This window comes from Bifidobacterium reuteri DSM 23975, from assembly GCF_000741695.1.
Lineage (GTDB): Bacteria > Actinomycetota > Actinomycetes > Actinomycetales > Bifidobacteriaceae > Bifidobacterium > Bifidobacterium reuteri.
In genome coordinates this window covers 57,672-173,014 of record NZ_JGZK01000004.1, presented here as the reverse complement: position 1 = coordinate 173,014, position 115,343 = coordinate 57,672, and the positions used below count along the sequence as shown (strand labels likewise).

General features: G+C 60.5%; 98 protein-coding genes, 4 tRNA genes and 3 pseudogenes (2 of these 105 cut by a window edge). 66 read left to right on the top strand and 39 right to left on the bottom strand.

Annotated elements, in window-relative coordinates:
- On the top strand, positions 1–316 hold the 3' portion of the coding sequence (locus BREU_RS05110; RefSeq protein WP_044088955.1) for a carbohydrate ABC transporter permease. It extends 644 nt beyond the left edge of the window; 316 of the gene's 960 nt are visible here — the last part of the coding sequence; its start codon lies beyond the left edge, outside the window; it ends in the stop codon at positions 314–316.
- 444 nt (positions 317–760) lie between these two features.
- The gene (gene galE / locus BREU_RS05105) at positions 761–1,783 is read left to right on the top strand and encodes a UDP-glucose 4-epimerase GalE (RefSeq protein ID WP_044088956.1); all 1,023 of its coding nucleotides are present in this window, start codon (positions 761–763) and stop codon (positions 1,781–1,783) included.
- 123 nt (positions 1,784–1,906) lie between these two features.
- On the opposite strand, the gene BREU_RS05100 is transcribed toward galE, so the two are convergent.
- Both BREU_RS05100 and BREU_RS05095 read right to left on the bottom strand, forming a co-directional pair.
- Positions 1,907–2,587 (bottom strand): LuxR C-terminal-related transcriptional regulator, encoded by a 681-nt coding sequence (locus BREU_RS05100; RefSeq protein WP_044088957.1) that lies wholly within the window; start codon positions 2,585–2,587, stop codon positions 1,907–1,909.
- A 58-nt stretch (positions 2,588–2,645) separates the two neighbouring features.
- Positions 2,646–4,001, bottom strand: coding sequence for an ATP-binding protein (locus BREU_RS05095; RefSeq protein ID WP_044088958.1), 1,356 nt, complete (start codon positions 3,999–4,001; stop codon positions 2,646–2,648).
- A gap of 113 nt (positions 4,002–4,114) precedes the next feature.
- Between BREU_RS05095 and BREU_RS12335 the strand changes: the two genes are divergently transcribed.
- From BREU_RS12335 to BREU_RS05080, 3 genes are all read left to right on the top strand, one after another.
- Positions 4,115–6,091, top strand: a complete 1,977-nt coding sequence (locus BREU_RS12335; RefSeq protein WP_052382037.1) for a PspC domain-containing protein — start codon at positions 4,115–4,117, stop codon at positions 6,089–6,091.
- Between the two features lie 259 nt (positions 6,092–6,350).
- The gene (locus BREU_RS05085) at positions 6,351–6,779 is read left to right on the top strand and encodes a hypothetical protein (RefSeq protein WP_156100219.1); all 429 of its coding nucleotides are present in this window, start codon (positions 6,351–6,353) and stop codon (positions 6,777–6,779) included.
- Positions 6,780–6,837: 58 nt separating this feature from the next.
- The gene (locus tag BREU_RS05080) at positions 6,838–8,430 is read left to right on the top strand and encodes an alpha/beta hydrolase family protein (RefSeq protein WP_044088960.1); all 1,593 of its coding nucleotides are present in this window, start codon (positions 6,838–6,840) and stop codon (positions 8,428–8,430) included.
- A gap of 200 nt (positions 8,431–8,630) precedes the next feature.
- Here BREU_RS05080 and BREU_RS05075 read toward each other — a convergent pair whose 3' ends face one another.
- From BREU_RS05075 to BREU_RS05055, 5 genes are all read right to left on the bottom strand, one after another.
- On the bottom strand, positions 8,631–9,263 hold the full coding sequence (locus BREU_RS05075) for a DUF4125 family protein (protein ID WP_044088961.1): 633 nt from the start codon (positions 9,261–9,263) through the stop codon (positions 8,631–8,633).
- Between the two features lie 15 nt (positions 9,264–9,278).
- Positions 9,279–11,489, bottom strand: a complete 2,211-nt coding sequence (locus BREU_RS05070; protein WP_044088962.1) for a DUF4037 domain-containing protein — start codon at positions 11,487–11,489, stop codon at positions 9,279–9,281.
- A 261-nt stretch (positions 11,490–11,750) separates the two neighbouring features.
- Complete coding sequence (locus BREU_RS05065; RefSeq protein WP_238567004.1) at positions 11,751–15,338, bottom strand: 5'-nucleotidase C-terminal domain-containing protein; 3,588 nt, start codon at positions 15,336–15,338, stop codon at positions 11,751–11,753.
- 130 nt (positions 15,339–15,468) lie between these two features.
- Positions 15,469–16,656 (bottom strand): MFS transporter, encoded by a 1,188-nt coding sequence (locus BREU_RS05060; RefSeq protein ID WP_044088964.1) that lies wholly within the window; start codon positions 16,654–16,656, stop codon positions 15,469–15,471.
- Positions 16,657–16,844: 188 nt separating this feature from the next.
- A tRNA-Pro gene (locus BREU_RS05055) sits at positions 16,845–16,918 on the bottom strand.
- Between the two features lie 114 nt (positions 16,919–17,032).
- Between BREU_RS05055 and lysS the strand changes: the two genes are divergently transcribed.
- The 4 genes from lysS (at position 17,033) to BREU_RS05035 (ending at position 22,325) form a co-directional block, all read left to right on the top strand.
- Positions 17,033–18,715, top strand: a complete 1,683-nt coding sequence (lysS, locus tag BREU_RS05050; RefSeq protein ID WP_044088965.1) for a lysine--tRNA ligase — start codon at positions 17,033–17,035, stop codon at positions 18,713–18,715.
- Positions 18,716–19,121: 406 nt separating this feature from the next.
- Complete coding sequence (locus BREU_RS05045) at positions 19,122–20,282, top strand: MFS transporter (RefSeq protein WP_044089044.1); 1,161 nt, start codon at positions 19,122–19,124, stop codon at positions 20,280–20,282.
- Positions 20,283–20,440: 158 nt separating this feature from the next.
- Positions 20,441–21,427: a 1,4-dihydroxy-2-naphthoate octaprenyltransferase gene (menA, locus tag BREU_RS05040; RefSeq protein WP_044089045.1), complete on the top strand. Its 987-nt coding sequence runs from the start codon at positions 20,441–20,443 to the stop codon at positions 21,425–21,427.
- A gap of 157 nt (positions 21,428–21,584) precedes the next feature.
- The gene (locus tag BREU_RS05035; RefSeq protein ID WP_044088966.1) at positions 21,585–22,325 is read left to right on the top strand and encodes a phosphoglyceromutase; all 741 of its coding nucleotides are present in this window, start codon (positions 21,585–21,587) and stop codon (positions 22,323–22,325) included.
- Between the two features lie 398 nt (positions 22,326–22,723).
- On the opposite strand, the pseudogene phoU reads toward BREU_RS05035, so the two are convergent.
- Positions 22,724–23,397: pseudogene (gene phoU, locus BREU_RS05030) on the bottom strand (phosphate signaling complex protein PhoU).
- A gap of 194 nt (positions 23,398–23,591) precedes the next feature.
- On the opposite strand from phoU, the gene BREU_RS05025 reads away from it, so the two are divergent.
- Complete coding sequence (locus BREU_RS05025; protein WP_044088968.1) at positions 23,592–24,785, top strand: sensor histidine kinase; 1,194 nt, start codon at positions 23,592–23,594, stop codon at positions 24,783–24,785.
- Positions 24,786–24,883: 98 nt separating this feature from the next.
- On the opposite strand, the gene BREU_RS05020 is transcribed toward BREU_RS05025, so the two are convergent.
- A complete protein-coding gene (locus tag BREU_RS05020; RefSeq protein ID WP_044088969.1) occupies positions 24,884–25,138 on the bottom strand; it encodes a hypothetical protein in 255 nt (84 codons plus the stop codon).
- Between the two features lie 298 nt (positions 25,139–25,436).
- Positions 25,437–26,579, bottom strand: a complete 1,143-nt coding sequence (gene serC / locus BREU_RS05015; RefSeq protein ID WP_044089046.1) for a phosphoserine transaminase — start codon at positions 26,577–26,579, stop codon at positions 25,437–25,439.
- 220 nt (positions 26,580–26,799) lie between these two features.
- Between serC and BREU_RS05010 the strand changes: the two genes are divergently transcribed.
- The 3 genes from BREU_RS05010 (at position 26,800) to BREU_RS05000 (ending at position 29,935) form a co-directional block, all read left to right on the top strand.
- The gene (locus BREU_RS05010; protein WP_044088970.1) at positions 26,800–27,759 is read left to right on the top strand and encodes a CHAP domain-containing protein; all 960 of its coding nucleotides are present in this window, start codon (positions 26,800–26,802) and stop codon (positions 27,757–27,759) included.
- A gap of 236 nt (positions 27,760–27,995) precedes the next feature.
- Entirely contained in the window at positions 27,996–28,730 is a 735-nt protein-coding gene (locus tag BREU_RS05005) for an NlpC/P60 family protein (protein ID WP_044088971.1), read from the top strand.
- 167 nt (positions 28,731–28,897) lie between these two features.
- Positions 28,898–29,935, top strand: coding sequence for a universal stress protein (locus BREU_RS05000; protein WP_044088972.1), 1,038 nt, complete (start codon positions 28,898–28,900; stop codon positions 29,933–29,935).
- Positions 29,936–30,135: 200 nt separating this feature from the next.
- Here the strand turns inward: BREU_RS05000 and BREU_RS04995 are convergent, their stop codons facing one another.
- Complete coding sequence (locus tag BREU_RS04995) at positions 30,136–30,549, bottom strand: OsmC family protein (protein ID WP_044088973.1); 414 nt, start codon at positions 30,547–30,549, stop codon at positions 30,136–30,138.
- 205 nt (positions 30,550–30,754) lie between these two features.
- Here BREU_RS04995 and BREU_RS04990 point away from each other — a divergent pair, with 205 nt between their 5' ends.
- From BREU_RS04990 to BREU_RS04980, 3 genes are all read left to right on the top strand, one after another.
- Positions 30,755–31,555, top strand: coding sequence for a thymidylate synthase (locus BREU_RS04990; protein WP_181161750.1), 801 nt, complete (start codon positions 30,755–30,757; stop codon positions 31,553–31,555).
- 158 nt (positions 31,556–31,713) lie between these two features.
- Positions 31,714–32,376: a dihydrofolate reductase gene (locus BREU_RS04985; protein ID WP_044088975.1), complete on the top strand. Its 663-nt coding sequence runs from the start codon at positions 31,714–31,716 to the stop codon at positions 32,374–32,376.
- Between the two features lie 51 nt (positions 32,377–32,427).
- The gene (locus BREU_RS04980; protein ID WP_044088976.1) at positions 32,428–32,964 is read left to right on the top strand and encodes a low molecular weight protein-tyrosine-phosphatase; all 537 of its coding nucleotides are present in this window, start codon (positions 32,428–32,430) and stop codon (positions 32,962–32,964) included.
- Positions 32,965–33,101: 137 nt separating this feature from the next.
- Here the strand turns inward: BREU_RS04980 and BREU_RS04975 are convergent, their stop codons facing one another.
- Entirely contained in the window at positions 33,102–33,434 is a 333-nt protein-coding gene (locus tag BREU_RS04975; protein ID WP_044088977.1) for a branched-chain amino acid transporter permease, read from the bottom strand.
- Positions 33,431–34,231, bottom strand: coding sequence for an AzlC family ABC transporter permease (locus BREU_RS04970; RefSeq protein WP_044088978.1), 801 nt, complete (start codon positions 34,229–34,231; stop codon positions 33,431–33,433). The genes BREU_RS04975 and BREU_RS04970 overlap by 4 nt, the downstream gene beginning before the upstream one ends.
- Positions 34,232–34,402: 171 nt before the next feature.
- On the opposite strand from BREU_RS04970, the gene BREU_RS04965 reads away from it, so the two are divergent.
- Complete coding sequence (locus tag BREU_RS04965) at positions 34,403–35,413, top strand: LacI family DNA-binding transcriptional regulator (protein WP_330935788.1); 1,011 nt, start codon at positions 34,403–34,405, stop codon at positions 35,411–35,413.
- A 27-nt stretch (positions 35,414–35,440) separates the two neighbouring features.
- Here BREU_RS04965 and lacZ (BREU_RS04960) read toward each other — a convergent pair whose 3' ends face one another.
- Positions 35,441–38,941 carry a beta-galactosidase, LacZ type gene (lacZ, locus tag BREU_RS04960; RefSeq protein WP_081886557.1) on the bottom strand — a complete coding sequence of 1,167 codons (3,501 nt, stop codon included), beginning with the start codon at positions 38,939–38,941 and terminating at the stop codon, positions 35,441–35,443.
- 458 nt (positions 38,942–39,399) lie between these two features.
- On the opposite strand from lacZ (BREU_RS04960), the gene BREU_RS04955 reads away from it, so the two are divergent.
- The gene (locus BREU_RS04955) at positions 39,400–40,884 is read left to right on the top strand and encodes a glycoside-pentoside-hexuronide (GPH):cation symporter (RefSeq protein WP_044088980.1); all 1,485 of its coding nucleotides are present in this window, start codon (positions 39,400–39,402) and stop codon (positions 40,882–40,884) included.
- 513 nt (positions 40,885–41,397) lie between these two features.
- Here the strand turns inward: BREU_RS04955 and BREU_RS04950 are convergent.
- Positions 41,398–41,470, bottom strand: a tRNA-Phe gene (locus BREU_RS04950).
- Positions 41,471–41,514: 44 nt separating this feature from the next.
- Positions 41,515–41,588: transfer RNA gene (locus BREU_RS04945), tRNA-Asp, on the bottom strand.
- Positions 41,589–42,051: 463 nt separating this feature from the next.
- On the opposite strand from BREU_RS04945, the gene trmB reads away from it, so the two are divergent.
- Entirely contained in the window at positions 42,052–42,933 is an 882-nt protein-coding gene (gene trmB, locus BREU_RS04940; protein ID WP_044089049.1) for a tRNA (guanosine(46)-N7)-methyltransferase TrmB, read from the top strand.
- Positions 42,934–43,258: 325 nt separating this feature from the next.
- A tRNA-Glu gene (locus BREU_RS04935) sits at positions 43,259–43,330 on the top strand.
- 159 nt (positions 43,331–43,489) lie between these two features.
- On the opposite strand, the pseudogene BREU_RS12640 reads toward BREU_RS04935, so the two are convergent.
- Positions 43,490–43,750, bottom strand: a pseudogene (locus BREU_RS12640) (helix-turn-helix domain-containing protein); the annotation flags it as partial.
- Between the two features lie 132 nt (positions 43,751–43,882).
- Here BREU_RS12640 and BREU_RS04925 point away from each other — a divergent pair.
- From BREU_RS04925 to BREU_RS04900, 8 genes are all read left to right on the top strand, one after another.
- Positions 43,883–44,134 carry a helix-turn-helix domain-containing protein gene (locus BREU_RS04925; protein ID WP_223847824.1) on the top strand — a complete coding sequence of 84 codons (252 nt, stop codon included), beginning with the start codon at positions 43,883–43,885 and terminating at the stop codon, positions 44,132–44,134.
- Positions 44,135–44,220: 86 nt separating this feature from the next.
- Entirely contained in the window at positions 44,221–44,394 is a 174-nt protein-coding gene (locus tag BREU_RS12150) for a hypothetical protein (protein WP_162834849.1), read from the top strand.
- 41 nt (positions 44,395–44,435) lie between these two features.
- The gene (locus tag BREU_RS12145) at positions 44,436–44,591 is read left to right on the top strand and encodes a hypothetical protein (protein WP_162834848.1); all 156 of its coding nucleotides are present in this window, start codon (positions 44,436–44,438) and stop codon (positions 44,589–44,591) included.
- Positions 44,588–45,799 (top strand): helix-turn-helix domain-containing protein, encoded by a 1,212-nt coding sequence (locus BREU_RS11510; protein ID WP_043164871.1) that lies wholly within the window; start codon positions 44,588–44,590, stop codon positions 45,797–45,799. Before BREU_RS12145 ends, BREU_RS11510 begins: the two co-directional genes overlap by 4 nt.
- Entirely contained in the window at positions 45,796–46,323 is a 528-nt protein-coding gene (locus BREU_RS04915) for a WhiB family transcriptional regulator (protein ID WP_043164869.1), read from the top strand. The genes BREU_RS11510 and BREU_RS04915 overlap by 4 nt, the downstream gene beginning before the upstream one ends.
- A gap of 43 nt (positions 46,324–46,366) precedes the next feature.
- A complete protein-coding gene (locus tag BREU_RS04910) occupies positions 46,367–47,206 on the top strand; it encodes an AAA family ATPase (protein ID WP_044095834.1) in 840 nt (279 codons plus the stop codon).
- A gap of 130 nt (positions 47,207–47,336) precedes the next feature.
- The gene (locus BREU_RS04905; RefSeq protein ID WP_043164849.1) at positions 47,337–47,744 is read left to right on the top strand and encodes a hypothetical protein; all 408 of its coding nucleotides are present in this window, start codon (positions 47,337–47,339) and stop codon (positions 47,742–47,744) included.
- A 17-nt stretch (positions 47,745–47,761) separates the two neighbouring features.
- The gene (locus tag BREU_RS04900; protein WP_223847823.1) at positions 47,762–48,130 is read left to right on the top strand and encodes a hypothetical protein; all 369 of its coding nucleotides are present in this window, start codon (positions 47,762–47,764) and stop codon (positions 48,128–48,130) included.
- A gap of 102 nt (positions 48,131–48,232) precedes the next feature.
- On the opposite strand, the gene BREU_RS04895 is transcribed toward BREU_RS04900, so the two are convergent.
- Positions 48,233–49,246, bottom strand: coding sequence for an Abi family protein (locus BREU_RS04895; protein WP_043164848.1), 1,014 nt, complete (start codon positions 49,244–49,246; stop codon positions 48,233–48,235).
- A 389-nt stretch (positions 49,247–49,635) separates the two neighbouring features.
- Between BREU_RS04895 and BREU_RS04890 the strand changes: the two genes are divergently transcribed.
- Positions 49,636–53,931, top strand: coding sequence for an LPXTG cell wall anchor domain-containing protein (locus BREU_RS04890; RefSeq protein ID WP_044088981.1), 4,296 nt, complete (start codon positions 49,636–49,638; stop codon positions 53,929–53,931).
- Between the two features lie 172 nt (positions 53,932–54,103).
- Here BREU_RS04890 and BREU_RS04885 read toward each other — a convergent pair whose 3' ends face one another.
- Entirely contained in the window at positions 54,104–55,585 is a 1,482-nt protein-coding gene (locus BREU_RS04885; protein WP_044088982.1) for a glycoside-pentoside-hexuronide (GPH):cation symporter, read from the bottom strand.
- 362 nt (positions 55,586–55,947) lie between these two features.
- On the opposite strand from BREU_RS04885, the pseudogene lacZ (BREU_RS04880) reads away from it, so the two are divergent.
- The 3 genes and pseudogenes from lacZ (BREU_RS04880) (at position 55,948) to nagA (ending at position 61,406) form a co-directional block, all read left to right on the top strand.
- Positions 55,948–59,109: pseudogene (lacZ, locus tag BREU_RS04880) on the top strand (beta-galactosidase, LacZ type).
- Positions 59,110–59,205: 96 nt separating this feature from the next.
- Positions 59,206–60,018, top strand: a complete 813-nt coding sequence (gene nagB / locus BREU_RS04870; protein ID WP_044088984.1) for a glucosamine-6-phosphate deaminase — start codon at positions 59,206–59,208, stop codon at positions 60,016–60,018.
- A gap of 74 nt (positions 60,019–60,092) precedes the next feature.
- Complete coding sequence (gene nagA / locus BREU_RS04865) at positions 60,093–61,406, top strand: N-acetylglucosamine-6-phosphate deacetylase (protein WP_044088985.1); 1,314 nt, start codon at positions 60,093–60,095, stop codon at positions 61,404–61,406.
- A 51-nt stretch (positions 61,407–61,457) separates the two neighbouring features.
- On the opposite strand, the gene BREU_RS04860 is transcribed toward nagA, so the two are convergent.
- From BREU_RS04860 to BREU_RS04835, 6 genes are all read right to left on the bottom strand, one after another.
- Positions 61,458–62,459, bottom strand: a complete 1,002-nt coding sequence (locus BREU_RS04860; protein WP_044088987.1) for a LacI family DNA-binding transcriptional regulator — start codon at positions 62,457–62,459, stop codon at positions 61,458–61,460.
- A gap of 218 nt (positions 62,460–62,677) precedes the next feature.
- The gene (locus BREU_RS04855; RefSeq protein WP_044088988.1) at positions 62,678–63,790 is read right to left on the bottom strand and encodes a hypothetical protein; all 1,113 of its coding nucleotides are present in this window, start codon (positions 63,788–63,790) and stop codon (positions 62,678–62,680) included.
- Positions 63,787–64,515, bottom strand: coding sequence for an ATP-binding cassette domain-containing protein (locus tag BREU_RS04850; protein WP_081886556.1), 729 nt, complete (start codon positions 64,513–64,515; stop codon positions 63,787–63,789). Before BREU_RS04850 ends, BREU_RS04855 begins: the two co-directional genes overlap by 4 nt.
- Before the next feature lie 16 nt (positions 64,516–64,531).
- Entirely contained in the window at positions 64,532–65,584 is a 1,053-nt protein-coding gene (locus BREU_RS04845; protein ID WP_044088989.1) for a peptidoglycan-binding protein, read from the bottom strand.
- A 32-nt stretch (positions 65,585–65,616) separates the two neighbouring features.
- Positions 65,617–66,303 (bottom strand): hypothetical protein, encoded by a 687-nt coding sequence (locus BREU_RS04840; protein WP_043164829.1) that lies wholly within the window; start codon positions 66,301–66,303, stop codon positions 65,617–65,619.
- Between the two features lie 36 nt (positions 66,304–66,339).
- The gene (locus BREU_RS04835; RefSeq protein WP_044088990.1) at positions 66,340–66,744 is read right to left on the bottom strand and encodes a hypothetical protein; all 405 of its coding nucleotides are present in this window, start codon (positions 66,742–66,744) and stop codon (positions 66,340–66,342) included.
- 198 nt (positions 66,745–66,942) lie between these two features.
- Here BREU_RS04835 and BREU_RS04830 point away from each other — a divergent pair, with 198 nt between their 5' ends.
- From BREU_RS04830 to BREU_RS04785, 10 genes are all read left to right on the top strand, one after another.
- Complete coding sequence (locus BREU_RS04830; RefSeq protein ID WP_043164825.1) at positions 66,943–67,605, top strand: response regulator transcription factor; 663 nt, start codon at positions 66,943–66,945, stop codon at positions 67,603–67,605.
- Complete coding sequence (locus tag BREU_RS04825; protein ID WP_043164823.1) at positions 67,602–68,903, top strand: sensor histidine kinase; 1,302 nt, start codon at positions 67,602–67,604, stop codon at positions 68,901–68,903. The genes BREU_RS04830 and BREU_RS04825 overlap by 4 nt, the downstream gene beginning before the upstream one ends.
- A 63-nt stretch (positions 68,904–68,966) precedes the next feature.
- Positions 68,967–69,527: a TetR/AcrR family transcriptional regulator gene (locus BREU_RS11235; protein WP_052119037.1), complete on the top strand. Its 561-nt coding sequence runs from the start codon at positions 68,967–68,969 to the stop codon at positions 69,525–69,527.
- 111 nt (positions 69,528–69,638) lie between these two features.
- Complete coding sequence (locus BREU_RS04815; RefSeq protein WP_043164820.1) at positions 69,639–69,938, top strand: hypothetical protein; 300 nt, start codon at positions 69,639–69,641, stop codon at positions 69,936–69,938.
- Between the two features lie 195 nt (positions 69,939–70,133).
- Positions 70,134–70,340: a hypothetical protein gene (locus BREU_RS04810; RefSeq protein ID WP_025263185.1), complete on the top strand. Its 207-nt coding sequence runs from the start codon at positions 70,134–70,136 to the stop codon at positions 70,338–70,340.
- Positions 70,341–70,358: 18 nt separating this feature from the next.
- Positions 70,359–71,204 (top strand): hypothetical protein, encoded by an 846-nt coding sequence (locus BREU_RS04805; protein WP_043164814.1) that lies wholly within the window; start codon positions 70,359–70,361, stop codon positions 71,202–71,204.
- Between the two features lie 43 nt (positions 71,205–71,247).
- On the top strand, positions 71,248–71,628 hold the full coding sequence (locus tag BREU_RS04800) for a PrgI family protein (RefSeq protein WP_043164813.1): 381 nt from the start codon (positions 71,248–71,250) through the stop codon (positions 71,626–71,628).
- Entirely contained in the window at positions 71,621–74,017 is a 2,397-nt protein-coding gene (locus tag BREU_RS04795; RefSeq protein WP_043164811.1) for a VirB4-like conjugal transfer ATPase, CD1110 family, read from the top strand. The genes BREU_RS04800 and BREU_RS04795 overlap by 8 nt, the downstream gene beginning before the upstream one ends.
- Positions 74,018–74,532: 515 nt before the next feature.
- A complete protein-coding gene (locus tag BREU_RS04790) occupies positions 74,533–75,606 on the top strand; it encodes a CHAP domain-containing protein (RefSeq protein ID WP_223847973.1) in 1,074 nt (357 codons plus the stop codon).
- A 21-nt stretch (positions 75,607–75,627) separates the two neighbouring features.
- The gene (locus tag BREU_RS04785; protein ID WP_223847975.1) at positions 75,628–76,866 is read left to right on the top strand and encodes a hypothetical protein; all 1,239 of its coding nucleotides are present in this window, start codon (positions 75,628–75,630) and stop codon (positions 76,864–76,866) included.
- A gap of 226 nt (positions 76,867–77,092) precedes the next feature.
- Here the strand turns inward: BREU_RS04785 and BREU_RS04780 are convergent, their stop codons facing one another.
- The 11 genes from BREU_RS04780 to BREU_RS04730 all read right to left on the bottom strand — a co-directional run bounded on the left by BREU_RS04780 (position 77,093) and on the right by BREU_RS04730 (position 87,091).
- Entirely contained in the window at positions 77,093–77,464 is a 372-nt protein-coding gene (locus BREU_RS04780; RefSeq protein WP_043164810.1) for a hypothetical protein, read from the bottom strand.
- Positions 77,465–77,536: 72 nt separating this feature from the next.
- Complete coding sequence (locus tag BREU_RS04775; protein WP_223847982.1) at positions 77,537–78,505, bottom strand: amidase domain-containing protein; 969 nt, start codon at positions 78,503–78,505, stop codon at positions 77,537–77,539.
- A 158-nt stretch (positions 78,506–78,663) separates the two neighbouring features.
- On the bottom strand, positions 78,664–80,331 hold the full coding sequence (locus tag BREU_RS04770; protein WP_043164807.1) for a VirD4-like conjugal transfer protein, CD1115 family: 1,668 nt from the start codon (positions 80,329–80,331) through the stop codon (positions 78,664–78,666).
- The gene (locus BREU_RS11230) at positions 80,328–80,762 is read right to left on the bottom strand and encodes a hypothetical protein (protein WP_052119036.1); all 435 of its coding nucleotides are present in this window, start codon (positions 80,760–80,762) and stop codon (positions 80,328–80,330) included. Before BREU_RS11230 ends, BREU_RS04770 begins: the two co-directional genes overlap by 4 nt.
- On the bottom strand, positions 80,759–81,067 hold the full coding sequence (locus tag BREU_RS04760) for a hypothetical protein (protein ID WP_043164804.1): 309 nt from the start codon (positions 81,065–81,067) through the stop codon (positions 80,759–80,761). Before BREU_RS04760 ends, BREU_RS11230 begins: the two co-directional genes overlap by 4 nt.
- On the bottom strand, positions 81,064–81,777 hold the full coding sequence (locus BREU_RS04755; RefSeq protein ID WP_043164802.1) for a hypothetical protein: 714 nt from the start codon (positions 81,775–81,777) through the stop codon (positions 81,064–81,066). Before BREU_RS04755 ends, BREU_RS04760 begins: the two co-directional genes overlap by 4 nt.
- Before the next feature lie 18 nt (positions 81,778–81,795).
- Positions 81,796–83,256, bottom strand: a complete 1,461-nt coding sequence (locus tag BREU_RS11225; protein WP_081886554.1) for an antirestriction protein ArdA — start codon at positions 83,254–83,256, stop codon at positions 81,796–81,798.
- Complete coding sequence (locus tag BREU_RS12330) at positions 83,253–84,251, bottom strand: hypothetical protein (RefSeq protein ID WP_223847977.1); 999 nt, start codon at positions 84,249–84,251, stop codon at positions 83,253–83,255. Before BREU_RS12330 ends, BREU_RS11225 begins: the two co-directional genes overlap by 4 nt.
- Before the next feature lie 39 nt (positions 84,252–84,290).
- Positions 84,291–85,193 (bottom strand): PcfB family protein, encoded by a 903-nt coding sequence (locus tag BREU_RS04740; protein WP_043164800.1) that lies wholly within the window; start codon positions 85,191–85,193, stop codon positions 84,291–84,293.
- Positions 85,194–85,244: 51 nt separating this feature from the next.
- Positions 85,245–86,696, bottom strand: coding sequence for a relaxase/mobilization nuclease domain-containing protein (locus BREU_RS04735; protein ID WP_044088992.1), 1,452 nt, complete (start codon positions 86,694–86,696; stop codon positions 85,245–85,247).
- A complete protein-coding gene (locus BREU_RS04730; protein WP_043164798.1) occupies positions 86,687–87,091 on the bottom strand; it encodes a MobC family plasmid mobilization relaxosome protein in 405 nt (134 codons plus the stop codon). Before BREU_RS04730 ends, BREU_RS04735 begins: the two co-directional genes overlap by 10 nt.
- A gap of 289 nt (positions 87,092–87,380) precedes the next feature.
- On the opposite strand from BREU_RS04730, the gene BREU_RS11220 reads away from it, so the two are divergent.
- Both BREU_RS11220 and BREU_RS04720 read left to right on the top strand, forming a co-directional pair.
- Positions 87,381–87,887, top strand: a complete 507-nt coding sequence (locus BREU_RS11220; protein WP_052382035.1) for a hypothetical protein — start codon at positions 87,381–87,383, stop codon at positions 87,885–87,887.
- 28 nt (positions 87,888–87,915) lie between these two features.
- Positions 87,916–88,248: a hypothetical protein gene (locus tag BREU_RS04720; protein WP_043164796.1), complete on the top strand. Its 333-nt coding sequence runs from the start codon at positions 87,916–87,918 to the stop codon at positions 88,246–88,248.
- 115 nt (positions 88,249–88,363) lie between these two features.
- Here the strand turns inward: BREU_RS04720 and BREU_RS04715 are convergent, their stop codons facing one another.
- Both BREU_RS04715 and BREU_RS04710 read right to left on the bottom strand, forming a co-directional pair.
- The gene (locus tag BREU_RS04715; RefSeq protein WP_044089056.1) at positions 88,364–89,923 is read right to left on the bottom strand and encodes a ParB/RepB/Spo0J family partition protein; all 1,560 of its coding nucleotides are present in this window, start codon (positions 89,921–89,923) and stop codon (positions 88,364–88,366) included.
- Positions 89,924–90,012: 89 nt separating this feature from the next.
- On the bottom strand, positions 90,013–90,636 hold the full coding sequence (locus BREU_RS04710) for a DUF4192 family protein (protein WP_044088993.1): 624 nt from the start codon (positions 90,634–90,636) through the stop codon (positions 90,013–90,015).
- A gap of 657 nt (positions 90,637–91,293) precedes the next feature.
- Here BREU_RS04710 and BREU_RS04705 point away from each other — a divergent pair.
- The 17 genes from BREU_RS04705 to BREU_RS04645 all read left to right on the top strand — a co-directional run bounded on the left by BREU_RS04705 (position 91,294) and on the right by BREU_RS04645 (position 108,512).
- A complete protein-coding gene (locus tag BREU_RS04705; RefSeq protein ID WP_223847978.1) occupies positions 91,294–92,475 on the top strand; it encodes a sensor histidine kinase in 1,182 nt (393 codons plus the stop codon).
- Positions 92,476–92,491: 16 nt separating this feature from the next.
- Positions 92,492–93,199, top strand: coding sequence for a response regulator transcription factor (locus BREU_RS04700; RefSeq protein WP_032743799.1), 708 nt, complete (start codon positions 92,492–92,494; stop codon positions 93,197–93,199).
- 248 nt (positions 93,200–93,447) lie between these two features.
- Positions 93,448–94,131 (top strand): ATP-binding cassette domain-containing protein, encoded by a 684-nt coding sequence (locus BREU_RS04695; RefSeq protein ID WP_044095830.1) that lies wholly within the window; start codon positions 93,448–93,450, stop codon positions 94,129–94,131.
- Between the two features lie 170 nt (positions 94,132–94,301).
- Positions 94,302–94,430, top strand: coding sequence for a lasso RiPP family leader peptide-containing protein (locus BREU_RS11875; protein ID WP_106426817.1), 129 nt, complete (start codon positions 94,302–94,304; stop codon positions 94,428–94,430).
- A gap of 54 nt (positions 94,431–94,484) precedes the next feature.
- Complete coding sequence (locus BREU_RS04690) at positions 94,485–96,329, top strand: PqqD family peptide modification chaperone (protein ID WP_238567003.1); 1,845 nt, start codon at positions 94,485–94,487, stop codon at positions 96,327–96,329.
- A complete protein-coding gene (locus tag BREU_RS12635) occupies positions 96,326–96,754 on the top strand; it encodes a lasso peptide biosynthesis B2 protein (RefSeq protein WP_081886553.1) in 429 nt (142 codons plus the stop codon). The genes BREU_RS04690 and BREU_RS12635 overlap by 4 nt, the downstream gene beginning before the upstream one ends.
- Positions 96,751–98,523, top strand: a complete 1,773-nt coding sequence (locus tag BREU_RS04680; protein ID WP_043164784.1) for an ABC transporter ATP-binding protein — start codon at positions 96,751–96,753, stop codon at positions 98,521–98,523. The genes BREU_RS12635 and BREU_RS04680 overlap by 4 nt, the downstream gene beginning before the upstream one ends.
- Positions 98,524–98,894: 371 nt before the next feature.
- Positions 98,895–99,212, top strand: coding sequence for a class III lanthionine synthetase LanKC N-terminal domain-containing protein (locus tag BREU_RS11870; RefSeq protein WP_156100218.1), 318 nt, complete (start codon positions 98,895–98,897; stop codon positions 99,210–99,212).
- Positions 99,196–101,448: a class III lanthionine synthetase LanKC N-terminal domain-containing protein gene (locus BREU_RS11500; protein ID WP_156100217.1), complete on the top strand. Its 2,253-nt coding sequence runs from the start codon at positions 99,196–99,198 to the stop codon at positions 101,446–101,448. Before BREU_RS11870 ends, BREU_RS11500 begins: the two co-directional genes overlap by 17 nt.
- Complete coding sequence (locus BREU_RS12530) at positions 101,429–101,563, top strand: hypothetical protein (RefSeq protein WP_257798101.1); 135 nt, start codon at positions 101,429–101,431, stop codon at positions 101,561–101,563. Before BREU_RS11500 ends, BREU_RS12530 begins: the two co-directional genes overlap by 20 nt.
- A 63-nt stretch (positions 101,564–101,626) precedes the next feature.
- The gene (locus tag BREU_RS11495) at positions 101,627–103,429 is read left to right on the top strand and encodes a prolyl oligopeptidase family serine peptidase (protein WP_081886551.1); all 1,803 of its coding nucleotides are present in this window, start codon (positions 101,627–101,629) and stop codon (positions 103,427–103,429) included.
- A 96-nt stretch (positions 103,430–103,525) separates the two neighbouring features.
- Positions 103,526–104,329, top strand: a complete 804-nt coding sequence (locus BREU_RS04670) for an ABC transporter ATP-binding protein (protein ID WP_043164782.1) — start codon at positions 103,526–103,528, stop codon at positions 104,327–104,329.
- Complete coding sequence (locus BREU_RS04665; RefSeq protein ID WP_043164780.1) at positions 104,322–105,746, top strand: FtsX-like permease family protein; 1,425 nt, start codon at positions 104,322–104,324, stop codon at positions 105,744–105,746. The genes BREU_RS04670 and BREU_RS04665 overlap by 8 nt, the downstream gene beginning before the upstream one ends.
- 32 nt (positions 105,747–105,778) lie before the next feature.
- Positions 105,779–106,177: a DUF6591 domain-containing protein gene (locus BREU_RS04660; RefSeq protein WP_044088997.1), complete on the top strand. Its 399-nt coding sequence runs from the start codon at positions 105,779–105,781 to the stop codon at positions 106,175–106,177.
- 21 nt (positions 106,178–106,198) lie between these two features.
- Entirely contained in the window at positions 106,199–106,555 is a 357-nt protein-coding gene (locus BREU_RS11215; protein WP_052119033.1) for a hypothetical protein, read from the top strand.
- A gap of 38 nt (positions 106,556–106,593) precedes the next feature.
- Entirely contained in the window at positions 106,594–107,832 is a 1,239-nt protein-coding gene (locus BREU_RS04650) for a sensor histidine kinase (RefSeq protein ID WP_043164777.1), read from the top strand.
- A complete protein-coding gene (locus BREU_RS04645; RefSeq protein ID WP_043164775.1) occupies positions 107,829–108,512 on the top strand; it encodes a response regulator transcription factor in 684 nt (227 codons plus the stop codon). The genes BREU_RS04650 and BREU_RS04645 overlap by 4 nt, the downstream gene beginning before the upstream one ends.
- A gap of 156 nt (positions 108,513–108,668) precedes the next feature.
- On the opposite strand, the gene BREU_RS04640 is transcribed toward BREU_RS04645, so the two are convergent.
- Positions 108,669–110,003, bottom strand: a complete 1,335-nt coding sequence (locus BREU_RS04640) for an ABC transporter substrate-binding protein (RefSeq protein WP_043164978.1) — start codon at positions 110,001–110,003, stop codon at positions 108,669–108,671.
- A 234-nt stretch (positions 110,004–110,237) separates the two neighbouring features.
- Between BREU_RS04640 and BREU_RS04635 the strand changes: the two genes are divergently transcribed.
- The 5 genes from BREU_RS04635 to BREU_RS04610 form a co-directional block, all read left to right on the top strand.
- Positions 110,238–111,356 (top strand): ROK family protein, encoded by a 1,119-nt coding sequence (locus tag BREU_RS04635; protein ID WP_044088998.1) that lies wholly within the window; start codon positions 110,238–110,240, stop codon positions 111,354–111,356.
- 182 nt (positions 111,357–111,538) lie between these two features.
- Positions 111,539–112,417 carry an ROK family protein gene (locus BREU_RS04630; RefSeq protein ID WP_238567002.1) on the top strand — a complete coding sequence of 293 codons (879 nt, stop codon included), beginning with the start codon at positions 111,539–111,541 and terminating at the stop codon, positions 112,415–112,417.
- 412 nt (positions 112,418–112,829) lie between these two features.
- Positions 112,830–114,140 carry a sugar ABC transporter substrate-binding protein gene (locus BREU_RS04620; protein ID WP_043164773.1) on the top strand — a complete coding sequence of 437 codons (1,311 nt, stop codon included), beginning with the start codon at positions 112,830–112,832 and terminating at the stop codon, positions 114,138–114,140.
- 10 nt (positions 114,141–114,150) lie between these two features.
- A complete protein-coding gene (locus tag BREU_RS04615; protein ID WP_044088999.1) occupies positions 114,151–115,086 on the top strand; it encodes a carbohydrate ABC transporter permease in 936 nt (311 codons plus the stop codon).
- Positions 115,086–115,343, top strand: the start of a protein-coding gene (locus tag BREU_RS04610) for a carbohydrate ABC transporter permease (RefSeq protein WP_043164770.1). The gene runs 612 nt beyond the window's last position; the window shows 258 of its 870 coding nt (coding positions 1–258); the start codon lies at positions 115,086–115,088; its stop codon lies off the right edge, out of view. The genes BREU_RS04615 and BREU_RS04610 overlap by 1 nt, the downstream gene beginning before the upstream one ends.

The window sequence follows — 115,343 nt, the reverse complement described above, 5'->3', positions numbered from 1 at the left end:
CATCGATGGCGCCAGCGAGGCGCGAATCTTCTTCACCATCGTGCTGAGGATTCTCGCCCCGGCTATGGTCACGATCTTCCTGTTCCTGTTCGTGGCTACGTGGAACAACTTCCTGCTGCCGTTGATGATGGTCTCCTCCGACACCCTCAAGCCGGTGACCTTGGGCCTGTACGGCATGGTCTCGCTGGCCACGTTCACCGACCGTGGTGCCCTGATGATGGGTGCCCTGCTCGGCGTGCTCCCGGTGATCGTCCTCTTCCTCGGTCTCCAGCGCTACTGGCAGGCCGGCCTGGCCGCCGGTGCCGTCAAGGGCTGAGAGCACTGCCGCACATTCCACGCCGCCCGATATGCTTGTACCACTCCTTCGATGTCGGGCGGTGTCTTCCTTTACCCTTGGAGGGGGTGGACGACCCGTAATCATTCATTCGATCGTCAGGTTGGCGATGTCCTTGATTGCGGGGTGTGATTATATGCTTCCGGTGCTGTGGTCGGTTCCGCAGGGTTCCCGCAGTCAGAACCCTGGTTTGGAGCCGATTGCGGTGCCGGATTTATTGTATGAACGTATGCCGGCGGCTTCCGCGACCGTTCTCGTTGGACGTGGGCTTATGCATTGAAGTGTGTCACTGTATATTCACACCATATGTTCATGCGAACCGCCCGAGTTTGTTTGATTTTGTCACTATTTTTCAGTAAACTCAGAAGTGAAAGAACAAAAGCGCACATTCTGGAAACAGAAATGCACATCCTTCAAGGAGAGCACATGACCACTGTTCTGGTTACGGGTGGTGCGGGCTTCATTGCCACCCATACTGATGTCGAACTCTTGAATAAGGGATACGATGTGGTGTCCGTAGACAACTACGGCAACTCATCCCCGATCGCCCTCGACCGCGTCGAGCAGATCACCGGCAAGAAGATCAAGCGTTACGACGGCGACGTGCGTGACGAAGCTCTCATGAACAAGATCTTCGACGAGAACCCGATCGATTGGGTCATCCACTTCGCCGGCCTCAAGGCAGTGGGCGAGTCCGTGGCCAAGCCGATCGAATACTACGACAACAACCTGTACTCCACGCTGGTGCTGCTCAAGGTGATGCGCGCCCACAACGTGAAGAAGATCATCTTCTCCTCCTCCGCCACCGTATACGGCACCCCGAAGGAGCTCCCGATCACCGAGGAGACCCCGACCGGCGGTACCACCAACCCGTACGGCACCTCCAAGCTGTTCCAGGAGCAGATCCTGCGCGATGTGCACGTGGCCGACCCGGAGTGGACCATCGTGCTGCTGCGCTACTTCAACCCGGTTGGCGCCCACGAGTCCGGCCTCCTCGGCGAGGATCCGAAGGGCATCCCGGCGAACCTCACCCCGTACGTGGCCAAGGTCGCCATCGGCGAGCTCAAGGCCGTGCAGGTCTTCGGCGACGACTACGACACCCCTGACGGCACCGGCGTGCGCGACTACATCCACGTGGTCGACCTGGCCAAGGGCCACGTCGCCGTCATCGACCACATCGACAAGACCGGCGTCTTCACCTACAATCTGGGCACCGGCCACGGCTACTCCGTGCTCGAGGTCATCAAGGCCTACGAGAAGGCCGCCGGCCACGCCATCCCGTACGTGATCAAGCCCCGCCGCCCCGGCGACATCGCCGCCTGCTACGCCGACGCCTCCAAGGCCGCCAAGGAGCTGGATTGGAAGGCCGAGCTGACCATCGATGATATGGCCAAGTCCTCCCTCAACTGGCAGACCAAGAACCCGAACGGTTTCCGCGACGCCAAGTGACGAGACTCGGCTTATTTGGCTTATTTGCCGAGCCGCTGATTCGCTAATCATATGACTAAGTCCCCTCCAACGAGAGGGGACTTAGTCATATATGGGCTCCGCACAAGACCGGCACATGCGCGGTCATACGATTCGTCGGTCAGCCGCCCAACGCGTGAGTTCGGTGCGGTTGGAAAGCTGTAGCTTTCTCAGCACCGAACTCACGTGCGTCTCCACGGTTTTGATGGAGATGAACAGCTCCGCAGCCACCTCCTTATAGGTGTATCCGCGGGCGATCAGACGCATCACCTCCTGCTCTCGTGCGGACAGCCTATTTAGTTCCTCGTCGTGAACCGGCGTGTCGGAAGCGGCCCCGAACGCGCCGCCTTGGAATGCCGACAAGACGAATCCGGCCAATTTCGGCGAAAAGACCGCATACCCTTCCTGTACCTGCTTGATGGAGGAGATCAAGTCGGCGCCGGTGATGGTCTTGGTCACATAGCCACGCGCGCCGGCGCGAATCACCGAACCCACGTCCTGCGGGGCATCGGAAACGGACAGTGCCAGAAACGCAGTGTTGGGGGAGTAGGGGCGCGATTTCAGCAGGATTTCCGCGCCTCCGCCGCCTTCACCGCCCGGCACGTGCACATCCAGCAACACCACTTGCGGCTTTGTCTGGGCGATCACCGCCACGGAACTCGGCACGTCGGCCGCCTGGCCCACAATGTCGAATTCATCGCGCAGCGTGGCGATGACTCCCGCGCGGAACATCTCATGATCATCGACCACCGCCACGCGGATCCTCGTATCATCCGTCTCGCTCATGCTTTCTCCTTCCATGTCTGCCGTTCTCTTCTCCCGAAGCCGGAACGCGATGCTGCGCTCACATGCCGCCTGATGCGGTGTCCGCTGTAGTTTTCGGCGCACTTGGCGTTTTCGGCGTATTCGGCGCAATCGGCATATGCATGCGGACCTCCGTGCCCCATCCCGCTCTGGATACGATTTCCACTGTACCGCCCCGGCGTTCGACGCGGCCGACAATCGATTCCCGAATGCCCAGTCGGTCTTTGGGCACGGTGTGGATATCGAAACCGGTGCCGTGGTCACGCACGAACACCTCCACCAATGAAGGACCGGCCTCACAATAGAGCGAAATCGGTTCTCTGCCATGCGTCACGGCATTGACCAGCGCCTGACGGGTGGCATCCAGCAAGGCATCGGTCTGTGCGCTGGGTCTTGCGTCCCCCACGGTGACCACTTCGATCGGCTTGCCGTGGCCATCTTCGACCTCGGCGGCGATGGACCTGAGCCCCGCGCTCACCGAGCGGTCGGTGGTGGAACGCTCCTGATACAGCCATTCGCGCAGTTCGCGCTCTTGGGCGCGCGCTAGGGTGAACACGCTTTCCGGCTCTGAGGAATGCAGCTGAATAAGCGCCAGCGTCTGTAATACGCCATCATGCAGATGCGCCGCCATGTCCGCGCGCTCCTCCTCGCGCTCCTTGAGGGACTGCTCGCGTGCGAGTTGTTGCAGCATGGTATTGGCCCATGGCAATATGGCCACCACCATAGCAACGATCATCAGAAAACCGGACGCCATGATTCGCCGGGGCGAGGTGCCCCAGCCTATGAACGATACGTTGGACACATACATGGCCCAGCCGATGAAGATCAGCAGCAGTCCACCCAGCATGGAGGCCAGTTGTATGCCTCGGGGTGCCATATTCATCCAAGCCAGTGCGATGCCGGCGAACACCAGGAGCAACGGCATGATGATCGCATCATCCACACCGGCGCTCATGAACAGCATGCCGATGGCCATCAATGCGAAACCGCCAAGGGCCACAAGCGCGGGTTTGGGGGCGCGCTGCACCGCTTCGGTCAGGGATTCATTGGTGCCGAAGACGTCTTCTGCGGGGATCGCGGATCCATGCGCGTTGACCGGTTGGTTGCCTTTGGACAAAGGTGCCTGATCGGGCGGAACCGTGTCCCTCCGGGCTGCCGTCGCGGCGACCGGGTCTCCGGCAGGTACGAAAATCCACAGGAAGACATACCCGATGATGCCGGAACCATACAGCATCGTCAATACGATGAACGCCAATCGGACCCAGACCACGGAGACGCCCAAATGCAAGGCGATGCCTTGGCATACGCCGGTCAGCCATCGGCCGTGCTTGGGGCGCATCAGGGGCATGCGCGACGGCAGCAGGGGCTCGGCGTCATGCAGGGTAGATGAGGTCATGATTCCATTGTGCCGCGTTCGGGGAGCCCACACCGGGTTTTACGCCGATGTTCAGGGACGAATCAGGGTGTTCTCCGGGGAGTATGCCGCGCGCCGCGCGCTGTAATGGAACCATGAGCAATTCGAATATGAATCACCATCAACCGCAGAGTCAGAACACTGTACTGCAGCGGTTCTTCACTTGGATACGGTCCAGCGGACTGATGCGTGGTGACGACCGGTGGGTCGGCGGCGTATGTAGCGGCATCGCCGCGCGACTCGGCTGGAGCCCGACCCTGGTACGTGCGCTGGTCATCGTCTTCACACTGTTCTTCGGTTTCGGCGCGGCACTGTACGCGTTCGGCTGGTTCCTGATGCCTGATGCTCGCGATGGTCGCATTCTCGGCGAGGAACTGTTCGCCGGCAGATGGGATTGGAACTGCCTCGGTTGCTTTGTGTTCTTTGCCGTGGCGTTGCTGATTCCGGGGGCTGGCTGGGTGTGCATCGTGCTGGCGTTGCTCGCCTTGTGGTGGCTGGCCAAAAGCGGCATACGGCAGCGCGAGGGATACGGGTTCGGGTATCGCGGACCACAGCGCAATGGTATGCAGCGCAACGGTATGCAGCGCAACGATTCGGCCGCGCCGTATGCGGGCGGGCAATATGCGCAGCCGGGATTTACGCCGACCGGTGCTCCTAATGGCATGCCGGGAGGCGTTCCGTACGCACCATACGGCTCGCCTCAGTCATATGCCCAGAACGGTGCCGGTATGCCTGGGGCGGCATCTGCCGGCTCATATGGCTCCGTTGATACGACTCATGCGGCATCGGTGAATCAGCCAACCCAGCCCCCGGTCGGTATCTTCCATCCGGCTCCTGCTACGTCGCAGGAATCCCCGTTCATGCCGCAGGCATCTCCTGCCGCGCCGCAAACGCCGTTGGGTGAGCCGCAACCATCGCCATATGTTTCACAGAGTGTTTCACATAATGGTGCGAATGCGGGTGCCCCGGCACCGGCAATGACCGCGAGCGCCGTCGTCGCGCCCCCGCAACAGTCTTCGCGCCGCAAACCCGCAGGTCCTATCGTGGTACTGGGCATCCTGGGTGTCGCCTGCATTTCCTTCGCCGTACTGATGGGATGGATATGGTTCGACGATTTGGGCATCGAATCCATAGTGCGTTGGGGAACCATATGGATTTCCGCAGTGTGCGTGCTGATGGGCATTGTGGTCGTGGCGCTGGGTATCAAAGGCCGGCGGGCCGGAGGGCTGATTCCGCTGGGCCTTATCGCCGGATTCTGCGCCACATGCATGATCATGGTGAGCAGCACATATTCGGTGCATTGGTACCGCTATACGCTTGCCGATAGGCAGAATACCTTGCAGACCATCGAACTCAAGGAAGGTGCGGGTTCCGAGAACTGGTATGGTATGAACGAAGTGCAGGTCGGTCGCACGTTCGCTGCTGATTCCAGTGACCGCACATTCGGCAAGCTCGAGCAAGGTGTGGCGTTTGACGGCGATAGCTATGACGAAAGCAAAGCCATTCTCGATTTGTCCGCATGGGGAGACCTCCATCAGCCGCATCAGGTGAAAACGTATAGCGGCAAGACCATTACCAGCAGTTGCCCGGTCGGCAGCATCAAGGTCGCCGCCAGAAGCGCGCAGGTGCACATCATCTTGCCGGACGGCTGCACGTACGGCTTCGGTTCTGAGCAAACCGGATACATGATTGGGCCTGCCAGTGTAGGCGGCAAATACACTCTGGTATATGACACGTCCGGCTCGTTCAATTTCTCGTTGGATGGCAGCTCGACGTTTCCTTCCGCGCCTATAGGAGAAAAGAACTATGAATGGATGACGAACTCGCCTGACCTGGAACCGGAATCCGGCCCCGAACTGCTGATCGCCGTGCCCTATGCCGTGGAAGGCCGTGTCAACGTGGTCTACGCGTCCGATTGGGAGGATTACAACTTCCGTGACTATGCCGACAGGTATGGCACTGAAAGTGGGAATAAGGAACGCCAGCGGTATCTGGATGCCGAATCCGATTCCGCAGCCGGCAATCAGGATTCCGGCACATCCAATGATTCCAGCAAGGAGACGGAACAATGAGCAACGACGTCAACGAAACCAAGGAATACCATTCCGTTCAGGATATGGCCGAAACCCAGGCCTTGCCCGCTGAACCGCAGCCTGATGCTGCAGGAGGTGACACTTCGGTCTTTATGTCTGTGGCCGATGGCAGCCAGACTCAGGTGCTGCCTACGGAAAACGACGGGCAGCGTACGGCAGCGCTCAATGTGCAGCCGCTTGATGGCGAACAGGCTGAGACTGGCACTATGGCACTGCAGTCGGTGCTGATGCTCAGGAGGTGGATGCTGCTGATTCCACAATGGATGATGCCGAGAAGACTGAAGCCTCAGATTCCGCGACTGATGACGGCACCAAGGAGACTGCGGCCAAGCCTGATTTGGATGCGCCATTGGCGGACGCGTTCGCGCAGCCGGCGGCCGCCGCGCCCACGGTGACTGCTGCAACAGCTGCCGCTGTGCAAGACGCCGATGTGAAAGCACCCAAGCGCGGAGCCAGTGTCCCGACCATCATCTTCGGCGTTCTCGGCATTCTGGTCGGTGCTGTCGGGCTGTTGTTCGGCTGGGCGTTCCCCGGTCTGATCATTCAGAACATGCTGATCGTCGATCCGCGCATGCTGGCGGCCATCGTATGCGGTGTGGTGGGCGTGATTCTGGTGCTTGTGGCCGTTATCTGGGCCATAATGGGCTCTAGAAAACAGCGCGGGTGACGGTGAGTTGGACAGTGCTGCGAGTACACCTGTTGACGTCGCAGACCGGGGAGGACTGATGAAACGAGTGGCGCGGGTCGCTGCAATCGCACTGGTGCTGATGCTGGTATTCGCGCTGCTTGGTTGGATGATGATGCCAAGATGGGACAGCCGGCCATATACCGATCACATCGATGTGTCCTCCTCCGAACCGGCGATTATTCCGGCACATGCCTCCATCGCACATGAAGGGCGATACCCCACTCGTGAAACGCAGCTGTCCATCGATATCGGCAATGGCAAAGCGCTGTCCGCCATCCTGCGGGAACCGGTGGGTGCTGCCGGTCCTCGTCCGGCATGCCTGTTCATCCATGGTTCGGGAACCAGCGGGGCCGAGGATTTCGGCGACATCGCCAATGCCATGGCTTCGGCCGGCATCGTGACCCTGGTACCTGCCAAAAGCAGTGACGACTACACCGTGCTGCATCGTGATTATCCGCGATTCGCCTCGGAATACGGGCGTGCATTCGATACGTTGCTTGGAATCCGAGGCGTGGACCGGTCCCATGCCGGCATCTATGCCGAATCCGAGGGCACCTGGATCGCCACGATATTGGCATCCCAGCGTCATGACATCGCCTTCGCGGCGCTCACGTCCGCACCGGTGTTCAAAGGCCGCGAGCAGATGGCTGTGGCCATGAGCACGTATGCGCATGAGGCCGGGGCTCCCAAGCCGGTCATCGATGACACGCTGAAGCTGCTTTCGCTCGATTACAGGCCGTTCGGATTGCAATACGCCGACTTCGACGCGGACCATTATCTCGAATCCCTTACCATGCCCATTCTGGTGAGTTACGGCGTATACGACACCGCCATGCCCATCGAACAGGGGGCGCAGCGCATCATGCAGGTCGCGCAACGCAATGGGAACCATGATGTGACTGTGCGATACTTCGCCGGCAACCATCAGATGAGAGCCGGCAGGGGCCTGTTCGCCCCTGGCCTGCCGCTTGCGGATGGGTACACGCAGGCGCTGGAGAACTGGGTGAATGGTGTCGCATCAGGCGCGGTAGCCAGTGGATGGGCCACGCCTCAGGTGGCTGGAGTGAAGCCGAATCAGCAGTTCGCGGCTCCGGAACGCACCAATTCGGGCATCATCGGTTCGCTGGGCGTGTTGTTCGGCGTCATGTTGGCCGGACCTGTGCTGTTGGCGCTGGCGTTCCTGCTGGGCATCGTGGCGACGATTCGGGCCGGCGTGCGTGAACGTGACGGATTGGTACGCGTGCGTGGCAGGTACGTGTCGCTGCGATCGGCGCCCGCCGCACATGACACGGGGCGACAGCGGTATGCCAATGTCAGTGTGGCCGAACCATGCTGGAGCATGGGGTTGTCGGCTCTGGTCCTGTCTTTGCTGGTGTATGGGTATCTGTCGGCCGTCGGTGCCGCAGCGGTATTCGCCCTGACGCCGGCTCCGCATATGTTCGGCATCGGTTGGCATATGCTGCAGGTGCTGACGGTGGTCGTGGTAGTGGTGTTCGCGTGGGGCATGGAATCACTCTGGGCCAAGCGCGGACGCATCGATGGCATACGGCGTGCGATCTGTGTGCTGGTGATCGCCGCTGTGCTATGCATCTTCCTATCTCTGGCCTTCTGGGGACTGTTCGGCCTCTAGCGGTCTGCATCCATACCAGGGCTCCCCTTGTCAGGACAGCACCGTAAAGCAAACAGCGGAGCTGTTTGTAGGTGCTGTGCGAGCCGACAGGCGAGCTGGCAAACCATGCGCGAAGCGCGTCCACGATTGCAGGACGAGCTGGCCTGCGAAGCAGGACTGAGGGGTAGTCATTTTCGTCCTGGTTCTGTTGCCGAGGCACACTAGCGCTGCGCGTCCTCGGCTTCGGCCAAAGAATCGAAGCCGCCGAGCCGTACCGTATGCAGCAGTGTCTCCTCGGTGATGTTGCGCTGCGGGGAGACTTCGGCGCGCTCGCGGATCATGGATTCGTACAGCCTGAAGGTGGCTTCGGAATACGTGCCCAGTTCCCCACGCAGATACGTCTCGAACGATGTGACCGCCGAAGTATCTTCGCTGGTGGTGAGTACACGCATGGCCTGTCCGAGCTTCGGGTATCGTGCGCGGAAATCCGCCGCCCATGCCACCTGCTGTGCGATCACCTGCTCCTGCCGCGAGATACGGTCCGGAGACAGTGCGGGAATGTAAGGCTTGATGTTGCGCGCATACTCTTCGGGCGCGGTGGACGTCATCATGCGACCGTATTTTTCCGTGATGAGATTGCGTCCTTCATGGTCGGCATCATCCAGATCACGTGCATAGCTGGCCAGCAGATCATGCTGCCAGGTGCGGAATTGGGCCGAACGCATCTGATGGAACACCGGCCAATTGCCCTGGCATGCCGCACGGCCGCCCTCGTTGTTGGTGTCCTGGAACTGGTTCCACTCATGGCGCACGATGGCTTCACGCAATGCCTCATCGGTTATTTCACTACCCATGTCGTCCCCGATTCATCACAGGCTGTGCAGCACGGGTGTGTCGGAGGTGATGTGTTCCTCGACGTAGGGGCGCTGCCATTCCAGGAAGGTCTCGTCGGATTCGGTCAGACGCTCCCGTTTGAGTTCCTTGACGGTTGCGGCCGCGATCCGCTCCACAATGTCGGTGAGCTGGCGGACGGCGGTGTCCGAGCCCTTGCCTCCTTCGCCGAACGCCGCGCCGCCATAGCAGGCGGCGGATCCCAGGCGCATCATCGTTTCCAATTGTCCGCAGATATCCGGCAACAATGCGAACATCGAGCCGGAAAGCCTGCGCAGCGCGGCGAACCGCCACTTGTAATACGGCGCATATCCCACCACCATCGGCCTGTTGATGAGGAACACCAAGGAAGAGGCGGCTTCGACGAACTCGCTGATTGACAGCCATGCCGCCGCCGAATCACCTCGACGCAAGGAGCGGGGAAGATTGTATTGTCCGGCCTGGGCCATCATGCCGAGACGGCGTGAGATCAGGGAGAGCCTCACATCGTCGGGCATGTCCTTGAACCCTTGGCGCACTTTGGAAAACGCGCCTATGGGGTCTTGGAATATCACGCCGTTGGTGGCCGCGGACAGTGTAGCCTCGTCCAGCATCAGCCATTCATGCGGCGCATCCTGTGCGGGTGCCTGATCGTAGCCGGTGATCGATCGGAAGAAATCGCCGATGCGGAATACGCCGTCGCGCCGGCCTTCACCCTGCGCTCGCGGTGTGGTGGGGGAATAGGGGTGTGCGGAGGAATCCTGCGTGAGGCTGTCTTCCGGAATGGCGTTCTGCGGGGTGCCGCTTACCGTCGTTCGGCCTGTCTGTTCCGTGCCTGCGCTGTTTTCGGAGTCGAAGGTCACCTTGCCGGTGCCGCTGATGGTGAATCTGCGCGGCAACGCCTCATAATCGGCCTGCAGACGTTCGCCAATAGCATCGTAGTCCTCGTCGGAAAGCCACAGGCAGAAGCGGGGGCCGAAATCGTGATCCTGCGAATACTGGTCGTCGAATCCGTAGCATTCCGAACCATGGCCCACCAAGCCTGCGGCGATGCGGCTGGCATACTGCGGGTACCGTCCTGCGATCATAGGCTTGCCCACTTGCTCCCAGAATGCGCGGGCCAGCGCCAGACCGGAGACCGGAATCGTCGCGGGGGAGTCGGCCCCGGCATCGGCGGCGGTGGAGCCTGCACTGGAGGAGACGGAGCCTGTATCGGAGGCGACACCGGTCGCGGAGCCAGGCATTGCGGAACCGCGCGGGGTCTCGCCGTTGCCGTCAACATGCGCCTCGGCTTCGCGAAGGTTCGCCTCGGTGGTGCGGTAATAGTCGGTATCCTTGCCGTAGCATTCGGCGATCACCGCGAGTGCATTGCGATAATGGGCGGCCGCCTCGCCATAACGCCCCTCGGCATACAGCACTTGCGCGTAGCCGGCGAGCGCGGATGCATAGTGGGCGGAATGCGTCAGCCTTCCGGTTTCATAGATGGTCAGCGCTCTGTCGGCATGGGTGTGTGCTTCCTTGAGCCTGCCTTCCTGAAGCAGCACCAAAGCCAGATTGGTGTGCGATGAAGCCACGTCAATGTCGGCGTCGGGGTTCACGCTTGCCGCCTCGATGATATGCAGCGCCTGCCGCAATTCGGTTTCCGCCTGTGGTAGACGGTCGGTCTCGCTGTAGAGCATGGAGAGGTTATTGTGGAGCGCGGCAAGACGTCGGTCATCGGGCTGATACACCTTCTGTGCACACGCCAATGCTTGGTGATACAGGTCCTCGGCCTGGTCATAGTGGTGTGCCGCGCGCATGGCGGTGGCGCAGTTGATCAGGGTGGTGGCCCATCCTTCGGTGCCTTCAAGCCCCATATGCAGCGCCAGCTCGATGGCGCGCTGCACGATCCACTGGTTCTCCTTATGCCGTCCCTGCGAACGGTAGAACCCCATCGTCTCGTTCAATACCGTCAACAGTCCGGCTTCGTCGCCGGCGTTTTCCGCATCCACGGCGGCCTGTTCCAGATAGGGGCCCGCCTTCTCCGCGGCATCGTGGGCGTCGAAGATGGCGTCGAGACCGTGGAGGAATGCGTTGACGTCGAAGTCGTGCGGCTCGTCATTGCCGTGCGCGTCCGACGAATCGTCCGGTGCGTCGAAATCGTGTGCGTGCTTCGTCTGCATGCCGAGCAGTGCCTGCTCCAGCTGCGCTTCCGTCGCATCCTCGCCCATGTGCAATCCCTTCGTCGTTGAGATATCGGTCATCGATAGGTTCCAGCGTACTGGGTGTGGATTCTCGGGTGACTGTGTGAGTGTCGTTACAGTGTGCGTCGACTGCCGGCGCAGGCAGGCTTGCCGTTGCTCCTATCGTCGGAGCCAATGGAGATAGATTCGGCGGGCATGGAAAAGCCCCGCATGCCGTAGCGTGCGGGGCTTTTCCTCGGTATTCAGTTATCGGTTATTGCCGTGCCTGTACAGTCGTCGGGCAATCGTTCAGCGCTGCTGGCGACGGCGCAGCGCGATGGTCGCGCCACCGGCTGCAGCGAGCAGGATGACTGCGGCGACGATTCCGGCGACGGAGGCACCGGTTCCCGGCAGATCGGCCTTGTTCGGCTTGGCCGTCGGCTTCTTGTCGGCGTTGGGCTTGTTTCCGCTTTGGTTGTTGTTTCCGCTTTGGTTGTTGTTTCCGCTTTGGTTGTTGTTTCCACCCTGTTCGCCGGAACCGTTGGAGTGAGCCTTTTCGGCATCCGCGATCTCGGCGTCCGTGTAGAGCAGCTGCGGGTTGACGGTGGAGACGGAGCTGCCGAACGTCTTGGCTTCATCGGCGCTCAGCGTCTTGGTCACGGTGAACTCGGAAGGCTTGGCTTCGCCGAGCTTGGTCACTCCGAAGTCGACACCGTTGACGTAGAGGCCAAGAGCCAGAGGCTTCGGGGCGTTCGCGTAGACCGGCAGGTCGAAGGCCACGGACACCTTGTTGCCGTCAACCGAGGAGCTCTTGAGCTCGATGCCTGCGGGGGAGGTGTCGCCCTTGACGTCCTTGTGGGAGCCAAGGTAATCAATCAGACCGTCGACGTCGACCGTGCCGGTCAGCTGCGGCTGGCCCTGCGCGGTGAATCCGGTGAAGCCGTCGCCGCCGGCCAGCAGGAAGGAGTTGCCGGCGACCGTCACCGCGTCGTCGTCCTTCACCTGCTTGCCGTCGACGAACACGTCGGTCACGGTGGCGACCGGAGCCTTGGTGTTGGCGTCCGCGGCCAAGGTGTAGACGAAGGTCACGTTCGAGGAGATACCCAGACGGACCACGTTGGACTTGCCGTCCTTGATCTGCCACTGCTGGGCGAGGACGTCCTTGAGCTGCTTGCCGGTGAGGGTGACCACACTGTTGTCGTTGCCGAACGGCAGCATGCTGTACGCCTCTTTGACGGTGATCTGCTTGTCGCCGTCAAGGTCGAGGTTGTCGGTACGCAGCCCGCCGGGGTTGATGAAGCCGATGGAGGCCTTCGCACCCACGGACGTCTTCTTGGCGGACTCGAGCGCGGCGTCGGCGTTCAGGGTACCGAGCTGGGTCTCGGCGCTCCAGTCGCCCTTGGCGAAGTTCGCGGACTTGTCGATGGTGCCGACGACCTTCTTGCCGGCTTCGGCGGAATCCGCCTGCGCCTGCTTGTAGACCTTGGCGGCCGGGCCGTTGTCATCGCCTTCGAAGCCTTTGGACGGAGCGGTGCCGTCCTTGTTGGTCACGAATGTGACGTCATACTGGGAGGCGTTCTGCACGGTGACCTTGGCGTTCTTGCCTGTGCCCTCGATGTAGAGGTCCTGGGCGGCGGCGTCCTGACCGTACTTGCCGGCCTCGATGATCGGGGCGCCGGACTTGGTGGTGGTGCCGTACTCGTTACGGTGGCTGTGGCCGCCGTAGACCAGATCGACATTCGCGTTGAGGCCTTCGCCGTCGGAGGCGATGGTTTCGCCGTCCTCGTGGATCAGGGCTACGACCGCGTCGGCCTCGCCGTTGGACTCATCGCCATCGGACAGCTGGTCGGCGACCTTGTTCACGGCCTGGACCGGATTGGTCACCGTGACGCCCTGCATCACGCTGGGGGAGACCACATTCTTCAGATCGGACGTGATGGCGCCCACGAAGGCGACCTTCTTGCCGTTGACGGTCTTGATGGTGTACGGCTTGAGACGATCGGATGTGAGCGCGCCGCCGGAGATGTTGGCGGCCACCCAGTCGATGCCGTACTGCGGGTCGGCGATGCGGTTGTTGAAGTCCGCAGTGCCCTTGTCGAGCTCATGGTTGCCCAAGGCGCTCACGCTCAGGCCCCAGGCTTTCGCCATGTTCAGGGTCGGGGTGTCCTGGAAGTAGGAGGACTCGAACGGGGATGCGCCTACAAGGTCGCCGCTGGAGACGAACACGCTGTTGCCGGGGTTGTGCTGGACGGCGAGCTTCTGGTAGGCAGCTTCCATCCACTGGCCGGTCTCGATGTGGCCATGGAAATCGGTGATGTCGAACACCGTCACCTGCTTGGCGTCCTTACCGGGCTGGTCAGGCTTGGTGGAGCCGTTGTTGTCGGAATCCGGGTGGTTGCCGTTGTCGGCGTATTCCTCACCGATCACCGACGGGGTGGCTGCGCCGGGCTCGACCTTGACCACGTCACCGTTCTCGTCAAGGGTCACGGTAGCGCTCAGAGCGGCGGCCAGGTTGATGCGCTGCCAGCCGGCGGAAGAGGAGTCGAGCGGGTATCCGCCATCGATCGCGGTCTTGGCGAGGATGGCCTCGCGCTGGTCGCGGTGCAGCTTCGGGTAGGCGATCTTCAGCAGGTCGGCGGAACCCTCAGGGGCGGTGAATTCGGTACCGGCGGTGGTCTTGTCGAAGCCGTAGGTCAGACGGTTCGTGTAGACGCGCAATGCCGAGGCGCGGTCGGTGACCGGCTCCTTGCTCACGGCGTCCACGAAAGCGTTCTGGTATCCGTTGGAGGCGTTCGCGCCGAGGTTGTTCACGCACTCGGTCACGGTCGCGTAATCGGAGTCCTGCTTGGTGGCGTGGCCGTCCGCCACACATTTGGCGGCCAAGTAGGACTGCAGCTGGTCGGATGCGGGCTTGACGTACTTGTCGTAGTAGGTGCTCCAGTAGTAACCATTCGCCACCTCGCCGTCGATGCGGCCGCCCATGATGTCGAGCGGGTAGTGCACGCCGAGCACGATGCGGTTGTTGCCCGCCTCGGAGGTACGGGTCAGGATCTCAGGCGCGAGCTGCGGAAGCATGCCGGCCAGAGCCACGCCCCAGGAGTAGGCGCCGGTGGTGTGCCCGGACGGGAAGGAGCCGGAGCCGGCCAATCCGTCATATTCGGCGGAATGCGTATTGCCCTGGGCATCGGTCCAATCCGGCACGCGCTTGATGTTCCCGTTGATGTTCGTGATCTCGTTCTTGCCGCCGTTGGTGCGGTCCTCGAACGGACGTGGATGCTGGAAGTGCTTCTTGGCGGTGGATGTGGAGATAGTGTCGTACTTGAATATGTCCGAGACCTTCTTCAGGCTGCCATCGGCCAGACCAGCGGAGAAGTATCCGCCAAGCACCGGGCCGAGGGAGTCCGGCAGGGTTTCGGCGGCGCTCATGTCCGCATCCACCAGGGCGCGCTGCTGCTGGGCGGTCGCGGTGGTGCCGTCGCCGCCTTCGGCTGCGGCGTTGTTGATCTGCTGGATGTACGCGTCATCGTGGTCGAGCACCGTCTGATTCAGCACCTTGCCGCCAGCGGTTTCGGTGGCCGGCTGCCAGTAGCTGTCATACTCGCCGAGCAGTTGCACGAGATTCGGCTTGGCGGCACGTGCCTGCGGGGCCGCTGCATAGCCGGAGGCGTCATTCGCGTCGGTTTCGGCATCATAACGGCCTTCGGATGTGGTCGCGTACCTGGTCTCGTCGAATGCATCCGTGGCACCGCCGGCGGCGATGCCGCTGACGCCAGCCGATGGCTGCGATGGAGCGGATTCATTTGCGGAAGCGGTCGTGGTCGCAATCGCGACGCTGGACAGCGTCGCTGCGGCGACGAGCGCGGCGATCATTCTCGCCGTGAACCTGATGGGTTTCACTGTATTCCCTTCCTCTGTGAGGCATTCATAAGGAAAATGCCTTCCCAGACAAGGAACCTAGGAAGGCAAGGTGGAATACGCGCGCAATGAAAGCAAACCGCAGATGAACTTCAGCCGGAAGAGGCCAATATCACACCTTGATCTCGCGCAGACGATGTGCGGCCTCGGTGTCCGTCTCGCAACGCCACGAGTAGAACGCCAACAGTCCCACGGACAACACAGCCAGCGGCAGCCCGCCCAAGCCGGTGAAACGGTAGTTCATCGAGAAGGTGGTGAGCATGGCCCCGCCGATGATGGAGCCTACGGCATTGCCGAAGTTGAAAGCGACCTGCACGGCGGCGCCGGCGATCAGTTCGCCGCCGCCTTGTCCGGCCTCGGTCATCAGCAGCTGCTGCGGCGCGGAAATGAAGAACAGCCCGAATGCAATCCAGAACGTCAGCAGCGCGGTGGTGACGTGATTGCCGGGCAGCAGCAGTACCATGAGCAGTCCGATACCGGAGATTGCCTGTCCGAGGGCGGCTGTGCCGGCGTGGCGCCAACGATCCGTGATGCGACCGCCGATGAGGCCGCCGACCACCATGCCGAACCCTGCCAGCATCATCATCACGGGCACCAGCGCGGAAGACCATCCTCCGGTCTTCTGCAGCCAAGGGGAGACGTAGCTCCACCAGCAGAACACGCCGGCATTGCCGGTGAACACGGCGGCCAGGATCACCCATGGCCCACGGCGGGTCAGGAACCGGAACTGTCCGGCGATGCCGGCGTCCTTGATCGGAGCCACATACGGAATCATGGTCACGGTGAGCACGATGGTCATGGCGGCCCATGCGGCGAGCACGCCGAAGGCCAGACGCCAGTTGAGGTATTCGGCCAGCAGCGTACCCGCCGGTACGCCCAGCATGTTGGCCACGGTCTGACCGGTCACCATCACGGATACGGCCTGTGCCTCCTTGCCCTTGTCGGCCAAGGTCTTGGCGATGAGCGTGGCTGTGCCGAAGAACGCGCCATGCGGCAGCCCGGAGATGAACCGCGCGACGATGAGCACGGCGGCATTTGGCGCGAACGCGGACATCGTGTTGCCTACCAGCGCGATCACCATGAACAGCACGATCAGATTGCGCGGCGGCACCTTGCGGCCGAAGACCAGAATCAGTGTGCCGATGCACACGCCGATGGCATAGGCGGAGATGTAATTGCCTGCGGTGGGGATGGAGACGTGCGTGGCTTCGGCCGCCTGCGGCAGGATGCCCATCATCACGAATTCGGCAGCGCCGAGAATGAAAGCGCCTGAAGCGAGCGCCAGCAAGCTTTTCTTCATGCTGTCAGATTCCCTCTGTTTGTCTGTGTAGTCTGTCCGGTGTCTCTTCGTGCATCGATGTATGTATATGGCGATTGTCAGCCATGCCTATTGATGCCGGCGGGAATTGTACCGCTGTGGGTGCACCGGAATCGGTCGTGAACAATAAAAAAGGAACCACTGGAATTCCAGTGGTTCCTTCCGAGTTGTCGGGCTGGCGGGATTTGAACCCGCGGCCTCTTCGTCCCGAACGAAGCGCGCTACCAAGCTGCGCTACAGCCCGTTTGACAACAGACGTAAATACTACAGTGTTCTTGGCGGAGCGCAAATGCCGGCGTGTCGCGGCATTGTTCGGCCGGAAAACGTTAATCGCCGGTCTTGCGTACACTGATGAATCATGGCTGAAGTTGTTGAAAACACCGAAAAAAGCGAGAATGAAACCCCGGCCGTCCCGCAGATGAGCACTGTCGAACGTGCGGAAATGCTGCTCAAACAGGACGCCACCATCACTGAGAAGATCAAGTCCGGCGCCACGCTGGACGAAGCCGTGGACCCCAGTAATAAGGAGTTCGGTCCGCTGGCGCACCCGGAGCAGGTGCAGATGCGCGTGGCCAAGCGCGCCATGATGCTGGACGCCGGCATCGCCCCGTACCCGGTGCATCTGGACGTGACCACCACCATCGAGGCCGTGCGCGCCAAGTATGACGGCAAGCTCGAGGCCGGTCAGGAGACCGAGGACATGGTGGGCATCGCCGGCCGTGTGCTCTTCCTGCGCAACGCCGGCGGACTGTGCTTCGTTCAGCTGGCTGCCGGCGACGGCACCAAGATCCAGGGCATGATCTCCAAGAAGGAGATCGGTGCCGATTCCCTGAAGCAGTTCAAGCAGCTGGTGGACCTTGGCGACCATCTGTACCTGAAGGGTCGCGTGATCGCCTCCAAGACCGGCGAGCTCTCGGTCTTCGCCACCGAATGGGCCATCGCGTCCAAGGCGTTGCAGCCGCTGCCGGCCCTGCACAAGGACCTCAACGAGGACACGCGCACCCGCAAGCCGTACATCGCGATGATCGCGGACGAGAAGACCCGCAACATGGTGCGCAACCGCTCCAAGGCCGTGGCCTCCCTGCGCCACACGTTCGCCAGCCATGACTTCCTCGAGGTCGAGACCCCGATGCTGCAGACGCTGCACGGCGGCGCGGCGGCACGCCCGTTCACCACGCACATGAACGCCTTCGACCTTGACCTGTACCTGCGCATCGCTCCGGAACTGTTCCTCAAGCGCTGCCTCGTCGGCGGCATCGACCGCGTGTTCGAGATCAACCGCGACTTCCGCAACGAGGGTGTCGACGCCACCCACGCCCCCGAGTTCACGATGGTCGAGGCATATCAGGCGTATGGCACTTATGACTCCATCGGCCAGCTGGTCAAGGAGCTCGTGCAGAAGACTGCTATGGATGTCTACGGCTCCCACAAGGTTACGTTGCTCGACGGCACCGAATACGACTTCGGCGGAGAATGGAAGACCATCAGCATGTACGATTCCCTGTCCGAGGCGCTCGGCGAGGAGATCGTGCCGAACGGCGGCCCCGAGCATCCCGGCACCTCCGTCGAGCACCTCGGCGAGATCGCCGACAAGCTCGGCGTCGAACGCGACGAGGTCGAGAACCACGGCAAGCTTGTTGAGCACCTGTGGGAGCACTTCTACGAGGACAAGCTCTACGAGCCCACCTTCGTGCGCGACTTCCCGGTGGAGACCTCCCCGCTCGTCAAGGGTCATCGCACCAAGCCCGGCGTGGTCGAAAAGTGGGATCTCTACGTGCGCGGCTTCGAGCTGGCCACCGGCTATTCCGAGCTCAACGATCCGGTCGTGCAGCGTGAGCGTTTCGTGGCCCAGGCCAAGGATGCGCTCGCCGGTGACGAGGAGGCCTGCGATATCGATGAGGACTTCCTTGAGGCGCTCGGCGTGGGCATGCCTCCGGCAGGCGGCATGGGCATGGGCATCGACCGACTGCTCATCGCGTTGACCGGCGCCACGATCCGCGAGACCATCACCTTCCCGCTGGTCAAGCCGCTGGTGGCCTGATGAACTGATCTCCTGATTGTCTGATCGCAATGTATTGCGGCTCCGGCTCCTTCCGCTCTCCGTAGGGCGGAAGGAGCCGGAGCCGTTGTTCGTTGTATATTGATCGTCTCGGGGTTCTCGGTTCCTCTGGAGCGGCGACGACGGCGTGTCTCAACCGGGCGGGGCGATACCATCGATAATTTGTTAAGGGCGTTACTCCTTTGGGGAGGCGTTACCGGCCACGAAGCAGCATATCGTGTCTGTTCTCGCGGATATGGCAACCAGAAAACCAAGAACGGAGTAACAATTGGCCTCCTCCTCTGCGCCCCAGAACATGCCTCAGAATACGGCATCCCAGAGCGCCATCTCTCAGGGCCCGGCACCCGACAAACTCGGCAACGCCCCATTCTCGGTCCTTGTGCCAGTCATGATGTCCTTCTTCGTGATGGGCTTCGTGGACCTTGTCGGCACGGCCTCCAACTATGTGCAGACTGATTTCGGCCTGTCCGATTCGGTCAGCAACATCTTCACCACCATGACCTTCTTCTGGTTCCTGGTGCTTTCCGTGCCTGCCGGCATGCTGATGAACCGCATCGGCCGACGTATGACCGTGCTGGTGGCCATCGCCATCACCGCAGCCGGCTGCCTGCTGCCGATCATCGGCTATCTCATTCCGGTGCCGATCGTGCAGCTGGTGTTCGTCATCGGCTCATTCTGCCTGCTGGGCATCGGCAACACCTTCATGCAGGTCTCGCTCAACCCTCTCGTCGGCAACCTCGCGCATGACGAGAAGCTTGCCGGCATGCTCACCTTCGGGCAGTTCGTCAAGGCCATCGCCTCCTTCATCGCACCGCTGATCGCTGGGTGGGCCGCCACCATGTTCGGCAAATGGTGGCTGCTCTACCCGATCTATCTGGTGTGCGCGATTCTCGCGTTCGTGATGCTCGCCTTCGACGATATCAAGGAGAACGCGCCGGATACCGGCAGAACCAGCATGCTCAGCTGTTTCGCGCTGCTCAGGAACCCCGTGATCCTGCTGTGCTTCCTCGGAATCGTGTGCCATGTGGGCGTCGACGTCGGCATCAACGCAACCGCACCGAAGATTCTCATGGAGCATTCATCCATGGGCATCGAGGTGGCGGGTGGCGCCACCAGCGTCTACTTCGCGTTCCGCACGTTGAGCTGCCTGTCCGGTTCCGTGTTGCTGCAGAAGTTCACCCGTAAGCAGATCCTGCGCGGCTGCGGTGCTCTGATGGCGCTTTCCTCGTTGTGCTTCATCCTGTTCGCCGGATTCGATGGCATGCCGGTTTGGCTTGCATATGCCGGCCTGGCTTTCGTGGGCATGGGCAACGCGAACGTGTTCTCCATCATGCTCACCACCGGTCTGTTGCATCTGCCGGAACGGCAGAACGAGGTTTCCGGCCTGATGATGATCGGCTTGATCGGCGGCGCCATCTTCCCGCCGCTGATGGGTCTGGCCTCCGACGCCATGGGTATGCAGCTCGGCGCGATCCTCGTCATGACTGTCGGCGTGGCGTATGTGGCATTGCTCAGCATCTTCTTCAAGTCATACGGCACCACACGCTGACCGACGGTGCGCGGCTTTCGGTTGATCGCGCACGATTCCTGGCCGGCACTGGTCCCGCCATGCCCATCATTGATATGGGCGTGGCGGGACCTTGTCGTAGTGCGGTCATTCGCTGAAGCATGACATATGCAGAGCGTCATGCGGGTATGGTGGAAGCCATGAATCTGCGTGTATGGATGGGTGGATTGCGTCCGAAGACGCTGCCTGCCTCGATCGCCCCTGTATTGGTAGGTGCAGCGGTGGCGTACCGGCATATCAACGAGCTGAACATCTGCACCTTGGTATACCCCACGCCTCCGCAATGCGTGGCGCGAGGCGTGTTGTACTCGGCGTTGCTCAGCCGATTCTGGCCGGTGTTCATCCTGTGCTTGGCGGTGACGTTGTTGCTGCAGATCGCGGTCAATCTCGCCAATGATTATTCCGATGGCGTGCGCGGCACCGATGAAGGGCGCGATGCAGACGAATCGGATTCCGGACGCAATGGCCGTGACGCCAAACCTCGGAGGTTGGTGGCCTCCGGGGTGCCGCCCAAGCAGGTGCTGTGTGCCGCCGGTGTCGCAGCGGGTCTTGCATGCGTGGCTGGGCTTGTGGCGGTGGTCCTCTCGCAGGCGTGGTGGCTTCTGGCTGTGGGCGCGCTCTCGGTGGCGGCCGGCTGGTTCTATACCGGCGGCAGACATCCCTACGGGTATGCCGGTTTTGGTGAAGTCGCTGTGTTCCTGTTCTTCGGGCTTGCCGCCGTACTGGGCACCGAATATGCGTTGGCTGGCGCTGTGGACGGGCTGGGCGTCGCGGCGGCGGTCTGTTGCGGATTGAATGCGGTGATGCTGCTGATGGTCAACAATCTGCGTGACATCGACGGCGATCGGATTCATGGCAAGCGGACCTTGGCGGTTCGCTTGGGGGAGCGGAGAGCCTCGGTGCTGTTGGCGGTGTGCTGCATTATCGCATGGGTGATCGGCTCGTTCATCTGCATGATGCTGTGGATGCCTTGGGGTGCCGTTGTACTGATCTCCGGCGTCGCCGTGCCGATTCGCATGGTATCCAGCGCATTCAGGCATCAATTCCGCACGGCGCTGAACGACGCCGGTTTCCAGACCTTGTTGTTCGCCGTGGTGGTGGTCGTGTCCGTGGCGGTGTCCTTCTGATGGAGACGGATGTTGCCTCGGCGGGACTTGCCGCAGTCCGCGATTGTCTACGAATAACGCTTGCAATCGCCTGCGATTATGCCAACGCTGTCTAAACGATGCATAAAACATAAGATGAATGCTCGCGTTTGGCGTCATGGGGCGGTAGACTGGCCGTATGTCTTACAAACTAGTACTGCTCCGTCATGGACAGAGCGCATGGAATAAAACCAATCAGTTCACCGGCTGGGTCGACGTACCGCTGACCGAGCAGGGTGAAGCCGAAGCCAAGCGCGGCGGCGAGCTGCTCAAGGAGAAGAACGTCCTTCCGGACATCGTGTTCACCTCCCTGCTGCGTCGCGCCATCAACACCGCCAACATCGCTCTGGATTCCGCAGATCGTCTGTGGATTCCGGTCGAGCGTAGCTGGCGTCTCAACGAGCGTCACTACGGCGCTCTGCAGGGCAAGAACAAGACCGAGATTCGTCAGGAATACGGTGACGAGAAGTTCATGCTGTGGCGTCGTTCCTACGCCACCCCGCCGCCCGAGATCGATCCGGACGACCAGTACGCGCAGAACCACGATCCGCGCTACACCGGCGACCCGGTTCCGGAAGCCGAGTGCCTGGCCGATGTGGTCAAGCGCGTTGAGCCGTACTTCAAGTCCGACATCGAGCCGCAGCTGCGTGCCGGCAAGACCGTGCTGATCGCCGCTCACGGCAACAGCCTCCGCGCCATCGTCAAGATGCTGGACAACCTGACCGAGGAAGAGATCGCCAAGGTCAACATCCCGACCGCCATCCCGCTGCTGTACGAGCTGGATGAGGACTTCAAGCCGATCAAGCCGCGTGGCGAGTACCTGGATCCGGAAGCCGCCGCTGCCGGTGCTGCCGCTGTCGCCGCTCAGGGCCAGAAGTGAGCTAGCTCGTCAAGAGCGCATATCACCTAAGGGGAAGCCACTATTGTGGCTTCCCCTTTTGCATATCCGAATATCATACCCACCGTGTAGTGAAAACACCACCGTGTAGGGATATGCCCACGGTGTAGGGAAACGCCCATGATGTAGGGATTGAAAACGGCTTGATTCCGCCGAAAACATGTTGTTGCTGATACAAGGGTCCCTACATGATGGGGAATTCCCTACATCATGGGAAGTTCCCTACACCGTGGAGCCGTCGTTTCGTTGCCGGGCTCGTTGCCGGTTGCGGCAGGGTGCATCATACGGCAAAAGAAAACGGCGTCCAGTCGTAACCGGATCGCCGTTTCGGGCATCCCCGAGGGGATAGGTATTGAATTATGCCATCGCGTGACCGCGCATCAGTCGATGTCGGTGCCTTCGTCGCGAGTGGGCTTCTTGGAAGGGTCGAAGCCGGAGACGATGTACGCCACACGACGGGCAGCGGAGACGGCGTGATCGCCAAGCGCTCCAGGAAGCGGCCCAGCAGTACGATATCGGTGGTCTGCTGACGGGTCACTTCATCGGAGAGAGCCAGTTCGAAGGTCTTGTGGTGCAGGTCGTCCAGCTTGTCGTCCGACAGGATGATGTTCTCCGCAAGCTTCTCGTCGCGGGTGTCGAGCAGGGCGACGAGTTTGTCGGCGGTGTGGTTGAGGAACTCGATCATGTCGGCGAACAGCGGCTGAGCGGACTCAGGCAGCGGGGACGCCGGGTACGTGCGGCGTGCGGACTCGGCCACGTGACGAGCGAGGTCGCCCATACGCTCGAAGGTGGAAGCCAGACGCAGGGTGGAAACCACGACACGAAGGTCGGTGGCAACCGGGTTCTGCTTGGCGAGCAGCTTCACGCACTGGTCGATGATGGAAGATTCAAGGGCGTCAATCTCGATGTCGCCGTCGATGACGGTTTGCGCAGCTTCGACGTCCTGCTTCAACAGGGCTTCGCCGGCACCGTTGATCGCCTTGCGAACATCCTGCGCCATATGGTCGAGGTCATCAGCAACCTGCTTCAGCTCCTCGTTGAAAATAACGCGCATTTCTCTAGCCTTTCATGCTGTGGTATTACAACCTGTACCAGTGTATTATTCCGGCTGCGACATGCTACATCAACGTAGATAATCGCAACCTCTTGTTGTTCAACTGTTCATTGGACTGTTCACTTATCATTCATATTGTCGGCGCGCCGTACCGAAACACCCGGGTCCATGAAGACCTGTGGAAGAATGGTCTCATGACACAGATGCCGGTCGTCGTGCTTACGATTCTTACCATACTATCCATCGCGTTCGTAGTGCTAGTCGTCGTCATGGCGATCGGCATCGTGACGCATCGGGTCTCAATCGCCTCATCGCATGAGCATGACGATTCGGATGATCTGTCGGACGATACCAGGGCGTTGCTGGCCATGATTCCCGGTGCTTCCATCGTGGTCGACGAGCATGATGCCGTTGTCCGATGCAGTCCGGCTGCCTACCAGCTCGGTGTGGTGGAGGGGGACGCCATCATCGATTCCGAGGTATTGAAGGCCGTGCGTCAGGCCCGTCGATCGGGAGGCAAGCGCCAGTTCGATGTGACCACAAACACTCCCGAACGTTACGCGGGTGGGGACAGGGGCGACGGCGGGCGTGTGGTCACCCGGTCGGTGACGCGTCCGAACTGGCTGAAGGTCACTGTGGCGCGAATCAGTGATGCGTTCGTCATCGTATTGGTGTCAGATGTGAGCGAAGTGGTGCGATTCGGGCATGTTCGTGATTCGTTCATCACGAACGTATCCGAGCAGCTGCTCAAACCCACGGAGGCATTGGGCCAATTGGCTGATGTGCTTGAACGTGATGATCTTGACCACGAACAATTGGTCGACGATGCGCGCCAGGTGCGTTCCAGTTGCAACAAGCTCAATCATATGGTCTCCGACCTGCTGTTGCTGATCCGCGCTCAGGAGCCCATCACGCCTTCATCCGCTAACCGCCTCAATGTGATGGACGTTCTGCGGGTCACGATGCAGCGGCTTGAGCCGGAAGCGCAACGCGCCGACGTGCGGCTGAACCTCAAGGGTGACGATGCGCTGGTGGTCAATGGACAGGCCGATCAGCTCGACAGTGCGGTGACCAAACTCGTGGAGAACGCCATAGGGTATTCGCAGGAAGGCGGCATCGTCAATGTGTCTGCCGTGGCCACCAAGGATGGAGAGCATGCGGCCATTCGCGTAATAGATCAGGGCAGAGGCATCGCGAAACAGGACCAGAGCCGGATCTTTGAGCGCTTCTATCGTGGTTCCTCTCAGACCGAACGTACGGCAGATGGCGTGGGGCTAGGTCTGGCCATTGTCAAGCACGTGGCATTGACCCATCATGGCGATGTGTCGGTGTGGAGCGCTCCCGGTCAGGGCAGCACGTTTACGTTGACCTTGCCTCTGGCACACTGATTGCAATCCAGTATCACAATGCGGTGATGACGTGCAGTAAAGACGGGAGAATACCGAAGAATGGTAGGGCGGTCGTGGGGTATGTTGAGACGGCTCGCCTACAGGCCCAAACGGCGGTAATCCCACCGGTCGAAGAATTCCCAGATCAGCAACAGCAGCCCGATGATGACGCCGGACGCGCACAGAACGACCAATGACTCCGATCCCATGCCGAGGGTCATCATGATGAGCGAGACGATGAGCGCCGCGGCCCATAGACCGGTGCCGATACCGAACACCTTACGCAAATCGACCCGCACCGGCTTGGGTGCGGGTTTGCGAACGGCTGGGTCGATGATGGGCGCAAACTTCATAGTCATAGACTGTAGTAAAGAGGAACGTCAAACGTCCTCTTTACCACGATTCTCCCCTTGCTGCAGTCTTGTGCCAGTAATTCGTTGACCGTATTCCGGCTCCCCTTGTCAGGGGAGCCGTTCGAAACCACTGTCACCGGTGAACTAACCCAGATCACTGTGTTCCGGCTCCCTTGGTCAGTTGTCAGGGGAGCTGTCCCGCGAAGCGGGACTGAGGGGTAGTCATTTCGTCAACGAACTTCCGGCACAAATGCTGCTTGCCTTGTAACGGTCAAAGAGCCTGTGCCTCGTGTGCGCGTTACAGGCGATCGACTACATAGTCGATGCACTTGGTCAGATTCACCACATCCGCAGGCTCCACGGACGGGAACACGCCTATGCGCAACTGGTTGCGGCCCAGCTTGCGGTATCCGGCGCAATCCACGATGCCGTTTTCGCGCAATATCGCCAGCACCTGATTGGCTTGGACATGCTCGTCCAGATCGATGGTCACCACTGAATGGGAGCGTGCTGCGGGGTCGGCGACGAATGGCTGCGCATAGGAGGACTGTTCCGCCCAGGAATAGAGCAACGACGCGGACTTGGCGCATCGCGCGGTAGCCCAGTCCAAGCCCCCGTTGTCGTTGAGCCATCGGACCTGATTCTCCATCATGATGAGATTGGCCACTGACGGCGTGTTCAGCGTCTGGTCCTTGCGGGAGTTCGCCAAAGCGCTGGTGAGCGAGAGGAATGGGGGCACCCAGCGGCGCACGCCGTCCAGATGTGCGCTGGACTCCACTCGTTCGGCTCGTTCGATGGCCGCCGGGGAGAGCACGGCTACCCAGAGGCCTCCATCCGATCCGAATGCCTTCTGGGGGGAGAAGTAGTACACGTCGGTCTGGCTGATGTCCACCGGCAGGGCACCGGCCGCACTGGTGCCGTCGATGATGGTGAGGGCCCCGGATTCCTGACTGCCCGGCACGCGGCGTACGGGTGCCGCCACGCCGGTGGAGGTTTCGTTATGCGCCCAGCAGTAGGCGTCCACGCCTTCGGTGAATTCGGGCAGACGATAGGTGCCGGGATCGGAGGCGAACAGGGCCGGCTTCTCAAGGAACGGAGCGTTCGCGGCCGATGTGGCGAATTTCGCGCTGAACGAACCATAGGTGCCGAACGCGGCGCGGCGGGTGATCAGCGAGGCGCAGGCGATCTCCCAAAAAGCGCTGGCGCCGCCGTTGCCCAGTGCGATTTCGTAACCGTCCGGAAGACGGAAGAAGTCGCTCAGCCCGCTGCGGATGGAGCCGACCAGCTGCTTGACCGGTGCCTGACGGTGCGAGGTGCCCATCAATGTGGTGGTGCCGGCTTCCAAGGCGGCGATCTGCTCGGGGCGGACCTTGCTCGGGCCGGAACCGAACCGACCGTCTTCCGGCATGATGGAATGAGGAATCTTTACTGTCGTAGTCACGCGCATAAGGGTAATCGTCGGGTCTGAAGAATGCCTTGATGTGCTCGATTAGCGGATGCGACATGCGCAGTCGCGAGGCTCGTATATCGTTTGACGAGCTGCCGGCTGAGTCAATGTGAACATCCCTATGACACGTGGTCGTTGTACAGTAAGCATCAGTGTCGGTACGGCAGCGCACAGCATAGTGGTGTCGTCAGCCCAACCAAGGAGTTTACAGAGTATGAAGCATGCTTCGCACAAAGCGACCGCGGTCTCGCGCCAGAAGTTCAGCTTAGCGAAGGCGCTGTTCGCCTCCGGAAAGGGCACCCATTCCATTCGTTCCGTACGCGCCGTGCAGTCTGCGGGCGACGATGCGGCAGTACTGGGACTGGATCCCGCAGTGGCTGAAAAAATCAACGAGATTGCTCCGCAGACCCGTCGCTCCATCCGTCAGGCGGCTCGAGCGGCCGAACGTCGTAGCCATATTCTTGCTTCCGCATCGCTGGCGGCTCTGGTGGGCACCGCCGCAGGGGCAATGGCGTTCTCCAACGCGAACGAGGACATCCCGCTCGCTGAAACCACCACCACGACGACCACGCAGCTCAAGCGTGTGGCCGATACTGGAACTGCATCCCGTTCCGAGGCCCGTTCCGATTTGAACGATTCCTCCAGTGTCCAGTCTGCATCCACTGATTCCAATGGCGGATGGGATTTGAGCGTATCCGACAGCTCGTTGGACACCGCTTTGATGAACCGCAATACGGCTCAGAATGTCACGGTCTCCGACCTTATGGATCAGGACCAGGGCGCGCTGCCGGCGGGATTCAACCCGAATCATGATACGGGTGCCAACGCCAACAACTATCCGTGGGGCCAGTGCACGTGGTACGCATACGAGCGTCGCGTGCAATTGGGTCTGCCGGTCGGCGGCAACTTCGGCGACGCCGTTTCATGGGCCGAATCCGCAAGCGCACGCGGGTACTGGGTGGATAACACACCCCGCCATGTCGGCGATGTGGTGGTGTTCGCACCGGGGCAGGAGCACGCCGATTCCTATTATGGCCATGTCGCCGTGGTCGAGAAGGTCAATGCCGATGGCTCCATTGAGATTTCCGAATCGAATTACAAAGGCCTCGGCGTGATTTCCAGCCGTACGTTCTCCGCCGCGCAGGCCGGCGCGTTGCAATACATTCATTACTGATGCTTGACTGCCAATGCTTTATGGCGTTGAGTCAGCAACGTGTCGGTTGCGCTGAGAATGTGGCTGACATTTTGGTACGGTCTTCGGTTGTGCGCTGACGTGGTATACAAGGTTTCTGATATTCGCTGAACGATAAAGCGGTTGGTCAACACGCCGAAGGGTGTGTGGTATTTCATAGTGTCCTGCTTCGCCAAGCATATGTTGCGGGAATCGGGGTCGTGTACAGTAATGGAGTTATGAGGATTGATTCCAAGATAGCTTCCGTGGTCGCTGCGTGCGCGGTGACCGCAAGTCTGGTTTCCTTGGCGCCGGCAGCTGCGGCTGACGAGGGAACCGTCACTTCCACCAAGTCCTTCCCCTCCTACAGTCAGGTGCGTAAGGATTTTGTCGCTGAAGCCACTTCGACCGATGTTTCCAGTGACTCCAGCTGGGGTGATGTTGAAAGCCTGAACGTTCCGCAGACTCAATCGCAGGCCGAAAAGGATGCCGAGGCGCAGAAGAAAGCTCAGGAGGAGGCGGCCAAGAAGGCTGCTGAGGCCCAGAGCCAATCCCAATCACAGGCGGCAAGCCGCGATGACTCCCGGTCCTCGTTGAGCTATTCCGACTCCGGAGCCACCGCTTCTGCCGACGCTGCGGCTTCGATCGATCGTGCATATTCGCTCATCGGCGCTTCCATGGACTGCACGGCGTTGGTCACCAGTGCTCTGGCGGCCCGTGGCATCAATTTCCACGGCTGGCCCGAAGAGTATGTGAATGTGCCTGGCGGATATGTGGTCACCGATGGTTCTCTTCAGCCAGGCGACATCCTGATTTACAAGTACACCAATGGCACCAATGGCGGTTTGCATTACGATCATGTGGCGTTGTACGTCGGCGGCGGCAAAGCCATCCACGGCGGATGGACTGGTGGTGTGGTGGCGTTGGCCGGCACGTTGCCGAACAAGCTCACCACAGTGGTGCGCATTCCTTAAGGTCTTGGTTTTCGATACGTCGAATGGGGCCGGGCGAACAGGTGTCGCCCGGCCCCATTCGACGTATGCGCGTTTTTCCTCAATTCGCTACCGGCCAATCCGAGTGTCGGGGGGTATTGTTGAAGCTACGCGGAATGAAAAACCGCGATAACTTCAAGGAGGTCGTCATGATTAACGACAAGGCCATACTCGTCGGCGTTGACGGGTCGCATGCCAGCTATAAGGCAACATGGTGGGCCGCGAATTATGCCAAGCATGCCGGGCTCACGCTGCAGATTGTCTGCGCGTATTCCCTGCCAAGCTATGCTGCCGTGTCATTTGATGCCACCTACACGGCGATGGGGGATGACAACGCGGCTCATTCCGATGCCCAGGAGATTCTCTCCAAGGCCAAGGCCATCGCGGACGAGCAGGGTGTGGAAGCGGCCACTCTGATTGTCACAGGTGATCCTGCATCCGTGTTCGTGGAGCTTTCCCGCAACTACAATCTCATCGTGATCGGCAACCGCGGCAAGGGTGGTCTTGCGGAACGTCTGCTGGGCACCACGTCCTCGTCGTTGCCCGCATATGCGTATTGCCCGATCGTGGTGGTGCCGTATACCGATGATGACGGCAACCTGATGCACCTGAACAACACGATTACCAAGGTCGCAGTCGGTTCCGACGAGTCCAAGTGGGGGTTGAAGGCTCTGGAGATCGCTGCCGACTTCGCCGCTTCCTGGGGCGCCGAGCTTGACGTGCTCTCCGCCGTGCCGAATCTCAAGGGCATTGACGGCGAAGACGACGTGATGAAGTCCTATCAGGAGGACTTGGACGTACGCGTGAAGCCTCTTCTGGAATCTCACCCCGATTTGAAGATCAACAAGCACATCGTCTCCGGTCCGGCCGTCAGCGCCCTGACGAAGGCCAGCTTCGACCATGATGTGGTAGTGGTGGGCTCCCGTGGGCGCGGCGGCTTCACCGGCCTGCTGCTGGGATCCACCAGTCAGGGGCTGCTGCAGCATGCGGCTGGCCCGGTGTATGTGGTGCCGCGCAAGTATGTCGAGGCGGCCGAATCCCGTCTTGACACGGTGCCGAGCTCGCCGGCCGAAGTGCCTACCAAGTCGCTGGAGGAGATTGCCGGCGTCGAGGAGATTCCGGTGGCAAAGGCCGAGCCGGAAGTGGCCGAGCAGATTGAGAAGACCATCGATCCGGACAAGCAGTAGCTTCACAAAACAATTGACAAAACAACCCTTGCCCGAGAAAAACGTCACTGACGATGGCTCAGTGCACGAGATTCTCGGGCACTGGGCTCATTTCGAGAACAAACGGCGCTGAGTAGCTCTCAGCGCCGTTTGTTCTCGAGCGCACTGTCATATGGTGTCTGAGATCCCCCAGACTCCAATCGGTCGTAAGGGAACCGGTTTCAGTGCTTCACTGTCACGTTCATGCGGACCGGGGTTTCCTGCACATACGTGTGCTTGACGGTGCAAGCCTTATCGATATGACGCGTGATGCGTTCCTTGAGTTTGTCGGCATCCTCCTGAGACAGTCCGGCGTCGGAGGCATCGACTACAACCTGTTCGTCGAAACTGGTGTATGCATCGTTCTCGGGATCGTACGTGCCATCCACCACGATCTTGGCACCCTTGCCTTCGCCAAGCGCATGCTCGATGGCGAACTGGCTGGACAGCGCCGCGCAGCCGGCGAGAGCCACCTTCATCAGGTCACCGGGGGTGAACTGGCCGCGATCCTTGCCGAACTTGATGTGTGCGCCGTCATCGCTGAAGGCGTCCCATGAACCGTCCTTGTTGCGCTCCACCCACAATCGCTTGCCCATGATTCCTCATTTCCGTAGATGCTTCGCAGACCCGACTGACTATGGCAGGGCCCGCGGGGGAGTGCGGCGTTATCCACCGCATCCCCGCTTGATATGGACTGTTCCATTATGCCCCTAAGCTACACTGGTGCACATGGCTTTGACCGAAGAACAACTTGCAGATATCCGTTCGCGTATTCCCGCACGTCCTCAGACCGACATTCCGATGCCATATGAGGATCTGGTGCGTAGGATTCTTGAGCAGGGGACGCTGAAATCCGATCGTACCGGCACTGGCACCATCTCGTTGTTCGGGCAGCAGATGCGGTTCGACCTCTCGAGCTATTTTCCGCTGTTGACCACGAAGACGGTGTTTTTCAAGGGACTGGCATACGAGCTGATCTGGTTCCTCAAAGGCTCCACCAATGTGCGCTGGCTGCAGGAGCACAATGTACATATCTGGGATGAGTGGGCCGATGAGAACGGTGATCTGGGCCCGGTGTATGGAGCGCAGTGGCGTTCCTGGCCCGCTCCCACGCCGGAGGACCCCCATCGCACCATCGATCAGATCAGCAATGTCATGGATCTCATTAAGCACCATCCCGACTCCCGTCGCATGGTGGTCTCCGCATGGAATCCCGCAGAAGTGGAGCTGATGGCGCTGCCGCCATGCCATGCGCTGTTCCAGTTCTATGTGGCCGACGGCAAACTGAGCTGTCAGCTCTACCAGCGCTCCTGCGACATGTTCCTCGGCGTGCCGTTCAACATCGCGTCCTATTCGTTGCTGACGCTGATGATGGCGCAGCAGGCTGGACTGGAACCGGGCGAATTCGTCTGGACAGGCGGTGACTGCCATGTATATGACAATCACATCGACCAGGTGCTTGAGCAGCTGAGCCGCGACCCGTATCCATATCCGCAGATCGAAATCCGTAAGGCTGATTCGCTGTTCGATTATCAGTACGACGATTTCAAGATTATCGGATACCAGCATCACCCCACCATCAAGGCGCCGGTGGCTGTCTGACTTCGTCATCCAGCCACCTTCGGCGACACGGTGGTGTCGCCTCACCTCACCTACGGACAGTCCACAGGACTGTCCGCTTGACGGTTCGGCTGTCTGAGAGTCGGGCGCATCAACTACACTGAGGCGCAGTTCCTTGAATTCCAGGAGGAGTAGACGAAATGGAGCATGACAGTAGCCGCAGCGGCTATCACGAACCCGAGCCCGGATCTGCCGGGCTGTCTGAAGTCGAAGAGGACTGGGGGGATGATTTCCCCAAGACCTTTTCGGTCAATCTGATCTGGGCTGAAGCCCGCGACAAAGAAGGTCGTCCGGGGGCTATCGGTTTCCAGGGTGGAATGCCTTGGCATTGCGCGGAAGACATGAAACACTTCAAAGAGCTGACTGTCTCGCACCCGGTGATCATGGGGCGCAAGACCTGGGAATCTCTGGGATTGAAGTACCGTCCGCTGCCGAATCGCGACAACATCGTCGTTTCTCGGGATCCGTTGTACAGTGCGCCGGGCGCGACAGTGGTCACCAGTCTGGACGACGCCCTCGATTTGGCCCGTCAGGAAGCCATTCCCGATGATGGTCTCGATCGGTCGGAAATCTGGATAATCGGCGGAGCGCAGCTGTTCGCCAAGGCTCTTCCATTCGCCAACAAGGCATATATCACCACACTGGATGCCGAGGTGGATGCGGATTCCTACGCTCCAGACATGCAGGCTCTGATCGAGGCCGGCTTGTGGAGCGAGGCCGAGGTGGGGCACTGGCACAAGCCCGCCGATCTCGATTGCGGCATTCGCGCATACCGGTTCTCCGTCCTGACCAAGACCAAGTAATAGATATCAGGCATTACGCCATACTCCATATCACAGAATGATTGAGCATCGATGAGCAATACCCATCCCTATACCGTAATGACTGTGTGCACTGGCAACATCTGCCGTTCCCCGATGGGGGAGATCATCCTGCGCCATTTCTTCAATGAACGTGGGTTGGCGGATCAGGTCACAGTCGAGTCCAGCGGCGTGTCCGACGAGGAATGGAGTCACCCTATCGATCCGCGCGCTGTGCGCGTGTTGCGTGAGCGCGGTTATGGCGATGAGATTCCCCGCGACCATTTCGCTCACCGAATCTCGCGTGACGAAATCAACCGTACCGATTTGTTCCTGCCGATGACGGCGTCGCATATGCGTGCCCTGCTGCGCATGCTGCCGTCCGGCAAACGCGCCGAAGTGCACATGTACCGCAGCTTCGATCCGAACCTGCCCAAGCCGAAGCCGGGCCGTGAAGACCAGATCGATCTGGTCGACCCGTGGTACGGCGGCCCTCATGAATTCGAAGTGGCCATCGATCAGATTGAGGAGGTCGCTCCGTACATCGTCGATTGGGTGGCCAAACAGCTTCAGACGACTTCAGACAACTGAGTGAAGCGCTGACGTGCTTCCGTCCTGCGCGGCTTGCCTATCCTCGGTTTCGCCTCCGGTTCCTGATCAATGAAGGGATCGGAGGCGAAACCATATGCGGGAGTCAGATGACGCGGGTTTCCGCCAGGGCGTTTCAGCTAGAACACCAGTTGCACCATGATCATGTATGCCAGTGTGCCTGCTGCTATGGAAAGCATCATATTGCGCTTCCAACAGTGCAGCACCACGATGATGACGCATGCCGCCAATTCGGGAATACCATGCGAACCGGTGAGGATGGGAGTGTTCCTCAGGGCATACACCACCAATAATCCGGTCATGGCATAGGGAAGCACCGACCCCAGATACTCGATCAGCCGAGGTGGCTGCTTCGATTCCGGGAAGATGATGAATGGGAGGAATCGAGTCAGCATGGTACCGGCCGCCACCGCGGCGACGGTCAGTATGCCCTGCCATATGGTCATGGTCATGCCTGATGCTCCTCCTGAATGTGAGAATCGGCGGTTGAGGGCTGATGATGCAGCGTATCAAGATGAGGCCGCAGTAGCACGAACAGCGCCAGCATGATGATCATCGATGGAATCATGAAATCCTCCGCTCCAAACAGCGCCAGGCAGACCAGCGAAGACAGTACCCCCACTATCGCCGATAGGTGTTCGCGGTGTTTGCCGCTGAGCCATTGATCGAGGAAAATCACCAGGAACAATGCGGTCAGCACGAATTCCAAGCCATCGGTGTTGAACGTCAGGTTCGACCCGATTAATCCGCCCACCGTGGCACCTGTCACCCAGTAGATCTGGTTCAGCACCGTGACCCAGAGATAGAACCATCCTCTATCCACATCGCGTGGGATGCGCGCGGTGGAATTGATGGCGAATGTTTCATCGCACATGCCGAAAATAAGATACGGGCGTTTCCATCCCATGCCTTTGAATGAATTGAGCATGGATAATCCGTAGAACAGGTGTCGCGCGTTGACCATAAGCGCCAGCAGGAACGCGGCTATAGGATTGAATGCCGACAGCAGAAGGTTCACGGTGACGAACTCCATCGAGCCGGCGAAGATGAATGCGCTCATGCACATGGGCCATACGAACGAGAAGCCCTTGGTCCCCATGAGGATTCCGTATGAGGTGCCGAGAAAGAGGAAGCCGAGGCAGATGGGCATGGTGAATGGAAACGCCGCGCGCAGGGCCTGAAGCCGTACGCTGGAGCGATGATGCCTGGTAGGTGAGGGCGTTGCTGTGGTGATGCGCGTGTGTGCCATCCATGCCTCTTGTCGATACTGTCAGGATTGGTCCGATGACAGTCCAATGCTCTGCGATACGAGATATGAACATATGCACAGACCTCGACCGTCGTATTGGGCGGATGGTTCCGGGATTCCGCGGCGCTCGGGTTATGCTTGGTAAAGATCTTTACTAAAATCGCGGGGAGAATGCCGATGGCAACATTGAAAGAGGTCGCCGAGAAGGCCGGGGTGTCGCAGAGCACGGTGTCGCGGCTGCTGAACGACCCATCGTTCTCGATTAAGGAGGAGACGAAGCGCCGCGTGCTGCGCGTGTGCGAGGAGCTGGGCTATCGTGATGTGTTCCGGCCGGCTCTTGCGGTACTGGATGCGCCGCCGTCTGGCGAGGAGCTGCAGGATGCGTATTTTGCGGAGCTACGGACGATTCTGGCCGATTGCGCTCAGGAGTCGGGATTGGACCACCTGACATTCGTCCATTCCATTGGCGAGCTGACCGAGCGGGCGGATGAGTTCGATGGGTTCGTGACGATCGGTGCGACCGTGTTCCCTGCGAATGATTTGCGGGCATTGCATGAGGCGCTGCCGCATGGCGTGTGCATCGACACGAACCCGGCTCCGCATCTGTTCGACTCGGTATGTCCCGACCTGTCGCAGACCATGCTTGACGCGTTGGATGCTCTGCTCGCATCGGGGCGGCGCAGAATCGCATTCATTGGCGGAGTAGGCAGCCTCATGGGCCTGCACGACTATCCGGAGGACATCCGCGAGGCGTCCTTCCGCCAGTGGGCCGCCCATCTGGATCTGGACGTGGATGGTCTGGTGTATTCGCGCGGTACGTTCACCGTTGAAAGCGGCTACGAGCAGGCTTCGCGCTTGGCCGCCGACCACCGTGATGCGGGGACTATGCCGGATGGACTGATTGTGGCGGCGGATGTGCTTGCAGTAGGTGTTCTGCAGGCGTTGAATGCGCTGCACGTCCGCGTGCCGGACGAGCTGGCCGTGGTCAGCGTCAACAATCAGTCCATTGCTCGATACACGTCGCCATCGTTGAGCTCATATGCCATCGATCAGCGGGAACTTGCCCGTACGGCGTTGGCCACGCTGATCGATGGACTCAGGCATGAGCGCAAGGTTCGCCGTCACGTTTTGCTCACCACCAAGCTTGTCGCACGCGCCAGTTTTGCTCCGTCAAGTGAGTGATACAGGCAGGTGGCGGGCTTATGCAATTCAGATGAGTTCGATGTCCACATCAAGGGTAAGCGGCCGGCTTGCGGGCAACTGGTAGGCCGTGTGGACGGGTGCGCCCCATGAATCGTCGCCGCCGACGCCCATCTGGGCTGCTAGCAGCCGCAGATAGGTATGTCGTGGTTCGGGCAGGTCTTCCCGCCGGCGTGCGGCCTCGATGGTGTAGGTGTCCCATGGCAGTAGGCTTGCGGCGAAACGGCGGTCGCCGTGCTGCCGGACGCGCAGACCGTGCCCGTGTGCGTCGGTGGCTTCGAGCCAGCGCACGTCCTCCCGGTTGCCGGTCTCCTGGACCATGAGGTACGGGGCGAAGCTTTGCGCGGCGGTGGTGTTCCATATGCCGAGCCGGCCGCCGTGTTTGCGGTCGCGGTAGGTCTCTTCGGGGCCGGGACCGTAGTAGCGCAGCCGGTCGTATTGTGCCGGCAGCTGCCATTCGATGCCGAAGGCGGGCAGGCTTGCGGCACTGGGGTCGCCGCCCGGGTATTTGACGGTCATGTGCAGGCGCATGTCCTGGTCGATGCGGTAGATGATGAATGCGGGCGTATGGTCGGGGTCGGCGAGTTCGAACTGGTATTCGGCTACGAGTTCGCTACTGTCCGTCCGGCTGATATGCGTGCCGGTGGTGACGGCGTAGCGGCCGGCGGCGTACCATGCGGCGCGGTCGAATCCTGAGTGGTTGCCTCGGTCGTTGTCGGTCAGTGGGCGGAAGGTGACGATGTCGGGGCGGCGGATGACCCTCTCCCGGCCGTCGCGCTTCCAGGAGACGATGCCGCCCTGTGTGCGTGACAGGAGGATCTCCTCATTGTCGCGGCGGATGCCGGCGTTCCAGCGGCCGAGCGTGACCGTGGCGGAATCGTTGTCCGTGAGGCCGGCGTCGTCGCTGCGGTCGGTCGTGACGAGTCTGTCGGTAATGATGCGATGGCCTCCGGTCTCGGGAGTGCGGGTCCGGCTTTCGCTGTCGGAGCGGGTGTCGGACGTGCGCCCGGAGTTGAGGACGCCGACGAGCTGGCCGAACGCGAGTTCGTAGCCGGCCGGTGCCCAGTCGGTGGTGTTGGCGAGACGCATATCGACCTCGTAGACGATCTCATGCACGCCGTCACTTGGGCTTGAGCTTGGGCTTGGACGGGTGCCGGTGTGAGTGGAGCCGTTGGAGTCGGTGATGGTGTTGGCATCGGGGTAGTCGATGTCGTGGCGTGTGGTCTGGCCGGCGGGTACGTCGAATTGGTAGTCGCAGTGCCAGATTTCGTGCCCGTCCAGGAGGAGTCTGGCGGTGAATAGGTAGTCGTCGGTGCCGGTGAATTGGTTGCGGTTCTCGATGGTCACGCCGTGTCCGTCGGGGGTGAGGCGGATCGGCGAGTACAGTTGTTTGATTTCCGGGGCCTTGGGGCTGGGGGTGCGGTCGGCGAACACGATGCCGTTGCCGGCGAACTCGTAGTCGGTGGGCCGGTCGCCCCAGTCGCCGCCGATCGAGAGGCGTTCCGTGCCGTCGGGAAGGCGTTGGACGAGGGCCTGGTCGATGTAGTCCCAGATGAACCCGCCCGCATAGCAGTCATGGGATTCAAGGTCGGTGAACTCGCTGAGCCCGCCGCACGAGTTGCCCATCGCGTGCATGTACTCGCAGCTCATGAACGGCTTCCTGGGTTTGCCGCTTGTGCTGGCTGCGTGGTTCTGGTGTTCGAGCCAGTCGCGGATCTCATCGGGTTTGGCGTACATGCGGCTTTCGAAGTCGCTGATCGCCTCGTACTCGCGCCTCCAGGTGACGCCCTCGTAGTGGACCGGCCGGGTCGGGTCGATGGCGTGCGCGTGCTCGCTCATGGTCTTGAGGACCTCGCCGGCGTAGGATTCATTGCCCAATGACCAGATGATCACGCTGGGATGGTTGCGGTCGCGCCTGATCATGCTGTCGAGCCGGTCGAGGCAGGCTGGCGCCCAGGCGGGGTCGTCGCCGGGGATGGACGTTCCGACCGGGATGTCGCCGGGGCTGTTCCAGCTGCCGTGGGTTTCGAGGTTCGTCTCGTCGATCAGGTAGATGCCGTATTCGTCGCACAGGTCGTACCAGCGCGACTGGTTCGGGTAGTGGCTGGTGCGCACCGCGTTTATGTTGTGCCGCTTCATGAAGCGCACGTCCCAGAGCATGTCCTCCTCGGTGACCGCGCGGCCGCGCCGGCAGTCGAACTCGTGCCGGTTCACGCCACGCAATACCAGCCGCCTGCCGTTGATCTTCAATACGCCGTCCTCGATGCCGATGCGACGGAAGCCGAGGTTGGTCTGGGCGGCCTCGATGACTCGGCCGTCCGCGTCGTACAGGGTGACGGTCAGCGTGTACAGGTTCGGCGTCTCCGCGCTCCACGGGTCCACGCCCTCGAGCGTCGCCTCGGCGTGAACCGTGCCGGTGCCGGTGGATGACGTGCCGGTTGACGTGTTTGTGGTCGTCATGTCTGTGGTTGCCGTGTCGGTGATTGACCTGTCAGCTATTGACGTGCCTGCGACGAGTGGCGTGGCGGTCTGCCAGACGACCGTGTCGCCGTCCACGTCCGTGAGCGTGACGTCCGCGACCGTCGCATGGGTCGCGCCCTCGATCGTGGCGTCCACCGTGAGCAGGCCCTGTTTTGCGGCCGGATCCCAGTCCGCGATGGTGTTGAGGTCCGCGACGTGCGCGGCCGGGTGGGCGGTGAGCTCGACCGAGCGGAACAGACCGTGCAGCCGCCAGAAGTCCTGGTCCTCCAGCCAGCTCGCGCTCGAATACTCGTAGCACGCCACTGCCAGCACGTTCAAGCCCGTGCGAAGAGCGGCCGTGACGTCGAACTCGCTGGGCGTGAACGAATCCTCCCCATAGCCGACGAACACGCCGTTCAGCCACACATAGACCGCGGTCGCCGCCCCGTGGAAGGTGAGCGTCACCCGCCGGCCCTCGCGCATGGCTTTCGCCACCTCGCCCTCCGGGCGAAACACGCGACGATACAACGCCACATGATTATCCGTCGGAACCGCAGGTGCCTCAAGGTCCTCATGCCCATCCCACGGATACTGCACATTCACATATTTCGGCGGCAGTAACCCTGCCATCTCCAGATGGCTAGGTACCACAATCCGCGCAAAAGTCGAATCGTCGATATGCAATGCCGCGAACCACGGGGATGCGTCATTGGTATGGGCCGATGCCTGACTATCCGCGCAGGTGCCGTCATGGTTCGGAGCGCTATCGTTATCGTCGACTGCGCTGCTCGTGCTGTGGCCATCGGGGAATCGTATTTCATTGGCGGGCATGATGCATACGGACCATTCGCCATCCAGGCTTTGGGTGAGATTGCCGTCTTCACCGGGCCGAGGCATATGGGGCCAGCAGGTGTGGTCCGAGTGTGCTGCGAGTCGATTCACCGCGAACGTTTGCGGGTCGGTGAGCCATGCCGTCGTCGGACCGTCGGCTGATTCGACCGATGTGATGGACGTGGTGCTGTTGTCGTGTTCGGTATGAGTGGGGTTCATTGGTCCTCTCTTCCATATTGATTGATTGCGTCGCGTCATTGCCGCCGCAAGTGAAGTGGTATACAACACTTCTTGCGCAGAGATAATAATCATTTTTACTGAAATAAGCAAATAGTTTCTTTGAGGATGTGTTGAGCGTGTATGGCGCGGTGTTGTGGCGAAGTGAGGTTAGAGATGCGTGGCTTTGTTGTTTTGTGTCGGGGTTTTAAGGGATTGGCTTTGCAAAGTAGGCTTTGTGGCGTGGGGCTTTGCGGAGTGGGGCTTTGCGGGGGTGATGGGCACAGGGGTGCAATAGCTACGGATGCTGCCTGGTGGATGCTGTGTTTGAGAGATATGCGGTATCGTCTTTACGACTCGCTGTAATATTATTTACTTTCTATCGAAAGTTCTATACTCGCGTGGTGCAGGGTCGGAGAGGATTCTGCCGGAACAACTTCAGGTCGCAAGGAGGCCACAACATGACTGAATCCACATCACATCATCCGGAAGCATCGGAGCGAAGCGGGACGGGCGGATCTACGCGCAATATCGGACGTCGTGTGGCGTATGCGGTGGGTAATTTGGGTCAGGCGGCGTTCTATAACACGATGAGCACGTTCTTCATCACGTTCGTGACGACGGCGTTGTTCGTGAACGTGGACAAGGCGTTGGCGGCGCGCATGATCGCGGTCATCACGGGTCTGGTGGTGGTGATCCGCATCGCGGAGATCTTCCTCGACCCGCTGCTGGGCAATCTCGTGGACAACACGGACACCAGGTGGGGCCGGTTCCGCCCGTGGCAGTTCATCGGCGGCATCGTGCCGGGCATCCTGCTGGTGATGGTGTTCACCGGACTGTTCGGCCTGGTGGACGTGAACACGGGCTTGTTCATGGTCCTGTTCGTCGTCGTGTTCATCCTCCTGGACGTGATCTACTCGCTGCGCGACATCTCCTACTGGGGCATGATCCCCGCGATCTCCACCGACTCGCATGAACGCGGCGTGTACACCGCGCTGGGCACGTTCACCGGATCGATCGGCTACAACGGCGTCACCGTGATCGTCGTGCCCATCGTCAGCTGGTTCACCTTCAAGTTCACCGGCCAGTGGGCGCAGGGCCGGTCCGGCTGGGCCGCGTTCGCGATCATCATCGCCGTGCTCGGCCTGATTACCGCGTGGAGCGTCGCGTTCGGCACACGCGAGAACCAGGACCAGCTGCGCGCCAAGGCCCGCGAGGGCGGCAACCCCATCCAGGCGTTCAAGGCCATCGCCCAGAACGACCAATTGCTCTGGGTCGCATTGAGCTATCTCCTGTACTCGGTGGCGAACGTGGCCACCACCGGCGTGCTGTTCTACCAGTTCAAATACGTGCTCGGCGCGCCGGACAGCTTCTCCATCGCCGGAGTCATCCCGATCGTCACCGGACTGGTCACCACGCCCCTCTACCCGGTGCTCAACCGCCGCATCCCGCGCCGCTGGCTGTACGTGGCCGGCATGGCGTTCATGATCGCCGGCTACACGCTGTTCATCATCAACCCCATGAACCTGCCCATGGTCATCGTCGCGCTCGTGTTGTTCTATCTTCCCGCGCAGACCATCCAGATGACCGCGATCCTGGGCATGACCGACTCCATCGAATACGGGCAGCTGAAGACCGGCCGGCGCAACGAGGCCGTGACCCTGTCCGTGCGGCCCATGCTCGACAAGATCGCCGGCGCCCTCTCCAACGGCATCGTCGGGTTCGTGGCCGTCGCCGCCGGCATGGTGGGCGACGCCACCGCCGCCGACATGACCGCCGCCAACATCCGCACCTTCAAGACCTGCGCCTACTACCTGCCATTGGGCGGCATCATATTGAGCCTCGTCGTATACCTCCTCACCGTCAAAATCGACGAGAAAATGCACGAGCAGATCGTCACACAACTCGAGCAACAACTCAGCCACGGCGACGTCGACGTCGACTGACGCCATTCGCGCGAATCGGTTATCGGCCACTGGTTTTCGGGTTGTCGGCTGTCGGCTACTGGTTTCCGGGTTGTCGGTTGTCGGCTGTCGGTTGTCGGCTGTCGGCTTTTCGGGTTGTCGGCTTTTCCGCTGTATGTTCGCGCTTCAACGCAACCGCCGCGAACATACAGCCGATTCCGCGCCGCTAAGAGACTGTATGTTCGCGGCATCCTTGTTCGGACGCGAACATACAGCCGATTCACGCGCTGTAATCTGTCGTAAGACCTCACCAAACGTACGCTGAGTAGGAGCCAATGTACGTTTGGTGAGGTTGTGTATGAATGAGCTTGGGAGGGGACGACCTAAGACAAAGTTAGACCGGTCAACAGGCGGTGTGCTGCAAGATCGCCCCTGAGTCACTTTGCTAGTGAATGTGCTGGGTTTATGCTGGGCTGAGGAGTTTATGCTGGGTTGCTTCCGGAATCAAGAAACCCCGCAAGCCTTGGAATGATTGGCTTGCGGGGTTCCGCGTAGTGGCTCCGAACGGCGTCGATCCGTTGACCTAGCGATTTTCAGTCGCTCGCTCTACCAACTGAGCTACAGAGCCATTGAATAGTTTCGGATTTGACGAATCAAACCTTGACCATCCAGCGACCCCGGCCGGACTTGAACCGGTGACCTCCGCCGTGACAGGGCGGCGCTCTAACCAACTGAGCTACGGGGCCGTGTTCTCTGTCTTGCAACAGACAACAGATAAATATAATACTGGAAAACCATATTCCTGCAAATTACGGCGTGTCTATAGTGTTTTCAACGGTTTGCGGCAGTTGCTGTGACTGAGGTAAGCGATTGTGATTGTGGTTGCGATGTCGGCTGAATGTGTGCGCAGTTGTTTTTCGTGGCTCGTCTCGCTGATAACAGGGATCTATCCCTCCCATGGAAGCGTCGATGGTGGCCCATACATCTGAAGGCCATTGCTGCTGGGGCATTGCCGCTCTGGCGATTGTGAGACTGGCATTCGAATATCGAGTGCTGTATTGGTCGATGGTGGAATCGAGGCAGTCCCTGTTCCGTGAGGTGTCGGACTCACTGGCGAACCAGCCGGCTTGGCATGGCGGGTGGCACAATGGACGGATAGCGAATTCGTACAGTGGCATCAGCAATCTTGACGAAAGGCCAAGCAGCATCATGACCGTTACCCAAGTTCCCGTCGAGCCGACGCACAACAATCCGGACGTCGAGCATGCCGTCGAGCATGTTGACGACGACGGCGCTCCTTCGCATCCGCTTCATAAGGTGTTGTCTTTCGTGCGTCGTTCCGCACGACTCGACGCTCGTTTGCAGCGTGCCTGGGACAATTACGCCGACACGTATCTGTTGGATATCGCTGCCGGCAATGGTCCGCTTGACGTGCGCGAAGGATTCTCGCTGACTAAAGCGTACATCCATTCCATCTGGGGCAATGATAATCCGCTGATTGTGGAGATCGGCACCGGTCAGGGGGAGAACGTGGTTGCCGCCGCGGCCGCCCATCCGGAGATTAATTTCCTGGCGCTGGAGGTCTATGACCCTGGTGTGGCGCATACATTGCTGTTGGCCGGCAAGCAGAATCTGACCAATATCCGCATAGCGCAGGTCAATGCGGCGGAACTGTTCAAGGTCACCGAAACTGGCGTGCTTGCTGAGGTCTGGACGTTCTTCCCGGATCCCTGGCCGAAGAAGAAGCATCACAAGCGTCGCATCGTCCAGCCCGCACTTGCGGACAATATTCATCACGCGCTGCGGCAGGACGGCGTCTGGCGCATCGCTACCGATATCGAGGATTACGCGTTGCACGTGCACGAGGTCATGGATCATCGCGAGGGTTGGGAGAATCTCGGCACGGTGGCCGTGAGCCTCCCGTTGGAGCATGTCGGCAAAGGCAATGCTGATATGGCTGACGGCATGCCACACGCGGACTTCATTGAATCCGAGCGGTTCGAGGGGCGTGTGCTCACTAATTTCGAGAAGAAGGGCATCGACGCCGGAAGAGTAATTCACGACTTCACCTATCGGGCGAACGCTCTCTGATAGGACTTGGCGCGCGAAGACGCAAATGGGGTGTGCGGGGTGGGGCACTGTGTTTCAGACAGGTGTCTCCATCCCGTTCGCTCGCATGTGCATCGCGCTGCATGGCTGCGCGGCCATTGGGGAGTATTCGCGTTACGTCGCGCGGCTGAATCCTACGCTGAATCCTGCAGACGGTGGGATGTGACTTTCATGATTTGCGATTAGCGGCTGCACTGCTGTACGGCGACAGTTGTAGAGGTTGTACCCATGTCTTCTGCCTCGACACGCCGATGAGGTGTCGATTTGCGTCGCATCGGGTTCATCAGTATAGTTACACGAGTTGTCCGCCCCCATCGTCTAACGGTTAGGACACCAGACTTTCAATCTGACAACGAGAGTTCGACTCTCTCTGGGGGTACTCACCGGCTCCGGGCTCCACGAGGTATCGTGGCCCGGAGCCTTTTGTTTCCAACGGTTTCAGGCCGCCAGCTTGGCCTTCAGTTGCTCGCACAGGAAACCCGGCGGTGGCCACTGCCACCAAAGATGCACCTCCGTCACTGTTCATTCCGCGCATCATCTGCTCGTACATCGACGCATCCAGCAGGGAGAGCGGGGGGACGTTGAAGAATTCCGCCACTGCGGCGATGTCCTGGATGGTCCAGGAAGTCTTGCCGGTCATCTTCGCGGACACGGCGCCCCTCTTCAGCCCCAGTGCCGCGCAAAGTGACTGCTGGGTCATCCCGCGGCCGGTCAGCTGCATGTTGACGTTCCAGATGAATACCCTCTGCAGGTAGTCGCCGAGTCCATTGGATTCGGTCGACGGTTCGATTTTTGCCATATCAAGTCCTTTCAGATTAGAGTTGTCCAATATCGATGGACATAATCCTACAACAATGATTTGCCGCTGTGCAAGTTTCTTGCTATATTGTCTATTGTGAATGGACTGACGGCAAAAATAATGGATTCTCCGATGCGTCGTTATATGACGGCGGCGGGTCTGAGCTGCCGAGACCTCGCGAGGGAGATGGGTACGTCCAAATCCTCGGTCGCGGGAAAGGTCAACGGCTCGATACCGTGGCAGCAGTCCGACCTGATCTGGCTGGCCATTCACCGAAACCTGTCCCCTGGGTATGTGCTCGGCATCGACGCCTATCTCACGGATGGCGGGTGGAAACCCGAAACGAGAATCCCCGGACCGGCTGGAACCCGGCGCGGGGATTGAACGGCAACAACCATGGAGCCGCGGGCGCGCATATCCGCCAAGATCAGACGCCCGTCGTTCCGATTCCCCGAAGGAGGGTCATCGCCATGACCGATTCTACCAATACTGCCGGCATTCGCCGGGCATCTGTCTTCGAGCCTAATCGCCAGCGCGACGCCGTGCGGCGGACGACGCGGGGTGGCGGCAACGTCGATCTGCGCATCGCGAAGGCTCATGTGCTGTCCATGCTCGCCCACCCGTCCCGGGGCTCGCGCCGCTGAGGCGCGCGTCCGCGGACCGTTTCCCCGATACCGGCCGAACCATGTGGTGGTTGGTCGTTGCCGCCGTGTGCATGTCCGGCGGCGTTCTCTCGTATGCGTTGTGCCGCGCCGCCCGTCTGGGCGACGACATCGGCGCGAGACTGCGCGAACGCCGCGAAGCGGACCCGGCGCATGACGGCGGGAAGGTCGAGCGATGAGCAGCAGAGCCGAGAACTGGGCATGGGAGCGCGACGACGTCAAGGGCATCACCAAGTTCGTGCTGGTGTATCTGGCCCGCCGCGCCTATTACGACGATGGCGCCGCCGCGTGGCCGAGCGTGGAGACCATCGCGTTCAATTGCGGGTGCTGTGAGCGCACCGTGATCCGTTCGTTGCAGGAGCTGGAGCGCAAGGGCTACATCAGGCCCGGCGACCAGGAGATGTCGGCGCGTAACCCGCGCACCCGCAAGCCGATCGCCAAGGGGCACCGCTCGCGCGTGTGGGACGTCGTCATGGACGGCGACCATCCTGCCGAGAACATCGAGGAGAAGCCCCGGAACCTGGACGCGCTGGCGGAAGGCGACGGCAAGCCGGATCCGATGAAGGACAATTTGTCACCCGACGGATTGTCACCCGAGCCGAAGGACGTGGAGCCGAGGACAAATTGTCCCGGAATCTTGGACAGAAAGTCACCCAATAGACAAGTGATAAACAATTCTCCCCTCATCCCCTTCGGGGATGCTCCCCTCAACGCCGAACAAGCCTCCACGAAGCCGGTCGCCGACCCGAAGCCCGAACCCGTTCCAACGACCGATTGGGGCAGGGCCCTGCCTCCAAGGGGTTGCAGGAACCCGCTATGGGTGCCCGAACCCGGCAAGCTGCCTGAGCCGGTCACGGAACGCGCAGGCCAAGAGGTGCGCGTGCTCGACGGCATCCGCCGGCGCATGCTCGCCGTGGACCAGAGGTTCGATGTTCCGGCGACCATGGCCGACCGCAAGGCCGTCCACTCGCTGCTGATCGACAGGCCGTACGGCGAGATCGTCGCGACGATGGACTGGGCGTACCGCAACCGCTACTGGCTGCCCCGGCTCACCAGCGGCGCCAGGTTCGCCGCGAACTACGTGCAGCTGCGGCTGGAAATGCTCACCCATCCCGATCCGACGGGCAAGCGGGCGCCAGACGCCCCGCTGCCGGTCGTCAAGGATCCCAACCGGGCGATACCGGTCAGCTCGTCGTCCGCGAGCCGTGTGCCGATCTACGGGGCTGCGCTGCTGCGCACCTCGCTGTGCCAGGAACACATCGAAGGCGTCATCTCGCAAGAGACGTGCCCGGTATGCGCGTACGACAAACGCAACCACGCCACCCACGACGTCGCCGGACGGCGCAAGACGAAGACAGGCGCGCCGGCGGAGGCGGTGCGGCCATGAGCGGGGACGGGCAGCGTCTTGAGGCGTGGAAGAAGGCCGGCGAATGCCGCGACTTCCCGCAACCATGGTCCGACTACCTGTGGTCGCTGGAGTTCGAGCACCGTCCCGGCGACGCGAAGGCGTTCCACTCGGTCGCCAAGGCCGTGTGCGAACGATGCCCGGTACGCGCCGAATGCCTGGCCTACGCGGCCAGCGGCGGACTCGAATGGGGCGTGTACGGCGGCAAGGTGTGCACCGACCGGCGCAGGATCGCGCGCATGGCCGAAGCCGACGGCGTCCCCTGCCGGGACCGCGGCCTGCCGTGGCCGCAACGCTGGCGGCTGCTCACGGACTGGATACGCGCCCACCGGAACGTGTTCGACGAAGCCACCGACGAGGCCAGCGCCGAACGCCAACAACGACGCCTGCGCGCACGGGGCAGGACGGCCGATCGCCCCGCCCCACATGAGCCGTCAGACAATCAAACAATCAAGCAAGCAGGAATCCAAGCAATCCAGCAAGCAAACAATCAAGCGACCGACTGACCAGGTTCGCATGATCGCCGACAGTCGCAAAGGAGAAGAACGAATGCGCATCGCCATAGCCAACGCCAAGGGCGGGGTCGCGAAGACCACGTCCAGCATCTACATCGCCTCGGTCATCGTTTCCAGAGGCGGCAGGGCCGTCGTGTACGACGCCGACCCACAGTCCAGCGCGAGCCTGTGGGCCGCTGCCGCGGAACAGACCGCGGACCCGCTGACGTTCGACGTGCTGCCCGCCAACCAGGCCACGCTCCGCCAGCTCGCCGCGGGAGCCGACCCGGACGAATGGGCGATCATCGACGCGCCGCCGCAGGGGCCGACCCTGGACATGGCCATCAAGGCGGCCGACTTCGTGATCGTGCCGGCATCGGACTCGCCCATGGACCTCCAGCAGGCATGGAGCACCCTCGACATGGCCAGGATGAGCACGCCCGCCGCGCTGCTGCTGGTCAAGGCCGAACACAACACGAAGGCGTTCCGCGACACCATGGACGCCCTCAACGCCATGGACACTCCCCGGTTCGACACGATCGTGCCGAAGGCCCAGTCCTACAAGCGTTCGCTCGGCACCAACCCGCACCAGCTGGGCGAATACCGCGACCTCGTCACCGAACTTCAGCAAATCGCCGGAAGCAGGAGTGAGACCATGCAGGGCAACTACCAGCCACTGGCACGACCTGTGCCGTTCGACGACGTGCTGCGCCAGCAGAACAAGACATCCAAGGCCACGGGCGAACCGTTGGTCATGCTCTCATTGCGCATACCCGTATCGCTCAAGACCCGGCTCAAGACCACGGCCGCCGCGCACGACCTGCCCATGCAGCAGCTCCTGCGCGACGCCATCGAACGCGAGCTCGACCGGCTCGACGGCGACGACGAGCCGTAACCCGTCAGACAATCAAACAATCAGGCAATCCGACAATCCAGCAAGCAAACAAGCCGACAGCCAAACATTCAGGCAGTCAAACATGCAGACGCGATCCGGCAAGCCGGCGCGTCTGCGGAAAGGAGACACTATGGACTATTCGATGGAGGTCTCCGTGCTCGGCGACCGGATCAGCATCGGCGAGGAGGCGCACGTCATCACCCTCGGCGTGAACACGGGATTCCCCGCGGGCTCCACGGCGGGACTGGCGTACACGCTCTCGCCATTGCAGGCCCGCGTGTTCGGCGCGCAGATGCGCGCGGCCGCGGACGCCGCGGAGGGACATCCGGGCATGCCGTCCGACGAGGAGGTGAACGCGGCGGCGAAGGTGTTCTGCGGCGGCGTGTGGAACGGGTTCGACCCCGCCAGCATGATGCCGACCGAACAGTTCGACCGGTTCTGGGGCGACGGTGAGGGCCACCAGCTCTACCTGGAGATCGCGCGCCACGCGCTCATCGCCGCCCGCATGTCCATCCTCGCCGGGCAAAACGAAAGCTGACAAGCAAACAAGCCCGCATGCAGACAATCAAACAATCAAACTTGATTGCATGCAGGCAAGCTGACATGCAAGCAATCAAGCAAACCAACAATCAGGAAAGCAAACAATCCAACAATCAGGAACGGAGCAGAACCATGAACGACAACCACAACGAAAACGAGGAGCCCTTCGACGGCACGAGCGAGGATTCCACGCTCGAAGACCAGATGAGCGCGCACATCGCGGCCATCGCCGCCAGCGGCGTCGCCGCCGAAGCCGAAGCCCTGGCCAACCGGCAAGCCGACATGGCGGCCAAGGAACGCCGCGAAACCAGACTGGCGCTCCTTGCCGCCGTCACCGTCATCGCAGGTCTTATGGCCTATGTAATTACTCGCATCGTCAAATAAAGACGATGTTTCTGTCGCTTATCATTTCAGGGACGGGTAATTCCTTGGATCCACGTCCCTGAAAGGCGCGCGTTTCCCCATTTATGCAATTAGGATGCCCCGTCAATGAGCTGAGCCATTGACTCGCCACAGCGGCGACACCCGCCATCCGTCAGGGAATCCCATATCAGACTTCGGAATCTGAGGGTGCCTATCCATAAGGGAGATGAATTTCTCCGTCCACGCGGGTCCGTCGATCTGGGATGTCAGGTAGTTCTCCATGGTGAGGAATGCAGCAGGGCCGGAGGACTTACGGAAGATATCCCAATCGTTACCCCACCAACCCTTTGCATGGGATCCGCTGCGATGCTTCGGCAGTTTCGGCGCTATGCGGGTGCTGGTTTCGTTCCAGAAGCGATCATGATGCGCGGTCATGTTCCGGGCCTGCCGGATAGTCTCAAGCCAATTGGAGAGGATTTTGGCGTCGCCGCGTACGGCGGGATTCGGGTTGGGGTTGAAGATATGCAGCTTGGTGGCCAGCTTTCTCTTGATATGGTCTGGCGCACCTTGGTAGAAGTTCTCCTTGAGTGTTCCGTAGCTCAGGCATCCGACGATCATCCAGTACGGAGGCAGCGGATCACTGTAGGTACTCCGGAAATGCCTGAGGTACGGAAGATTTGATTTGGTGAATGTCGAACGCAACGAGGAAAGGCAAGCCAGATGGTCGTCATAGCTCAACCCCGGGAGTCCTTCCCGTGTCATGTAGCCGAATTCGCCGCCGAATACCGATAGCTCATGGGCGAGGAAGCTCTTGAGATAAATCTCGATGGTGACGATGCCGTCGAATACCAGCATCCGCAGTTCCTGATCGAACAGATACCTATCCCAGATATCCTTGAATTGCACATCTTGACGGAAGGGCAATGAGCGCTTCGCCGACTGCTCCGATACCGGGGTGAGGAACGGATACCAGTATCCTTTCAGCCGAAAGTATCCCACTTGCTCGATTCGACGCTCAAGGAGCTCGCGACTTATTCCGGACAAACCGTTGTCAATGAGCTTGGCCGATAAATCATCCAATGATTTCGGCGGATGCTGCGGATAGGGGCGGAGCTGTGGAGTATCATTCTCGTCCATCGTTCCTCCGATAAGAAAAATGCCACCCTAGTGTGCTTCAGTGAGAGGCAATGGTGGCTTTTAACATCGCTAATTGTAGCGAATATATCGCCTTTCGTAAAGATACAGAACACTCCGTACATCTAGTATCCAAAGCAAAGCAATGCACTAAATGTAGTATCCGCGTCATGTTTCATCCATGAACGGGTTGCCAATCTTCGTCACATGTCCGCCGCAGCATCGCTCGATGCGGGGTGATGCTGATGGTGCGTCCGGGGTCCGGCGGCCGGCCGTCGGGCTTGCGGGCGTGCTTTTCTTCCAGGGACCCGGGAGGAGGCGGGTTCTGGAGTCCCCGTCTCCTCCCTTTCCCGGAGAGGGGCGCTTCTGTCGTATGTGGGAAAGGATTTCGTATGAGGTTCGGGAAGAAGGGCACCGGTGCGGTGGCGTCGATCACCGCCGCCGCGGCGTTGCTGGCCTGCTTGGTTCCGGTCGCGTTGGCCGATAACGGTGGCGGCGGTTCCGGTGAGGACGGTGGCGGTTCGGGCGGTGGTCCGACGCAGACGGCCGATGTGCATTGGATCTACAAGGATTCGTGGCCGGCCACTCTGGATGGCATGAAGACGGCGTTGAGTGACGCGAAGGTGCGTCTGTCGTCCGATCTGGCGAACGGGCAGAACCAGTTCGTGAACATGAACAAGACTTTGAGCGACGCGATCGATGAGTGCCAACGCTCCTATACGGGTGAGGGGAACGCGGACTGCCGTCTGGTGGCGGTGGGCTACGTGCGATTGGCGGATGGTTCGTTCAACGGCAGCTATGTGAGCTCGAACGCGAAGAACCGTTGGGAGGCGCAGTGGAAGGCCGAGGCGAAGGGCGACTACACGTATCAGGGCCAGAAGTACTCGACTTCGACCACATGGAAGGACAAGCTCGGCACGCGCAGCGTTGACTCTCTGGCGCAGGAGTCGATCAACTCCAACCCGAACGCCTCGTTCCGCGTGATCGTGCTGGCGCAGAACCAGCCGCCGGTCGATTACAAGCTGAACGTGGCCACCAGCCACAAGCAGAAGACCGACATGCAGGTCGGCTCCACCGACCCGATCGGCGACGTCATCCATGCAGACAACGGCGGTTCCGCGATCAAGGAGACGTTGAACGGCACCGCGATCATCCATTACGAGAACGGCCCCTATCTGCCCGCGAAGAGCGTGAGCAAGTCGATCAGCTTCTCCAGCAATGGGGATACCCAGCTCGACAATCTCGCCTCGCCGAAGGATTTCGGCATGAAATACTGGGCCGAGGGATCGTACTGGATCGACATCCAGGTGCCCAAGCAGGGCCGCATGCAGGCGGCCGTGGACACCGCGGACCGTGACCCGGCCGAATCCTGGAAGGTGAGCTCGGTGCCGCCCGAACCCCCGGTCAAGAAGATCGAGGACGGCGTGAGCGCCGACCGGATGACGAACCGCACCACCATCACGTACGGCACCGGCCGCGGCGGCTACGAGATGCGTTTCCGCGACGTGATCGAACCCAACGGCGTCGAATACTCCGTGGACAACTACAGGCTCATCGACAGGACCGACGGCAACCGCGACGTTTCCGGCGAGTTCGAGATCACTTGGGACAAGGCGTCGAACACGGTGTCGGCCGCGCGTTCGGCGGACAAGGGCGAGATGTCCATGGACCATGTCTACGAGTTCAGCTTCGACGTGACCGTGTCAAAGCCCTCCGACTTCCAGCAGGTCAAGGACCATGCGTGGGGCAAGTGGAACCATGAGCCCGAGGCCGACGCCGGAACGAAACAGTTCGATACGTGGCGGCCGAATCCCGACAAGAGCTGGATCCGCCTGAACGCGAAGGGCCAGTGGGAGGCGGTCATCGACCCGAAGGAGACCAACCGGACCGGCGCCGACGATATGACGCTTCTGGACGGGGACCGGGTCGCCTCGGTGGTCAACGGCACCATCGCCAAGAACCTCATCCAGGCCCCGGAGACCCTGACGCTCACGGACGACTGGTCGGCCGCCGACTACCTGTTCGACGCCGACGACAAGTCGAAGATCAAGGTGTACGAGGCCGACGCCGGCACCGATCGCGAGTCCAGCGTCACCGACATCGCCAACCACGGCAGGGACGTCACCGACCAGTGGACGATCACGATGGAAGACACCACGGTGACCGCCACCGCCGGCCGGGCCTACCGCGAGGGATTGAAGGGACTGAAGACCGCGAAGCAGGTCACGCTGCTCATCCCAGGCAAGGCGGCCTACGCCAACGGCAAGGGCGCGGGCCAGGTGCGCGACGACTTCGACAAGCAGGCGAACGACGAACTGTCATTCTGCACCGCGCCGAACGGCAAGGCGCTGACGAACAAGGGCTCCCAGACCGTCAACACGCACACCATCCCCACGAACGAACCGAAGATCTGCGGTTACATACCGCCCGTCGTCAAGGACGTGGTCGGCGAATCCTCGCAGGGCGGCGACCAGGCGTCCGTGGACGGCAGGGTCGTCTACCCGGGCCAACGCGTGGAATACCGTCTGGAGACCCAGCCCCACCTGCCCGGCAATCTCGCGTACTCGGTCAGCGAGGTGGCGGTCACCGACACCTACGACGAGCATCTTGAAGTGGACAAGCAGACCCTGGAGGTCACCGACCTGTCCACCGGCAGGTTCATCCCGAAAACCGAGTACGAGACCCAGTGGAACGACGCGCAGCACGCGGTGCGCCTCGTGTTCTCCGACGGGTACGTGAAGACCAACTGGCGCAACGGCGCGAACCCGCGCATCATCGTCCGCTTCGAGGGCACGGTCGCCAAGGACGCGCCCACGGACACCAAAATCGGCAACCAGTGGGCCCTGACCCTGAACAACATGATCACCCCGAGCAACAAGGTATGGAACGAGCCGCCCGACTTCACGCCGGTGAAGAAGGACACCCAGGCCGACCCGTCCATCAGCATCGACGGCAAGACCGCGCTGCTGGGCGACCGGATCTACTACCGCGTGACCATCGACGCCAAGCAGACCAACCAGGCCTACAAGGTCTGGAGGCTCGGCATGACCGACGACTGGGACGACGAATACCTCTCCCTCGACGTCAAGCGCATCGAGGTCACCGACACCGCGACCGGCAAGGACGTGACCGCGAAGTTCAACATCGCGGCGATCGACGGCGTCGCCTACGTGTACGCCAAGACCGCGGACACGAAGGTGCCGGCCACCGGCGAGACCATCAAGGGCGACCCCCAGCCCAAGAACCTCAAGGAATACGCCGAAAAGAAGGACCACGACCCGTTGAAGGAGCCGGCCATCGACCAGTCGATGCTGGGCACGAGCTACGAGGTGAGCCTGCCGATGACCGTCATCAAGGTCACCGACGGACATATCGTGAAGAACAAGGCCACGCAGGTCGTCAACGACACCCGCAAGGACACCAACGAGGTCGCCAACCCCCTCAAACCCGTCAACCCCTCCAAGGACGTGGTCGTGAGGGTGAACGGCGAATCCATCGACAAGCGGAGCGTGTACCTCAACAGCCTGTTCCTCTATCGCCTCGACAGCTCCGTGCTGCCCGCGCACCGCGCCTACCAGAAGGTCACCGACTGGAGCATCACCGACCCGCTCGACACCGAGCATGACCAGTACACCGGCCAATGGGCCGTATACGCCATGCGCGACCTGACCGAGCAGGGCAAGGTGATCGCCCGCAAGGGCGTGAAGATCGCCGGCAGCGGCTTCGACGCCAGTGTGTACGGCGGCGAACTGTTCACCCTCGCGCAGGACGACAAGGGCGTGGTCACCGTTACCGCGACCCAGCGCATGCTCGATCTCGTCAGCGGCAACGACGAAAGCGAGCAGGCATGGACCGCGTTCATCCAGTGCAAGCGCGTCAAGACCGGCGAACACATCGCCAACCGGTTCGACGAAACCATCAACGGCACCAAACGTCCTTCCAACCAGGTCGAGACGCACACGCCCGACATGACCCCGAGCCTGAAGATCGAGAAATGGGACGAGGCCTCCGGCTGGCCGGCCGGCGACCGCGACCAGGTCAAGGACGCGCTGGCCATGCAGGGCGACACGCGCATCGTGTTCACCATCACCAACACCAGCACCACCGACCCCGACACCAAGCAGGGCGCATGGTACCGAACCAAGGACCTGAACCTCAAGGACCAGCTGGTCGCCGGCGACGGCCGGGTGACCGATCTCGAATACCCCGCCGATTGGGACAGCCGCATCCTCAAGCCCGGCGAGAGCGTCGAGGTCAAGGGCGTCCTCAAGGGCGTGACCGGCCATCACACCGACCGCGCCACGGTCACCGGCACGCCGTTGGTTGAATGCGTCGTCTCCGACCCGGATCCGTTCGACGGCAAGGACGAGACGTCCGCGCCTGATGATGCGGTCACGATCGACGGCAGGCTCGTCTGCCCCGACACCGAAGTGGTCAGCAACACCGACGACTGGAACGGCTACCGGACCGGGCTCGCCCATACCGGCGCCGCCGTCCAGGGCGTGATCGCGGCGGCGATCACCCTGCTCGCCGTCGGCGTGGGACTGGTCGCCGCCCGCAGGTTCAGGCGCGGGAACAACGCCGCCGGCCGCCACTCCGGCACGATGCAACCCGTCGATGCCGAGGATGCCGACGCGGATGACGTCGAAACCGTGGATTCGGTTCCCGGCGGGCAATCCGTGGGCTGACCGAAGCGGCGGGGACCGTTCTCCGCCGCGATGATTCTTCCGGTCGGACGGCAATCCGGCCGGAACCCCGCCGGTTCTCTTCCTTCTTCTCTCCCCGGCGGGCATGGCAACGGCCCGACGCCAACGGTTCAAACCGTTCGCGTCGGGCCGTTCCCTTGCTACTTTTGGCTGCTTACTGTTCGTCGGTGTTCTCGGAGGCGAGTCGTTCTTCGAGCTGTTCGACGATGTGGTCGTGCATGTTCTCGTCGATCTTGACGGTCAGGAGGAAGACGACGAGGCTGGCGACGATGCCGGCGAGCGGCAGGTAGTAGGCGCAGGTCTTGAACGTGCGGATGTTCGCGGCGGTCATGTCGGCGGCGGTGGTGTTGCCGACCATGCCGGCGGCGACGGCCACGAAGCCCACGATGCCGTTGGACAGGGCGCCGGCGATCTTGTCGAGCATCGGGCGCACGGAGAGGGTGACGGCCTCGTTGCGCTTGCCGGTCTTGAGCTGGCCGTATTCGATGGAGTCGGTCATGCTCAGGATGGCGGTCATCTGGATGGTCTGCGCGGGCAGGTAGAAGAGGACGAGCGCGACGATGACGACGGGCAGGTTCATGGGCGCGATGATGAACAGCGTGTAGCCGGCGATCATGAACGCCATGCCGGCGGTGTACAGCCAGCGGCGCGGGATGCGCCGGTTGAGCACCGGGTAGAGGGGCGTGGTGACCAGTCCGGTGATGACCGGAATGACGCCGGCGATGGAGAAGCTGTCCGGGGCGCCGAGCACGTATTTGAACTGGTAGAAGAGCACGCCGGTGGTGGCGACGTTGGCCACGGAGTACAGCAGGTAGCTCAGGGCGACCCACAGGAGCTGGTCGTTCTGTGCGATGGCCTTGAACGCCTCGATGGGGTTGCCGTTGGCCTCGGCCTTGGCGCGCAGCTCGCCCTGGTTCTCGCGGGTGCCGAACGCGACGCTCCACGCGGTGAGCAAACCGAGTACGGCGATGATGATGGCGAACGCGGCCCAGCCGGTGCGGCCCTGCTCCCATTGGCCGGTGAACTTCCAAGTGAACCAGCTGACGACGGGCACGACGATGACGGTGACGCCGTTGTATCCGATGGATCCGGTGAACGCGCCGAGAGCGGTGTACGTGCTGCGCTCGTGCGAGTCAGAGGAGATCGCGGGGATCATGCCCCAGTAGGAGATGTCGCGCAGCGAGTAGATCACGTCCAGCAGGATGAACACGGTGACGAACAGGACCATGAACACGCCGGTGTTCACGTCCACGAGCCCGAACAGGCCGGTGAACACCATGATCAGCAGGATGCCGGGCACGAGGCCTCCGATGAACTGCCAGGGACGGAACCGGCCCCAGCGGGTGTTCGTGTTGTCCACGAGGTTGCCGAGCAGCGGGTCGAGGAAGATCTCCGCGATGCGGATGACCACCACGAGTCCGGTTATCACCGCGATGAGGCGCGCGGCCAGCGTCTTGTCCACGTCGATGAACAGCGCGGTGGTCACGAACGTGATGAAGAACGTGCTCATCGTGTTGTAGAACGCGGCCTGGCCCAGGTTGCCGAACGCGTATGCGATCTTCTGCCCCATGTTCCTGGTGGGCACGGCCTGCGGCTGTCCGGGCGTCGCCGTGCGCTGTGTGGTGGATCCGCTCATGGTGTGGTGGCCTCCTTGCGACCTGTAAAGAATCCGTGCGCGGGAACAGCTCCGATCCCGCAAGACGCGAGTATAGGACTTCCTTGAAAAAGTAAAAAACTTTACCGCGTGTCGCAAGCAATGCCAACGATTCCTGTTCGCCAATCCAACACGCCGCGCGAGCGCCGGCGATGGTCGAAGACCGGATTATCGTTGATAAGTAACGGCTTTCCGCTGTTCTTGCGGTCGCAGTCGGGACAAGCGCAAGAAGTTGCATAAATTAGTAAATATCTTTATCATCGTTGTGCAAGGAGTCACATTCGGAGGCTCCCGAACTGCGGCGGCAACGACGCGACGCAATCCGATGCGAAAGCGAGGACATCATGAACACAACCGACGATCAGCGGAAGAACGGCGATCCGATCGTCTCCCCGTCCATGCCGACGACGGCATGGCTCGCCGACCCGCGCGTGTACGCGGTCCACCGGCTCGACGCCCATTCCGACCATGCATGCTGGTCGCACGCCCCCTCCGTCGGCGAGGGCACCGATCTCAAGCAGAGCCTCGACGGCGAATGGCGGGTCCGCGTCGAGACGGCGCCGGCGAACAGCTTCCCCGACGGGACGAGCGACGGGCCGGATTGGATCAGCGACGTGTCGCCGCTGTTCGCCGCACCGGGCTTCGACGACTCGTCGTTCTCCCGGGTGCAGGTGCCCTCGCATCTGGAGACCGCGGGGCTGCTCGACCCACAGTACGTGAACGTGCAGTACCCGTGGGACGGCCACGAGGACCCGAAGGCCCCGGCCATCCCCGAGCATGGCCATGTGGCGGTCTACCGACGCGAGTTCTCCGCGGAAGGCGCGGTCGCCCAGGCCATCCGCGAGGGCCGCACGGTGACGCTCGCCTTCCAGGGCGCGGCCACCGCCATCTACGTGTGGCTCAACGGCGCGTTCGTCGGATACGCCGAGGACTCCTTCACGCCCAGCGAGTTCGACGTGACGGACGTCATCAGGAAGGACGGCAACGTGCTGGCGATCGCCTGCTACGAGTATTCGAGCGCGAGCTGGCTGGAGGACCAGGACTTCTGGCGTCTGCACGGCCTATTCCGCTCCGTCGAGCTCAACGCGAGGCCCGCCGCCCACGTCTCCGACATCCACGCCGAGGCCGATTGGGAGCCCGCCACGTCAATCGGATCGCTTTCGCTGGGCGTGCTGATCGACGGCGCCGCGAACGCCGCGACGGCCGAACTCGCACTGCGGGACAAGAACGGCGCCATCGTCTGGCGCACCGCCACGGAAGCGGCCGGAACGCTGCACGCCGAGGCCGAGATCGACGACGCGGCCTCCTGGAGCGCCGAACGCCCCGACCTGTACGAGCTGTCCGTCACCCTGCTCGACGCGGACGGCAAGGTCCTGGAGACCACACGCACCCGCATCGGCTTCCGGCATGTGGCCATCGAGGACGGCATCCTCAAGCTCAACGGCAAACGTCTCGTGTTCCGCGGCGTCAACCGCCACGAGTTCGACTGCCGGCGCGGCCGTGCCGTCACCGAAGAGGACATGCTGTGGGACATCCGCTTCATGAAGCGCCACAACATCAACGCGGTGCGCACCTCGCACTACCCGAACCAGTCACGCTGGTACGAGCTGTGCGACGAATACGGCATCTACCTGATCGACGAGACCAACCTGGAGACCCACGGCAGCTGGAACAGCCCCGGCGACATCCCCGTGGGCACCTCCGTCCCCGGCGACGACGAGGCCTGGCTGGGCGCGTGCATCGACCGGCTGGACAGCATGATCCTGCGCGACCGCAACCATCCCAGCGTGCTCGTCTGGTCACTGGGCAACGAATCCTACGCGGGCGAAGTCCTCAAGGCCATGAGCGCGCACGCGCACCGGCTCGACCCGTCCCGCCCCGTCCACTACGAAGGCGTCAACTGGAACCACGCCTACGACGGGATCAGCGACTTCGAAAGCCGCATGTACGCCAAGCCCGACGAAATCCGCGACTGGCTCGAACACGGCGACGAACGGGGCGAGGCGAACAAGCCGTTCGTCAGCTGCGAGTACATGCACGCCATGGGCAACTCGTGCGGCGGTCTGAGCGAGTTCATCGACCTCGAACAGTACGAGCGCTACTCCGGCGGGTTCATCTGGGACTACATCGACCAGGGGCTCGTCCAGCGCCTGACCGACGGGAGCGAACGCCTCAGCGTCGGCGGCGACTGGGTCGACCGGCCGACCGACTACGAATTCGTGGGCAACGGCATCGTGTTCGCCGACCGCACGCCCAGCCCCAAGGCGCAGGAGGTCAAGCAGCTGTACTCACCGGTCAAGCTCACCCCCGACGGACACGGCGTAACCATCGAGAACCGCAACCTGTTCGCCGGCACCGACGGCTACGTGTTCGCCGCACGGCTCCTCGAAGACGGGCATGAGATCTGGCACGCCGACTACCGGTTCGACGTGGCCGCCGGAGACACCCAGCGCCACGACATCGCCTTCCCGGACATCGACACGGACGGGAATACGCGCGAGGTCACCTACGAGGTCGATCTCCTGACCGCCGAAGCCACCGCATGGGCGCCGGCCGGCTACGAGCTCGCGTTCGGCCAGCTCACCGGCACGCTCAACCCCGAACGGGACATCACCGAGACCGATCATGACGACGACGGCCGCGCGACGGTCACGCTCGGCCGATGGAACGCGGGCATCCGCCGCGACGACGAGGAAATCCTCCTGTCGCGCACCCAGGGAGGCATTGTCTCCTGGAAGCGGGACGGCCGGGAAATGGTCATCCGACGCCCCGAACTCGTCACCTTCCGCCCGCTGACCGACAACGACCGGGGCAACCGTTCCGGATTCGACCGCGCCGCATGGTTCGCGGCCGGCCGCTACGCCGTCGTGACCGATACGAGCATCGCGCAATCCGACGACGGAGGGCTCACCGCCAAATACCGGTACGAGCTCGCCGACCCGGAACACACGCCCGTGACGGTCTCCTACCGCATCACCGCCGACATGCTCATGCGACTGACCGTCGAATAACCCGGCGGAGCCACCGGTGCGGCCAGCCTGCCCGCGTTCGGCGTCGAATGGGAACTGCCCGGCGAATACGAGCACCTGCGCTACTACGGCCCCGGCCCCGAGGAGACCTACCGCGACCGCAAGCAGGGCGGCAAGCTCGGCATCTGGAACGCCACCGCGAAGACGAGCATGGCACCGTATCTCATGGTGCAGGAAACCGGCAGCCACGAGGACGTCCGCTGGCTCGAAGCCACCGACATCCAAGGCCACGGATTGCGCGTCACCCAACGCGGCGACCGTCACTTCACGGCCAGCCTGCTGCCCTGGAACACCTACACGATCGAAGCCGCGCGCCGCCATGAGGACCTGCCCGAGCCGCGCCACAACTACCTGCGTCTGCTCGCGGCCCAGATGGGAGTCGGCGGAGACGACTCCTGGGGAGCCCCCGTCCACACGGCCTACCAGCTGTCCGCCGGCAGGCCGCTCACCCTCGACGTGGACCTCGAACTCATCTGACCGGCAACGGGCGGCGGCATGCACCACCATGCCGCCGCCCGTACACGTATATATACATTTCCCAAACACAATCCACAGGAAAAGAGGCAATCAATCATGGCTGAAGTGATCATCGTCAAGAACGAGGAGGAGGCCGGCGAGATCTACGGCCGCTGCGTGGCGGACCTCATCAAGGCCAAGCCGGACGCGGTGCTGGGTCTGGCCACTGGTTCCAGCCCGCTGGCCGCCTATCGCGCCCTCGCCAAGATCGTGCACGAGGAGCACATCGACGTCTCCAAGGTGCGCGGCTTCGCGCTCGACGAGTATCTGGGCCTGCCGCTGACCCACCCGGAGTCCTACCACTCCACCATCCACCGCACGGTCGTCGAACCCCTCGGCCTCGACCCGGCCAAGGTCCATGTGCCCGGTGACGTGCTCAACGGCGCACCGCTGGAGGACGGCGACAAGATCGCCGCCGCCGGTCCCGCCTATGACTCGGCCATCGAGGCCGCGGGTGGCATCGACGTGCAGATCCTCGGCATCGGCACCGACGGCCACATCGGCTTCAACGAGCCCGGCTCCTCCCTCGCGTCCGGCACGCGCGTCAAGACCCTCGCCGAGCAGACCCGCATCGACAACGCGCGATTCTTCGACAACGACATCAACCAGGTGCCCACCCACTGCATCACGCAGGGCATCAGCACGGTGCTGAAGGCCCGTCACCTCGTGCTGCTCGCGTTCGGCGCGGGCAAGGCCGAGGCCATCGAGGAGACCGTCGAGGGCGGCGTCTCCGCGTTCTGCCCGGCCTCCGCGCTGCAGCTGCACCCGCACGCGACCGTCATCATCGACGAGGAGGCCGCGAGCCGCCTGCGCCACAAGGACTACTACCGCTACGCCTACGCCCACAAGCCCGCCTGGCAGGGCATCTGATCGGCAGACGAACGATTCGGGCTCCTTCTTGCTTCGCCAAGAGGGAGCCCGAACCCATATGCAGGAAGGAAATCATGACGCAGGACAGAGATGAGATCGTCGCCCGCGTGACGGCGGCGTTGGAAGGCGAGGCCAAGCCGGTCGCGATTCGCGGGGCGCGCAAGGTGGACGCCTGCGGCGAACAATCGGGGTATTGGGTGGTTTCGGACGCACGTGGCGTGATTGTGGCCACGGGCTTCGCCGCCGCGGACGGTACCGGCGAGGAGGCGTTCGAGCACGCCTGCCGCACGGTCGGCATCGACCCGGCCGTTCCAGCTGACTCCAACGACGCGGTCATCGACGCGGCCGGCCGCATCCTCACGCCCGGCTACGTGGACATCCACGCCCACGGCGCCTGGGAGAAGAGCTTCGACGACGGCCCCGACGGCATCGACGTGGCTCGCGCCGGCCACGCGGTCCACGGCACCACCCGCCAGGTGCTCTCGCTCATCACCAACCCGATGGACGTGATCTGCCGCAACATCCGCACCGTGCACGAGAAGATGGCCACCCGCCCCGACATCCTCGGCTGCCACCTCGAAGGCCCGTTCCTCGCCCTGAAGCGCAAGGGCGCGCACGACCCGAACTGCCTCAAGGACCCGGTGCCCGAACTCGTGGACCGCATGCTCGACGCCTCGGGCGCCGACCCCGCCGCCGGCAAGCTCGGCTGCATCCGCCAGATCACCATCGCCCCCGAGCTGGAGCATGGCATCGGCGCCATCAAGCAGTTCGCGGCCGCCGGCGTGGTGCCCGCGGTCGGCCACTGCGACGCCGACTACGAGACCGCCCAGGCCGGCTTCAACGCGGGTGCCGGCATCATGACCCACATGTTCAACGCGATGAACGGCCTGCACCACCGTGAACCCGGCCCCATCCCGGCTGCCGTCGAGGACCCGCGCGTCACCATCGAGCTCATCAACGACGGCTTCCACGTGCAGAACCCGATGGTCAAGCTCGGCTTCGGCCTCGCGCCTCACCGCATCGCGTTCGTCACCGACGCCATGGCCGCCACCGACTGCCCCGACGGCGCGTACAAGCTCGGCGAACTCGACGTGAACGTCATCGATGGCCATGCACGGCTCGTGTCCAACGGTGCGATCGCCGGCTCCACCTTGACGTTGGAGGTCGCGGTTCAGCGCGCGGTCAACGAACTCGGCTTCAGCCCGGTCGCCGCCGTCGAAGCCGCCACCCTCACCCCGGCCCGCGCTTTCGGATTCGACAGGCTCAACCCCGTCACTGGTGCGCCGCTCGGCCTGATCGCCCCCGGATACGCCGCCGACCTTAACCTCCTCGACCCCACCGACTGGACCGCCCAACACGTCTGGTGCGCCGGCCGCCAGCTGAAGTAAACTCCTTCCAGCAAAATCGACACCGGTGCCGCCCGTCTTCGAGACGACGTCTTACGCCTGAGGAACGAAGCTTGCGCGCGGCACCAGCTCGGTCGTCAGCAGGATGTGACGCCGCACCCGCCGCTCATGCTTCAACCCATCAATCAAGGTGGAGAACGCCATACGGGCCAACTCCCTTTGATCGATCGCATACGAACTCAGCGACGGAGACGTGTACCGGGCGATCGACTGGTTGTTCACACTCACCACAGCCAACTCGTCGGGAACCGCCACGCGCAGCGCATTCAACGCCTGCAAAGCCCCCACCGCGAGCACGTCGGCGGCCACGATCAGCCCATCGGGCATGCTGCCGGCCTCACGATGGTCAGCCACCAACTGCTCCGCGAGACGGTAGCCGTTCTCCACGGTGAACGTGCCGGACGAATACACCAATCCGTCCGTTTCCAATCCCAGATGCGCGGCCCACTGGCGGAACGACAGTTCACGGATGTCCTCGGGATAGTCATGCATGCCCATGATGCTGCCCACGCCGCCGAGAAACGCAATACGCCTGCGGCCCGCCGCGATCATCGCGTCCAGGGCATCCAGCATCGTCTGCGACAGATCGGGACGTACGGAGTCGAACAGGTGCGGCGCCGGATTCGTGTCGATGCACACGCCATGCGGAAGCACCGCATGCAGGGCGCGCAGGTCCGCTTCGGGAAACACCGTGGCTCCCACGGTGATGAACCCATCGAACTCCGTTGCACGTTCCGTCAACTCGTGTATGGACCTGATGAACGTGGGCTGGTCCAATTCCATCGACTCCGCACACTCCGCAAGAACCTTCCGCAGATCGGCGAAGTACGCATCCTGCAATTCCTCCCCGGACGGAGGTGCATCCAACACCGCGATCGCGGGACGGAACACGTTGCGGTATCCCATCTCCTCGCACACGCGCAGCACGCGTCGACGCGTCTCCTCCTTGATGGAGAACGACGGGTCATTCAGCAAGCGCGACACCGTGCTCTGCGACACCCCGGCCCGTTCCGCGACTTCCTTGAGCGTGGCCATGACATCCTCCCCGCAAACTTTAGTAAAGGGTTTTACTACAGCATAACCCGGGATTTGCAAGATGGCGGATTCCCCCACTCAGGAAGTGACCCACAACTGATAAACTTCAAGCGTCCCGACAAAGGGGCAATGCATAGAGGGCGGGCTTGTCATTGGAAAACATGCTCGCCCTCTAATCAAGACGTATGGCAGTCTGAACCGGAACCTTTTCCTCATGCTCACTGTCTGTTTTTGAAGAAGGCGAAGAGTTGGTTGTCGTGTATGGCGGTGATGGCGATGACGGCTCCGATTTGCGCGGTGATGAGGGCTGTGGTGAGTGCGGGTAGTTGGATGGCTGTCAGGGTGATCGCGTTGGCGTGTCCGCTGGTCCAGCGGACCGTGGTGTAGGTGATGGCGGTGGCGGCGAGGATTGCCGGCAGGGTCCATGCGAGGGTTTCGAGCGCGTTGGTGGCGAGGATGCCTTGGCGGGGTATTCCCATGTGCAGGTCGTCGGCTATTTCGATACGTCGTGCGCGTGTGGCCATGATGGCGATGGCGAATGCGGCGATGGGTGTGATGGCGAGCATGAGGCGTGTGGTTCGCTGCCGGTAGCGGGTGTCGAGGTCGGGGTTGGTGCCGAGCATGGTGTTGGCTTGTTTGGTTTGGGTGGCGGGCGCGGCTCCGGGTATGGCGGTCGCGGTGGTGTTGAGCAAGTCTTCGGCGTCGGGGTTGGCGGGGTTGATGGCGGCCCAGCATTCGTCCCATTGCTGGCCGGCGTTGATGGGTGTGGGGGTGATGATCGCGTAGGCGAGTCGTTGGTCACGGCTGTCGTCGGTCCAGGGGAAGACCGCGCTGATGTGCATGACGCCCTGGGTCGTGGGCAGGTCGTCTCCTTCTCGCGCGTGGAGGGTGGCGGCGAGTTGACTGGAGATCCATACGCCGGGTTGGGTTTGCTCTCTTGCTCCGACGCCGAGCACGTTAGCGAGTCCCGGCGTGGCCTGCCATGCGTCCAGTGGGGCCGCGGGCATGGCGGTCAGGGTGATTTCCCCGTTGCTTTTGAGCGCGCCGGCCGCTTGGATGGGGTTCGTGGTGGTGTCGCCTGTGGTGCCGGTGGTTTGGGTGAGGTTTGCGCATGTGGTGGGGTCGATTTGCTTGCTGCCGGAGATGATGTGGATGGCGGCGGCGCTGGTGGCCCATTGTCGGGATTCGTGTTGGAGGGAGGTGATGGCGGTCAGGTCGAATATGGCGGTTCCTGCTGCGATGAGGGTGAGGATGCCGGCGCAGGCGAGGGCGCGTGTGGTGCCGGTGGCGATGTTGCGCCATGCTTCGGACAGGATGGCGGTTGGTTTCATCGTGTGTCGTCCTTGGTGTCGATGTTGGGGTTCGGGTTGTGCCACGCGAGGTCGATGACGCGGGTGCACGCGGCCCGGGTGTTGGGGTCGTGGGTGGCGATGACGACGATCGCGTCGCCTTGCGCGAGTCCGGTGAGGGTGGAGTCGATGTCGTTGGCGGTGCGCTGGTCGAGTTGGGCGGTGGGTTCGTCCACGAGGAGGAGGTCGGGTTTGCTGGCGATGGCACGGGCGAGCATGAGGCGTTGGGCTTCGCCTCCGGATAGTTCACGGAACTCGCGTGCGGCGACTTTGGTCAGGTGGAACGTGCTCATGATGGCGATGGCTTCGTCTTCGGCTTGCGTGCGGTCGATGCCTTGGCCGAGGAGTGGTTGGACGACGTGGTCGATGGCGGTGCGCCGCGGCATGCCGTGGGGGTTCTGGAACACCCAGCGCACGCGGTTGACCCGGCTGCGTCGGATGGTTCCTTCGGCGGGCGGCTCGAAGCCGGCGATGATGGACAGGAGGGTGGATTTGCCGGAGCCGGACGGCCCGCACAGGCCGACGGCTTCGCCGGTCGTGAGGGTGAAGTCAAGGTCGCGGAACAGCCAGGGGCCGTCCGCGAACCGGTGGCCCACGTGTTCTCCCGTGACCGACGGTATTCCGCCGGCCGCGGGCCGCGCGGAGTTGATTGGCCGTGCCGGCACGGGGTCCGCGACCGTTTCGAGGGGCAGGATGCTGGTGCTCATGCGCGTCCTCCTTGTGTCAGTGCTGCGTTGCGGCGGGGCATTGGATGTCGTCGAGTTTGTGGCCGAGGGCGACTTTGCCGATTGTCGCGTCGGATTGTTCGGGTTGGATGAGCGTGGCGCCGAGGGCGGAGCCGATGACGGTGACGGGGATGGCCTGTTTGCCGTCGGGCGAGACGCAGGCGCGGGTGCCGTTCTGGCCGGTGATGGCGGAGGGCGGGACCTTGATCGCGTCGATGGGTTGTTCGAGCGCGAGGGTGGCGGTGGGTTTCTTGCCGCCTTGGTCGGCGAGGGTGGTCTTGTAGCCGTCGCTGGCCTGTACCTGGTCGAGGAATTTCTGGTCGCTGATCCTGCCGTCGGTCTTGTCGAGGCTGGTCTTGACGCCGAAGAGTGTGAACGTGCGTTTGCCTTCCCTCAGGTTCTCCGGCGTGGGGAAGGTGATGGCCGTCAGCTGGCCGCCGGTCTTCATGATTTCGGCACCGTCCGTCAGGCTGGCGTTCAGTCCGGCCGTGCATTGGGTTGGCGTGGCGGCGGCTTGGGGCAGCCATGCCACGTCGGCCGGTCCGATCCTGCCGTCGGGGTTGCGGTCGCCGGCCTGCGAGAGCAGCTGGTTGACGCCGTCCTTGGTGCGCCACCCGTAGGTGCCGTTGCCTTCGGCGTTGTAGCCGAGGCGGGCGAGTTCCTGTTGCAGGGCGAGCACGTCGGGCCCGGTGTCGCCGGTGCCGATCTCGCGGTAGAGGGGCGTGTCGGTGTGCAGGGCGATGACGGGTTTGCCGTCCACGGACAGCAGTCGTTTGCCGGATTCGACCGCTTGGCCGGGCGTGCACAGGGTTTCGCTGACGGTGCCGGCGGCGCGCGAGGTGATCGATTGTTCCGCGCTGGTCTCGAACGAGGCCTCGACGGTCCGTTCGTCGTCGAACTGCTGGCGGCTGGCTGTGACGGTGTCTGGGCTCGTGGCCGCGGACAGTCCGTCGGGTGTGGGCGTGGGGATGACGAGCGCGGTGACGAGCACGCCCGCGGACAGCATACCCAGCCCGGTCAGGATCAGCGGGGTCAGGATTCGTGTTTTCATGTGGTCGTTTCCTTTCGTCGGATGCTTGTTCGTCAGCCGATGTTGACGGCGAGGCCGGCTCCGGTGAAGCATGACTGGGCGGCGTCCGACGAGGCGTCGAACGGCAGTCCCTTGGACGCTCCGTCCCCGTTCAACGCGTTTTCGAGTTTGCGTCCGGTGTAGGCGTCATCGACGAGGCTGCTTTTCTTCAGGCATTCCACGGCGGTATCGTACGGGTCGGCCAGAAGACCTGGGTTGCCCTGCTGGAGCTGGTAGAGGGATTCGATGATCTTGCTGGTGCCCTCGGAGCAGGTGTTGGATGCCTCCATGTACTTGTTCACTTCGGCGTCGGTCGATGGCACCGGCGTCACACCGGTGGTCTGGTAGAGTCCGTTGGACAGTTTGCGGGTCTGTTCCTGCCACCCGTTCTCGGCCATGCACGCGGCCTGCTTGTCGTGCGCGGTCTCGTAGTCCTCGGCGCTGATCTTGCCGGTCTTCTTGGCCCGTTGGAGCACGTCGCGCTCGAACTGGCTGAGTGTGTCTTTGGCGAGGTACTGGTCGAACAGGGCGCTCATGCTCGGCGCGATTCTGGTGCCGGATGTCTGCGCGTCGTCTGCCGTGTCCCGGCTCCAGGGCGTCGAGCATGCCGTCAGCGAGACGAGTAGTCCCATGCAGGACAGCAGCGCGGCGGCCCTGCGCAGCGTTTCTTGGCGGAGGATGGATGATGTGCTGGTGGTCATGGTGGTTTTCCCTTCCATCGGCTGGTGCCGGTCTGTCTACTTGGTGTTGAAGTCGGGATCGTGGTAGTCGGGCACCTTGGCCTGGCATTCCTTGATGGCCTTGTCCCGGTCACCGTCCGTGGACCCCGAGGACACCGAGCCGGAGCCGTCGCCGGTCCATTGGAGCACGACCCAGTTGCCGTCCATGATCTGCGCGGGCACTCCCGCTGCCGTGAGACAGTCGCGGTATCGTTCGGCGGCCTGTTTCGAGGCCGGGTTCGATCCCTGCGGCGCGTCGCCGCCCTGGCTGTCGGTCTTCGGCGCCGCGTCCTGCGACGTCGTCGCGGAGGGCGCGTCGGATGATTGCGTCGGCTGCTGTTGGCCGCATGCCGACAATGGCGCGGCCAGCATGGCGGCCAGCGCCGCGGCCGCCGCCAGTCTGAATACGGATGTGGTTCGCATGTGTTCCTCCCTTGCATGGGTTCGCCGCTGCCGGGGCGATGCTTTGGCCCGGCGGCTGCCGGACGATGCCCATTACAGCCGGCTCTCCGTGTGCGATGGGTGCGTGTCGCGCTCACCTAACACACACCCACACCGGGCACAATGGAGAGCACGAAGGCAATCGCATGGAGACCATGCGAGGAATCGGAGGCAATAAGAATGGCGAGGATCCTGATCGTCGAGGACGACGCCGACCTGTCGGCAGTGCTGGACGACTGTCTCAGGCACGAGGGATACGCGACCGGACTGGCAGGCACCGGCGTCGAGGCGCTGGACCTGCTCTCACGGGGAGAATACGACGTGATGCTCCTCGACCGCGACCTGCCCGTGCTCTCCGGAGACGAGGTCATGCGCACCGTGGACAGGCTGCGCATCCCCGTGCGCACGCTCATGCTCACCGCGGCCGGCAGCATCGAGGACCGCGTGCACGGCCTCGACCTCGGGGCCGACGACTACCTGCCCAAACCGTTCGCCTACCCCGAACTCCTCGCCCGCATCCGCGCGCTCCTGCGCCGAGGCGACACGGACGACGCGCCCACCGTAATCTCACGGGGACGTCTGTCGGTGGACACCGTCAGACGGCTCGCCTACGCGGACGGCCGGCCCCTCGACCTCGCACCCCGCGAATACTCGCTCCTGGAGGAACTGCTGCGCGCCGACGGCGGGTGGATCAACACCCGCGCCCTCCTCGAATCCCTGTGGCCGTCCGAGGCGCACGACCAGCCCGACCTCGTCAAGACCGCCGTCTACTCGCTACGGCGCAGACTGCCCGACCCCTCGCTCATCGCCTCGTCGCGCGGAGAGGGATACCGTATACCATGACCGACACCGACACGACAAACCAGCCGGCCGGGCACGCCGCGCACCCGCGCAAACCCGCCAGCTTCCGCATCCGCCTCGCCGTCACCGTCGGACTGCTCCTGCTCGGCATGCTCCTCGCCGTGATCCTCGTGCAGAACATCTCGCTCGACTGGGCGTTCCAGCATCAGGTGGACACCATCGCCACCGGCAGCAATCAGAACACCATCACGACGGAACCGGCAACACCCCAGGACGGGGTTCCCGGCACGGCCGACTCATGCAACGCGGACCCCTGCGACGTGACCGGCACCATTCCGACCCCGAACGCCGGACAGGGCGGCACGGAGGGCGTGGTGCTCACCGTCAGGGACGGCGTCGTGCAATGGATGCGCTACGGATCGCTCGCCGTGTTCGCCGTATCCGCGCTCCTGGCCGTGCTCCTCGTCTGGAACCTGTCGGGCAAACTCACCGCACACCTCGACTCCATCAGCCGCCAGGCCGGCCAACTCGACCCCGACCATCCCGCCGGGCGCATCAGCCTCGATCATCCCGACGCCGAGACCGCCAGCCTCGCCGACGCGCTCAACACGATGCTCGACCGCATCGAGCAATCCAACGAACTGCAACGATCGTTCATCCGCAACGCCAGCCACGAACTGAAAACACCGATCACGACCATCGGCACCAGCCTCGAAGCGCTCATGGCCCAGGACCGGTTCCCCGAGGACGTCAGACCAGCCATCCGCCACGCCATCGAAGCGAACCGCAAAAGCGGCGAACTCATCAACAGCCTGCTCGAACTCTCCCGCATCCAGACCGTGCCCGACACCAGCACGGAAGCCGTGGACCCTGCCCGCATCGTACGCGACACGCTCGAAACCCACCGCGAACAGGCGCAGGCACGTCACCTGCGCATCGACGCCGACGGACTCGCCGCATACCACGGCCCCTTCATCGAGACGAACCCGCGCTACCTCTCGCTCGCCGTGGACAACCTGATACGCAACGCCATCATCCACAACACCGACCACGGCACCATCGCCTGCACCATCCACGACGACAAGCAGCACGTCACCATCAGCATCACCAACACCACAAGACAGCCGGACCACCCCGAAGCCACGGCCGACCTCATCCAACCATTCCATCGAGGAGACGCAACCCGCATGGCCAACCAACCCGGCCACGGCCTCGGACTATCCATCGCCAAAGCCTGCACAGACGCCATCGGCGCCAGCCTCAACATCAGCCGTCCCACAGCCGGTGTATTCCGCGCCGGAATCATGCTAAATCGACATATCGGCATGCCCATTAGATGATTTATTCACGATAAGATATCCTTACCCATACTGACTGATTAGTCAATGAATGCGAGGATATCGATGAATAGTGCGGAACGGAGACGTAGAACGCGCGAAGCCCTGCTCGAAGCCGCGGCTCTCGAATTTGAAACACAGGGATATGCGAAGACCACATTGCAGGGCGTCGCTGACCGACTTGGTTTGACGCGTGGCACAGTGCTGTTCCATTTTCACACGAAGGAAGCATTACGGGATACGCTTATCCAATGGTGCGATGAGCGCCTGTGCGCAAAAGTGTCCCAATGTAGCGGCAGAAGCGATTTCGCTCGGATTCTCGCCGCGATTGCTGACATGCACTATGAAGATGCGCGAATACGTTCCGGATTACTGCTGCATGAAGAAAAAGCCCGAGCGGAGAACGCGGGGCACATGAAGTGGGAGGAAGCACTTGAACTAGTCTTGTTTGGGCAGTCCAACGACGCCCATGACAGCATTAAGACAGGAGCCCTAATCGATATGTACATCGCCGTCATAAGGTCTGATCGATGGAAGAATAAGCAGCAGCTCCGTCAGGCCCTTGATTTCTATCTGTCCCTAACCGGTCTGAGCAAAGCGGCTGAACCCTCTGATAACAAGCTATAAGGGAATCGTATGACAAGAATCGTTGATTCTTGTTGACTGACTAGTCAGTCAATGCATATTATGGGAGCACCAACCGGAAAGGTTGGACAACCCAAGGAGGAAGGAACTCCCATGAACACCACCACCAAAAGCAAAATCGGTCTGCTGGGCAAAGTCGGAGCCGTCGCCGCAGCTGCGGCAGCCGTGATGGCTTTCACCGTTCCTGCCGCTAACGCGGCCGGAACCTACGCTCTCCATGCCGGCACGGACTATGCCTTGGCCCAGACTTGGACCAACGGAGGAACCCAAGGTCGCTCCTATGCGCAGCATGGCAGGCGCGTAGCAAGCACCGTGTGGACTCTGCAGTCCAGCCGCGCATACGCAGATGACGGGTACTCGACCAGTTACCACGCTCAGGTCTGGTTCCGCTGAATTTGACTCCATGAATCGAGGAGGCGAGCTTTTTGCTCGCCTCCTTCTTTATTCGTCCCGATCAAAACGGTCTCGCCGCACATAAAGGACAACGAGACCATTCTTGTCCGCCGCTATCCTGCCGGTTTTCCCTGACGATGGGTGTCAACGGAGGCCGCCTGTCGGGCTCCTTGATCGTCGTCAGAGGAGGCCGTCGTGGATTTGTTGAATCAGGTGCTTCAGTTGTTCGTCAGGTTCGCCACCATCGGCGGTGGCTTGTGGCTGGTGTGGGGTGCCGTCACATTCGGCGGCGGCCTGAAGGATCATAATGGACCGCAGACGCAGTCTGGACTGTGGCAGATCGTGGGTGGAGGCATGATCATCGCGGCCGCGCAGATTTTCAACGCGGTGGCTCTGGGCTGAGCTGGTTCGGGGCCTGCCGTGGAGGACTTCATCGTAGCCATGCTCAACATGATCGGCGGCGGAGGTGCCGGTTCGATCACTGCCGGGCTGTTGTCCCAGGCGCCGGAGACATGGAATCCCGCTCTTTACCAGTTGGCGGTGAACGTGCATGGAGTCGCCGTCAAGCCTCTGACGTCGGTGGTGCTCGCGGTTATGTTCACGTTGGAGCTGGCGCGCAACTCGACGCGCATCGAAGCGGATCGCGATCTGGGTGTGAAGATCGTGGCCGGCACCATGTTCAAGATCGCGCTGGTGTTCATCGCCGTGCAGAACGCCGGTTTGTTCATTCGGATGTTCAATCAGGCCACGCAGTTCCTCATGCAGGGCGTGTCCTCGCAGATGTCGTATGAGGCGACGGGCGACGGCGGTCAGCTGGGTGATCTGATGCGCGACCAGATTCGCGATGCCGGGGTGATGGGGCAGGCGGCGTTGTTCTTTCTGCTGGTGATTCCGTGGCTGTTGTCCCAGTTGGCGTCGGTGGTGTTCACGGTGGTGCTGTATGTGCGGTTCATCGAGTTGTATGCGTTGACGGCGTTTCAGTCGTTGCCGTTCGCGTTTCTGGTGCATGAGGACACCAAGGCGATCGGCGTGGGTTTCTTCAAGTCGTATGCGCGCACGTCGGTGAATGCGGTGTGCGTGTTCATCTGTCTGGTGTTCTATCAGCGAATCGTGGTCGATGCCGTGAAGATCCCGAATTCCGCGGACAAGGGCATGGTGGCGTGGGTGACGGGCAATTTCGGCAATCTCATGATGGCGGGCATCCTGCTGTTCTTCGTGATCGCGGTGAGTCAGCGTGTCAGCCGGGCCATAGCCGGCGGCGAGTAGCCGCCTATCACAAACCGGATCCAATCAGGGAAAGGATTCTTTCATGTTGCAGATGCGCGTATATAAGGAGATCGCCAATGTCGAGGCGAAGGTGATGTGGGGGTTGAGCTGGCGTCAACTGGCGGCCGCCGCGTGCATGCTCGTTCTGGGCGGAGGCGAGGCTGCGTTGTTCTGGTCGTTGGGACTGTCCGATCTAGGGTCGTATCTGCTGTTTGCGGTGTGCCTGCCGTTCGCGCTGTGGGGCTGGTGGCGTCCGAAGGGACTGAAGCCTGAACGGTATCTGGGATACATGCTGCGCCAGCGTTTCGGTCCGAAGGTCTATCTGCTTGAATCCTATGTTCCCGCGAGGTTTCCCGGCAAACCGTCGTTGAAGGAGAAGACCCGTAGACGAATCAAGGGAAGGAAGGCACGTCGTCATGTCTGACATCAGCGGCAGCAAGGCGGTCAAAGGCAACGGCAAGCGACACGGAAAGGCCGGGAACCGGCGGTCCGGGAATCGCCGCATGCCTCGTTCATCGAAGGAGCTGCTTGGCTATGATTCGATGCTGTCCAATGGCATCGCGTTCCTTGGCGGCGATCGGTGGAGCGTGTCTCTGCGAATCAGCGACATCAATTATCAGGTCGCGACCCAGGATCAGCAGCTGGACGTCGTGGACCGGTGGGGTCGTTTCCTGAATTCGGTCGGCGAGAACATGGGTGTCCAAATCACGGTCGCCACGCGCATGCTGGATCCCGAGGAGGTGACGCGTAGCATCGCCATGCCGCTCCGAGGCGATGCGTTGGATGGATTGCGCGGGGACTTCAACCGCAATGTGCGTCGGCGTCTCGCCGGCCGTTCGCAGGGCGCGGTAACGGACAAGTATCTGACGTTGACGCTGCGCGAGCGGGATGGGGAACGTGCGGTCACGCTGCTGAACCGTGCCGCGTTACGTGCCACGGCGCAACTGCGATCGGTGGGCGGATGCGTCGGCGTCCGTTTGAACCGTCAGTCGCGTCTGGCGGTGCTGCACGGGATGCTGCGGCACGGTGTCCGGTTCCCGTTCACCGAGGACGGCTTCCTGAAATCGCATGGCATGTCCACGAAGGATTACGTGGCCCCGTTCGCCGTGGACGTGTCGGACCGCCGTCGGCTCCGGTTGAGCTCGGGCACCACGGAAGTATGGCATCAGTGTCTTTTGGTGCGTGATTTCCCGGATTATCTGAGCGATCAGCTGGTGTCGTCCATCACGGACATCAAGGCGGACATCACGGTCGGCATCCATCTGTCCCCGCGGGGCAAGGCCGAGGGGTTGAAGCTCGTGAACCGGACGATCGCCGAGATGGACATGCAGGCCATCGACGAGCGGCACAAGAACCGCAAACAGCATCTGCCCGAGGACATGCTGCCTCATGATCTTCAGGAATCCATGGCCCAGGCGGGCGAACTGCGCGATGATCTGGAGCATAACGGCGACCGTCTGGTGGATTCCCTCATGATCGTGGACGTGTCGGCGGACAGTCGCGAGCAACTGGACCAGACGGTCCGTGACGTGACGGCCGCGATCGATGGACAGTCATGTGTGGCCGAGACCTTGGCCTACATGCAGGTGGAGGGACTGAACGCCGTGCTGCCATTGGGAAATCCTTTGCCGCCGATGCGTCGCACGCTGACCACGTCGAGCGCGGCGATTTTGGTACCGTTCACGTCGCAGGAGCTGTTCGAGCCGGGCGGGGTGTTCCATGGGGCGAACGCCCGCACCGGCAATCCCGTGGTCATCGACCGTACGAAAGGCATGAACGGCAACGGATTCGTTTTGGGTACGACCGGGTCAGGCAAGAGCCAGGCGGCGAAGAACGAGATCACCCAGATCTATCTGACCCGTCCGGACGATGATCTGATCGTCATCGACCCGGAACGTGAGTTCACGCCGTTGTGCACCGGTCTTGGCGGCGAGCGAGTCGAGATCGGGGAATCGTCGCGCGCGCATATCAACGCTTTGGATATCGAGTATGAGGATGATTCCGAAGGCGATCCGATCCGGTCGAAATGCGCGAGCGTGCTGAACATGCTCGGCGTGCTAATCGGCGGACAGGACGGAATCGACCGCATGCAGCGCAGTCTGATCGACCGTACGGTCATCGGCATGTATCGCGAGGTGCGGGAACATCCGGAACTGGGCATGCCCACGCTCGTCACCCTGCATAATCGTCTCGCGGCTTTGAACGAGCCGGGTGCCCGTGATGCCGCGCGAGCATTGGAAATCTACGCGACCGGCAGTCTGAACGCCTTCGCTCATGCCACCGATGTGAACACGTCCAGCCGGTTCCTGGTCTATGACGTTTCCAATCTGGGAACGGGGTTGCGCACGTTCGGCATGCTCGTCGTTCTGGATCAGATATGGAACCGGGTCGTCAGAAATCGCCGTCTCGGCCGACGCACCTGGCTGTGGGTGGACGAGTTCCATCTGCTGTTCTCGAACCGGTATGCGGCCGAATACTTCCTGCGCCTGTACAAGCGCGCCCGTAAATGGGGCTTGTGCCCCACCGGCATCACGCAGAACATCGAGGAGCTGCTGGCCAACCAGGATGCGCGTCTGATGCTCGCGAACAGCGACTTCCTGTTGCTGCTGAACCAGACCGCCACGGATGCCGATGCCTTGTGCGAACTGCTGAGGCTGTCCGATGAGCAGCGGGCGTTCTTCACCGGGGTGCAACCCGGTCAGGGCATGGCCAAGAGTGGCACCGCGTTCATACCGTTCGACGGGCGCATCGATGCCGATAGTCTGCTTTACCGGCTGTATACCACGAAATTCGAGGATCGGAAGCCCGAATGAGACCCGTCACCTCCGACTCATTCCACGCCACACGCAATCTCGTTCGGCCGAACGGCACGATTCATGGCTTGAAAGTCCGTCATGTCAATGGACTCTCCCATGGCCCAATGCTGACCGGGCTAAAATGGCCACGAACCACCATCAGGAATAGTCAATCCGAAGCATCGCGCCCAATCGGCACAACAACCGTCAGCGCTTTGAACCGTGGTGTGAAGGCGACACGGTCCGTGCTTGAATCGCAATCGACACAGACGGAGACCAGCGAGGACGACGATCTGTTGTTGCCAATGGTCCCTGCAGACCGGGTACGCGACGGCGTGACCGGCATTATTCGCACAAGACATGCCGCAAGAGGTTCAACGGCACGTGCCATGGCAGGAAGAACGGCTTCGGTTCGTGCCAAACGTACGAGGCGTTTCGGCAAGACCGTACGATCGGGTGTCCACGGGACCAAATCCGCTGCCAGAGCTTCGACGCAGATTGCACGACAAGTCACGCAGACGGTTTCTCGGACTATGACGGCGGTGAAGGCCGGTGTTGCGGCATCGGCATCAACTGCGGTCAGCATTCCATTTCTATTGGGCGCGGCGGCGGTACTGATGGTCTTCAGTCTGCTGCTGTGGTTCATCCCCACCGTTGCCGTCGGAGATGACGGAGGCTGCGAGGCCCGTGTGATCGAAGTCCCGGACGAGGCGAAGCCATGGGTTAGTGAGGCGGCTCGATCGAGCGGATTAAGCGCTGATTTCATCGCGGCGATCATGAAGCAGGAATCCGGTTTCCGACCGGATGCGTATGCCGACGACAGTAACGGCGGAACATGGGGATTGTTGCAGATGAACAGGAGCGTATGGCGCGGCGTACATCCCGAAGGCGCCGACCAGACGCCGCCTGAAGGCATTACCGCCCCCATGGTCCATGCTCATTACGGCGGCATATACCTGAAAAACCGTCTGGAAGGCGTCAAACAACTCAAAGTCGAGCATCCGGGCATGCCGTTCGCCGAGCTTGACGATCTGACGGCTTTGGTCATCGCCCATAACGCAGGCGAAGGCAATCTCATGAGATACCCGGATATTCCCAACACCACCAAACGGTATCTCGACAACGTGAAGCTGGCCATCGACGCGGGAGGCGGCTGCTCGGCCACGGCAGGCCGAACCATCGGCAAGCTCACGCCGCCATTGGTCATGCAGCCCGGAACGCTAAACGTGGACGTGGCGGCGACCGGCACGCCCGTAGGCAAGATCACCACCTATGAAATCGGCCAATGCACATGGTGGGCGGCCGCCCGCCGATTGCAGATCGGCAAACCTGTGGACGGTTACATGGGCGACGGCTGGATGTGGGCGTCAAGCGCCAGAAAATTCGGATACCCGACGGGCGGCGGCATACAGCTCGGCGACGTGGCGAGCTTCGCCAAAGGCTATCTCGGCGCAAGCGCCGATTACGGACACGTCGCCATCGTCGAGGAAATCAAGGACGACGGCAGCATCGTCGTCAGCGAATCCGGCGGCGGCCTCCCATACGCATGGCTCAGAACCCTTACCAAAAAGCAGGCCAACAATCCCAGCATCACTTACATCCACTAATCCCGAGGGAAAGAAGGAAGCATGCGCCGCATCAATCCCAAACTTGATCCTTGCGAGCTTTCCGATCTTATGAGCGATTCCGGCAACTGGGATCTCCTTGCGCAAATCTGCGATCATCCCGGTACATGGCCGGAACTCGACCAGTGGGCTGCGCATGCCATTGCAGATCCTGAAACCGCTGGGGCTCCACCGGAACCGTTGCCCGACAGGAAACCCGAGCATCGGCTGCTGCCCATCACACCCATCATCGACGATGAGCCGCCTTGCGATACGAGGAGCAATAACACTCTCGCCTCCAAGCCCGGCAAGCGGACGGGAACGACGGTAGGCATGCCGATGGAGGACGGAGAACATGTCGAGGATGATGCGCCCTTGGCGGAATTATCTGCTGACAATGCGGATGAGGTGGCCGTCCATCGGCATATCCCTTTTACCCGCATCGCCGGCATCATGCTCGCTTCGGTCATCGCAACGGGATTAACCACAGGCCTTGTCATGGCGAAGAAGAACTATGACCATCAGGAGGCGCTCACGTCATGCAATCATGCAATCAAGCAAGCTGACATAGTGCGGATTGCATGGGACAAGGCATTGAAACAGGCGGAACCATATGTGAAGCTCCAGGATAAAGACGTGCAGGATCCCAAGTCTTTGGAACTGCTCGCCAAAATCATGCAATATCAGCCATCAATCTCAACAGAAAATTGCAATCCGAGTCTGACGGCCGACCGTCTCGATCGCAATCGTGCAGAAATAGGGAGAGAGAACAACCAGCTCAGAACCCAGATCAGGAACCTGCATGACACAGTTGACACGGTCAAGGCATCACACGAACAACAACAGATCGACAACGCACAGAACGTACTGAGTCAAACCATTGAAGACGCCGATAGGCTCTACAAAGAATCCGAGAACAAGGTCAGAGACGACAACACCCGCACACGACTCAATGAGCAGATCACCCATGCACGACTCATGACGCGCGACCACCAGAGTCTTGATGTCTATGACAGAACCATCCAAGACCTCAACGAAGTCATGCAAATCGTCCGGGATTCCATGACGACTGTAGAGAACGAGGATACATCTGATGCGGACCATTCGGATGGTTTCACACAGTCAGGATCGGATCCCCAATCATCGAACCGACAGTCCGCACCATCATCGGAAGGTTTATCCTCGCCAGTCACGCAAGGCAATCCCACTTGGGAGGTGCCTGAGCAATCAGCAATCCCCTCATTTCCCGACCAGCTGGGTTAACATCACTTTGCAAGAATGGCTAGGAGACGGCGCTGCGGTATTCGTCGAGTTTCCGGGCCAGTCGGTCTCGACGATGTCGAACATATCAGGGAGCCTGCGGTTGAATTCGACCAATCTGTCGTTGGCAGTCACGGCCGGGCTGGTCAACTTGACCAGATTAAAGAGACTCTAAAGAATAAAAAGACGAGGGCTATCCCACAGAATTCATGGAATAGCCCTTATCTCATCAATTGCGACGATTGTATTCATTAAGAACACTGTTCGCGTATTCAAGATGAGATTCCGTCTGTTGCTTCATGAGCTCATCGCTCGCTATGATATCGTTCTTCTCCTTCAGCAATTTCCATGCGAATATACTGTATTTATGAGACGGATCTGCATATTCTGGAAGTTCAGGTCTTTCAAATTCAGTTAATCCAAATTTTTGCGCATTCGCCTTTTCGGTCTCTGCTGAGACTAAAGTCGCTAAATTCCAGAAAACTTGGTCTTCTTCCCACTGAGAATATGCCGCGGACACCTGAAACATCAGTACGCCCGTCATGCAGACATATATCAGGGCAATGACTGATATAATCTGAAAATACCTTTTACTCTTCATGACAGCCAGAGTCCATTTTCTCAGTCATAACGATATTGAAGCCCATACCAGGTCATATTATTTTTTCCTTGTTCATGGGCATGCTGCAACGACTCCGTCAACGTGATTTGATGACGATTCTCCGTCTTCTGATCTATGACTGGATTGGCTTTGCCGTTTTTTTACGACGACACCCACAACGAACATAGCGTGATCGATTTCATTATTTGAGGTCCAATCGACATACAATATGCTGCCTTGCCATGCTTTCCAAACATTATCCAAACTGTCATAACTATGCGAATAATGCTTCATGTACGAATAATTGCTATCCGCATTCATCCAAGCGCGTGTTGTCAGCTTATCCGGCATTACAGTAGAGTAATTCCATAGCCGCGTCAGCGTCATTCCGCCTTGATGAAGAGCCTGCGAGACAAAATTTGTACAGTTAGAGCCAAAAGACGGATACGCAGGATTCATTTTATCTTTATTTTCAGGACTCGTCCATTTATCGGCATAATTCATCGCCTTAATATAATTTACTCCGACGGAGTTGTCCCCGAAGGCATATGTCTGAGCCTTATTGAGTGCCTCACTTTCTAATGCGCCATTTTCATCCAAAGAAGCAGGTGTTTTGTCTTCGGTCGGCAATTCATCCGATGCGTCGGCATATTCCGGTGAATCTTGTTCATCAATCACTTTGTCGCTAATAATTGAATACCCTCGCTGCCTTCCCACATGGGCAAGCTCCATGACATGCGTAGAAGTCCAACTCTGGTCAAGATGGTCCGTTCGCTTACCATTAACATAAATAACAGTATCCGAGTCTGCGTCCAGACTCACGTTCACGGTCATATCTGCATCAATCAGATACTCTCCGTCATTTGATGATTGAATGCTTCTAATTGTCGGTACGACTTCAACATTCTTGCTGATAAGACCCTCTTTGGCTTGTTCCTCCGCGGTAAGTGGGATGTTCAGTTTGGACCTCGTACGCGGCGAATGATATTCGGCTAATAGTTCTTGCGAATACTGATGAAGCGTCTGCTGGATCTCTTGCATCTCCACATTGTCGCTTCCATACGCATATGCATTCGCAGGAAGCGTCAAGCTCGTCACTGCGAGAACCGTCAATATCGGGATAATCTTTTTTTGTTTGCATTTAATGCATGATTTCATGCATATTCAAGAGACTGACCGATACATACAAGTTGTGTCATCTATAGATGACACAACTTCTCGCTGAGGAACGGTGGTATGCCTCTGAGTAGGTAGATGCACTGGCTAGTGGGGATGCGCCCGAGTTCGTCCGGGGTGAGGAGTTTTCTCGCGTTCTTGCGGGTGCTGCGTGTCCAGCTGCCGTTGAGGCCTTTGGTTTCGCTGGTTTCGATGACGTCGATGGTTTGGTCTCCGAGCCGGTCGCTGATGTATTTGGTGGTGCTGGGTTCGTTGCCGCCGAGGAAGAGCTGGCTGTCGCAGTTGCCGGCGATGGTCTCCCAGTCATCCCGATAGAGGCTTTTGCCTTGGCTGACGGTCTGAAGGATGATGCTGCAGCTGATGCGTCGGCTTCGTATGGTGGCGATGAGCCTTACGAAGTTGGGGATCTTGCCGATGTTGGCGAATTCGTCGAGCATGCAGTGCACGTCGCGGTCAAGCACGCCGTCGGGTTGGGCGTCGGCTTTGCGTACAAGCGTTTCGAAGAGGCATTGGTAGAAGACGCTGGCGATGAAGGAGAACGTGGCATTGGTGTCGGGCAGTTCGAGGTAGATGATGCGTTTGCCTTGGTCGAGGGTTTCGAGCCGGATGTCGTCGCCGTCGAGAATCCGGCGTACCTCGCGCACTTGGAGGGGTGCGAGGTGGACGCCGGTGGTGATGATGATGCTTTTCTTGGTTTCGCCGGCGCCTTTGAGGAACGTGTTGTATTGGGCGCATGCGAACGCGAGCCCGTCGAGCATTCTCCGGGTTTCCGCGTCGTAGTCGTCGGGATGTTCGCGCATGCGGTGGATTTCGGTTTGGGTTTCGGCGAAGAGCGCGTCGATGATGTATTCCTTGTCTTCGTCTTGTTCGCTGGCTCCCATGCGGTCGAGGGTGTCGGTGACTTGGTTGAGGGTGGGGTTGCTTTCGGTGTAGTAGGTCCATGCGATGAGGGCGCATAGGAGTGCTTTTTCGGCGTCCTGCCAGAAGCTGTCTCCGGTTTTGCGGTCTCCGGTGGCGTTGGTGACGAGGTTGTCGGTCAGGCGCAGGATCGCGGATTGGGGTTCCTTGGAGTCGATGTAGCGCATGGGGTTGAACCGGTCGGATCGGTCGAGGTGGATGAGGTCGAGCGTGTTGACCTGATAGCCGCGGTCGCGCATGGCGTGTTCCGTATCGCGTTTGAGTTCGCCTTTGGGGTCGGTGACGGCCCAGTTCATGTCCACGGACAATAGGTTGGGTTTGACGTAGTAGCGGGTTTTGCCGGAGCCTGATGAGCCAAGCAGGAGCGCGTTGAGGTTGCGCAGGGTGCGTCGTGTGTCTATGGAGAGCCGTTCGGTCGCGGTGAATCGGATGTTGTGGGATTCCACGGGGTCGATGAACGGTTTGATGTCCTTCGGGGTGCCCCAGTGTGCGGAGCCGTGTTCCTCGCCGCTGCGCAGGTTCAGGCGTGCCGTGTACTTGTATGCCCAGATCAGCAGGCCGACGCCCGTTGCGGCGAGTCCGCACAGCAGGTCGGTATGGTTCGTGGACAGGTGGAATGGATGGTACAGGTCGAGCCAGAACCTGTTCATCAGGTCAATCACGCTCATGCCTTCATCCAGGTCGGCGCGTATCTGGTAGCCGATCTTGTCGCCCAGCCAGAACAGCGTGAACAGTCCCATGGCCGCGGGCAGTATGGCTTGCAGACGTTTCATTGGTTTCCCCTGTCTCTTTCCAAGCCGCCGCGGTGCTGTGTCATGGCTCGTCGCATGTCATCGCCTGCGGGGGCATCGGCCGGCTGCGCAATCCGGCTGTTGACGCGGTGTTCGGCGCGGACGCGGATGTTCGTGAGCGTTTGTTCCCTGGTCCATGGCGGATCGTCGGCCGCAGGCTGCATGACGGCGGTGTCCGCCGGCAAAAGTTCATCGTGCCCGGGCGTCGGCTGTCTGTTTCCCGCGTCGGCGGCGATGGTGATGCGCGTGAGGCCTTGGCGGTTCTCGATGGTGTCGCCTCCGTCGCACATCGCGGCAAGGATGCGTCCCACAGGTGTTCCCGTATCGTAGGTGGCGGGGATTTCGTGTGTGATTGGAGCGCCGTTGGTTTTCTCATCTGCGCCGATGATGGTGATCGTTCGCGCCGTGTTCACGGGAGCGTGTCCTTGACGCTGGTGTGCAGGGCCATTTCGTCGGCCAGGATGTATGCTTCGTCGGCGGTTTCCTCCTCATGGATGATGCCGTGGACGATGAGCCGTCGCCCCTGCAGCGCACCCTGTTCGCGTAGGTATGCCGCATGGTCTCCGGCTGCGTGCACGCGGATGATGAGCGGCGCGTCCATGGTGCCGGCGTTTACGGTCAGGGTTGCCGTCGTCCTACCGTTGCCGTCGGTGTGGAATCTGGCGTCATCGGTGAGGATGCCGCGCGCATAGGCCTGCGGGTATCGGGCGTCGCTCATCGGCTTGGCCTGCGTTTTCTGGTGGGTTTGTCGATGTTCGGGGCTTTGCCTTGGACGGCGTTGATGGCGTCGCGTCCGATGGTGCGGGCGTCACGGCCGCCTCCGGTGAGCGCGTCGGATTCGGCGCGGGCTCTGGCCACCCGAACGTGTTTGGAGGCGAGCGTGTCGAGGGCCTGTTCCCGTGCGGCCATGACCCGTATGCTCCACGGGTCCCGGTAGTCATCAATCGGCTGGCTGATGCGAGTGCGGTCGGGCAGTTCGTTGCGTCGGGTCTTGCGGTCCACCGGGTAGGATCGGCATGCGGGGTTCGCGGATTGGATGTAGTGGATTGCGGTGGCGAGGTCGGCGATGCGTTCCTCCGCCGTTTTGTCCATGTCGATGAGCACGCGGCCCTGCACGTGTTGTTCGTCGCATACGGTGCGCGTCCATGTTTCGTAGTCGCGCACGTCAACGGTGTCCCGTTGGTCGCGGTCGTGCTGGTATCGCGTGGCATCGAACCGGTAGGTGATGTCGTGCGGGTGCACGTCGGCCGACCATTCGGGCAACGGTTCGATGGGGATCTCGCGCAGGGTGACGAGCCGGTACGGTGGTTCGATGTCCCCGTAGGAGCCTTGGGGCTGGAGGATGCCGAAGCCTTCCATGCGCAGCTCGTAGCCGAGGCGTTTGAGTTCGTCCTGCAGTTGCCGGTAGGCGGTGTCCATGGTGGTCATGCTGGTCTCCTCGGCGGCTTATCGGTTGCGGGTCTTCGTCCGGTCCGGTGCGGATGGATGGGCTGTGGGGTCGTCGGCGCGCTGGCTGGCCCGTTGGCGTATGCCGTCGAGCACCGTGTCCTTGCCTTTCGACGTGTTTGGCTCTTCCTCTTTCGCCGGTTTGGGGTTGAAGGAGGTGAGGGGTGCGGGCAGCGCGTATCCCTGGTCGATCGGGGTGATGCCGTCGGCGGGGTCGAGTTCGCCGGCGGGCTTGGCGCCCATGGTTTCGGCGAGTATCGCGGCGGCGTCGCCGTGTCCGGTCCGGTCGGCGATGATGCGTTGGAGGGTGTCCTCCAATCCTGCGCTGATGTCGGTGGAATCGGTGGGCATGATGCACTGGTAGACGGGTGCCCCCCAGTTCGTCGCCGTGCCGGAGAGCGTGTATTCCATGATGCGTTCGCCGGGTTCGAGCAGTGATTCGAGCTGGAACGGTTCCCGTGCCGGCATCTGGTCGGGATTGGCGCGTTCTGCTGCGTGTTCGGCGATGAGTCTGGCGAACGTGGCAGAGCCTGAGGGCATGTCGCCGTCCAGCTGGTCGGCCACCGGTTTGATGAGGCCTTGGACCTGTCGGCGCAGGGTTTCGTCATCGGTGTCGTTGGCCCGCATGATGCGTTCGGTGATGCGTGTGGCGTCGTCCGATCGCATCACGTTGTCGTGCGTGTCTCCCCAGCGTTCAACCATCTGCAATGCATCGGAGACCGTCGGCATCGTGGCGTCGAGGCCGGGCTCGCTGTCGGTGTAGGCGTCGATGATCTGCTTGAGCTCCGTACCGGAATACCGTTTGGTGTCGGGGATGGTGGCGTCGAGCAGGAACCCCTGGTCGGCGAGGGTGACGTTGTCGTTGATGGTGGCGTCGCGCCCGTATTTCGCCACGTCGAAGTACATGCCGTATGGTCCGTCAAGGAGTTTCGCGAGTTCGGCGTTTTGGTTGACGCAATGCCAGCCGTACATCTCGTCCAGGTCGGGCGTGTTCTCCTGCGTGATGCCTTGCGGCGGGTCGTAGGTCATGTATTCGATGTCCTCGGATTGGACGAGCAGGTTCGCCAGTCCGATCGGGTCGTGCACGCTGTTCATGTCGGCCGCCAGCCGTACCGCCTCCAATGCTTCGGGCTGGTCTTGCGTGAAGATCCGGGCGGCTTGTGCGAGCGTGTTCAGGGCGTGGATGTCTTCGTATTCGCCGGGCCGGTAGTCGAGTGCGGCGAGCAGTCCCGTGTATTCGTGGTCGAAGATGCCGTATTCCTCGTAGACGACGCCTCCTTGGCGTCCGATCTCATAGGCTTGCTGCGCGTCGAGCGTCAGTCCGACCTGTTCGGTGAGGAACCGGTCGATCCGCTGCTCGTCCGTGGGCAGGCGCAGCCATCCGCCGATGAGCGTGCCCTCGTTGTATCGGCCGAGGTTGCCTACCCATACGTTGATCGTCAGATCGTCTTCCGCCATCATCGGCTCCTTGTCTGTGTTTGCGCCTGCGTTCTTGCCGGCGTGGTGGATGGTGTCTGTGCACGGCGTTTGGCCCTGTCCTTGATGGCGTCGAGCGTCCGGCTCTTGCCGGCCGTCTGGGATTGCGCGGCCGCCTGTTCGGGGTTCTCCGGGCCGGGTGCTGCTGCTGGCGGTTCCTCGCCGGTTCGGGTGCCGGTGGCGGTGACCGGTTTGTTTTCGGCGTGTTGCCTCGCGTAGGCCATGCGTTGCGCTTTGACGGCGCGGCACAGCTGCCATGCGTCGTCGATGCGCATGGTCTCGCGTTGTTCGCCTTTGCCGCGCCACAGTTCCACCGGTTCGCCGGGTTTGAAGCTGACGGTCACGTCGCGCCCGTTCAGTTTGGCGTCCCGTGCATGGTCGGTCAGGAAGCGGTCGAGCTGCCATCCGGTCAGGTCCACGCCGCGGATGCTGGTGCCTTGCGGTATCGCCACGCGCATCTTGTCGAACGTGCGCCCGTCCTTGGAGGTCATCCGGTACAGGTGCACGTAGCTGTTGGGGAAGTTCACGCGCGGCCAGATCTCCTTTGTTCTTCCGCCGGCCGCGGGTTGCGTCGGCTGCTCGCCGCCGGGACGGCCGACGGCCGTCCCGTCCTGCTTTGGCTCCGGGGCCGGGGTATGCGTGTTCCCGGGATGTTCGGGCTGCCATTGCGTCGGCGTCTGCATGGCGTCGGGCGTGTTCCATGATCGTGCGGCCTGCGTGCGGATGCGTTGGGCGATCTCGTCGGAGGCCTGGTCGAGGTCCGGCGCGGGGAAGCCGATCGCGGCGTCGGGCCATGCCTGGTTGTGGCGTCGGATGGCGTCATCGACGACCATGCGGGCGACCTGGTCCAGCCGGTTGTCCTGCGGCATGCCGGCGGCCGCGTATTGCTCGCCGCGTCGTGCGATGTCCGCCAGGGCCTGCCGGTCGTTGTCGATGAGGTTGTCCATGAGCCAACGCGCGTTGGCTGAAAGCTCGGGCATGGCGATGCTCCTTTCCGGTCATGGTCGTCGCGCATCCGTTCACCGGGTGCGGGTGCGTTGTTTCGAGGGCGCGGTGCGGCGTTGGCCTTCGATGCGTTTGCCGGCCCGCTTGCGGATGTCGTTCAGGGTCTGTTGTTTGGTTTTGGGGCGTCGCACGCCGCCGTCCGGGGCGGGGATGTCCATGCGGCTCCAGTCCAGGCCCCGCGAGCGTGCGGTCAGGGATTCGATCGCGTCGGCGATACGTCTGGCCTGGCCGGCCGGGTAGGTGAAGCGCACCGTGTCGTCGGCGACCCGTTGCGTGTGGTGGGGTATGTGGAGCCGGTCGAGCTGGTCGGTGATGATCGCGGCGTCACGGTCCCAGGGCACCGTGCGGAAGTCGAACCGGCCGTTCGATGGCGATTCGGCGTCGAAGGCGAGGCGCAGCGCGTCGTCGGATGGTTCGAGGAACGGGTTCGGCTCCTCCCGTTCCGGCATCGGCGTCGTCTCCATGGACGGCTGCGCGTGGTCGGCGCCACCGGGTTCGGGAATCGTGGCGGTCTCCTGTTGGGCGAGTTCCCGGTTGAGGCGCTCGACGATGCGCGAGACGACGTGGTTGACCTCGTCGGCGTCCCTGCCTTGGAAGTGGAGGAAGGTGCGGCCGGTGTCGCGGTCGTGCTCGATGTGGAAGGTGATGCCGGCCTTTTTCAGGTCGTGTTCGAGCTGCCGGGCGTATCGTCCGGTGACTTCCTGCACGTTGATCGGCTCGCCGGTGCGATGCAGGGTTTTGCCGTCCACCTTGCCGGTGGTCCTGATGCGCCGCAGTGTCTCGCCGGTGGCGTGCACGCCGATGCCAAGCAGGTGCAGCGCCTTGTCGAGCCCGTATTTGGTCACGTCGATGATGACGCGTGTGCCTTGCTCGCTGACGCGCATCATGAGTTCCTGTGCCTGGTCCTCGGCCGCCATGGGATTCTCCCGTCATCCGTCGTGGTTCGTTGCGTTCCAGCTTCCGCCGGCTCACCGGTTCCTGCGGCGGACACGATGCCCGTCATCGCGGCGTTGCGCGCGCCGTGCGCCGTCGGAGCGTTCGGAGGCTGGCGCGGTGCGGGCGATGAGCCGGCGCAGGGCGAGGGCGTCGGAAGCCAGGTTGCGGGTCTCCTGCTCCTCGATGGCGAGCTGGGCTTCCAGTCCCGTGGCGTCGGCTCCCTGATCGTGGTTGTCGGCGATGAGCGCGATCAGGGCGCGCATGTGCTTCGCGTTGCGTTCGACGGAGTCGGTGAGTCGGCCGAGCGTCGCCAATCGGCCGTCGCCCTCATCAATGACTTGGGCGAGCACATTGAGCTCGCGCAGGCTGTCGGCGAGCCGGTCGCAGGCGATCGCCTGACGCAGCGCGCGCCCGTTCACGCCGGTCATGTCCCGGCCGTCGAACCGTTGCCGACAGTAGTCCTCAAGTCGCAGCGCGGGCCGTGCGAACCATGCGTACAGGCTCTCGCAGTCCGTTGACCGCACATAGCCGCCGTTCCCGTCGGTGAGCACCTGTCTGACGTCGTCGGACAGGTAGGCGTGCCAGATCCTTCCGTCGCGCACGAGCCGGTCGCACGGTATTGCCAGGTGCAGGCGTCCGTGCGTGCCGGGCACCCGCACGGTCACCGCCGTATCCGTCCGACGGGTGATCATGGCCTCATGGAAGATGATCTCGCTGAGCGTGCGCCGGTGGATCTTGCCCATGACGGCGAGCATGTTGTACGCCACGCCCAGTCGCCGGTCTCGGATTCCGCGGGTCTGCCCGCATGACGTGTAGGTGATGCGTCCGCCGCGAACGGTCGCGTTGACGCCGAGCGTCGCGAGTTCGCGGCGGAATCCCGCGAAGTCATGGGCGTTCATGCAGGCCGTGTCGATGCTGGTGCGCAGCCGGTCCTTGAGGTTGCCGCCTCTGGCGCTCAGGTGGAGTTCCCCGATCGACGGGGCCACGCGCCCGGACTGTTCCGGCATGAGGATGTGCAGCCCGTATTCGCGGCACAGCCGGTCGCTGATCTTCCGCCATTCGCCCAAAGTCCCTTTCCGCAGACGCAGGGCCTTGCCCGTAATCCGGTCTGCCGGGCAGATGAGGATGTGGTTGTGCATGTGGGACCTGTCGGTGTGGGTGGCGATCACGTAGTCGTGCGTGCCTCCGGTGATCTCCCGGACGAACCGTTCCCCGATCAGATGCGCCAATCGGGGCGTGACCTGGTCGGTGGGATCGAACGATTGGATCACGTGCAGCGCCAACACGGCGCCCCGTCGGCGTGAGCCGCCTTTCGTGGCGTCCAACGCACGTTCGAAGCCGCGGGCGATGGACTCGGCGTCCGTGATGTCATCGCCGACGGTGGTCGAGGCCCACCGGTAGCCGTCGGTCTTGGCCGGGTTCGTCACGTAGGCGATGCTGCGGGCGAGCGTGCTTTTGATCTTGCCGATCTTGACTACAGCCATTCGGGCACCCCTTTGGGGTCGACGTCGGTCTCCACCCGGATGCTCAGGCCCGCGACCAGTCGTTCCGCCTGGCGCAGCTCGTCGAACACGCGCGAGAGCATGGCCAGGTCCGTCTCCCGCGTGGTGTTCGCGTGACGGGCGATCTGGTTGACGTTGTTGCCGATCCTCGCCAGTTGGGCGCTCACGTCATGCAGGTTCGCGGGCACGGTGATGTTGACGCGGTGGGCGCATCTGATCCGGTTGCGGGCGAACGCCATCCATCCCACGGGCCTGAGCCCGGCTTGGATACGCTGACGGTTCTCCACTTTGAGCGAGTCCGCCACCCACCGCCATTCCTCCTCGCTGAACGTGACCGTCTTGCGGATCGTCCTGGAACGGTTGCCTTTCCAGCCCATCGGCGCCTCCTCATATCGGGTTCCACGGGTGTCCCGCGATCGGCCCCGAGCTTCGCGGGGCCGCGCCGGTGTACGTACACCGGCGATGCTTGCTGCACACCAACCGCCCCTCCGGGGAGGGATGGTTGCGGCACCGGTCAGTTTCACCTTCGTGCCACGCCATGCGCGGCGGACTCCATGTCACGTTTCGCATGCCGGTGCCGGTTCCGTTTTCGTGTCCGCCGGCATCATGGCCGGCGTCGTTCTACGATGCGGGGCAACGAAGAACAATCACCGTGAGGAGACCGTCATGGCGAAGCCGAGGGAACGCAACCGGGCGATGCGCGCCATCGCCGACAACGCATTGGATGCCGAGTTGGAGGCGCTTCGGCGCAAACGCGGCGAACTGTCGCGTTTGGGCATCCTGCTGGACGACATGCGCTGGGCCGCGGAACGATTCCGCGACGCCGTCCAGTCGTTCTGCGACGACCATCACATGCCGCGCGCCCAGCTTGTGCGCACGCTCAGGATGGAGCCGAGGGAGACGGGCATGGCGTTCCATGCCGTCACGCCCGACTACGGACATGCCAATCCCGCCGATAGCCATGGCGAAATCCATGATGGCGCGGATTCGGCCGTCGAATCCGGCGGCCGACCGGCATCCGCCGCCGATGCGCCGGAGACTGCCCTGACGAAGGACAACGCCGCAACGGAGAATGCGGCTGATGCCATGGATGCTGACACGTCCGGTTCGATTGGATTGGACCCGGAGGGGTTGCGATTCGGTTTCCCGCGTCCTGGCGGCTACGCTGGATGACATTGGCGACATACGGGAGGTGACGGCGATGCCGATGCTGCTGGTGATGCTTGGCCTGTCGCTGGCGACGGGCGTGATACGCACGCTGATGCGGGGCGTGGCCTCGTGCCTTGCCCTGCTCGCGCACCCGTTGCGGCTCGTGGTGTTCCTCGCGAATTCCGTGTTCACGGCGTTCGCCATGCTGTCGGGATTGCTCATGCTGGCGTTCCTGCTCATGCATTTCCTCGCCGGCTCGGACGCTCCGGCATTGGACGGCTCTTTCACGTTAATCGTCGCCGCGTTCCTCACGGCCGTGCTTGCGAGCATGCTCATGGATTGGTGCGACGCGCGGCTCCGACGACGCTCCGCCCGCCACGGCTGAGCGTCACCCGCCGCCGCTTGGCTCCGGCAGGTGCGGGCGCGCATGCGCCGTCACGTTTCGCCGTCCGCGCCCGGACTGGGCGGAACCCGTATTCCGGTTCCGCCCAGTCCGTCGTCTATTCGGCGTCTTCCGGTTCGCCGGATGCGTCGTCGGTCTGCGACGTCCCGTCGTCGTCCGGTTCGCCGTCCTGCCCTATGCCGGCATCCCCGCCATTGTCGTCGTCATCGATTGGCGCGAGGGAGCCGTTGAGGGCTTCGGTCTCCGTGTCCGAGGTGCGGTAGCCGAGCGTTTCCAAAGCCTCGTACAGTGGCGCGGCGTGTTCCGCGATGGTCGCCGCGCCGCGCCACGTTTCCCAGCTGACGCGTTCCTCGGCCAACGCGTAGAGCAGTCCGAACGCGGCCCGTTGCGGGTCGCCGGCAATCATCGCGGTGACGGACGCGCGTAACGGGTCTTCGGCCTCGCTCTCCGGCTCCTCGGCATCGGCGCCGTCGCCCGTCGTGTCGATGCCGGTGATTTGCCCCCAGACGTCTTCGGCGTGACTGTCCCATTGGTCGAATCCCTCGGTGAGCGCATCGAGCGCGAATCTCGCGGACAGCAGGGCGACGGCCCTGCCGATGCCTTTCGGCTGGGATTTCAGTTCCATGAGATGCGTCACGAACGCGATGCGCAAATCACGGCTTGCCCGCGCGAACTCCTTGGCCGGTGCCGTCTCGCGTTCCTCGCGTTCCCGTTCCTCTCGCCAACGCGCCTCCCGCGCCTCGCGGGCCGCGGTCTCCGCCTCCTCGTCCACGGTCTCGTACAGGACGATGCCGCGCGCCCATGACGCGCCTTCGGCCCGCACCCCCACGACGGGCGTGGCACCGTCATGGGAGTCGCGCCATGCGTCGATGGCCTTGGCGATGTCGCCCGTGGTCAGCATCGTGGTGCGTCGCAATCCCTTCGGCGAGTCATACCAGCCGTCCGTGTTCGGTTGTTCGTCGGCCGCGTCGATGCCCATGCGTTCCAATTCGGCTCTCGCCGTGTCGAGCCATTCGCGCCATGTCCGCTCCTGCCGGGCGTGCTTGACGGCCATGTTCCAGTTCTTGCCGCCCGCCGCCTCGGCGAGCCGTTCCTGAAGGTCCGGATACCGGTCGAAGTCGGCGATGGTTTCCCAGTCGTCGATGCTCAGCTGGGCGGTTCCGGCCTTGCTTCGCGCGTTCTCGCCGATGGCGGCTATCTTCAGGCGTCGGCGCACCAATGACACGGAACGGCCGGTACGTTGCGCCGCCTCGTCCACGCCCACGCCCAAATCGAGAAGCCCCTGATAGCCGTCGGCCTCCTCGATGACGGTCAGGTCGGCGCGCTGGCTGTTCTCCACGAGCATGAGCTCGCGTTGCTCCCGTTCCGACAAATCGGCCACCACGGCGGGCACCCGGCTCAATCCGGCGAGTTTGGCGGCGGCGAGGCGACGATGCCCGATGACGAGCAGGTAGCGTCCCCGCGGCGTGGGAGTGACGAGCAGGTTCTGCCGGATGCCCTGCGCGCGTATCGAATCCGCGAGTTCCGACACGTCGCCCACGTCACGGCGCGGGTTCGCGGGGTTCGGGTCGATGAGACCCACGTCCAGCATGACGATGTTCGATTCGTCCATGCTCTCGTCGGTCATTACGGGACGTTCGATGATTGCGGTTTCCATGATTGTCTCCTTGAAAAAATCGGATGATTGGGATTGGTCGGGGCTTCCGGCGTCGGAAGCCCCGACCGGATTGAATCCGCGGCCGACGTTCAGTGGCGGCGGCGTTCCGTCCATGCGGGGCGGATGCCGTGTTCGCTGGCCGCGAGCACGAGGGACGCCAGCGAACAGTCGTCATCCAAGGCCAAGGCCTTGAGCGCGCGCACCGCGGCGGCGGTCGAACGGTCGGCCATCCACAGCAGGTACGCGCACGACGCCATCGGCTGCGCCTCGTATCCGTCCGGCGCGTCGGCCGTCACCGATTCCAGCAACGCCGTCGCGCGTTCCCCGCGTCGCGTGTCCGGCTGGTAGTCGGCGTCCTTGAACGCCCGTGACAGTTCGCGCATGACCACGGCCGCCGATTCCATCGAATGCGGCTGGGCGTACAGCATGTGCAGTTCGCCGCCGCCCATTTCGCGCAGCGATGCGAGTATCAGCGCGTCCCGCATGCTCAGGCACTCGGTCATCAGCACCGCCAGCGTGACGCGCTCCTCATGGGAGAAGCCGCCCTCGTCGCGCGACAGCAGGCCGTTCCACCTGTCCATCAGGGGCGCGAACCACTTGTCGTCCGCTTGCGCCGGTCCAAGTTCACGCCGGTCCTGAAGAAACCCGTCGCGTACGCGTTTCGCCAGTCCGGTTCCCGCCATGCGGGTGTCCACCATGTCGTTCATGTCCATCGGTCCTTTCCGTGTGGTTTCCATTTCGGACACCACCCGCCTGCCATGCGCGTAGGCGGAGAGACCGGAGGCGTGGACCGCGACGATCCGGGCCGTAGCGAAGACGGCATGCTGGTCCGCCGTCGCAGCGCAGGCACGGGAGCGGCGCGGGACACGGCGCAGGGAACACAGACGGAGCGCATGGCATGCTGGTGGTGGCCGCAAACCCCTCGTCAGATTCCGCGCGGCCCACCGCCGCGAGCATGCGAGCGGCCAAGCAACACGGTCATGCGCGTAGCGCATGGCCCGGGGCCGCGTTCCCGCGCCGATTGCGGAGAGTATGTCGAACAGCCCCGCCTGGAGCATTCTCTCCGCAAGCGGAGCGGGAAGTCCGCGATAAGTTACTGTCATCCGTAGATGTCAAACAGGAGCCAGGTCATGGACATGCGAGCCTCGAATCGTAGATAATGGGAGAGCTGTATTCTCGGACAACGAAGAAGGCGTAAGGTGCAGGTTGCGAGGAACCGCCTCATTATGGGCTCACGCCGGGGTAAGTCATCAGATGGGGGACAAACGCTGGCCGTCACCCCGCGGGATCGATTGATCCTATGGCTTCGTCAGCTCAAAGGGGAACGCCTGCTTCGTTTCACGACGACTCTGATCTGCATCGTTGGCACGATGGGCGTGCTGATCCGCGATTATGTGAAAGAGCGGATGGCAATCGGCACAGGATATTCGTTTATCCGGTTCCTCAACGAGGGAGCGGGGATATGGTACTTCCTCATACTGCTGGTTTTAGGAGCCATAAACGTGACGTTAAGGTCCAGAAGCCCCGTGGCGTTGCTGGCCTTGGAATTCATAGAACTCTCCCTGGGCGTCCTGTTCGGCGTTGGCCTGCACTCATACACGCAGGTCGCGCTTATCCTGGTGCTCTATCTGTGCATTCGGCTTCCCCTGTATGCCCAGGCCATGTGCGATCTGGCCATGATCTGCATGATCGCAATGCAATGCATCTATCCCTCCTATCTACAGCCTCAGTATTTGGCGTTACTGTATTCCGTCGCTTTGGCCGGCATCGCATCCTCACTGTTGTCCATAGTGCGGGAACGGCGAACGGCGAATAGGCTGCTGTCCGAGGCACGGCGAAAGGCCGCAATACTGGCGGAGGAGAAGAATCGTACGGAACGGCGCCTTCGCATGGCCAACGAACTGCATGACAGCGTCGGTCATGGATTGACCTCGATCATCGCGTTATCGCAGGGAGGCGAGGACTGCATAAGGAACGGCGGCTATTCCGACCCGCAACTGGCCGATGTCTTAGCGGAGATCACATCGATTGCGAAGGACAGTCTGGGTGATACGCGCCGCATCTTAAAGGTCTTCAATGAAGAGGAATCGCAGCCGTCTTTGGAACAGGTCGGTCTTGAACCAGTGAATCAGGATGACATCCTTCGTTTACGGGATTGGGACGATATCAGACCCGTACTGGAACACATACGCTCAACCGGAATCATCGTCGTGTTCACCGAAACGGGAAGACGCGTCGAGGATCCCCGCCGTTCGGATTTATGCTTCGCCGTCACTCGCGAGGCACTGACCAATGCCCTTCGGCACGGCGCGGGACTGACCCGCATTGCCGTCTCCTGGAATCATTACCGTGATGGCGGAACAGCAATCACGATCCGCAACGATGGACACGTCTCCGGACACGACACCACCGGCGAGGCATCCGGTCAAAGCGGGAAGCCGACAGGTGGAACCGGACTGCAACGACTCTCCCAACGCCTTGCGAAAATGGGCGGCACCCTGTCCTATGGGCCATACGGCAATGGCTGGGCGGTCAAGGCACTAATCCCCTGAAAGAAACGGAAGAACCATGAAGGATGCAAGAGACGACATCATCAAGGTCATGCTGGTCGATGACATGCGAGGGGCGCGCACCGGCTTCATGATGATGCTGAACAACGATCCGAACATCATCGTCAGCTCACAGGCCGCGGACGGCGCCCAAGCAATCGAGTTCCTACGGCAATCACCGCAGCAACTGCCTGACGTGATTCTGATGGACGTGCGCATGCCCGTCATGGACGGCATAGAGGCGACGGGCATCATCAAGGAGCAATTCCCCCAAATCCAGATACTGATCCTGACCACATACGATGAGGACGATTACGCCTTCGACGGATTGGCGCGCGGGGCATCCGGATTCCTGCTCAAGGATGCGACCCCCAAACAGCTACGTGACGCCGTACACGCCGTGCATAACGGAGATGCGGTATTGACACCGAGAATCACCGGTGAAGTGCTCAATCGCGGGGTTCGGCCCATATCGGACAACACCCGCATCAAGCTGCTACGAAGCCTATTCGACGGACTTTCCAAGCGGGAACGTGAAGTCGCGGAACTCGTGGCGGCAGGCTTGTCCAATCAGGAAATCGCGGAGCGCCTATTCATCGAAACGACATCGGTACGGCGCACGGTAAGCCGCATATTGGCCAGAATGCACATGCGGGACCGGGTTCAAATCGCCATAGCCTGGTATCAATCGGGGCTGGACCAAATAACAGGCGGCAAACCAGCATAAAAATCACGATATTCATCTCAAGGATTGTGGTGTTTGTCATCTTCAGATGACAAACACCACAATCCTTTTATTGGAGAATAGAGCGAACTGGTTAACTGTCTATGTCCATCGCTCAAGCGAACGGAACAAACCTAGCATATATATCACGTCACTTCTGCCATCCCCTAAGATAGGGCAGTATCCAAAAACCGTTAGGGGGGGGGGGACTTCGATTATTGCGGCTCGGGTCAATCGAAGAAAGGAAAACGATGTGCCAGCTGCCCGATTCGGCTTCACCCATCATCGCGTTTGAGAACGTCTCATTCAATCATGCCGGTCGCGAATTGCATGGGATCTCATTTGCCGCCTATGCAGGTCGAGTCACCGTTCTGATGGGACCGCATGACGCCGGCAAAACAACTGTTCTCCGGATGCTGTTGGGACTGGATATCCCGGATTCCGGATGCATATCCACCTGTGGCAAACCCTATGGCACATCCCGTATACCAAAAAACGTTGTGAGTGCAATGCCCGAAGCCATTTCACTGTCCCCGTATTACTCGGCCGGAACCTATCTTCGTTGGAAGGCGCTCTGGGCCGGGACGTCTGATTCGCTTCTTGACGGGATCATTCACATGACCGAACTGCAGAATCTTCTCACCGTCAAGCTCCACGATCTCGCTCCGATCGGTGTCCTCAAAATGCGATTCGCTATAGCTCTGCTTCCCAACCCCAAAGCCCTGATCGTAGACGAACCGCTCCAGCGACTTGATCAATCGGGCACGAATTGGATCTGCGAGCAGATACGGAAGCAGGCGAATCGTGGCGTTGCGGTGCTCATCGCATCCGAACCGGACGGCAGACTGAAGCCGATTACCGATGATGTTGTGGTACTGGATAAAGGCACCGTGGTAAAAGAGGGTTCCCGCGGCCAGCTCTGGAAGGAAGACTGAAAAACGCCGGCGGATCACCCGCTCCCATAGGTCCATGTGTTTGGTGTTTGTCATCCGAAGATGACAAACACCAAACACATTCTTGGATGTACCATCCAAATCAGGTTAACTGGAATGGCATGCACCGGCATGCAATCCGGTTCCATATACAGAACATGAGGAGAACGAAGATGAAGGATTATGTGCCTCCTGTCGTTGAGGTCATCGCATCATTCAAGGAAGCAACCAATGGCGTATGGTTCGGCAACTATGTCGATGTTGGCGGAGCCAAGGCCCCGTTCCCTTGGGGATCGAACTGACCGAAACCCTGCATATATTGATGATCCCTAGCTGTATCAGGATAGGGAAACGTGATGCCGTTTACGCATAAGAACCCAAACCGTACCGTGATTGTCCGCGGCGGGAAGCCGACGGACCGTTCGAAGCTTCCCGCCTCCATCAGCATCAATGACGAGGGAACATGCGTCCAGGTTCCTCTGTTGAGTGGCGATCGCATGTTCTGGACCGTCTCCAAAGATGAAGTGCTCCTGTCGGACAGCGCCTTCCGGCTTGCAAGCATCACGAACGCCGATCTTGACCTGGAACGCATCATCATGGATCTGCTGCCTTCGCTCCCTGACAGCCTGCGAGGGGACAAATCCCCATGGAGGAACATACATTCCGTACCCGCCGCAACCACACTGCACCTCGACAAATCCAATAGGCCGCGATATACGAGAGCGGAACCTTCACCCATAAAACATGTTTCAAACGACGTAATTCTGGCATCGCTAAGGAGCCGTTTCCTGACGATCGCGGATGAGTGGCGCAATGAGGCACCACTATCCGCCGATGTGTCCGGAGGAGTGGATTCCGCCGCCATCGCATACATCTTCGCCAGTGAGGGGGTTCGTATGCCCCTGTATCATGAAACACCCGACGATCCAATGAATCAGGATTCCCGATGGGCCGAGCGAATCTCCGAGGACGTTCGGATGCCACTCATCAAAATCGGCCGAGTCGTGGATGGAAACAGATCATTCGAATCCACAGCCGAATATCCCAACAGAGAGATACCTGAAGAACCGGTCTTCTGGAGCGATATCGAAGGCTATCTCAGCCGAATCTCCGAAATGGAAGCAGACACAAGCCGTATCCATGTCACGGGTTTCGGAGGAGACGAGCTGTTCGCATCCATGCCATCCTCATCATGGAGTTGTCTGCGGGAACACCCGCTGCGGCTACGGGACATTCGAAGACAATACAGCGCCGATTACCGGGTCCCACCCTATCAGGCAATTCTCGATCTGACCGACAGCACCGATCTGCATGAGGAATTACGGTCATCGCTCCTGGACGCGGAACAAGATCATGGCCATCGCTCCTCGCCTTGTGGATGGCACGATGCCATACGCATTCCCGAATTCCTGACCGCGAAAGCCAGGGATACCCTATATGGCGCCATTGAATCACAATTGAAACACGCCGACATTCGGCCATTAAGCCCCGACCGAAGCCGTCATCAGGCGCTCTACTCTCTGTCAATGCAGGCACGAATGCTCAATCAGGTTAATCGGACGTTCGCCTCCGACGACATAACGTTCCGCTCCCCCTACCTGGACCGTGGAATCGTGGGCTATGCGCTATGCGCCCCAATCAGTGCACGCACCGAGGGAAATCTACACAAAGCCGTATTGTACCGGGCGCTCAAGGGTATAGTCCCCGAAACGATATTCCGGCGTCCCGTCAAAGGCGATCACTCATATTCACTGTATCTGGCATGGCAACGCTCGAAAGACACGCTGCTCGACTCAATCGCCGGCGGAGTGCTGGACGAAGAAGGACTGATCGATATACCAGCCGTACGGCGTCGAGCTTCCATGCCGATGCCTGACATCACGTTTCTGTTTGAAATGCAACGAGTCGCGGCAGTGGAAGGTGGCGACATGCAAACCGATAACACGATGGCGAACACCAGCCTGAAAGACCAGATATCCCTATATCCCAAAGAGGGAGGGGCAATCGTATTCGTCAACGACACCGGCGAATACCTGCAGGTCAACGAAATAGGCCGAATCATCCTCGACGGTCTGATGCACGGCAAAACCGTCGAGGATTGCATGAACGCAATCGCCGAAGAATATCAGACCGACAGACAAATCATCGTCCGGGATACGGAACGATTCCTCGCCGATATAGGGAAGCACGTGCGCCTATGAGTATCCCTCTACAGCCGGAAGCAACCACACGCGTCAACTTTCACGACCGCCTGGTGGCGCTGATTGCCATCATTATCGGAAGACGGATGGAACGACAACGAATCGGAAAGTTCTGCCGCCGGCTTGAAACGTGGTCCGAACGGTATCCGCCAGCCGATGCCGACATGGCGAAGCGTTACCGCAACGCCGTATGTTCGGTAAGCCGCAGATGCCGCAGCCAGCAGGGTTGTCTGCTTCGGTCGCTCTCCACGGCGGCGGCATGCCGCATATCTCGCCGATCCGTCACATGGTGCACCGGGTTCACCGATCGTCCCTTTCGCGCACACGCCTGGGTCGAAGCCAACGGCATACCCATCGGCGAACCTGATGCCGTCAGACGGTACACCATCACCAGAACCAGTTCCGAACGGAAAGATACGCAATGACCGCCAACGACCCGGACGACACCATGCACATGAAACATGCCTCCATGTACAATCTGATTTCTCCTCTCCGAAAATACCGAGGACGGCTGGCACTCATCCTATGTCTTGGAGCCATAGGAGCCGTTATGACGCTGCTCGTGCCTAAGTACATGACCAACTTCTTCCAGAATGGTGTATTCCAGGTTCCCCAGTGGCCCGTCATTGCCGGAATGCTGTTACTCGTCACCGCTTCAGGAGCTATATCAGCCCTACAGAACTACCAATTGCAGAGCACAGGGGAGGATATCGTAAGGGATGCTCGTCTCGCACTAAGCAAACACCTGCTACGTCTGCCCATACGCGAATACGATCAACGTGACTCCGGCGACCTGCTCAGCCGTGTCGGCAACGACACCTCACAACTGCGTAATGCATTCATGCAGTGCACATCAGCCCTTGCATCAGGTTTCATCACCGTCATCGGTTCCGCTGCGTTTATGGCAATGCTTGACCCGATCCTATTCGGCACAGCGATCACCTTGCTCCTTACGGTATTCACGCTCATGCTGCTGTCCGCTAAATTCATCGAACGAGCAAGCTATGACAGCCAATACACGCTCGGCGACCTTACCTCCACGCTCAATCGTGATCTCGCCGGCATCCGCACCATACGCGCTTCAAACGGCTTCGAGAACGAGAATAAGGTTATTGCCGCCTTGATCAACCGCGTCCGCCTGTCCGGACTCAAGATTGCCAAAATCCAGTCGATCGTCAATCCACTGGCCACGATAGCCCTGCAACTCGCAGCTATCATTGTGTTCGGTCTGGGATTATGGCGCGTAACCACAGGGCTGCTATCCGTAGAGAAACTTACTCAGTTCATCATGTTGCTGTTCATCAGCATCTCACCGCTCAGCCAGATCATTTACGCAGGCTCACAAATCGGCAATTCAATGGCCGCAATGAACCGTATACGGGAAATATTGGATATTCCCGAAGAAAAGGACTCTGACACCGTCGTCGCAACAATCAATGAACATATGCCGCTGGCACACAGCGGGCCCCGTCCGCCAGCGGTGGAATTCCAACACGTCTACTTCTCCTATGGATCCAAACCAATTCTGCGTGACCTGAATCTCTCCATATCCCAAGGAAGTGTCACGGCACTTGTCGGGCCCTCAGGGGCAGGGAAAAGCACGATCCTGCAACTTATCGAACGTTTCTATGATCCTTCCAGCGGAAATATCAATGTACTCGGTAAGGACATAACAACCTGTGATCGAGACGATTTACGCAGCCACATCGCATACGTGGAACAGGATTCACCGGCACTGTCCGGTAGCATACGAGAGAACCTACTTCTCGGATCAAACGATTGTAGCGATGATGAATGCCGACGGGTATTGGAATCCGTGAATCTCTCCCATCTGCTAGATCGATCCGACAAAGGTCTTGATATGCAGATAGGGGAAAACGGAATCATGCTATCAGGCGGAGAACGCCAAAGACTCGCCATAGCCCGCGCACTTCTTTCCACGGCAAAAATCATCCTGCTCGACGAAGCCACCGCAAACCTGGACGCCGATAACGAACGCCTTATCACTCAGCTATTGACTCAGGTAGAAGGCCGCACTTTTATTATCGTTGCGCATCGACTCGCCACGATAATTGACTCCGATCTTATATATGTACTTAATCAAGGGCGGATTATCGGATCGGGAACCCATAAACAACTTTTTAAAACGGCACCATTTTATCGCAATCTCGCAACGGAACAATATATCTCATAGCTAAAAGAAATTTGGCGATTTATTACAATAATTCCTCATCTAACTATAAAATATAGTTATTTTATATATGCTGCATATATATCACTTTTCACCGATTACAACCGATTGGACATCTACACAAAATACACTATGTTCCGCTAGGTCAAATAAGCAACACTCTGACTAACTCTATAACAAATACAGACATAAACTATACAAAAAATGTATATATCATCATATGATGACAAGGCCGACGACTGGACGGAAATCTATATCGACTCTTATCTCTTGTCATCTGGAGATGACAGATAACCCATAACGGGTCGCGCGGCACGCGAATAGGTGATGTAATAAAAATGTCATAAGCCATTAATAAGGAAAGAGACAGAATCGTGCCCATCGACCTAAAATATATCCCATTCTGTCAGTCCAACAGTTCCTTCTATGAGCCACCAGATCGTCAATCTTCGCCAAGACTTGATGATGAAATTCACTTTCCAAATAATTGGAAGATATATAAAGGTACCCCATGGACAAATTGTCGTCCTAGTAATGTTAAAATTCCGGAACAGGGATGGAAGATTCACATCTCGGCAACTCTTTGGAATTATGAAAAGATATTAAGAGAAGTATCAAATTATTGTTTTTCAAAAAAAGTCGCATTTAAATATCTATCAACAAAAGCTGATTTTTTTGATTCAAAACAGTAAATATACCGATAGGGCTGCTGCCGGAAAATATATTACAATATATCCAGTAAACGAATTGGAGTTTCATTCTACTCTCAATGGGTTAGACGACATTATTGGGAATGAGTCAGGACCCTATATCCTTTCGGATAGACGTTGGAGGAACGGGCCTATATTCTATCGCTTCGGCGCTTTTATCCCGCCTAAGGATAAGACAAAATATATAAGTGTATTGAAAAGGCCCGACGGAGTCGAGGAGGAAGATGTACGTCGTCCTACCTTTATCGTGCCGGATTGGGTGAAAATACCGGAATTTCTACACGAATCCATAGAATCTCAATCTATACCATTCCCATTCGAGATGAAATCAGCTATGCATTTTTCATGCGGTGGAGGTGTGTATACCGCAGAGGCGTTGACGGATGAATACGTTTCAAAAGGAACTATCGTTGTACTAAAGGAGGCGCGACCATATACGGCGCTTGATTCCGACGGCCATGATGCTGTATATCGTTTGAAGCACGAAGAACATGTCTTATCCGAATTACAAGATACGGGCTTTGTGCCTCAGGTATTCGGAATGTTTAGAGCATGGGAAAACCTTTATCTCGTGATGGAGAAAATACCAGGGAACAACCTTAAGCATGAATGCATGCTTAGAACTCCCATACTAAAGCCAGCTCCTTGGAAACTAGATAATGCTGCCTTTGGGCAATGGGTTGATCATACCGTTTCACAGCTTGATAAAGCAATGTCGCTCTTTCATCGACACGGATGGCTTCTTGGTGATATTCACCCTAAAAATATCATTATGGAAAACGGAGTTAATCCTAAATTTATTGATTTTGAATTCGCGCACAAAATGGATAAAGGATGGCGAATTAAACAAATAGCACCAGGATATGGTCCTCTGACAGGGTTTACCGGCACCGACGCAGATTTTTGTTCATTAGGGTTGCTGGAGTTAGATATGCTTCTTCCTCAAGCCACCATTACAGATCAGGGCAATGAAGGAAGCATTATACGAATCGCTAGACACGCGCAGAGTCATCTCGATATTAACGAAGACTCCATCGAATCTATAATTCAAAAGACATCTAAAAATACTCAGCTATCCTTGGATCAGCGAGCTGTCAATCTCGCTTCTATTGAAGATTTAATACATGGACTAGCTCGGGGAATAAAGGCACACCTTCATTTTGATGAAGGCGCTACAGTTGCTCTACCCGGTGATATAGAACTATTTGGCCCTAATGCTGTACAAGCCTCGGTGGGATACCCTTATGGCGTTGCGGGTGCTTTGTCGACGTTAGCTTTGGCAGGTGATCCAATAGATTCCGCATCGGTTCAAAAAGCATCTCAATGGATTTTAAATCATCTTTCGGGCGTTAAAAACCGAGGATTCGCCGGCAAAGATGGTTTGGAGTATGGCTTACGCATGGCGGGATTTGATGAACTCGCTCGAGAAGCACATTCTTTGCCCGTGGCAAACCCCATTAATCCTACTTATTGGTCCGGATGGGCTGGCGTCGGCCTAAATGACCTAAGTATCGGGTCGAATAAATCATATGATGAACTATTTTTAGCCTCATCAAAGTTGCAGAACATGCTTACCAACGATGTCGAATGTGAATCCGCTGGATTATTATATGGCTGGTCTGGCGCGGCCTTATTGTGGGCCGAAATCTATAGAACGGTTGATCGAGATGAAAAATATGTGGATTATGCACTACATGCAATACAAAACGATATTAAAAAATGTGTTTTGACCCAAAATATGACCATGGAATACGATGAAAAGTGGAGAACTCTGCCATATCTGGGAACCGGGTCATGCGGTATTGCAATCGCTTTATATGCCTTGCGAAAAGCGACCGGAGAATGTCTCTTGGACAAAGAGTATGAGTCCCTAGTTCGCGCATGCACCTACTATCAGTGTGCACAGGGAACATACGCATATGGTATGTCAGGCTTTTTGACTTTTCTGAATGCAAAGGACGATAAAAGCAAGCTGGAATATCAGGTAATTAACTCATATTGCGATTCTCTTCGACTATTTATCATTCCAAGTAAAGGCGGTTTTTATGTCCGAGGAAATCAAGGACTAAAACTGTCGTGTGATTTTCTGACCGGATCCGCCGGAGTCCTCGGATCTCTTGCCGCACTCCAGGGGAAATGGTCAGGCATACCGTTCCTGTCATGGAACGATTCCTTAGATATTAGAAAGGAGGTGCACAATGGGAAACAACGTTCTTGATTTTCAAATCTTGACTGCTGACGGCGAAACGGATGATGCAGCACGTATCAGCACGTTTAGCTTCAATGGCCCCTGCCCGGGCCTGCCGAGTACCTTGACCTACAGCAACTGCTGACAAGACAAGTGTCTGGCACCAATTCGCAAAATTGATGCCAGACACTTTTGCAATGGAGTAACTATGAAGTGTACAACACTCAATCAACCCATCAAATTGTATGAAGAATTCTCTGACAAGTATCGCAGCAAGGCGCAACAACTTTGTGAACATTTAATAGAGGATACAAATAATTTTCATTATTCCAGTAATCAATCGCTCGAATTAATGCAAATTAATAATGAACTAGTAATTCATTTCAAGGATGATCCGTCGCAATATATTCATTTATGTCAAAAACCGATTGGAAGAATATCTGGTTTTTACATTAATTCAGAGAAGACAATAGCGGCATTATTAACGCAGATGCCAAAAACTGATTTTTACACTATTTCATTATATGAATTGAAAAAGCAATCCGCCAATATTCTTCTGAGGTGCAACAATGTTGTACCTCAGATAAGAACGACATACCATTCTATCTATTGGATTAATAAAAGCAAATCAAATCGCCCGTATAAACTAATGATGGCAAACAAGTGTGGCATCATTGAAGTATACGGCACAAATAGTGAATATGATATATTATCTTTCGTTTGCAGTAATGATGCGGTTATTGTTATAAGAATGACGCACGGAGACAATTCTCGTATGCTGTTTTTCGATGATTTCGGCGAAAGAGACACACGCTTTAGGGAAATTACTGCATCACTCCCCATTGATTCGATGGAGATTACAAATACTCTTCTATATGCTATCGTCAATAACCAACTTCTAATTATTAACTTTTTTAACGATATACATGATAGGCAAATGATTCAGTCTCCCCATGGATTTATTCCTAAATCATTGCAAAAGCGTAATGGGATTGTTTATGTGATAGGACGCCTATCGGGCGACTCCGCCATCTGGATTCCATCTCTCGGACAAAATGGGATATGGAAAGCTCCTCCTTGTGGAGTTATTAGTTTTCTTGGATTTCAGGATAGATTCCCTGTTTTCTGCATATCATCTCCAATCCATCAAACGCAAATTGTAACAGGAAATAGGAAAGGATTCTTAGAGGCTGTATCGTCCACACCTAATATTCACTGTCGCAAAATTATTATCCGGAGTAGAGATCAAACAAATATTCCCATTACACTTTTTTATAGACTTGATAGTATTCTCGAGCAGTCTCCTATTCTATTGATGGCATACGGATGTTATGGAATCGCACTTGAGGGAGCCTATGACCGTTTGATTTCATATGTCATACAGTCCGGCATAACTGTTGCCTTCTGCCATATTCGAGGTGGGGGCGAGTATGGGGAGGAATGGCATAGGCAAGCGATAAAAAACAATAAGTTCATATCTATCAATGATTTTCTCGATTGCACTAAAGGATTGATTGCAAATAACTTATGTGACGCCAAACGCATTGGAGCAGTGGGTTCAAGCGCCGGCGCTTTGGTTGTTCTTTCTGCCGCATTGCGCCGCCCGGATTATTTCAAAATTGTTCAATTATCGCACCCTTTTTTAACACCGGAATTGATTCTCACAAACCCCGACAATCCACTTACAATTAGCGATTGGGATGAATTCGGATATCCATCATCATCTTCTTGCTATGACTCGTTTTCACCTTTGGCGCAATTGCGGCGTCTTCCAGCTGATTTTTCTAATCAAGCTCCTGACATTTGGATTACTGCCGGCAAGAATGATATAAAGGCGCCTCTCTTATATACGGAACAATGGCTGAATTCATATTCGGCTATTGTTCCGTCCGCACATAATTCGGTGTTTTTGCAACTTTTAGATGAAGGACATCACAATTCTGATGATTCTTTGACCGGTGGCTGTTTATCAACTATATGGTTACTCGACTCTCTCTTCGACACAGATTGACATCTTTTGATGTCAATCGTCTCTCCGGCATAGACGATTGACTCGTCTTTATGGATACTGTCGGCAGTAGCACTCTCGTAGGAAGGATTCTCGTCCATGAAAAAACAACCAAATGACTTCATTGGGGTAAATACATATTTATCGATTCAGGCGCGTGGGCTGGTCAAGCGTGTGGCTTCCGCTGATGGTTCCAGTCCGAGTGTGATTCTCAATGATGTCTCGTTGGATATTCCCGGTGCCGGGTTGACGGCGATCGTCGGGCCTTCGGGAGCGGGCAAGACCTCTCTGTTGTACGTGTTGTCCGGTTTGGACAGGCCCGACTCGGGCCGGGTCGTCATCGGCGGCACCGACATCTACGCGTTGGACGAGGAGCGTCGTTCGCGGTTCATCCGCGGGCATATCGGTTTCGTGTTCCAGCAGTACAACCTCGTGCCGTATCTGACGGTCGAGGAGAACGTGACGCTGCCGCTCTCGCTCGCCCATCGCAAGGCCGACTACGTGCATGTCACGCAGCTGCTGTCCCGGTTCGGCCTGCGCCAGAGGGCGAGGACCGTGGTGAGCGCCCTGTCCGGTGGAGAGCAGCAGCGCGTGGCCCTGTGCCGGGCCCTGCTCTTGCGTCCGGCGGTGGTGTTCGCCGACGAGCCCACCGGCGCGCTCGACACCGCGAACAGCGAGCTCGTGCTGCAGGTGCTGCGCGAGCTGGCGGATTCGGGTTCCAGCGTGGTCATGGTCACGCATGACACGGATGCCGCCGCACTGGCCGACCGCGTAGTCTTCCTGCGTGACGGCGGGATCACCCACGTCGCGGGCAGGCTGACCGCCGGGCAGATCGTCGAGGGCATGCGCCGCACGTTCGAGCCGCCCATGTCGCAGCACGGTCAGGAGGTTCGCCGTGGGTAGGTATGTGCTTCGCGTGTTCCGCGACAATCTCGCGGGTTGGGTGCCCACGATCATGGTGGTCGCGGTGGTGACCACGCTGGTGGGCGTGTGCATGAACCAGTTCGTGTGGACCTCGTCGCCGTCGTTCGCGTCGGCCGCCCGGCTGGCGGGTTTGGATCCGGCCGAGTTCGCCATGGTGTCGGTCACGATCTATGTCGTGGTGGCGTTGCTTGCGTTCTTCTCGCTCACGGTGGTCGGTTCGGCCACGGTTGACCGCATCCGCGGCACGTTCGCGCAATGGCGTCTCATGGGCGCCAGCCCGAGCCAGGTGCGTGCGGGCATGTGGATGCTCGTGGGCGTGGCGAGCCTCATTGGCTCGCTGCTCGGTTCACTGATCGCGATGCCGGCCAGCCTGCTCGCGGTTCCCGAGTTCGACGCGATGGCCGCGGAGAGCTTCGCCGGCGGGCTCGGCTCGTTCGTCCCTCCCGCGTTCGCGCCGTCCGTGGCGGCATGGCTCGGCTCGCTGCTGTTGGGCGTGGTCACGTGCATGCTGGGCGCGTTTGTGCCCTCGATGCGTGCGGCGAAGGTCCGTCCCATCGAGGCGATCCGCGGCAAGGACGCGCCGATTGGACGGCGTGGATGGCGGTATTGGGTGCGCTGGGCGCTGGGACTGGTTGTCATGGCGGCGGCGCTGGTATTGGCGTTCTCCGGCATGGGCATGCCGCGCGCCCGCGCGTTCGGACAGGAGGCCGGCCAGACGTTCAACGGCGCATTATGGGCCGGGATCATCGCGTCGTTCGGCATGTATGTCCTCGCCGGCGTGCTGGTCCCGATCCTGTTGGACGCGGGACGCGTCATGTGCCGCCTGTGCGGGTCGGCGACCGGCGTGCTCGCGGCCCGTGCCGCTAGGGCGAAGGCCGTGTCCAGTATGAACACCATCGCCCCGCTCGCACTGGCTCTGGGATTGTCCGCGACCCTGCTGACCTGCGCGCGGTCCTACGGGCGGATACTGGCCCTGGGTGGCCATCCGACGAGCCTGAACTACGCGGACTCGCTGCTGATGATCGCGATGCTGTGCATCGTGTCCCTGGCCACGAGCCTGGCCGTCATCGCGTTGTCGAACCGCGGCATGGTCGCCGACCAGGCGCTGCTGCGCAGCATCGGCATGTCGCCGCGCCGGGTGACGCGCATGATCCTGTGGCAGAGCCTGCAATTGGCCGCCGGCGCGGTCGTCCTCGCGCTCATCCCGGTCGCCGTCAGCTCGCTCGTGCTCGCCACACGCTCCATCACGCTCGTCGGTGTTCCGGTGGCCGAGATCCCGTGGACCGGTGTGATCGGCGCGGCAGCGGCCTGCTGGCTGGCGTTGTTCCTCATCCAGTACATGCAGATCCGCCCCGCGTTGCGCCGCAGCGTGGCCGACGCGATCAGAAGCCGTTGACGGCACCGGATTCGGAAAAGGAGGATGAGATCATGCCTGTCCGATACACGGCCATGCCGAGGCGAGCCCCGGTGTCCATGCTGCTCGCGTTCCTGCTAATCCTGACGGCCTTGTTCGGGCTGGCGGCGTGCGGCTCCGTCCAAGGCTCCTGGCCGGACGGCCAGTATGCCGGCCGGGTGCCCGAACCCGATCGGGCGACGACCCGTATCAGGGACGAGACCGACAACGGCTATCTGATCGACGTGTCATGGACCATCGCCGAGGCGAAGGACTACGCGCGAAAGATCAAGGACGCGGGCTTCACCCGCAACGCCACCGAGGAGGAACAGGCCGGCGTATACGACTACACGGCCGACGACGGCATCGTCAAGGTCTCCATCAGTGCATTGCCTGGTGACAACGGCACCATCAACATCAACAAGCTCCAATGACACTCAAAAGGATCGGCGCTCATGGACATTCCCGCACATCACGAACCGTCACCCGGCAAGCCCCTGTCGGCGTCACCGCCCGTCCCGGAGCCCGGCCGGCCGAACCCGCCCCAACCGTTGCAAGCCGCGCCGAACGATTCGATCGTCGGATTCCTGCTGCTCGGACTGTTCCTGTCCCTGCCCGGCGTGCTGATCGCGTGGATCACCGGCCGCGACGGGCACGGATGGGAGCATGGCGGCCGCGTCGCCGCATGGATCGGGGCGCTGCTCTCGCCGTTCGTATGGCTGGCCATCATCATCGTATTCACTTTGTTGTTCACCGGTTCGGTCACGATGCTCGGCTGCCTGATGCCCGGCGCGGACTGTCTCGCCCAGTAAGCACGCCGATGACCCGGCGAGACGGCACAGTGGATCGTATGGAACGGCAAACGGTGAACGTCGGCAGGGTCACGGCCACAGCCATGCCATTATGCGTGCTCGCGGTCGAGGTCATGATGCTCATGTGGGAGCGCATAATCGGCACCCCATTGGACCCGATGTACACGCTCGCCAAGCAGACCGGCGGATTCGTGCTGCTGTTGCTGGCCCTGTGCCTGTCATGCTCGGTCTTGATGTTCCGTTACCGGGTCCCGTCCGTCACATTGATGTCGCAGCTCGTCCTGACCCTAATGCTGTCCTTCTGGCATGCGGACTCGATTCTGCTGGTCCAGCTGGTCGCGGCGTTTTACGCGTTCATGCGCACGACCGGGGAACGCCGCATGTACATCGGATCCCTCGCGACGACGTTGGCCGTGACCTTGGCGACGTTCATGTCATGGCCCGCCAGCCAGTTCCTCGGCGAATGGCCTGGCCGCATCCTCCTACTCGCCCTCGCCGGCGCGATCGCCCTGGCGCACCGCGGCATGGTTCAAGCCAGGAGAGCCACGGCCGCCGCCGGCCTGGAACACCGGCGCGCGCAGACCGCCGTCAAGCAGCGTGACGCCGCGGTGCGTCGTTCGCGCATCGCCGGACAGCTGCACGACAGCGTGGGTCACGGGTTGACCACGATCATCGCTTTATCCGAGGGATTGAGCGGTAAGACCGGCGACCCGCGCGTGGACGAGGCCCTGAAAGGCATCAACGAGATCGCACGGGAAAGCCTGGCGGACACGCGCAAGGCCGTGCGCGCACTGACTGAAACCGACACGACCGACGAAGACCCTGCTGAACCGGGATCCCGGAGCATGCGTTCATGGGATGACATCCGTCCGATCCTCGCACATGCCCGCACGCTCGGCATCATCACCATATTCACCGAAACCGGCATCCGCGCCGACGACGAACCCCAGGCGGACCTCTGCTTCGACGTGACCCGAGAGGCCATAACCAACGCCATCCGCCACGGCAGACACGTCACGCATCTCAACGTCTCATGGAACCACCAGCCCAACGGAGTCACCGTCATCGTCCGCAACGACGGAGCCACCGGTGCGGCGCAAGCCGTCGCACCCGATGACGGCACCGGATTGGCCGGACTGTCACGGCGCGTGCAAGACGCCGGCGGCACGTTCGCCTATGGGCCGGTCGATGGCACCGAATGGCAGGTCAAAGCGGTCATTCCCCCAACCGGGAACATGACCGGGAAGCAACCGGCCGAAAGGAAGATTCAACCATGATCCGTGTGATGCTCGTAGACGACCAGAGACTGGCACGCCTCGGTTTCCAGCTCATGCTCGACGACGTGACCGACATCACCGTCATCACCTCAGCGGAAAACGGGCAATCCGCCATCGACACACTCAACCAGTTGGATGCCAATCACCGGCCATTGCCCGACGTGATCCTCATGGACGTGCGCATGCCCGGCATGGACGGCATCGAAGCAACCCGACACATCGCCAGACACTGGCCCACCATCAGAACCCTCATCCTCACCACCTACGACGAAGACGACTACGCCTTCGGCGGGCTCGACGCTGGAGCCAGCGGATTCCTACTGAAAGACATAAGTAAATCACAATTAATGGAATCGATAAAAGCTGTTTTTGAAAATGGTAAAATTCTTACTCCACGAATAACAAAGAAACTAGTAGAATATCAACAAAGCAAATTCATTTTTCAAGACCAACAAAATATATTTATTGAATCATTCAAGAGTCTTACTACTAGAGAGCGTGACATATGTGCCTTAATCGCACAAGGACTCAGTAATGAAGACATAGCAAAAAAACTATTTCTGGAAACCAAATCAGTCAAACGCTATGTTAGTCGAATTCTATCGAAACTTCATCTTTCAAACCGCACCCAAATTGCAATCAATTGGATTAAATCGGGTGTTTTTACACAACTGAAATAGTGACTTCAATTCAAACATAGGCCCATGTCAATATTTCACACATTTATGAAATGTGCTTAACATGAAGTATCCATCTAATTACGAGTATAATTTATATACTCCTTTATAATACTATATGAACCATAGCTAATTTCTTACAGGAGTCATCTTTGTAATCTATTCATCTTGAAACGATGCAAATCCTTGGTCAGCGGCATAATTTCTTAGCGCTATCTGCCATTTGCCAGCAGCAGTCCTGAAATCGGTCTTGCCGGAGAAGAACGATCCCATATTGTCGTTGTAGATGGAGCGGGCGTAGGGTTCGAAGGGCAGAAACTCCCATTTGCCGGTGACGTTCTTGGCGGCCTGGGAGAAGACCTCGTTGTATTTCTGTCCGCCGAAGAACTCGTTGTCGCTGCCGTCGGCGTTCCTGAGCGTGGTCTTGGCGAGGAAGTCCTTCTGGTCGAGGGTCTTGGTGGTGGCGGGGAAGCTGCCGTTGGATACGCGGGCGTCGATGCCTTCGTCGTTGGTGGTGACGTATTCGACGAACTTCTTGGCGGCGTCGAGTTTGCCGTCGGGGATCTTCTTGGTGATGGCCAGTCCGCTGCCGCCGTATTCGCCGTTGATGGGCGTTCCGTCGATGGTGGGTAGGAGGGCTACGCGGAATTTGCCGGTGGCTTGGGGCACGCCCTGCAGGAGGTTGTTGGCCATCCATGCGCCGCTGATGAGGCTGGCGATGGAGCCGTCGCCCAGTGACTTCATCCAGTCGTCGGTCCAGGTCTTCGTGTGGACGTCGATGAGGTCTTCGTCGCGCATCTTCTGCCAGAGGTTCATGAACCGCTGGGCGCCCTTGTCCTTGGTGATATTGATGGTCAGTTTGTCGTCGTTGAGTTTGTAGGCGTGGCCGCCCATGGCCCACATCATCGCGTTGAACAGGCCGGCGTCGCCGGAGTCGGAGGTGATGTAGGAGCCGGTGGCGCGGATCTTCTTCGCGTCTTCGTAGAACTCGTCCCAGGTGGTCGGTGGTTGGCCGATACCGGCCTTGTCGAACACGTCCTTGTTGTAGAAGTAGGCCATGGGGCCCGAGTCGGCAGGCATCGCGTACAGGCCGCCGTTGATGTTCACGGAGTTCCATGTGCCGGGAGTGAACGTGTCCTTGAACTTGACGGTGTCGTAGACCTTGCTCAGATCCATGAGCGTGTCCGAGTGCACGAACTGCGGGATGGCGAGGTATTCGATCAGGGTGACGTCGGGCAGGCCATTGCCGGCCTGGGCCGCGTTGTTGAGCGCGGTGTAGGTCTCCTCGGTGCTGCCGACGTTGCTCACCTTCACCGTGATGTCGGGGTTGGCCTTCATGAAGTTTTTGGCGGCGCGATCGATGCTGGCGTCCCACGACCATACCGTCAGTTCGGTCTTGCCCGAGCTTGTTGTCGTGTTGCCGCATCCCGCGAGAGGGATGAGCAGCGCTCCGATGGCGGCCGTGGCGATGGCTGCGCGTGTGGTGTTGTTCATGTTGGTCTTCTTTCCGTGCTCGACCATCTTTGGCCGTATGTCGCAACTATTTTGTTTGGATGTCGAACATGATTATGTACAAAGATGGGAAACTTGTCAAAGTGCCGGGGTTTTCATATTGTCAGTCCCCTGATGGGTGTTATCCTGAAAGCCGTTCGAGGATGACGCCGGGATGTCCGTCCCGATAATGTGATTCCGCATTTTCCGCAATCGTCTCACCCGAGGAGGGCTCCCATGTACGCTAAATCCAATCCCAGCGATGCAAGGGCCAACAACCGCAGACTGCTGTTCCGGCTACTGTTTCCCGACCGGCAGCTGTCGCGCGCCGACCTGTGTAAGGAGACGGGGCTTTCCCGCGCCACCGCTACGGATGTGACCGGCGAGATGATCGACGACGGCCTGCTGAGGGAACTGGGGTCGGGCAGGCGCGACGGCCGGGGCAAGCCGGGCACCCTGCTGGCCATCGACGCGGACGTGCTTCGTCTGGTATGCGTCGATCTGTCCCGCCCGTATGTGATGACCGGCGCCGTGATGGACCTGCGGGCCAGAATCGTGGAGCGCCGCGAACGCGTGCTCGATGATGGCGACCGGGTCGATCTCGACGATGTGCTCTCGCTTGTGGGCCAGATGATCCGGCTTGCCGGTTCGGGGCTCGTCGGCATCGGCGTGGCCGTCCCCGGCGTGGTTTCCGGCGCGGGGAGGGTGATCTCCAGTTCCAATCTCGGCTGGGATGACGTGGAGCTTCGCGACATGCTCGAAGGCGAGTTCTCGTTGCCGGTCCGAGTGGACAACGACGCGAACGCGGCTCTGCTCGCCGACCGCTTCCTCGGGCACGGCAATCCCAACTGTCTGCTCGTGCAGATCACTCGGGGCATCGGCGCGTCGGTGCTGCTGAACGACGAGTTCGTGGAGGGCGATGACCATGCGGCCGGCGAAATCGGCCATGTCGTGATCGATCCCGCCGGCCCTGCGTGCACCTGCGGCAAGCGCGGCTGTCTGGAGACCTATGTATCGGCCATCGCGTTGCGCGACCGCATCCGCCGGAATCCCGAGCGGCGCGCGGACATCCTGGCCGAGGCCGGCGCAAGGCTCGGCAGCGCGCTGGCCATGCCGGCGAGCCTGCTGAACCTTCACGACATCGCCGTCTACGGGCCTCCCGACATCGTCGGCGAGACGCTGCTCGGCGCATGCGGCGAAACCGTCAACTCCTTGTCGCGGAACGACTACCAGAGCAACATACGGGTGCGCCGGTGCGAGCTCGGCGACGACGCCACCCTGCGGGGGCAGGCGGTCTCGGTTCTGCGCGAGATCGTGGGCAGGCGCGGGCTGTCCGCGGCGGCGGCCTCGTCCTGATGGATGCGGCCGCCGTCGCAGGGCGCGCATGTCGTGGTGTATCATCGCTTCCCGAATCCAATATGTAAGGATTTCGAACATAATGATCGGCGGACGAAAGAGAAGTCCGTCCAACGGGAACGGAGATTGCCATGATGATGAACGGCGGCGGCGCGACGGAAATAGAGAACCTGCGCGTCGGAGTGGATGTCGGGGGAACGAAGATCGAGGCGGTGCTGACCGACGCGGCCGGCGCCATCCTCGCGTCCGGACGCAGGACGGCCCGAAAGGGCGGCAATGAGGTCGTGGAGGACGTGGCCGCCATCGTGCGGCAGGTGGCCGGCATGAGGTTCGGTGATGTGAGATCGGTGGGCATCGGCATCCCGGGGTTGGTCCACCGAGACACCGGGCAGGTGGAGAACGTGGTCAATCTCGGAATCGAGAAACTGGAGCTCGGGGGCCGCGCGTCCGGCGTGCTCGGTCTGCCCGTGTGGGTGGACAACGACGTGAACGCCGCCGCGCTGGGAGCCTATGGGACGCTTCCCGAACGGCTCCGTCAGGGAAGGATGGCGTTCGTCAACCTGGGGACGGGGCTGGCGGCCGGATTCGTCCGCGCCGGTCTCGTCGAACGCGGCGACACGGGCGCCCTCGGGGAGATCGGCCACCTTCCGGTGGATTCCAACCGCGTGGCATGCAAATGCGGCCAACGCGGATGTCTGGAGACCGCATGCTCGGGAGGGGCTCTGCGACGCATGTGGCCCATGGCGGATCCTCCGCTGCCCGACATCCTCGCGAAGGCCGCAGGAGGCGATGCCGAAGCCGGGCGGGTTCTCGGCATCCTGCTGCATGCCCTCGCCGACGTCGTGCAGATCGTCGCCCAGGGCGAGGACCCTTCGGTCATCGTCATCGGGGGCGGCGTCTCGCGCGTCGGCTCCCCGTTGCTTGACGCATTGCGCGGGGAACTGCGCAGGCGGGAATCCTCCAGCGGTTTCATCGCGGGTCTGCGCCTGACGGAACGTCTGCGGCTCGCCGACCCGTCGATTCCGATCGGCGCGCTCGGTGCATCCCTCATCGCCTGCTGACCGCACTTCCCGATGCAACGCCCCCCTTCGGCGCGTCGGGCCGAATGCCGCGCGTTCCGTCAGGTTTCGCCAAGCAAGGCCGTAGCATGCCCCTTATTTTGTTCGACTGACTTGCAAAAAAGATAAAGGCGTCATATCCTTGGCTATCAAGGAGGTTGAAACCAACTAAGGGAATTAAGCAAGGATGACTAACAAAATTCTGGTCATTCATGCCGTGATGTCATGTCGAGGAACGATGTGACATCACGTTCCCAGGCGCTGTTTCGGGCGCCGGCGACGGCGTCCGAAACAGCATCGTCCACGCATGGCAGCGCGGGCGGATACGGACCCGGGACCGTCGTGCGCAGCGGCACGTCGCGCCATTCCTCCGAACGGCGGCGTCGGGCAGGCATTCCAGGAAAAGGAAACCACCATGAGAACGAAGAGGATTTCCGCGGCCATCGCCTTGGCGGCCGCGTCAGCGCTCACCCTGTCGGGATGCTCGATGGGAGCCCCGTCCGGCGGATCGCAGCAGGATGCGTCCGCGGGCGGCAAGCTGACGGTGTGGATCATGCAGGGCGACCAGAGCGAGGACACCATCAAGGCGATCAACGAGCGGTTCACCAAGGAGACGGGCGTCAAGGTCGATGTGCAGACCCAGGTGTGGGCCGACATCAACACGAAGGTGACGACCGCGCTGTCCACGGACACGCCGCCGGACGTTATCGATCTGGGCAACACGCAGGTCGCCGGGTTCGCCGTGAGCGGCGGCCTGCTGGATCTGACGGACAAGGCCGACGATATGAGGCAGGGGCACACCTGGCTGTCCGGTCTTGAGGAGCCCGCCACCATCGACGGCAGACTGTACGGCATCCCCGCGCTGGGGGCCGCCGGCGCCGTGATCTACAACAAGAAGATGTGGTCCGCGGCCGGAATCGACAATCCGCCGAGCACGTACGAGGAGCTTGAAGCCGACCTGCAGAAGCTCCGGGACGCGAACACCGACAAGGACTTCTCCCCGTTCTACATGCCCGGCCGCGATTGGAAGTCGGCGGCACGGTGGATCTGGGATGCCGGCGGCGACTTCGCCGAGCAGCAGTCGGACGGAACCTGGAAGAGCACCCTGTCGAGCGACAATTCGCTCAAGGGCATCGACCAATGGCTGGAATTCCAGCACAAGTGGTCCTCCGAGGCGTCCCGTTCGCTGGATACCGGCAACCCCGACTTCAGCCAGCTGCTGGCCGAAGGCAAGACCGGCGCGATCCTGAACAACAGCGCCGGCATCCGCACCATCCAGCAGTACAACCCCGACCTCACGACCGACGATCTGGGATCGTTCCCCATGCCCGGCGCCAGCGGCAAGCTCCAGCCGGCGATGATGGCCGGCTCGGTATGGGGCGTCGCCCAGAAGAGCAAGCGTCAGGAGCTGGCGCTCAAGTGGATCAAGATCGCCGCGAGCCCCGAGATCCAGAAGGACTACGTGTTCGCCAAGGACGGGTGGATGCCCAACTACGTCGAAGGCCTCGACGAGGTCATGAAGTCCGCGGACTTCCCGTCCTACCTGACCGGCTTCTTCGAGTCGGCGAAGAACACCAAGGCCACGCCGGCGTCACCGCAATGGCTGACCATCGAGAACGACAGCTCCCTGAACTGCTTCGGCGACATCGCCACCGGCGCCACCACGGCCAAGGCCGCGGCCAAGTCGTTCGACGAGCATGCGGACTCCCTGTACGCGAAGAAGTAGGGGAAGCGTGATGAGCAATGCGCAATCGACGGCTGCCGCCGTCCCCGTGGTGAAGCGGCGTCGCAATCTGACGCCCCTGTGGCTCCTGACACCCGCCGGCGTGATCATCATCGCGCTGGTCGTGGTGCCGTTGATCTTCCTGGTCTTCACGTCGTTCACGGACTTCAACCAGAAGACCCTGTTCACGGGCTCGTTCAACATCGTCGGGTTCGACCAGTACGAGAACGTGCTGACCGACCCGGAGTTCTACAAGTCGCTGGCCCGCACGTTCGGGTTCGCTGCCGCCCTCGTGGCCGGCAGCGTGCTGATCGGCATGGGCGTGGCCCAGCTGATGACCAAGCTGGGGCCGGTGATGCGCTGGCTGGTCACGTTCGTGCTGATCTTCGCGTGGGCCATGCCGAACGTCGCCTCGTCGGTGGTATGGAAGTGGCTGTTCCAGCCGGGGTACGGCGTGGTCAACTGGCTACTGACCCAGACCCATTTGTTCGGGGACGTGACGAACCTGTCGTGGACCGACAACACGTGGCTCGCGTTCCTGGAGATCTGGCTGCTGGTCGTCTGGCAGGCCGTCCCGTACATCGCGATCAACCTGTACGCGGCGACCACGCAGGTGGACAAGTCCTGCCTTGAGGCGGCCCAGCTGGACGGCTGCTCGAAGCTGCGCTGCTACTGGCAGATCACCGTGCCGCTGATCAAGCCGAGCCTGATGGTCATCACGATGCTGTCGGTGATCTGGGACTTCAACGTGTTCAACCAGATCTGGCTCGTCTCCCAGGGAGGCCCCCGCGAGACGACCGCGACGATCGGCATCTTCACCTACAAGAAGGCGTTCGTGTCGTTCGACATCGGCACCGGCGCCGCCGCGAGCGTGCTGGTCACGCTCATCCTGCTCGCCCTGACGAGCGTGTACATCCGATACCTGCTCAAATCCGGGGAGGACCTGTGATGACCACCGCAACCATAACCTCTGCCGCGCCGCGAGCCAAGCGCAGCCTTTCCTCACGGCTGCGCCGCATCGGCACGATCGTGTTGGCCGTCGCGTTCTGCATCGTGTGGATCTTCCCGGTCTACTGGATGTTCGTCACGTCGATCAAGCCGCGCAACCAGATCATGACCGCCACGCCCGTGTTCTGGCCCGCGAAGCTGTCGATCGACAACTTCATGGTGGCCGTCACCCAGACGTCTTTCCTGACGAACCTGAAG

What these genes read in the sequence shown, in the direction of transcription:
- galE (WP_044088956.1), top strand. Translation starts at nt 761, where the DNA reads ATGACCACTGTTCTGGTTACGGGTGGTGCGGGCTTCATTGCCACCCAT.
- BREU_RS05100 (WP_044088957.1), bottom strand. Translation starts at nt 2,587, where the DNA reads ATGAGCGAGACGGATGATACGAGGATCCGCGTGGCGGTGGTCGATGAT.
- BREU_RS05095 (WP_044088958.1), bottom strand. Translation starts at nt 4,001, where the DNA reads ATGACCTCATCTACCCTGCATGACGCCGAGCCCCTGCTGCCGTCGCGC.
- BREU_RS12335 (WP_052382037.1), top strand. Translation starts at nt 4,115, where the DNA reads ATGAGCAATTCGAATATGAATCACCATCAACCGCAGAGTCAGAACACT.
- BREU_RS05080 (WP_044088960.1), top strand. Translation starts at nt 6,838, where the DNA reads ATGAAACGAGTGGCGCGGGTCGCTGCAATCGCACTGGTGCTGATGCTG.
- BREU_RS05075 (WP_044088961.1), bottom strand. Translation starts at nt 9,263, where the DNA reads ATGGGTAGTGAAATAACCGATGAGGCATTGCGTGAAGCCATCGTGCGC.
- BREU_RS05070 (WP_044088962.1), bottom strand. Translation starts at nt 11,489, where the DNA reads ATGGGCGAGGATGCGACGGAAGCGCAGCTGGAGCAGGCACTGCTCGGC.
- BREU_RS05060 (WP_044088964.1), bottom strand. Translation starts at nt 16,656, where the DNA reads ATGAAGAAAAGCTTGCTGGCGCTCGCTTCAGGCGCTTTCATTCTCGGC.
- lysS (WP_044088965.1), top strand. Translation starts at nt 17,033, where the DNA reads ATGGCTGAAGTTGTTGAAAACACCGAAAAAAGCGAGAATGAAACCCCG.
- BREU_RS05045 (WP_044089044.1), top strand. Translation starts at nt 19,122, where the DNA reads ATGATGTCCTTCTTCGTGATGGGCTTCGTGGACCTTGTCGGCACGGCC.
- menA (WP_044089045.1), top strand. Translation starts at nt 20,441, where the DNA reads ATGAATCTGCGTGTATGGATGGGTGGATTGCGTCCGAAGACGCTGCCT.
- BREU_RS05035 (WP_044088966.1), top strand. Translation starts at nt 21,585, where the DNA reads ATGTCTTACAAACTAGTACTGCTCCGTCATGGACAGAGCGCATGGAAT.
- BREU_RS05025 (WP_044088968.1), top strand. Translation starts at nt 23,592, where the DNA reads ATGACACAGATGCCGGTCGTCGTGCTTACGATTCTTACCATACTATCC.
- BREU_RS05020 (WP_044088969.1), bottom strand. Translation starts at nt 25,138, where the DNA reads ATGAAGTTTGCGCCCATCATCGACCCAGCCGTTCGCAAACCCGCACCC.
- BREU_RS05010 (WP_044088970.1), top strand. Translation starts at nt 26,800, where the DNA reads ATGAAGCATGCTTCGCACAAAGCGACCGCGGTCTCGCGCCAGAAGTTC.
- BREU_RS05005 (WP_044088971.1), top strand. Translation starts at nt 27,996, where the DNA reads ATGAGGATTGATTCCAAGATAGCTTCCGTGGTCGCTGCGTGCGCGGTG.
- BREU_RS05000 (WP_044088972.1), top strand. Translation starts at nt 28,898, where the DNA reads ATGATTAACGACAAGGCCATACTCGTCGGCGTTGACGGGTCGCATGCC.
- BREU_RS04995 (WP_044088973.1), bottom strand. Translation starts at nt 30,549, where the DNA reads ATGGGCAAGCGATTGTGGGTGGAGCGCAACAAGGACGGTTCATGGGAC.
- BREU_RS04990 (WP_181161750.1), top strand. Translation starts at nt 30,755, where the DNA reads ATGCCATATGAGGATCTGGTGCGTAGGATTCTTGAGCAGGGGACGCTG.
- BREU_RS04985 (WP_044088975.1), top strand. Translation starts at nt 31,714, where the DNA reads ATGGAGCATGACAGTAGCCGCAGCGGCTATCACGAACCCGAGCCCGGA.
- BREU_RS04980 (WP_044088976.1), top strand. Translation starts at nt 32,428, where the DNA reads ATGAGCAATACCCATCCCTATACCGTAATGACTGTGTGCACTGGCAAC.
- BREU_RS04975 (WP_044088977.1), bottom strand. Translation starts at nt 33,434, where the DNA reads ATGACCATGACCATATGGCAGGGCATACTGACCGTCGCCGCGGTGGCG.
- BREU_RS04970 (WP_044088978.1), bottom strand. Translation starts at nt 34,231, where the DNA reads ATGGCACACACGCGCATCACCACAGCAACGCCCTCACCTACCAGGCAT.
- BREU_RS04965 (WP_330935788.1), top strand. Translation starts at nt 34,403, where the DNA reads ATGCCGATGGCAACATTGAAAGAGGTCGCCGAGAAGGCCGGGGTGTCG.
- lacZ (WP_081886557.1), bottom strand. Translation starts at nt 38,941, where the DNA reads ATGAACCCCACTCATACCGAACACGACAACAGCACCACGTCCATCACA.
- BREU_RS04955 (WP_044088980.1), top strand. Translation starts at nt 39,400, where the DNA reads ATGACTGAATCCACATCACATCATCCGGAAGCATCGGAGCGAAGCGGG.
- trmB (WP_044089049.1), top strand. Translation starts at nt 42,052, where the DNA reads ATGACCGTTACCCAAGTTCCCGTCGAGCCGACGCACAACAATCCGGAC.
- BREU_RS04925 (WP_223847824.1), top strand. Translation starts at nt 43,883, where the DNA reads ATGCGTCGTTATATGACGGCGGCGGGTCTGAGCTGCCGAGACCTCGCG.
- BREU_RS12150 (WP_162834849.1), top strand. Translation starts at nt 44,221, where the DNA reads ATGACCGATTCTACCAATACTGCCGGCATTCGCCGGGCATCTGTCTTC.
- BREU_RS12145 (WP_162834848.1), top strand. Translation starts at nt 44,436, where the DNA reads ATGTGGTGGTTGGTCGTTGCCGCCGTGTGCATGTCCGGCGGCGTTCTC.
- BREU_RS11510 (WP_043164871.1), top strand. Translation starts at nt 44,588, where the DNA reads ATGAGCAGCAGAGCCGAGAACTGGGCATGGGAGCGCGACGACGTCAAG.
- BREU_RS04915 (WP_043164869.1), top strand. Translation starts at nt 45,796, where the DNA reads ATGAGCGGGGACGGGCAGCGTCTTGAGGCGTGGAAGAAGGCCGGCGAA.
- BREU_RS04910 (WP_044095834.1), top strand. Translation starts at nt 46,367, where the DNA reads ATGCGCATCGCCATAGCCAACGCCAAGGGCGGGGTCGCGAAGACCACG.
- BREU_RS04905 (WP_043164849.1), top strand. Translation starts at nt 47,337, where the DNA reads ATGGACTATTCGATGGAGGTCTCCGTGCTCGGCGACCGGATCAGCATC.
- BREU_RS04900 (WP_223847823.1), top strand. Translation starts at nt 47,762, where the DNA reads ATGCAGACAATCAAACAATCAAACTTGATTGCATGCAGGCAAGCTGAC.
- BREU_RS04895 (WP_043164848.1), bottom strand. Translation starts at nt 49,246, where the DNA reads ATGGACGAGAATGATACTCCACAGCTCCGCCCCTATCCGCAGCATCCG.
- BREU_RS04890 (WP_044088981.1), top strand. Translation starts at nt 49,636, where the DNA reads ATGAGGTTCGGGAAGAAGGGCACCGGTGCGGTGGCGTCGATCACCGCC.
- BREU_RS04885 (WP_044088982.1), bottom strand. Translation starts at nt 55,585, where the DNA reads ATGAGCGGATCCACCACACAGCGCACGGCGACGCCCGGACAGCCGCAG.
- nagB (WP_044088984.1), top strand. Translation starts at nt 59,206, where the DNA reads ATGGCTGAAGTGATCATCGTCAAGAACGAGGAGGAGGCCGGCGAGATC.
- nagA (WP_044088985.1), top strand. Translation starts at nt 60,093, where the DNA reads ATGACGCAGGACAGAGATGAGATCGTCGCCCGCGTGACGGCGGCGTTG.
- BREU_RS04860 (WP_044088987.1), bottom strand. Translation starts at nt 62,459, where the DNA reads ATGGCCACGCTCAAGGAAGTCGCGGAACGGGCCGGGGTGTCGCAGAGC.
- BREU_RS04855 (WP_044088988.1), bottom strand. Translation starts at nt 63,790, where the DNA reads ATGAAACCAACCGCCATCCTGTCCGAAGCATGGCGCAACATCGCCACC.
- BREU_RS04850 (WP_081886556.1), bottom strand. Translation starts at nt 64,515, where the DNA reads ATGAGCACCAGCATCCTGCCCCTCGAAACGGTCGCGGACCCCGTGCCG.
- BREU_RS04845 (WP_044088989.1), bottom strand. Translation starts at nt 65,584, where the DNA reads ATGAAAACACGAATCCTGACCCCGCTGATCCTGACCGGGCTGGGTATG.
- BREU_RS04840 (WP_043164829.1), bottom strand. Translation starts at nt 66,303, where the DNA reads ATGACCACCAGCACATCATCCATCCTCCGCCAAGAAACGCTGCGCAGG.
- BREU_RS04835 (WP_044088990.1), bottom strand. Translation starts at nt 66,744, where the DNA reads ATGCGAACCACATCCGTATTCAGACTGGCGGCGGCCGCGGCGCTGGCC.
- BREU_RS04830 (WP_043164825.1), top strand. Translation starts at nt 66,943, where the DNA reads ATGGCGAGGATCCTGATCGTCGAGGACGACGCCGACCTGTCGGCAGTG.
- BREU_RS04825 (WP_043164823.1), top strand. Translation starts at nt 67,602, where the DNA reads ATGACCGACACCGACACGACAAACCAGCCGGCCGGGCACGCCGCGCAC.
- BREU_RS11235 (WP_052119037.1), top strand. Translation starts at nt 68,967, where the DNA reads ATGAATAGTGCGGAACGGAGACGTAGAACGCGCGAAGCCCTGCTCGAA.
- BREU_RS04815 (WP_043164820.1), top strand. Translation starts at nt 69,639, where the DNA reads ATGAACACCACCACCAAAAGCAAAATCGGTCTGCTGGGCAAAGTCGGA.
- BREU_RS04800 (WP_043164813.1), top strand. Translation starts at nt 71,248, where the DNA reads ATGTTGCAGATGCGCGTATATAAGGAGATCGCCAATGTCGAGGCGAAG.
- BREU_RS04795 (WP_043164811.1), top strand. Translation starts at nt 71,621, where the DNA reads ATGTCTGACATCAGCGGCAGCAAGGCGGTCAAAGGCAACGGCAAGCGA.
- BREU_RS04790 (WP_223847973.1), top strand. Translation starts at nt 74,533, where the DNA reads ATGACGGCGGTGAAGGCCGGTGTTGCGGCATCGGCATCAACTGCGGTC.
- BREU_RS04785 (WP_223847975.1), top strand. Translation starts at nt 75,628, where the DNA reads ATGCGCCGCATCAATCCCAAACTTGATCCTTGCGAGCTTTCCGATCTT.
- BREU_RS04780 (WP_043164810.1), bottom strand. Translation starts at nt 77,464, where the DNA reads ATGAAGAGTAAAAGGTATTTTCAGATTATATCAGTCATTGCCCTGATA.
- BREU_RS04775 (WP_223847982.1), bottom strand. Translation starts at nt 78,505, where the DNA reads ATGCAAGAGATCCAGCAGACGCTTCATCAGTATTCGCAAGAACTATTA.
- BREU_RS04770 (WP_043164807.1), bottom strand. Translation starts at nt 80,331, where the DNA reads ATGAAACGTCTGCAAGCCATACTGCCCGCGGCCATGGGACTGTTCACG.
- BREU_RS04760 (WP_043164804.1), bottom strand. Translation starts at nt 81,067, where the DNA reads ATGAGCGACGCCCGATACCCGCAGGCCTATGCGCGCGGCATCCTCACC.
- BREU_RS04755 (WP_043164802.1), bottom strand. Translation starts at nt 81,777, where the DNA reads ATGACCACCATGGACACCGCCTACCGGCAACTGCAGGACGAACTCAAA.
- BREU_RS11225 (WP_081886554.1), bottom strand. Translation starts at nt 83,256, where the DNA reads ATGATGGCGGAAGACGATCTGACGATCAACGTATGGGTAGGCAACCTC.
- BREU_RS12330 (WP_223847977.1), bottom strand. Translation starts at nt 84,251, where the DNA reads ATGCCCGAGCTTTCAGCCAACGCGCGTTGGCTCATGGACAACCTCATC.
- BREU_RS04740 (WP_043164800.1), bottom strand. Translation starts at nt 85,193, where the DNA reads ATGGCGGCCGAGGACCAGGCACAGGAACTCATGATGCGCGTCAGCGAG.
- BREU_RS04735 (WP_044088992.1), bottom strand. Translation starts at nt 86,696, where the DNA reads ATGGCTGTAGTCAAGATCGGCAAGATCAAAAGCACGCTCGCCCGCAGC.
- BREU_RS04730 (WP_043164798.1), bottom strand. Translation starts at nt 87,091, where the DNA reads ATGGGCTGGAAAGGCAACCGTTCCAGGACGATCCGCAAGACGGTCACG.
- BREU_RS11220 (WP_052382035.1), top strand. Translation starts at nt 87,381, where the DNA reads ATGGCGAAGCCGAGGGAACGCAACCGGGCGATGCGCGCCATCGCCGAC.
- BREU_RS04720 (WP_043164796.1), top strand. Translation starts at nt 87,916, where the DNA reads ATGCCGATGCTGCTGGTGATGCTTGGCCTGTCGCTGGCGACGGGCGTG.
- BREU_RS04715 (WP_044089056.1), bottom strand. Translation starts at nt 89,923, where the DNA reads ATGGAAACCGCAATCATCGAACGTCCCGTAATGACCGACGAGAGCATG.
- BREU_RS04710 (WP_044088993.1), bottom strand. Translation starts at nt 90,636, where the DNA reads ATGGACATGAACGACATGGTGGACACCCGCATGGCGGGAACCGGACTG.
- BREU_RS04705 (WP_223847978.1), top strand. Translation starts at nt 91,294, where the DNA reads ATGGGCGTGCTGATCCGCGATTATGTGAAAGAGCGGATGGCAATCGGC.
- BREU_RS04700 (WP_032743799.1), top strand. Translation starts at nt 92,492, where the DNA reads ATGAAGGATGCAAGAGACGACATCATCAAGGTCATGCTGGTCGATGAC.
- BREU_RS04695 (WP_044095830.1), top strand. Translation starts at nt 93,448, where the DNA reads ATGTGCCAGCTGCCCGATTCGGCTTCACCCATCATCGCGTTTGAGAAC.
- BREU_RS11875 (WP_106426817.1), top strand. Translation starts at nt 94,302, where the DNA reads ATGAAGGATTATGTGCCTCCTGTCGTTGAGGTCATCGCATCATTCAAG.
- BREU_RS04690 (WP_238567003.1), top strand. Translation starts at nt 94,485, where the DNA reads ATGCCGTTTACGCATAAGAACCCAAACCGTACCGTGATTGTCCGCGGC.
- BREU_RS12635 (WP_081886553.1), top strand. Translation starts at nt 96,326, where the DNA reads ATGAGTATCCCTCTACAGCCGGAAGCAACCACACGCGTCAACTTTCAC.
- BREU_RS04680 (WP_043164784.1), top strand. Translation starts at nt 96,751, where the DNA reads ATGACCGCCAACGACCCGGACGACACCATGCACATGAAACATGCCTCC.
- BREU_RS12530 (WP_257798101.1), top strand. Translation starts at nt 101,429, where the DNA reads ATGGGAAACAACGTTCTTGATTTTCAAATCTTGACTGCTGACGGCGAA.
- BREU_RS11495 (WP_081886551.1), top strand. Translation starts at nt 101,627, where the DNA reads ATGAAGTGTACAACACTCAATCAACCCATCAAATTGTATGAAGAATTC.
- BREU_RS04670 (WP_043164782.1), top strand. Translation starts at nt 103,526, where the DNA reads ATGAAAAAACAACCAAATGACTTCATTGGGGTAAATACATATTTATCG.
- BREU_RS04660 (WP_044088997.1), top strand. Translation starts at nt 105,779, where the DNA reads ATGCCTGTCCGATACACGGCCATGCCGAGGCGAGCCCCGGTGTCCATG.
- BREU_RS11215 (WP_052119033.1), top strand. Translation starts at nt 106,199, where the DNA reads ATGGACATTCCCGCACATCACGAACCGTCACCCGGCAAGCCCCTGTCG.
- BREU_RS04650 (WP_043164777.1), top strand. Translation starts at nt 106,594, where the DNA reads ATGGAACGGCAAACGGTGAACGTCGGCAGGGTCACGGCCACAGCCATG.
- BREU_RS04645 (WP_043164775.1), top strand. Translation starts at nt 107,829, where the DNA reads ATGATCCGTGTGATGCTCGTAGACGACCAGAGACTGGCACGCCTCGGT.
- BREU_RS04640 (WP_043164978.1), bottom strand. Translation starts at nt 110,003, where the DNA reads ATGAACAACACCACACGCGCAGCCATCGCCACGGCCGCCATCGGAGCG.
- BREU_RS04635 (WP_044088998.1), top strand. Translation starts at nt 110,238, where the DNA reads ATGTACGCTAAATCCAATCCCAGCGATGCAAGGGCCAACAACCGCAGA.
- BREU_RS04620 (WP_043164773.1), top strand. Translation starts at nt 112,830, where the DNA reads ATGAGAACGAAGAGGATTTCCGCGGCCATCGCCTTGGCGGCCGCGTCA.
- BREU_RS04615 (WP_044088999.1), top strand. Translation starts at nt 114,151, where the DNA reads ATGAGCAATGCGCAATCGACGGCTGCCGCCGTCCCCGTGGTGAAGCGG.